Raw genomic sequence first — 113,200 nt, 5'->3', positions numbered from 1 at the left:
TGCCGACCGTCTGCCCGGTGGCCTGGCACACCACGAACAGCGTGGCACCCGGCTGGTAGGTACGGACGGCGGGGTAGGACGCCGCCGGGCCGCTGCGGACGTTCAGCGGCGTCGTGCTCGTCACGCGGTAGGTACGCGCGACCGTGGCGACGGGCGCCTTGACGTTGTCGGAGTCGATGGCCATCGTCACCCCGCCCCAGGTCTCGGTGTGGTCGCCCTGGTACTGCTTGGCGCGCTGGTAGTTCGACCAGTGCGCGTTCGGCGCCGTCGGCCAGCCGGTCAGCGAGGGGTCGCCGTCCCAGCGGGCCATCCAGACGGCGTCCGGGCGGGCGTACGTGGTCCAGTTGTAGGCGTCGGAGAGGTCGCGGATCCCCGAGTCCTGGTGCGCGTACACGCCCGCCAGGTACCCCGAGGCGTGCACCGTCTTGGTCCACGCCGACACGTACCGGTGCACCGCCGTCCGGCAGCTCGCGTCGGCCCGGTCGTAGTGCTCGACGTCCGCGTACAGGCCGCTGCCCGGCCGCACGCCCAGTGACGCGGCCTGAGTGACGGCGTCCGCGCCGTCCGAGTTCCCCCGGGCCGTGGCGTCGGTGGCGGTGTAGCGGTTCGGCTTGCTGCTGCCGAACTTACAGAACGGCTGGTAGCCGAAGTAGGTGGGGAGCAGCTTCCACCCGCCCACGACGGCGTCGCGCACCCACGTCCGGGTCAGATTCGGCTGGGCGCAGCCGCGGTTGTTGCCGCCGAAGTAGATGTTCACCACCTTGTACGGCGACGTGCCCTGCCACGCCGCGAGCTGCGCGAGCGACGGCGCGGTGCAGGTGTCGAAGCCGAGGCCGTCGGCCCGGGTCATGGTCGATCCGGACGTGAAGTACACCGGGGTCTCCGGCTCGGCGGCGGCAGGGAGGGCGAGTCCGCCGAGCAGCACGGCCAGGCTGCCGCCGAACGCCGCCAGGCTCCTGAGGATCGTGCGGGTGGCGGACATGGGGTACCTCCGTGGACGGGCCCCCTCACCTACCTCGGAGTGTGCGTCTTACGAGGTCGCGGCGGCAGGGTCTTTGGTCCCGACCCTGCGGGCCCGCGGGTAGGGTCCGGGCATGGCTGGTTCGAGCGAGTCGGGTCCGGGCGCCGTTGGTTCGGGGGACGCCGGTTCGGGCGCCGTCGGCCCCCGGCGCTACCGGGACGTGCGCGCCGCGACGGTCGGCGCCCCGCCCGAGGTGGTGTGGCGTGCCGTCCTGGACCAGGTCGAGGTGCTCGGGCGGCCCGCCTGGTACGTGCGCCTGATCGGCTGCCGCGACCGGCGGCCCGAGGGGCCGCGCCCGCTCACGGCGGGTTCCGTGGTGCCGGGCTTCCGGGTCCGGGCGGCGGACGCGCCGGGTCGGCTCGTGCTCGACGGCGTCCACCGGTTCTCGGTCTACACCCTCACCTTCCGGCTCGTGCCCGACGACGCCGGCACGCGGGTCGAAGCGCACACCGACGCGACCTTCCCGGGCGTGCTCGGCGCGGTCTACCGCCTGCTTGTCATCGACTCCGGCTTCCACAAGATCGCGACCCGGAGCATCGTGACGCGCGTCCGGCGCCGGGTGCTGGCGGCCTGACATGAACTCTCCTTCGCCCGTCAAGCCGCTGTGCCTGGTGATCAACGGTCCTTCCGCCGCAGGGAAGTCGACCCTGACGACCGCGATCCAGGAGCGAGCGGAGGCGGCACTGTTGAGGTTCGGTCTCGACGAGCTGTTCCGCATGGTGCCGGATCACTGGGGAGGCGGGCTGGCGGGTGCACGGCACTCGGACCTCGGTTTTCGTTACGAGGAGGTCGAGGCGGCCGAGGGCCACGAACGTGTCCGGCGGATCCGTACGGGCCCGGACGGAATGCTCATGCTGAAGGCGATGAACGCAGCCGTCGTCGCGATGTTGCGGGCCGGTCAGGGTGTGATCGTGGACGGGCAGGCGTTCGAGCCGGAGGCCAACCGAGACCTCGAGGTCCGGTTGGCGGCGCTCGGTGAGGAGGGCGCGGCGGCCGTGGCGATCGTCGAGCTCAGGACGGACGACAGCGACCTCGCGGACCGCCAGCGCCGGCACGAGCACCCGGCAGGGCTCTCGTTGTTCCACAACGGCCAACCGCCGCAGTCGCCTCAACCGGACCTGGTCATCGACACCACCGGACGGGACGCGGCGCAGGTGGCGGACCGGCTCTGGGACTGGCTGGTGGCCTTCTACCCGGCGGTCGCGACCGGGACACGCACGACGTTCGAGTAGGGAACTGACCGCCGCGTCGGTGGTCTGACGCCGGGCTCACCAACCCGGGTTCACCTCGTCGTGGGGCAGGGTTCACGAAAACGAATGTGTCGGCCCCTCGTCGTGCGCAAGGATGACGGGCGTGGACCCGCGAGCTGACGCTGCTGCCCTGGTGGCCGACCGTTACCCCGAGGCGCGCTGGGCGCTGCTCGCGGGCAGCGTGCTCGACCCCGGCTCCCGCACGGCGGGCTCCGACCTGGACATCGTGGTGTGCCTGCCGGACGACGCCGTCGGGCACCGCGACGCGCTGCGCTGGCGGGGCTGGCCGGTCGAGCTGTTCGTGAACACCGAGGCGGGGCACCGCTGGTTCATCGCCAAGGAGACGGCCCGGAGACGGCCCACGCTGGCGCGCATGATCGCCACGGGGGTGCTCGTGGCAGGTCCCGCCGGGGCGGTCGACGGTCTGCAGGCCGACTGTCGCGCCCTGCTGGACGCCGGCCCCGGTCCGGCGTCGGACACCGCGCTGGAGGACGCCCGGTACGGCGTCACGGACCTGCTGGACGACCTCGCGTACGCGCGGGACGGCGGCGAGGCGGACGTGGTGCGGTCCGTGCTGTGGGAGCGGGTCGGGCACCTCGCGCTGGCCGCGGCCGGGCGGTGGGACGGCGGCGGCAAGTGGCTGCTGCGCGAGCTGCGCACCTGGGACCTGGGCTATGCCGCCCGCTGGGTGGCCGCCCGGCACGACGACCAGGCCATGGTCGACGTCGCCCGCGCCACCCTGGACGCGGCCGGCGGACCGCTCTTCGAGGGGTACCTGCGCCAGGCGCCCGTCGTCGACGAGCCGCAGGCGGTCCGCACCGTCCCGCCGGTGGTGGTGCGCCGCTCGGCCCGCGCGATCCTGCTCGACGACGCCGGCCGCCTCGTGCTGATCAAGCGGACCGTGCGGGGCCGGTCGCCGTACTGGGTGACGCCCGGCGGCGGCGTCGAACCCGAGGACGCCTCCGTCGAGGACGCGCTGCGCCGCGAGCTGATGGAGGAGCTGGGCGCCACGGCGGACGTCGTCCGGCAGGTGTTCCTGACCTCCCGGCCCAAGGACGCGGGCGTCGCGGTGCACCACTACTTCCTCGCGCGCGTGACCTCCATGGACCTGGCGCTGCGGTCCGGCCCGGAGTTCCAGGAGCCGACGCGCGGCACCTACGACGTCGAGCACGTGGACCTGCGCGACGAGAAGGCGCTCGCGGACGTCGACCTGGTGCCCACCGCGCTCAAGGCGTTCATCCGGACCAACCGGCACGCGCTGCTCGCGGAGGCGCCGTGATCCTCGCGGAGACGCCGTGATCGAGGTCCCCGCGACCTTCCTCGCGATGCCGCGCTGGTGGACCGCGACGGCCGCCGAGGAACAGTGGCTGGCCGATCTGCCGCGCCTGGTGGACGCCCGGTGCCGGCGCTGGGACCTGACGGTCGACGGCCCGCCCCTGCACGGGTCGAACGCGCTGGTCGTCCCCGTGCGCCGGGCCGGGTCGCCCGCCGCGCTCCGCCTGACACCTCCGGACGACGACACCGCCGCGCTCTCGACGGCGCTGGAGTTCTGGCGCGGCCACGGCGTGGTGGGGGAGCTCGAGGCGGACCCCGCGGCCGGGGTGCTCCTGCTGGAACGGCTCGACCCGCACCGCTCGCTCGCGCGCCAGCCCCTGGACGTCGCGTTCGCCGAGATCGGCCGGATCGCTCGGCGCCTCGCGATCCCCGCCGGCGACGACGTCGCGGCCGGCGTCGGCCGCGTGGTGGACGACGTGGCCCGCCTGACCCCGCGCCTGCGCCCCGCCTGGGAGCACCTGGGCCGGCCGTTCGACCCGGGCGTGCTGGACCTCGCGGCCGACGCCGCGGCCGTGATCCTCGCCGGCGACCGGGATCCGGTGGCGGTGAACACCGACCTGCACTTCGACCAGGTGCTGCGGGACCGGGACGGCCGGTGGTGCGTGGTCGACCCCGTGCTGAGGCGGGGCGACGCGGAGCGGACGGCGGTGAACGTGCTCTGGCACCGGGTCGACGAGATGACCGACCGGGAGATCCCCGGCTGGTTCGACGTGCTGGTCGAGGCCGCGCGGCTCGACGTCGAGCTGGCCCGGGCGTGGGCGCTGTGGCGGGTCACCGACTACTGGGTCTGGGGTCTGGACAACGGCCTCACCGAGGACCCGCCCCGGTGCGCCCGGCTCGTCGCCGCCCTGGGCTGACCGCGCCGCGTGTCGCGCCGACGGCGTCCCGAACTGCGTTCGCGACCTGCTGACGCGTGGCCCAGGATGGTGGCGACAGGCACCGGCGACGAGAGCCGGCGCCGCGAGCACCGGAGGACGTCGTGGGCTCCACCAAGTCGGGCGGCAGCACCAAGCACCGCGGGGGCGGCCTGAAGCGGCTCGTCACGATCGTGACCATCGGCCTGGCGGTCGTGGCAGTGGTCAAGGAGCTGCGCCTTCCGGAGGAAGAACGCACGTGGAACGGCAAGGTCGCGGCCGTGGTGCCGTACGACTTCCGGTTCCCGACGCTGGAGCGCGCCAAGGAACGGCTGTGGGACCCGGACGCGGAGCACGTCATCGGGCCGCGCGTCTTCGGCGTCGGCTGGGCGGTCAACGTGGGCCGCGTCGTCGCGCTGGTCCGGGAGAAGCTCGGCGTCTGAGTGGCCCGGCGGCTGCCCGGCAGGCGGCGTTCCGACCGCCGGCTGCGGCGCTGACCTCCCCGTCCGGCGAGGGTTCCGGCACAGACCTCAGTGGTCGGCGTCCCACCGCGCGACCTCGGAACCCTTCGCCCCGCCGTACATGTCGACGACCTCGCCGTCGGGCCCGTAGGTGACCGAGGCGTCGTCGTACGTGCCGGAGCCCCGGACGACGATCTCGTAGGCCCGGCCGGTGTCGCCGAACGCCGGGTTCGGCACGTGGACCCGGACGGTGACCAGGTCCTCCGGCTCGAAGCCCGCCTGCTGCGGCAGCCGGTCGGCGAGCTCCTGGAGCGAGCCCCAGTCGACGTCGGCGGCGTCGAAGGTCCGCAGCGGCAGCTCGTCGTCGCTCGGCTGGATGGGCGACGGTTCGTGCCGCACCACGTCGCCGCGCGCCCAGACGAGGTCGTCGGTGTTGTCGGAGCCGGGGGTCGCGGGCACGGTCGCGGTCGCCGTCGTGCTGCCGAGGCCGACGTCAGTGAAGGAGCTGTCCCCGGCCTCGGCGACGAACGCGTCGACGACCTCCTGCGCGCGCACCGGGTCGAGGGTGCTGGCCTCCCGGTCGACGCGCCGCTCCTGGGCCGCGGAGACCTCCAGCAGCGGCGTGCCGGAGAGTACCGCGGCGACGTCCTCGCGCACGGGGTAGAGGCGGGCGGCGAACCCGACGAGGACCAGGAGCGCGAGCAGCACCGCCGGGATCTTCACCAACCCACGCGCGTCGCGGCCCGCGCTCACGGGCACCGCCGCCCACTCGTCGGGCTCGTCCATGCGGGCGACCGTGTCCGCCTGCGCGGCCTTCTCCCGCCACGACTGCGGCGGGGACTGGAGCAGGGTCACGCCGGGGGCGTCCGCCTTCTCCTGCAGCACCACGACCACGGCCCCCGGCTGGAACTGCGGCAGGCGGGTCCTGTCGATCAGCGCGCGGGTGGTCGTCGTGTACGCGGCGCGGGTCCGGGCGGCGACGGCGAGCCGCAGCTCGGCCACGGGATCGTCGTTGATCTCGGTCCCGGTCGAGGAGATGTCCAGCACCTTGGCCAGGTGCAGGCGGCCCTCGCGCTCGGCGGTGACCACGACGTCGACCGACGGCGTGGTGCGCAACGCGCTGGTCCCGCCGATGCCCACGAGGGTGGTCACCACTGCCGTGAGCGCGACCGCGAGGATGCTCACGACCAGGGCGACGGGCAGCCACCAGTCCGGGGCGCCGTGATCGAGCCGGAGACCGATCAGCAGGATGCAGGCGAGGGCGAAACCCACGGCGAGAGAGCGCACTATCCGGATCACGCGGCAAGTATTCCGGACACCTCTGACATTCCGGGGTGGCATCGTTCGCCGACGAGGTCACCGTTAGGTCAAGCCATGAGAACTTTGTGGCGTACATCACATGTTGGGCGGTAATGTCACGGTCTCGACCGGATCGACTGCCACGGATCAACCTCTGCCAGATCAACGATGATCGGAGACGGACATGACCCCCGCCGCACCCCGGAGACACCGGAAGGCCGCCGCGTACCTCGGTGCGCTCGCCGGTCTCAGCCTCGCCCTGGCCGCCTGCTCCTCGGGCGGCGGCTCCGACCCCGCCGCCTACCCCGAGGACGACATCGAGGTGATCGTGCCGTTCTCCGCCGGCGGCCCCACCGACACCGTGACCCGCATGGTCGCCGAGCCCATGGCCGAGGAGCTGGGCGTGCAGCTCGTGGTCCAGAACGTCGACGGCGCGGGCGGCACCGTCGGAGCCGGACAGGCCGCGACGGCCGAGCCGGACGGCTACACCGTGCTCATGCACCACATCGGCATGTCCACGGCGCCGGCGCTCTACGCCGACCTGGCCTACGACCCCGTGGCCGACTTCAAGCCGATCGGTCTCGTCACCGAGGTGCCCATGACGATCATCGCGCGCGCCGACTTCGAGCCCGACACCTTCGAGGAGTTCGTCACCTTCGTCCAGGAGAACGCCGACACGGTGACGATGGCGCACGCCGGCGAGGGCTCCGCCTCCAACCTGTGCGGCCTGCTCCTGACGGACGCCCTCGGCGTCGACCTGACGGCCGTGCCCTATGACGGCACCGGCCCCGCCATGGCCGAGATCGTGGGCGGACAGGTCGACTTCATGTGCGACCAGACCACGAACACGACCGGCCAGATCACCGCGGGCGAGGTCAAGGCCTACGCGGTGACGACCCCCGAGCGGATCGAGGCCCTGCCCGACCTGCCCACCACGACGGAGGGCGGCCAGCCGGACATCCAGGTCAGCGTGTGGCACGGCCTGTACGTCCCGGCCGAGACGCCCGACGAGATCGTCGCGAAGCTCACCGGCGCGCTCCAGGTGGCGCTGGCCGACCAGGGCGTCGTCGACCAGATGGCCGACCTCGGCACCGCGCCCGTGAGTGCCGACCAGGCCACCCCCGAGGCGCACGCGGCGCTGCTGGAGGAGCAGATCGCGACCTGGGGCGGGATCATCGCCGACGGTCAGGGAGGCTGAGATCGGCGCCCTCCGGCCCCGTTCGACGGGCGACCTCGTCGCGGGCCTGATCTTCCTCGGCCTCGGCGCGGCGTTCGCCGTCGGGGCGCTCGGGTACGAGCTCGGCGCCCTCCTCGAGATGGGCCCGGGGTACGTGCCGCTCGCCCTCGGCCTCGTGCTCGCCGCGCTCGGCCTCGCGACCGTCGTCAAGGCGTACGTCGCGCCCGACCCGGCGCCCGGCGAGGTGGCCGACGTCGTGCCGGGCGACGTCGTGCCAGCCGACGCCGTGCCCGACGACGCCGCGCCCCACGACGCCCGTCCCGACGACGCCGCGCCCGACCCCCGCCCGCTCGCCGGTCTCCGGTGGCGGCCGACGCTGGCCGTGTTCGCCGCCGTGGTGTTCTTCGCGCTCACGGTCGAGGGGCTCGGCCTGCTGCCCGCGACCTTCGGCACCGGCCTGCTCGCCGCGCTGGCCCGGCCCGGCACCAGGCCGTTGCAGGCCCTGGTGATCGCAGCCGGCCTGACGGCGGCGAGCTGGGTCATCTTCGTCGTCCTGCTGCAGCTGCGCCTGCCGCTGCTGGGCGACGGGCTCGGCGGCTAGGCCCCCGGCGGGAACGAGGAGAGACGACATGGACCTGCTCGACAACCTCGCCCTCGGGTTCTCCGAGGCGCTCCAATGGCACAACCTGCTGTTCTGCCTGCTCGGCGTCGCGCTCGGCACCGCCGTCGGCGTGCTGCCCGGCATCGGGCCCACGGCGACCATCGCCCTGCTGCTGCCGATCACGTTCGGGTTCGACGACCCGACGTCGGCCCTCATCATGCTCGCCGGCATCTACTACGGCGCCCAGTACGGCGGGTCGACGACGGCGATCCTGCTCAACCTGCCCGGCGAGTCGTCGGCGGCGGTCACGGCGATCGACGGGCACCAGATGGCGCGCTCCGGCCGGGCCGGGGTGGCGCTCGCGGTGGCGGCGCTCGGCTCGTTCGCGGCCGGGACGGTCGCGACCGTGGTGCTCGCCGTCGCCGCCCCGCCGCTGGCCCGCGCCGCGCTCGCGTTCGGGGCCGCCGAGTACTTCTCGCTCGTGGTGCTCGGCCTCGTGGCGTCGATCGCGCTGGCGAGCGGCTCCACGCTCAAGGCGCTCGCGATGATCGTGCTCGGCATCCTGCTGGGCACGGTGGGCCAGGACCTGTACACGGGCACGCCGCGGTTCACCTTCGGCGTGCGCGAGCTGTACCAGGGGCTGAGCTTCGTGGCGGTCGCCGTCGGCGTGTTCGGCATCGCGGAGATCCTGCGCAACCTGCACGACCCGCGCACCCGGACCCGCATGGTCAGCCGCGTGGCGAACCTGTGGCCCGGCCGGGCCGAGCTGCGGCGGATCGTCGCGCCGGTGCTCCGCGCCACCGGGCTCGGGTCGCTGCTGGGCGTGCTCCCGGGCGGCGGGCACGTGCTCGCCTCGTACGCGTCGTACGCGGTGGAGAAGCGGATCTCGCGGACGCCGGGGGAGTTCGGGCACGGGGCGATCGAGGGCGTGGCCGGCCCGGAGTCGGCGAACAACGCCGCTGCGCAGACGTCGTTCATCCCGCTGCTGACGCTCGGGCTGCCCGCCCACCCCGTGATGGCGCTGATGGTGGGCGCGTTCATCATCCAGGGCATCACGCCCGGCCCCGACGTGATGACCGAGCAGCCGGCTCTCGTCTGGGGCCTGATCGCGTCCATGTGGATCGGCAACGTGCTGCTGGTGCTGCTCAACCTGCCGCTCATCGGGCTGTGGGTGCGCATGCTGTCGGTGCCCTACTCGGTGCTGTTCCCCGTGATCGTGGTGTTCGCGTGCATCGGCACCTACTCGTTGAACCAGAACCCGTGGGACGTGCTCGCGATGGCGTTCTTCGGCGTGCTGGGCTTCGTGCTGGTGCGCTGCGGGTGCGAGCCCGCGCCGCTGCTCCTCGGGTTCGTGCTGGGGCCCATGCTGGAGGAGAACCTGCGGCGGGCCCTGCTCATCTCCCGCGGCGACCCCACGGTGTTCCTCACGCGCCCCATCTCGGCGGTGCTGCTCACCCTGGCGGTGCTGGCGCTGGTCATCGCGGTGCTCCCGGCGATCCGCCGCAAGCGCGACGTGGTCTTCGCGGAGGATGAATAGGGGTCGCGGGAGCCTTCAGATCGTGACGAGGCCCCGGGTCAGGGCCGTGACCGCGCCCGCCACCGCCACCGTGACCGCGATGCGGGAGGCGACCGGGGTCGGCAGCCGCCGGGCCAGGACGTTGCCGAACGCCACCCCGGCGAGCACGGCGGCGAGCAGCACCGGCCAGACCCACCACGCGGGGGCGGAGCCGGCCGGGATCGCGCCGAAGCCCAGCTTGGTGACCACCGACATGACGTTCATGACCACGAGCAGCGGCTGCATCGTCGCGGCGAACGACCGGTGCTCCCAGCGGGTGGCCAGCGCGTACGCGGTCCAGGCGGGCGCCGCCACGCCCGACGTCGTGTTCATGAAGCCCGCCGCCAGGCCGGTGACGACGGCGACGGAACGGCCCTGGATCCGCACCCGCCGCCGCAGCAGGGCCGAGGCGCCCAGCGCGAGCAGCACGGAGCCGCCCACGATCACGTCGAGCCACGCGGTGTCGGCCTCGCGGACCGTCAGCGCGCCGAGGACCGAGCCCACCAGCATGAGCGGCAGGATCGTCACCACCCGCCGCCAGTCCACGCCGTCCCGCAGCGCCCGCAGGATGAGCAGCGCCGTGACGATCGCGGCCACGTTGCTGACCAGCACGCCCACCGACGCGCCCAGGAACACCGTGAGCACCGGCGCGGCCACCATGCCGACGCCCATCCCGGCGACGCGCTGCAGCCCGGCCCCGAGGACGACGGCCAGGCACGCTGCGATCAGGGCCGTCGTCTCCACCCGGACACGCTAACCCCGATCCGTGGCCGCGCTGGTCCGCGAGATGCCTGTTCAGCGGGCCGCTCGGTGGTGCGTCTCACACCGTGACGGCCAGGTCGGTCAGCGGGCCCGCGGCCACACCACGGTGAACCGGGCGCCGCCGTCGGGCGACTCGCCGACGGCGGCCCGGCCGCCCCGGCGGCGGACGAGCTCGGCGACCAGCGCCAGGCCGAGCCCGGCGCCGCCGGAGGTGCGCGCGCGGTCGTCGGACACCCGGTAGAAGCGGTCGAAGACCTTGGCCCGGTGCTCGGGCCGCACCCCGGGGCCGTCGTCGTCGACGAGCACGCGCACGGTGGACCGGCCCGCGAGCACCGAGACCACGACCCGCGTGCCGGCGTACCGGCAGGCGTTGCGCAGCAGGTTGTCCAGGACGAGCCCGGTCTCCGTGCGCGCGGCGGCCGCCCAGACCTGGTCGGCCGCGACGTTGACCAGGATCGGCACCGGCTGCTCCCCGGCGCGCGCCACGGCCGCGTGCACCTCGCCCACCAGGTCCACGTCGTCCGACGGGGGCAGCTCGCCGGCGTCCGAGCGGGCCAGCGCCAGCAGCCCGTCGAGCAGGGCCGACAGCCGTTCGGCGTCCGCGAGCACGTCGGCGTGCACCTCCTGCGAGAGCGCCGGGTCGGGGTTGGTCACCGCGACCTCCGACTGGAGGCGGATCGACGCCACCGGCGACCGCAGCTCGTGCGCGGCGTCGCCCGTGAACCGCCGCAGCCGCTCCGTGGTGGCCTCCTGCCGGTCCAGCAGCTCGTTGAAGTCGCCGGCCAGGGCGCGCAGCTCGCCGGCCGCGGCGTCGGGCACCGCCAGCCGGGCGCCGGGCGCGAGCCGGCGCACGGACTGGCGCATCCGGGCGACCGGGGCCAGCGCGGACCCGACGGCGAACCAGATCGCGACGCCCGCCACCACGGTCCCGACGAGAGCCGTGACCAGCAGCCAGCGGCTGCCCGACGCCTCGGCGGCGCGTTGCCCCACGAGCCCGGTGCCGACGACCACGAGCCGCTGGCTCCCGTCGGGCGCGGTGACGACGGAGCCCTGCCAGCGCACCTGCCGCCGGTCGCCCGCGGTGACCGGGGTCCCGGCCTTCAGCGCCCGCACCTGGTCCCGCGTCAGGGCGGGCGGCGGGGCGTCGTCGACGGCGCCGCCCGCGGTGTCCAGCACGCGCACCTCCAGGCCGTCGGCCGAGGCGGGTTCCGTGCCGGCGACAACGTCGCGGGCGGCCCCGCTCAGCGCCGTCCGGAGCTCGTCGTCCACGGCGCCGGTCAGGAGCGGTGCGAGGCCCCGGCCCGCGACCATCGCCAGGCCCAGCAGGCAGGCCAGCGTGACCGCCGTGGCGAGGGCGGTGATCCGCAGGCGCAGCGAGACGCCCGCCCAGGGCGCTCCTGTCCGGTGCCCGCCGGGCGCCGCCGGCACTAGGGCACGCCCCCGAGCCGGTACCCCTGCCCCCGGACGGTCCGGACCAGGTCGCCGGCGCCGACGGCCGCGAGCTTGCGGCGCAGGTAGCCCACGTACACCTCGACGACGTTCCGGGTCGCGGCCTGCTCGTCGCCCCAGACCTCCGTCAGCAGCTCCTGCTTGGTCCACACCGTCCCGGCGCGCGAGGCCAGCGCCACGAGCAGCGCGTACTCGCGCGGGCTCAGGGGCACGTCGACGTCGGCGTAGCGGACGGCACGGGCCCCGCGGTCGACGGTCAGCGGCCCGAGCCGGATCGGCTCCCGCGTGGTGCCCGGGGCCGCGCGGCGCAGGAGGGCGCGGAGCTGGGCGAGCAGCACCACGAACGAGAACGGCTTGACCACGTAGCCGTCGGCGCCGAGGTCCAGCCCGTCGGCCTGGTCCACCTCGCCGTCCTTCGCGGAGACGAGCAGCACGGGCGTGGTGACGCCGGCGGACCGCAGCTCCTGGAGCACGCGGTACCCGGACAGGCCCGGGATCATGATGTCCAGCAGCACCGCGTCGAACGATCCGGTCCGCGCCAGCCGCAGCCCGGCCGGGCCGTCCGCCGCGACCGTGACGTCCATGCCCTCGGCGCGCAGGCCGCGGTCCAGCGCCTTGCGGACGCCCGGCTCGTCGTCGACCACGAGAATCTGCGGTCTCATGCCTGCCAGCATGCCGCACGCGGCGGCCGGTGCGTATGCCGGGCGGGTGCCGGCCGGCAGGTCGGGACGTTCTCAGCGAGGTCTCAGGCGCGACGGGGGATCGTGGAAGGAGCAGACTGGTTCCACACGCGAAGGAGCGGGACATGAGGCCGAGGACGAAGGCGCTGGTCGCCGCCGGGTCAGGGATCGCGGTCGGGCTGGGCGGGCTGGCGCTGACCGCGCTGCCCGCCGGAGCGGACGACGATCCGGTGCTCCCCGCGATCGACGCGGAGCAGCTCGTGACCTCCGCGCTGGAGGCCACGCCGCCCGCGTTCGACGGCGTGGCCGAGGTGAGCAACGAGCTCGGGCTGCCCGCCGTGCCCGGGGCGGACGCCCTGGACTTCGAGTCGGTGCGGGTGTTCCACGACGGCGCGGAGTCCGCCCGGGTCCAGGTCGAGCGGCCGACGTCGGAGCTGACGTTCGTCAAGAACACCGACGAGGCGTGGGCCTACGACTCGCAGGAGAACAGCGCGCGGCAGCTCACCTGGGACGACGCGGACCTCGCGGCGGCCAGGGAACGGGCCGGGCAGCACGCCGCGAAGCAGGGCCACGCCGAGGCGCGGATGGCGGACCCGGCGCAGGCGGCGACCGAGATCATCGAGCAGCTGCGCCCGACCAGCGACATCGTCGTGGACGGCACGGCTCGGGTCGCCGACCGCGCCGCGTACGAGCTCGTGCTGACGCCCAAGCCGACGGAGAAGACGCTGCTGCGCGAGATCACGGTGGCGATCGACGAGCAGACGCGCGTGCCGCTGCGGTTCGACGTGTATGCGAACGGCAGGTCCGAACCGGTCCTGTCGCTCGGCTTCGTCGAGTTCGAGGTCGGCGCGCAGGACGCCGGTCTGTTCGAGTTCACGCCGCCGGCCGGCGCCGACGTCGAGACCACCGACGCGGGTGACGTCGCGCAGGCCCGGGGCGAGCACGCGGGGGAGGCCGGCGAGCCGGGCGGCCCCGGGGAGAGCCTGACGACGGTCGGCGACGGCTGGGACGCGGTGCTGGTGGGCACGGTGCCCGCCGAGGCGCTGGGCCAGGACGTCGCCGGTGCGGGACCCGCCGGGAGCGAGGGGTTCCTCGGCGGCGCAGGATCGGCGGGAGGCGGGTCGGCGGGAGGCGAGCAGGACCTCGCCGGGCTCCTGGCCCAGATCGGGCAGCCGGTGTCCGGGGAGTTCGGCTCCGGCTCGTACGTCCGGATCGCCGTCGGCGGCGCGATCGTCACCGACGACGGCCGGGTCGCGGCCGGCGCGGTGCCCCAGCAGGTGCTCGTCGACGCCCTGGACCAGCAGTGACCGAACCAGCAGTGATCGCAGGCTCGGCGGGCGCCGTGGCGGCGCGGACGCGGGGCCTGCGCAAGGTCTACCGCGGCACGGTCGCCGTGGACGGCGTGGACCTGGAGGTGCCCGAGGGCGCCGTGGTCGGGATGCTGGGGCCCAACGGTTCCGGCAAGACGACGACCATCCGCATGCTGCTGGGCCTCGTCCAGCCGACCGAGGGGGAGATCGAGCTGCTGGGCGTCCCCGTCCCGGGGGCCGCGGACCGGGTGCTCCCGCACGTCGGGGCGCTCGTGGAGGGGCCGGGCTTCCACCCGTTCCTGTCCGGCCGGGAGAACCTGCTGCGGTTCGCCGCCGCCGAGCCGCTGCTGTCCGGACGGGAGCTGGACGGCGCCGTGTCCGCCGCGCTGGAGCGGGTGGGCCTGACGGGCGCCGCCCGCAAGAAGTACCGCGCGTACTCGCTGGGCATGAAGCAGCGGCTGGGGCTCGCCTCGGCGCTGCTGGCGCCGCGCAGGCTCGTCGTGCTGGACGAGCCCACGAACGGCCTCGACCCGGCCGGTACGCAGGAGGTGCGCCGGATCATCGCCGAGCTGCACGCCCAGGGGGTGACGGTGCTCGTCTCGTCGCACCTCCTGGCGGAGGTGGAGGCGACCTGCACCCACGTCGTCGTGCTGAACGCGGGCGTCGTGGTGGCGCAGGGCCCGCTGGACGACCTGCTGGAGTCCGGCAACCCCACGCTGCTCGTGGTCACCGCCGACGGCGCGGCGGCCGCGGCGGCCCTGCGCGACCACCGGGTCACCGCGTGGCTCGCCCCGGCCGGCGTGCGCGTGGATCTTACGGACACGACGCCGGCGACCGTGATCGAGACGCTGGTCCGGGCCGGGGTCCGGGTCGACGAGGCCCGGCGGGAGCGCACCGGGCTGGAGGACGTCTTCGCGCGGCTCACGCACGACCTCGGGGAGGCCTCGGGCGAGCGCACCGCCGCCGAGCCCGCCACCGACCAGCCCGCCGCCGAGCCCGCCACCGACCAGGCCGCCGGAGCCCGGCCCGCACCCGACCAGGAGCCGGTCCGATGACCGCCCAGGCCACGGTCGCGACCCAGGAACCGGCGCCGGACCGCCTGCGCGCCCCGGTCGGCCGCCTGCTGCGCGCCGAGCTGCGGTGGATCTTCCGGCGTCCGCGGACGCTGGTGGTGCTGGGCCTGCTCACCGTGCTCCCGGTGATCACCGGGGTGGCCGTCGACCTGACCGCGAACGGCGGGGCAGCCCCGGCCACGGGCGGACCCGGCCCGGACGGGCCCGGCGGGGAGCCGCCGATCTTCGTGACCATGGCCACCAGCGCGTTCGTGCTGCCGCTGGGCTCGCTGATGACGCTGCTGATGCTCCTGCTGCCGCTCACGGTGGCGATGGCGGCGGGCGACGCGCTGGCCGGCGAGCAGTCCCACGGCGCGCTGCGCGGCTGGCTGCTCGCACCCGTGGCCCGCGGCCGGCTGCTCGTGGTCAAGGCCGTGGGCGTGCTGGTGGTCGCCCTGGTCGCGGCCACGCTCGTCGTCGCGTCCGGCTTCGTCACCGGGCTGGTCCTGGCGGGGGCGGACAACCTGGCGTCGATGTCCGGGACGGAGCTGTCCCTCGGGGAGGTGCTGGGGCGGCTGGCCGTCGCGATCGCCTGGGCGACGCTCTACCTGATGGCGGTGGGCGCGGTGGCGCTGGCGATCTCGGCGTCCACCGAGCACCCCATGCTGGTGGTGGTGAGTGTGCTCGGCGGGCTGATCGTGTCCGGGGTGCTGCTGCAGATCTCGGCCCTGGACTGGCTGCACCCGTACCTGCTGCCGCAGTCGCTGGGCAGCCTGGTCGACCTGATCCGGGACCCCGTGGCGACGGGCGGCCTGGGTGAGGGCGCGTTCCGGGCGCTGTGCTACCTGGTGATCGGCATGTCGCTGGCGTACGCCCGCCTCACGACGCGCGACGGCTGAGCGCACGAACGCCGTCGCGCACCCCCGTGCGGAAGGTGCGCGACGGCGTCGGCGGGAGAGGCGCGCGGGGCGCGGCCGTCAGGCCCCGACGTTCTCCGCGTAGTCCACGTCGCGCGTCTCGTGCGTCAGGAGCAGCGCGACCAGCGTGATCACGGCCATCGCCGAGAGGTAGACGCCCACCAGCACGGGGGAGCCGCCGGCCTCGGCCCACAGCCACACGGCGATGAACGGGGCCACCGCCGCGCCCAGCACGGAGGACAGGTTGTACGCGATGCCGGAGCCCGTGTACCGCACGTTCGCCGGGAACAGCTCGGGCAGGACGGCGGCCATCGGGCCGAACGTGAGGCCCATGAGCGTGAAGCCGAGGATCAGCAGGGTCTGCACGCCCACGTGGCCCGCGGCGAACAGCGGCACGAACAGCCCGCCGAACACGATGATCGCGACGGTCACCCAGATGAGGTGCTTGCGGCGGCCGAACTTCTCCGCCATCGGCCCGGACGCCAGCGTGAAGATGCCGAAGAACACGACGCCCACGATCAGCATCCAGAGGAAGTCGATCTTCTCGTACCCGAGGCCGGCGGGGGAGCCGTCGGTCGGGTCGGTCGGCGCGACGCCGTAGTTCAGCGTGAACGTCGTCATCAGGTAGAACAGCGCGTAGGTGGCCAGCATGATGAACGTGCCCGAGATGATCTGCCTCCACGAGGTGCGGAAGACGCGGGCCACGGGCACCCGGCTGACGGCCTCGGCCTCGAGCACCTTGCGGAACGCGGGGGTCTCGAGCAGCGAGAGCCGCACCCACAGGCCCACGATTACCAGCACGGCCGACGCGAGGAACGGGATGCGCCAGCCCCAGGCGGCGAACTGCTCGGGCGTGAGCGACGTGGACAGGGCGATGAACACCGTGTTGGCGAGGATGAAGCCGATCGGCGCGCCGAGCTGCGGGAACGTGCCGTAGATGGCGCGCTTGCCCTCGGGCGCGTTCTCGGTGGCGAGCAGGGCGGCGCCGCTCCACTCGCCGCCCAGGCCGAGGCCCTGGCAGAACCGGCACAGCACCAGCACCGCCGGGGCGGCCACGGCCCAGCCCGGCGTCGACGCGGCCGGGATGAGGCCGATCAGCACCGTCGCGACACCCATCGTGAGCAGCGACGCGACCAGCGTCGCCTTGCGGCCGATGCGGTCACCGAAGTGCCCGAACAGGACCGAGCCGACCGGCCGCGCCACGAAGGCGACGCCGAACACGGCGAACGACGACAGGAGCTGTGTCGTGGGGTCCTCGGCGTTCGGGAAGAACAGCGTCGGGAAGACCAGCGAGGCGGCCGTCGCGTAGATGTAGAAGTCGTAGAACTCGATGGACGTACCGATGAGGGAGGCGAGGACGACGCGGCCGCGAGGATTGCCGGCCGGCACTGTGCTCTCCCCGCCGCCGGGGGTCCCGGCGGTCGGCGCTGCGGAGGTGCTCATCCCGCGAGATTAGGCGCGCCGTCCGCCATCCGGGAAGTGCGTCTCGCGATGCGGATGGGGTCTTGACGTAGGCTGCCGACGGCGGCATGCGCGGGCCCTGTGGACGCGCGGCGTGTCGAACTGCGACCTGGTGCGTCGCGAGTGAAGGTGTGGTGAACGGTGAATACTCCCACCGGTTGCCGTGTTGGCACGACCGGCGGTGAGGGGCAGGATCGACCGGGCTCCCGGAGGCTCCGCCATCGGACATCCATCATCGGAACGAACGAGACGACGACGAGGATATGAACGATCTGCTGTATGTGAACGGCGGCAACCCGTTGACCGGGACCATCACCGTTCGAGGCGCAAAGAACTTCGTGTCGAAGTCCATGGTGGCTTCTCTGCTGGGGGAGACCCCGAGCGTGCTGCGGAACGTTCCGCAGATCCGTGACGTCAAGGTCGTCTCGGGGCTCCTGGACCTGCACGGCGTGAACGTCAAGTACGACACCGACGCCGGCATCCTGGACCTTGACCCGTCCAACGTCGAGTCCGCCCACGTGGCCGACATCGACGCCCACGCCGGCTCCAGCCGCATCCCGATCCTGTTCTGCGGGCCGCTGCTGCACCGCCTCGGCGAGGCGTTCATCCCGGACCTGGGCGGCTGCCGCATCGGCGACCGCCCGATCAACTACCACCTCGACATCCTGCGCCAGTTCGGCGCCGTCGTGGACAAGCGGCCCAACGGCATCCACCTGCGGGCGCCGCGCCGCCTGCAGGGCACCAAGATCTCGCTGCCCTACCCGTCGGTGGGCGCCACGGAGCAGACGCTCCTGACGGCGGTCCGCGCCGACGGCATCACCGAGCTCTCGGGCGCGGCGATCGAGCCCGAGATCATGGACCTCATCGCGGTGCTGCAGAAGATGGGCGCCATCATCTCGGTCGACACCGACCGCGTGATCCGCATCGAGGGCGTCGACCGCCTCGAGGGTTACACCCACACCGCGCTGAACGACCGGATCGAGACCGCCTCCTGGGCCTCCGCGGCCCTGGCCACGGGCGGCGACATCACCGTCAAGGGTGCCACGCAGCCCGAGATGATGACGTTCCTCAACACCTTCCGGAAGGTCGGCGGCCGGTTCGAGGTGCAGGACGACGGCATCCGCTTCTGGCACGCCGGCGGTGACCTCAAGTCCATCGTGCTGGAGACCGACGTGCACCCGGGCTTCATGACCGACTGGCAGCAGCCGCTCGTCGTCGCGCTCACGCAGGCCACCGGCCTGTCGATCGTGCACGAGACCGTGTACGAGAACCGCTTCGGCTTCACGGACGCGCTGCGCAAGATGGGCGCCACCATCCAGGTCTACAAGGAGTGCCTGGGCGGTCGCGACTGCCGGTTCGGCCAGCGCAACTTCCACCACTCCGCCGTCGTCTCCGGCCCGACGCCGCTCTCCGCGGCGGACATCGAGGTCCCGGACCTGCGCGGCGGGTTCAGCCACCTCATCGCGGCGCTGGCCGCCAAGGGGCAGTCGACGGTGCGCGGCATCGGCCTGATCGACCGCGGCTACGAGAACTTCCAGGACAAGCTGGAGGCCCTGGGCGCCGAGGTCGTCCGCGGCTGACGCCCTCCCGACGACGCCCGCACGGGTCAGACGCTCGGGCCACCCCGGTGGCCCGAGCGTCTGGCACGTCAGGGCGGGGGCGGGGTTCGCGGTTCGGCCGAGTATTCTTTCGGCCGTGTCCATCCCACGCCCTGAGTCACGCATGTATCGCTTCGTCGCGTTCATCGTGCGGAACCTCATGTTCGCGCTGTGCAAGTACGAGTGGAAGGGCGGCGAGAACTTCCCGGCCAAGGGCGGGTTCATCGCCGCGGCCAACCACGTCACGGAGCTCGACGCGCTGACGCTGGCGCACTACCTCTTCGACATGGGCCGTGAGCCCCGCATCCTGGCCAAGCGCGGCCTGTTCGACTCGCCGCTGACGGGGTGGGCGCTGCGGGGCACCAATATGATCCCGGTGGACCGCGACTCCACGAAGTCCGCCGAGTCGCTGAAGGACGCCGCGAGCCAGCTCGGCGACGGCGCCTGCGTGGCGATCCTGCCCGAGGGAACGCTGACGCGGGACCCCGACTACTGGCCGATGGAGGGCAAGACGGGCGTGGCCCGCATCGCGCTGACGACGCGCCTGCCGGTGCTGCCGGTCGCGCAGTGGGGCGTCACGGAGATCCTCGGCCGGTACAGCCGCGTGCTCAAGCCGTTCCCGCGCAAGAAGGTGACCATCCAGACCGGCACGCCCGTGGACCTGAGCGACCTGTACGACCGGCCCCAGGACACCGCCACCCTGCGTGAGGCCACGAGCCGCATCATGGACGCCATCACCGCCGAGCTGGAGCAGATCCGCGGGGAGGTAGCGCCCAAGCCGCGCTTCGACCTGCGCAAGCACCCCGACTACGAGGCCAAGATGACGAACTACCCGCCGGTGGAGCGCCCGTGAGCGCCGCGACGCAGCCCAAGGTCGCCGTGCTCGGCGCGGGCTCGATGGGCACCACCTTCGCGCTGGTCCTGGCCGACGCCGGGTGCGACGTCACCCTGTGGGGTCGCGACGCCGCGGTGCTCCACGCCGTCGAGACGACGCACCGCAACGAGAAGTACCTGCCGGGCGTGCAGCTCCCGCCGATGCACGGCACGACCGACCCGGCGGTCGCCCTGGCGGGCGCCTCCATCGTGGTCGTGTCGGTTCCGTCCCAGGTCGCCCGCGCCACGCTGGAGTCGATGAAGGGCCTGGTGCACGACGTCGCCGCGCCGGGTGCCGTCGTCGTCTCGCTGATGAAGGGCGTCGAGCTCGGCACGGACAAGCGCATGAGCCAGGTCATGGCCGAGGTGCTGGACCTGCCGGACGAGCGCGTCGCCGTCGTCTCCGGACCCAACCTGGCGCCCGAGATCGCGGAGCGGCAGCCGACGGCGACCGTGGTCGCCTCGCGCAGCGAGGCCACGGCCCAGCTCGTGGCCGCGGCCTGCTCGACCGGGTACTTCCGCCCCTACACGAACACCGACGTGGTGGGCGTGGAGCTGTGCGGCGCGGTGAAGAACATCATCGCCCTGGCCGCGGGGATGGCCCAGGGCCAGGGCTTCGGCTGGAACACGCTGGCGACGCTCATCACGCGCGGCCTCGTGGAGATCACGCGCCTGGGCCTCGCGCTGGGGGCCGACGCCGCCACGTTCGCCGGCCTGGCCGGCATGGGCGACCTGACGGCGACGTGCGCGTCGCCGCTGTCGCGCAACCACCGGCTCGGCAAGCACGTGGGCGAGGGGCTCACGCTGGCCGAGGCGATCAAGGCCACCGGGGGCACGGCCGAGGGCGTGAAGTCGTCGCAGTCGGTGCTGGAGCTGGCCCGCGCGCACGACGTCGAGATGCCGATCACGGCCGGTGTCGTCGAGGTGCTGGCCGGCAACCTGCCGTTGTCCGACCTCGCGGCGACCCTGCTCGCCCGGCCGCAGAAGTCCGAGGTCGCGGGCTGAGGGGTCAGTGCCGCACGTCGACCACGACGCGCATCGGGTCCTCCAGCAGGAACACGCGGAACGGGCGCTCGGCGTCGTCCACGCCGATGAACGCCGTCGTGTACCCCTCGAACCAGTAGCGGTACACGATCTCGTCGATCGACTCCGTGTCGGCGGGCTCGATGCGGTCGCCGGAGAACTCCTCGACCCCGCTGTCCGTCGGGATGGCGGTGCCGGACAGCGACACCCGCAGGATCGCGTCGCCGTCCACACGCACGGCGTCGCCGGATCCGTCGTCGGTCGCCTGGTCCACGTACTCGACGCGCCAGCCGGGCTTGCCGCTGCCCGTGCCGTCGAGGTCGAACACGACGCGGTCGTAGCCGTCGTGCGCGGCGACGCGCACGTCGGTGACGCTCAGGAACGTCTCGCCCTCACCGGAGGGCTCCGCGGTGTCGGGCTTCGTGTCCGCCGGGAAGGCCGGACCGGGCTCGGTCTCGGTGGCGGACGCGCTCGGCTCGGGCGCGTCGTCCCCGGCCTCGTCGTCCCCGTCCTCGTCTGACTCGCCCGACGACGGCGACGACGTCGGGTCCGCCTCCGAGCCAGGGGACACCGGCACGGGGCTGGTGTTGGTGAGCTCCGGCCCGTTCGTGCCCTGCGCGCCCGTGCACCCGGCCAGCAGCAGCGCCGCGCAGGCGGCGACCATCAGGGCTGTGCGGTGTCCGGCTCGTCCCATGTGCCCAGCGTAGGGCCTGGAAGGCGCGCGGGCCGGTCACGATCGGCCAACGGGAGCAGTCTGCACTCTTGACTTGTGATACATGTGACGTACTACATTTATCCCGCGTCGTTCAACGGTGATGACAAAGAGGACGAAGGAGTCGCTCGATGAATCCGATCACGCGAAGAGACCTCTTGCGCACGACGGGCCTGACCGCGGGGGCGTTCGCGCTCGCCGGGCACGCCCCCACGAGCGCGGCGGCCGACCCCGGGGGCGCCGACGCCCCGGAGACCAACCCGATGCGGCTCTGGTACACCGCCCCGGCCCAGGAGTGGCTGCAGGCGCTCGCCATCGGCAACGGCCGGCTCGGCGCCATGGTGTTCGGCGGTGTCGCCGCCGAGAAGCTCATGCTCAACGAGGACACCGTCTGGGCCGGCGGCCCGCACGACTACGCCGACCCGCTGGGGCACGAGGCGCTGCCGGAGATCCGGCGGCTGATCGGCGAGGAGAAGTGGCTGGAGGCCCAGCAGCTCGCGGACGAGCGGTTCATGGGCCGGCCGACGGAGCAGATGCAGTACCAGCCCGTCGGGGACCTGCACCTGGCCTTTCCCGGGCTGACCGACGACGTCACGGGTTACGAGCGGTCGCTCGACCTGACCACGGCGATCACGACCACGACGTTCGTGGCCGACGGCGTGCGCCACACCCGGGAGGTGTTCGGCAGCCACGCGCACCAGGTGATCGTCGCCCGGTTCACCGCGAGCGAGCGCGGCGCGATCTCCTTCGACGCCGGGTACACGTCGCTCCAGGAGACGTCGACCTACGCCCACGACGCCCGCACGCTCGCCCTGGAGGGCCGCAGCGGCGAGGCCGAGGGGCTGGAGGGCAAGGTCCGCTTCGTCAGCCTGGTCCGGGCGGTGCCCGAGGGCGGAAGCGTGACCTGCGACGACACCGGGCTGCGGGTGCGTGGCGCGGACGCCGTCACGCTGGTCCTGTCGATCGGCACGAGCCACCGCAACTACCTCGACGTGGGCGGCGACCACCTCGCCGCGGCGGTGGCCCCGCTGGAGCGGGCCACACCGCAGGGCTACGGGATCCTGCGGCGGGCCCACGTGCGCGACCACCAGGAGATGTTCGGCCGGGTCGACATCGACCTGGGTACCTCGGCGTCCGTCGACCTGCCGACCGACCAGCGGGTCGCCGCGTTCCGCGACGGCCAGGACCCGCAGCTCGCGGCCCTGTACTACCAGTTCGGCCGGTACCTGCTGATCTCCAGCTCCCGCACGCCGGGCCAGCCGGCCAACCTGCAGGGCCTGTGGAACGACCAGATGCTGCCGCCGTGGCAGTCCAAGTACACCCTGAACATCAACTGCCAGATGAACTACTGGCCCGCCGGGCCGGCGAACCTCGCAGAGTGCTGGCAGCCGCTGTTCGCGATGATCGAGGAGCTGGCCGAGTCCGGCGCGCGGACGGCGCAGAAGATGTGGGGCGCCAAGGGCTGGGTGGCGCACCACAACACCGACCTGTGGCGCGGGTCGGCGCCCGTGGACTTCGCGTACTACGGCGTCTGGCCCACCGGCGGCGCGTGGCTCTCGCTGCTGTTCTGGGAGCACTACGAGTACACCGGCGACCTCGACGTGCTGCGGGAGTACTTCCCGGTGCTGCGCGGGTCCGTGGAGTTCTTTCTCGACACCCTCGTCGAGGACGCCGCCACCGGCTACCTCGTCACCAGCCCCTCGCACTCGCCCGAGCTCAAGCACCACGACATCGACAACGTGGGCGTGAGCATGTGCGCCGGCCCGACCATGGACATGCAGATCCTGCGGGATCTGTTCACGGCGTTCGACAAGGCGTCGGCGGTGCTCGGCCAGGACCGCGAGATGGCCGCCCAGGCGCTGGCCGCGCGCGAGCAGCTGCCGCCCAACCAGATCGGCTTCCTGGGGCAGATCCAGGAGTGGCTGATCGACTGGGAGGAGGCCGCGCAGGAGACGAGCCGGCACGTCTCGCACCTGTGGGGCGTGTTCCCCAGCGACCAGATCACGCCGCGGCGCACGCCGGAGCTCGCCGCGGCGGCCGACCGGTCGCTCGAGCTGCGCGGACCCGCGGTCACGGCGGGCTGGTCGCTCGCGTGGAAGATGAACATCCGTGCCCGGCTGCTCCAGCGGGACGGCGTGTACACCCACCTGAAGCAGCTCCTCTCGCCCGGCCGCACCGCGCCCAACCTGTTCGACCTGCACCCGCCGTTCCAGATCGACGGGAACTTCGGGGGCACCTCGGCGATCAACGAGACGATCGTGCAGAGCCACTCGGGCGAGGTGTGGCTGCTGCCGTGCCTCCCGGCGGCCTTCCCGACCGGGCGGGTCCGCGGCCTGCGTACCCGGGGCGCCTTCGAGCTGGCCGTCACCTGGCGCGACGGGCGGCTCCGCGGCGCCCGGGTCCAGTCGCTGGCCGGCAACACGATCCGGCTGCGCACCGAGGGCCGGGTCCGCGTCTCGGGCCCCGGCGGCCCGGTCGACGTCGAGCGGCCCGAGGAGGGCCTCGTCGTCTTCCGGACGCGCCGCGGGGCCACGTACGTCGTCGAACCGCAGGCCTGACCAGCCACTCCTACCGACCACCCGCAAGTAGCACACCGAGGAAGGGACATCGATGTCCAGGAACTGGATACAGACGAGCACCGTGGCGGTCGCCGCGGTGAGCCTGGTCGCCGCCATGGGCGGCGGCGGGATCGCGTTCGACCGCCTCGCCGGCGCGGCGGCCGACGCCGCTGCCGCGGTCTCGGGCGGCGGGTGCCCGCAGCTCTACGTCTCCCCGTCGGGCGACGACCGGGGCAAGGGCACGGCCAAGGACCCGTTCAGGACGGTCGAGGCGGCGCGCGACCACATCCGCGAGACGGGCCTGAACCGGGACGGCCGGCAGCGGTGCGACATCACCGTGAACCTCGCGGCGGGCGAGTACCCCGTCACGGAGACCATCGGCTTCACCGAGCAGGACTCGGGCGGCGGCGGCCATCAGGTCGTGTACCGCAGCAGCGACGGCCCGGGTGCGGCCAACCTCGTGGGCGCCGAGGAGGTCACCGGCTGGGAGCCGTACCAGGACGGCATCTACAGGACCCAGGTGGATCCCGACGAGCAGTTCTACACCCTCTTCGAGGACGGTGAACGCTCCGAGCTGGCCCGGTATCCCAACCGCGGCTCGGAGGACACCCAGGGCCCGTACCTGTTCTCGCGGCTCGGCGAGCCCGAGAAGGAGGCCGTGCACCAGTGGCTGTACTGGGAGGACGGCGACTGGGATCCGGCCTGGGACGACACGGCCGACAGCAACCCGCTCAAGGACGCCCAGGTCACGCTGTGGTCCGGCGGGTCGTGGAGCTGGTTCACCGACATCGTGCCGATCGGCGGCGCCGACTACCGCAAGGGGTTCGCGACGCTCGACAACTGGGCGCGCTACGCCCTGGTGAACAGCCGCAGCGGGTCGCGCTACTTCATCCAGAACGCGCTGCCGTTCCTGGACCAGGCGGGCGAGTACTACATCGACCGTGAGGCCGGGGAGCTGTACTACAAGCCGCGCGGCGACATCGACGACGTGACGATCATGAAGCCCACGGTCACCAAGGTCATCGACGTCAAGGGCGCCACGCCCGAGCAGAGGGCGCACGACATCACCTTCGACGGCCTCGGCATCCAGTACTCCGACTTCGTGAGCTGGTACCGCTCGGGCTGGATCAGCGCGGGCGACTCCGGCGAGGAGCACAAGTACCCCGAGTACGACCGGCAGATCGAGATGCCGCGCAACCGGTTCGGCGCCGTCACGCTGGAGAACACCACGGGCATCACGCTGACCGGCATGCACGTCCGCGACACCGGTTTCATGGGCGTCTACGCGCTGTTCGCCAACGACCACCTGACCGTCGAGGACAGCCTGTTCGAGAACCTGGGCGCCGACGGCATCAAGGTCGAGGGCGGCTGGCCGGGCGAGGGCGACATCTCGCACCACCACACCTTCCGCAACCTCTACATCCACCACGTCGGCGAGCTCGTGCCCGGCGATGCCGCGGGCATCGAGCTCATGGGGACCGGCGACAACCTCGTCGAGCACGTGAACGTGCGGCACTCCGCGCGGTACGGGATCAGCCTGGAGTCCCGGCCCGAGGTGGTCGACGGCGACCAGTACACCGACCACAACACGTTCCGGTACATCCGGATCGACGAGGCGGGGCTCGACTCCGGCGACATGGGCGCGTTCTACACCTACGGCGTGGACAACCAGGACCCGTACCCGGTGCAGAACACCGTGGACCAGATGGTCATCGGCGACGTGCTCCCCGACCCGGTGGGCGAGATGCCCGACAGCGGGACCCGGGGCATCCACATGGACGCCGGTGGCTGCGCCTTCTCGTTCAGCAACGTCGAGGTGGGCGCCACGACCGACCAGTCGTACCAGTCCTACCGGTGCAACGAGGTGAGCAACGGGAACTGGGAGGAGGACTTCGACGCCTCGCTGATGGAGTACGACAAGATCGGCGTCACCGACGCCTTCCCGTACCCGGTCCCGGAGTCCTGACCGTTCCGCCGGGCGGCCGCTGTCAGGCCGCCCGGCGGAACGTGCGCCGGTAGGCCGACGGCGTCACGCCGAGCGCCGCGTGCACGTGCGCGCGCAGCGACTGCGCGGTGCCGAAGCCGCAGCGCCGGGCGACCTGCTCGACCGGCAGCACCGTGCTCTCCAGCAGGGTGCGGGCGTGCTCGACACGTTGGCGCGTGAGCCACTGGGCGGGGCTCTCGCCGGTCTCGTCCCGGAACCTGCGCGTGAAGGTGCGCACCGACATCGCGGCGTGCCGGGCCATCGCGGCCAGCGTCAGCGGCTCGTCGAGCCGGTCCAGCGCCCAGGCCCGCGTGGCGGCCGTGCCCGCGCCGCGGGCCTGGGCGGCGTCCGCCCCCGGTCCGGCGACGCGCCCGGCGACCACCGGGCGCCTGATGTACTGCGCCTGACCGCCGTCCCGGTGGGGCGGCACCACGGTGCGGCGCGCGACGTCCTGCGCGACTGCCGTGCCGTGGTCCCGGCGCACGACGTGCAGGCACAGGTCGACGCCGGAGGCCACGCCGGCGGAGGTCAGCACGTCGCCGTCGTCGGTGTACAGGACGTCCGGGTCGAGCTCCACGCGCGGGTAGAGCCGCCGGAAGCGGTCGCTCTCCGACCAGTGGGTGGTGGCGGGGCGGCCGTCGAGCAGGCCCGCGGCGGCGAGCACGAACGCCCCCGTGCAGATCGACATGAGCCGGGCGCCCGGCCGGATCCGGGCGAGCGCCGCGGCGAGCTCGGGTTCGAGCCGCGGGTCACCGCCGGCCGGGTCCGTGCCGTCGGGCCCGGAGGTGTGCGACGCCGGCACCACCACCGTGTCCGCCGTCTCCAGGACCTCGGGCCCGTGCTCCACCTGGACCAGCACGTCGGAGTCCGACCGCACCAGGCCCGGGCCACCGGGTGTGCAGGTCACCACCTCGTACAGGGGCCGGAGCTCGGCGTCGCGCGCGATGCCGAAGATGCGGTGCGGGATGCCGAGCTCGAACGGGATGAAGCCGGGCCGGATCAGGACGGCGACGCGGTGCCTGCGCGGCATGTGCTGGGCCATACTCCGATCATATGGCCCGAACCTAGCGTTGTGTGTCCTGCGGGCCACTGGCCCGCGCCCGCGCGCCCCAGCATGCTGATGCCGTGACCCAGACAGACGTCCCCGTGCCGGCGGGCCAGAACGCACCGCAGAGCCCCGGCCAGGCTGCGCCGCGTCGGACGCCACGCATCCACCCCGCCTGGTGGGTGGCCCTGGTCAGCTTCGTCACCGTGATGTGCGCCGCGGCGTTCACCGCCGCACCCGGCCTGTTCGTGGACCCGCTCAACGCCGAGCTCGGCTGGTCGCGCGCCACCATCGGCTTCGCCGTCGGCCTGCAGTCCGTGCTGTACGGGCTCACGGCGCCGTTCGCCGCCTCCCTGATGGACCGGTTCGGCATGCGCCCGGTCGTCAGCATCGCCCTCGTGGTGATCACGGGCGGCGCCCTGTCGACGGTGTGGATGTCGGAGCCCTGGCAGTTCGTGCTCGGCTGGGGGCTCCTGGTCGGAGTGGGCAGCGGCAGCATGGCGCTCGCGTTCACCGCCACCGTGACGGGACGCTGGTTCGTGGCGCGGCGCGGACTGGTCAGCGGTGTGCTGACGGCGGCCACGGCGTCGGGCCAGCTCGTCTTCCTGCCCCTGCTCGCGTGGATCGTGGAGAACCAGGGCTGGCGCCCGGCGTCGGTCACGGTGGCCATCGCGTCGCTCGTGGCCATCCCGCTCGTCCTGTTCCTGCTGCGCGACCACCCCGCCGACATGGGCCTGGCGCCCTACGGCGGCACGTACGCGCCCAAGCCCGCGCCGACGCGCGGCGCGGCCCGGCGCGCCGTCACCGCCCTGTTCGACGCCGCCCGCACCGGCCCGTTCTGGCTGCTCGCCGGGGCGTTCGCGATCTGCGGCGCCACGACGAACGGGCTGGTCCGCACCCACTTCGTGCCCGGCGCGCACGACCACGGCATGCCGATCACCGTCGCCGCGAGCCTGCTCGCCGTGATCGGGGTGGTCGACGTGATCGGCACCATCGGGTCCGGCTGGCTCACCGACCGGTTCTCGCCGCGCGTGCTGCTCGGCGTCTACTACACGCTGCGCGGTGTCTCCCTGCTGTTCCTGCCGTCCCTCATGGGCCCGGAGGTGGAGATGCCGATGCTGTTCTTCATCGTGTTCTACGGGCTGGACTGGGTGGCGACCGTGCCGCCGACCCTCGCGCTGTGCCGCGAGTTCTACGGCGAGGACGCGCCGATCGTGTTCGGCTGGGTGCTCGCGTCGCACCAGGTCGGCGCCGGCGTGGTGGCCTTCGCGGGCGGCCTGGTCCGGGACATGACGGGCTCGTACGACGCCGTCTGGTACGGCGCGGGAGCGCTGTGCGCGGGGGCCGCGCTCATGTCGCTGGTGATCCGCCGCGTCCGCCAGGCATCCCCGGAGGTGTCAGCCGCGTGAGTGACCCGTGCGCGTGACTCGTCGGTGGTCCGGCCGTCCTGCGGACGGCCGGGGCGCGCGTCGCGGGGCGGTCGTATTCTCCGGACCATGAGCACTGCCCCGCACACGCCCGCCGCCGGCCTCTCGCCCGCCACCGTCGTCGTCTCCGCCGGGCGCCCGGCCCGTGAGCAGGGCGGGCACATCAACCCGTCCGTGCCGCTGAACTCGACGTACGTCTCCCGCGGCGTCGTCACCCAGGACGAGCTGTCGTACGCGCGCGGGGACAACGACGCCTGGCACCCGTTCGAGGAGGCGCTCGGCGCGCTGGAGGGCGGCGGCGAGGCGGGCGGCGGCGAGGCGGGCGGCGGCGCGGCCGCTCCCGCGACGGCGATACTGTTCTCGTCCGGGATGGCGGCGATCGCCGCCGCGTTCTCGCTGGTGCCGGACGGCGGCACGCTCGTGCTGCCGCGGCACGCCTACCAGGCGGGCATGGTGCTTGCGCGCCAGATCTCCGAGCGGCACGGCGTGACCCTGCGGTACGTCGACATCGCGGACACGGACGCCGTGGTCGGGGCCCTGGACGGCGCCGACCTGCTGCTCGTCGAGTCGCCCACCAACCCGATGCTGGAGGTCGCGGACCTGCCCGCCGTGCTGGGTGCCGCCCGAGCCGCCGGCGTGCGCTCGGTGGTCGACAACACGTTCGCGACGCCGCTGGGCCAGCGCCCGCTGGAGCACGGCGCCGACGTGGTGCTGCACTCGGTCACCAAGTACCTGGCCGGCCACTCCGACGTCGTCCTGGGTGCGCTCGTGACGCGTGACGCCGCCCTGGCCGCCACCCTGCGCGAGCACCGCACGCTGCACGGCGCGATCGCCGGGCCGTTCGAGACCTGGCTCGCCCTGCGCGGGCTGCGCACGCTGGCGCTCCGGTTCGAGCGGGCTCAGGCGAGCGCGGCCGAGCTGGCCCGGCGCCTCGCGGAGCACCCAGAGGTGGCCGAGGTGCGGCACCCCTCGCTGCCCGGCGACCCGGGGCACGAGCGCGCGAAGGCGCAGATGAACGGGTTCGGCGCGATCATCGGCATCCGGCCCCGGCTCCGGCCCGGTGCGGGGGGTGCCGAGGCCGCCGGGACGGGACCGGCCGCCGTCGAGCGGGCCGACGCCGTCGTCGACGCCGTCCGCCTGTGGCTGCCCGCCACCTCGCTGGGCGGCGTGGAGTCGATGCTGGAGCGCCGCCGCCGCTGGGGCACCGAGGCGCACACCGTCCCGGAGGACCTGCTGCGCCTGTCGGTCGGCATCGAGGACGTGGAAGACCTCTGGGCGGACCTGGACGCGGCGCTCCGCGCCTGACCCGCCGTCGTCGGCGTGTCGAGTCAGGCGGATGGTCGGACCACCCCGCTGACTCGGCGATGTCGGTTTGTCGAGTCAGCCGGCTGGTCGGACCAACCCGCTGACTCGGCACGCCGACCTCGGTGAGTCAGCGGGTTGGGTCACTCCAGGGGGCCCAGGAGGGACTGGGCCACCGTGGCGTGGGCGGCGTCGTCGCTGGACGGGTGGAAGATGCCCGCCAGCACGTCCCGGTACAGGCGGCCGAGCTCGGACCCGTTGAAGTACGTGGAGCCGCCGGACACCCGCACCGCCTGGTCGACGATCTCGCGGGCCGCCTCGGTGACGCGCACCTTGAGCCCGGCGGTGGCCCGGAACCAGCCCGCGCCGCGGTCGAGCGTGGGGTCCGCCGCCGACGCGTCGAGGTCGCGGGTGATCCCGTCGATCTGGAGCCAGACGCTGTCCTGGGCGAGGGCCATGTCGGCGATGCGGCGGCGGACGTCGGGGTCCTGCGCGTAGGCCTTGCCGGTCTTCATCGACGTGCGCTTGTTCACGGCCTCGACCGCGAGCTCCAGCGCCCGGTCGGCGATCCCCGCGTACACCGACGCCAGCAGCACCTCGAACGACGTGAAGATGCCCAGCACGTACGGGTCCAGCGAGGGGCCCGGCGGCAGCAGGCGCAGCACGCGGTCGGCGGGCGCGTGGGCGCCGTCGAGCAGCGTGGAGCGCGACTGGGAGGCGCGCATGCCGAGGGTGTCCCAGTCGTCGAGGATCTCGAACCCGCCGCCGTCGCGCGTGATGAAGGCGTGCACCAGTCGTGGTGCGCCGTTCCTGCCGTGGCGCAGCACGCCGGACTTCTCGAGGCCGAGCACGCCCAGCCGCGTCCAGGCGGGGGAGTTGGACGTGAAGATCTTCCGGCCGTGGAACGTGTACCCGCCCGAGCCGTCGGGCCGGGCCTCCGTGCGCGAGCCGAGCAGCACCAGGTCGTTGCCGGGCTCGGAGTAGCCGAACCCGAACACCTCGCCCGACGCCGCCTCCCGCAGCAGCCAGTCCAGCGACGAGTCGCCGCGCTCGTGCAGATAGCGGCCCACGCCGACCCAGACGTGGTGCATGTTCACGGCCAGCGCCGTCGCCGGCGCGTGCGCGGCCAGGCGCGCCTGCTCGTGGGCGGTCTCACGCAGCGTGAGCCCGCCCCCGCCGAAGGCCGTGGGGACCATCGCGCCGAGGTAGCCGGACGCCTGGAGGTCGGCCAGGTCCTCGGCGAAGAAGGCGTTGTCCCGGTCGTAGTCGGCGGCACGTTCGCGAATGTCGGCAAGCAGCTCGCCGGACAGGAGATCGGTCACGTCACGAGGCTAACCCTGGGAGGGGCCGGGGTGGTGCTGGTTTTCGGCTGGTTGTCCGGTGAGTATTGCCGCAGGGTGAATTGTACCGAGAACGGTGGGTTGCAGCCGGCGGGCGCGCACGGCCGCGTAGAGCTCGGCGGCGGCCCGCGGGTCGTTGACGTCGCGGCCGGTCAGGTCCGCGACGCGCGCCAGCCGGTTCAGCACCGTGTTGCGGTGGCAGTGCAGCGCCGCGGCGGCCCGGGTGCCCGACCCGCCGTGCTCGAACCACGCCTCGACGGTGGCCAGGAGCAGCTCCTCGTCCCGGGGGTCGCGCTCGCGGAGCCCGCCGAGGACGGCGAGGGCGAGCTCGCCGGCGCGTCCGTCGTCGGCGGCCAGCAGCGCGTCCAGCGGGCGGTCGCCGAAGCACGAGAGCCCGGCCTGCCCGGGGGACAGCGACCGCACCGCGGTGCGGGCCTGGGCGAGGGCGGCGGGCGCATCGGCGAGGTGGGTGAACGGGCGGCTCGCGCCGGTCCGGGTGCCCGCGGCGAGACCGGTCAGCGCCTCCTGGGCGTCCGGGGAGGTGGGGGCGGCCACGAGCGTGAGCCGGTCGCCCTCGTGGATCAGCCAGCGCGTGGTCACCCGGGCGGCGTCGGACGCCGGGAGGTCCGGCCGGGCCGCCGCGCCGGACCTCGAACCCGGCACCCCGCCCGACGCCGGTCCCTGCGCCGTGACCGCGACCACCAGCATCACGTCCGCGGGCAGCCCGAGGGCGCGCCGCGCGGTCTCCAGGTCCTGGACGGCCCCGGTCAGGATGCCGCGCAGGAGCTCGGTGCGGGCCATGCTCTCGCCGAAGCCCGCCGCGGCCTCCAGGTGGCTCCGCACCGCGACGTTCGACGAGCGGTCGATCGCGGACCAGACCCGCGAGGACGCGCGCAGCAGGGCGCCGGTGTCGGACTGGTGCCGCAGCCGCCGCGCGAGCTCCTCCCAGATGCGCAGCCCGGCGAGCCGGTAGGCGTCCTGGAGCAGGTCGAGCTGGATACCCTCGGCGGCCGTGACCCGGCCGGTCTCCCGGGCGGGCGCGAGCGACGAGGTCTCACCGGCGAGGGCGGTGAGGATCTCCGCGACGTTCGCCCGGACCAGCGGCTGGACGACGGCGGCGGGGAGCCGGGTCTCGCTGTACACGGGCTCGGCGTGCAGGATGCCGTCGGCCACCTGCTCGCTCAGCAGATCCAGCGCATCGCGGAGGTCATGACGCCCAGTCGCGGCGATGTCCGACATGCCTGGCAGCCTAGTCGCGGCGTCCCGGTTGTGCATCGAAGGTCGAAATGTAAAGACGCGACGGGGTCTCGCCCTGGACCGGCTCCGACCCCTAGGCTATTGGAGCGCCGGTCAGCGAGGCCCGGCCCGGCGGTCGAGCTGGACAGAGTGCGGTCGAAGGAGACAGCGGATGAGCGTGACGGACGCGCAGGCCACCACCGAGCGCGAGCTCGACCAGGCGGTCGACGAGCTCAAGGTCGGCGCGGAGCGGTGGGCGCAGCTGCCCGTCGCCGACCGGGCGGCGCTGTTCCGGCGGGTCCATGCCGCGGTCGTCGAGGTCGCGCACGAGTGGGCGACCACGGCGGCCAGGGCGAAGAACATCGACCCCTCCGCGCCGTACGCGGGCGAGGAGTGGATGACCGGACCGTACGGGGCGCTGGAGAGCGCGGCCGCGTACGCGCGGTCCTACGAGGCGCTCGCCGCGGGCCGGTCGCCGGCCGAGGGCCTCCGGGTCGGCACGGCCCCGGGCGGCCGCGTGGCGGTCAAGGTGCTCCCGCGCAGCGCCCAGGAGTGGGTGCTGTTCAACGGCTTCCGGGCCGAGGTGTGGATGCCGCCGGGTGTGGGCGAGCACCAGGTGCGTACCGAGGCGGGCCTGGGCGCCGGGAAGGTCGGCGAGTACGGCGGGGTCGGGCTCGTGCTGGGTGCCGGCAACATCTCGTCGATCGCCCCGCTGGACGCGTTCTACGAGCTCGTGGCGCACAACCGCGCCTCCATCGTGAAGCTCAACCCCACCTTCGGCGCGCTGCTCGACGTGTACCGCCGGGCGCTCGCCCCCCTGATCGAGGTCGGCGCGGTCCGGGTCGTCACGGGTGACGGCGCCGTCGGGGCCTACCTGACGCGGCACCCCGGCATCGACAAGGTGCACATCACCGGCTCCGCCGCGACGCACGACGCGATCGTGTGGGGCACGGGCGAGGAGGCCGAGCTGCGCCGGGCGGCCGACGACCCCCGGCTCACGGTGCCGATCACGAGCGAGCTGGGCGGCGTCGCGCCGATGATCGTGGTGCCCGGGCGGTGGAGCGCCGCCGACCTGCGGTTCCAGGCCGAGCACCTGGTCTCGATGCGGCTGCACAACGCGGGCCACAACTGCATCGCGGGCCAGCTCGTGGTGCTGTCGGCGGACTGGCCGCAGAAGGACGACTTCCTCGCCGAGCTGCGCGCCGCGCTCGCGCGGATGCCCGCCCGCGACCCCTGGTACCCCGGCACGGCGGCCAAGGTCGCCCGGGCCGACGACACGCACCCGGACGCCGAGCACCTGGCCGGCCGGATCCTCATGGAGGTGACCGCGGGCGACCCGGCGTGCTCCGACGAGTACTTCGCGCCCGTGCTGGCCTGGACGCAGCTCCCGGGCACCGGCGCCGAGTTCCTGCGTGCCGCCGTCGGCTTCGCCAACGACTCCCTGTACGGCACCCTGGGCGCGAACGTGGTGGTGCGGCCGCAGGACCGCCGGGCGATGGGGGCCGCGTTCGACGACGCGATCGCCGACCTGCGCTACGGCACCGTCGCGATCAACGCGTGGACCGGCGTCGGCTTCCTGCTGCCCGGCGCGACGTGGGGTGCGTTCCCGGGGCACACGGTGGCCGACATCGGTTCGGGGATCGACGTGGTGCACAACGGGAACCTGCTGTCCGGACCCGAGCGGACCGTGGTGACCGGGCCGTTCCGCCCGTTCCCGCGCAGCGTGCTGCACGGTGAGTTCTCGCTCTTTCCGAAGCCGCCGTGGTTCAGTGGTTCCCGGAGCGTGACGGACACGGGCCGGCAGCTGACCCGCTACGCGGCGGCGCCGTCGTGGGGGCGGCTGGTGCCGGTCCTGCTCGCGGCGTTCCGTGCCTGACGGCGCCGGCTGACATCACGTCCTGACGCCGCACCGGCCGGACCAACGGGGGTCCGGCCACCGAACCGAGGGAGACCGACCATGGTGATCCGCAGCCCGCTGCCCGACGTGGAGATCCCGTCCGTCAGCGTGTACGAGTACCTGTTCGGCACGATCACGGACGCGGAGCTGGAGCGCGTGGCGGTGGTCGACGGCGTCAGCGGGGCGGCCACGACGTTCCGCGCGCTGCGGGACCAGATCGACGCGGTGGCGGGAGCCGTGGCAGCGCGGGGGTTCGGGGTGGGCGACGTCGTCGCCCTGCACGCGCCGAACGTCCCCGCCTACGTGACGGTGTTCCACGGCCTGCTGCGCGCCGGGGTCACCGTGACCACCGTGAACGCGCTGTCCAGCGCGTCGGAGATCACCAAGCAGCTCGCCGACTCCGGTGCTCGGCTCATGATCACCGTCTCGGCGCTGCTCGCCGCGGGGGAGGCCGGGGCCAGGGACGCCGGCCTCGAGGACGACCAGATCGTGGTGCTCGACGGGGCCGAGGGCCGCACGTCCCTCGCCGACCTCCTGGCCGACCCGCGCCCGGCCCCCGACGTGACGTTCGACCCGGCGACCCACCTCGCGGTGCTGCCGTACTCGTCGGGCACGACGGGCCGCCCCAAGGGTGTGATGCTCACGCACACCAACCTCGTGGCGAACGTGGCGCAGTCCATGGCGATCGGCGTGGGGTCCGACGACGTGGTGCCGTGCGTCCTGCCGTTCTTCCACATCTACGGCATGACGGTGCTGCTCAACCTGGCCCTGCGCACCCGCGCCCGGCTCGTGACGCTGCCCCGGTTCGACCTGGCCCAGTACCTGGGCGTGATCCAGGAGCACCGGGCGACCTTCCTGTTCGTGGCGCCGCCCATCGCGCTCGCGCTGGCGAAGCACCCGCTGGTGGACTCCTACGACGTGACCAGCGTCCGGGCCGTGCTCTCGGGGGCGGCGCCGTTCGGCGAGAGCCTCGCGGGCGCCGTGCGCGACCGGCTCGGCGAGCACGTGCGCGTGCTGCAGGGCTACGGCATGACCGAGATGTCGCCGGTCTCGCACTGCATCCCGTTCGACCGCGCGGACATCCCGTCCGGCTCGGTGGGGCTGCTGGTGGCGGGCATGGAGGCCAGGATCGTCGACCCGGCGACGGGCGCGGAGATCGAGCAGCCCGCCGAGGGCGTCTCCGGTCCCGGCGAGCTGCTGTGCCGCGGGCCGAACGTGATGGTCGGCTACCTGGGCAACCCCGAGGCGACGGCGGCCACGCTGGAGCCCGACGGGTTCATGCACACGGGCGACATCGTCACGGTCGACGCCGGCGGCGTGTTCCAGGTCGTGGACCGCCTCAAGGAGCTCATCAAGTACAAGGGCTACCAGGTGCCGCCCGCGGAGCTGGAGGCGCTGCTGCTCTCCCACCCGCAGATCGCGGACGCCGCCGTGATCGGGCTGCCCGACGAGGAGGCCGGCGAGATCCCCAAGGCGTTCGTCGTGCCGGTGGCCGGGGCGTCGCTGACCGAGGCCGAGGTCATCGCCTTCGTCGCCGGGCACGTGGCCCCGTACAAGAAGGTGCGCTCGGTCGAGTTCATCGAGGCGGTGCCGAAGTCGGCGTCCGGCAAGATCCTGCGCAAGGACCTGCGGGCGACGGCGGGGTAGCGGCGATGACGAACTCCCCGCGCCGGGGCAGGATGCTCGGCGCGCTCGTCCCCGGGAGCCAGCGGCGAGCCCTGCCCGAGGTGGCCGACCGGCTCGACCTCGACAGCGGCGAGACCCGCGCCAAGCGGTCCGCCTTCTGGGCGATGCTGGTGCTGTCGGGGGTGATCGCGGTGTCCGGCGTCGCGACGGACTCGACGGCCACCGTCATCGGCGCCATGATCATCGCGCCCCTGTCGACACCGATCCTCGGGATCGGGCTCGGCATCGTCACCGGGGAGCGTCGCCGGATCGCGCGGTCCGTCGCCTACGTGCTCGGGGGCATGGTCGTCGTCGTCGCGCTCGGCCTGCTCGCGGCCCTCGCCCTGCCCGCCACGTCGGACGTCGTGTCCAACTCACAGGTCACGGGGCGCACGTCGCCGGGGCTGGGGGACCTCGTCGCGGCCTTCGCCACGGGGTTCGCGGGGGCGATCGCGCTCGCACGCCGGGACCTCGCCGACGTCCTGCCGGGCATCGCCATCGCCATCTCGCTCGTCCCGCCGCTGGGCGTGGTGGGCGTGTGCCTCGGCCAGGGTCAGCCGTCGCTCGCGCTGGGTGCGCTGCTGCTGTTCGTCTCGAACGCCGTGGCCCTCGTCATCGCGGCGACCGTGGTCTTCTCGGGTGTCGGGTACCTCCAGGACGCGCGCGCCGCGCGGCAGGGCGCGCCCGTTCCGCGGCGGCGCAGGGCGGTGCTCGTCGCGCTCGTCGCGGTGCTGGTCGTGGCCGTCCCGATGGTGGCGAACTCGCTGCAGGCCGCGCTCGCGGAGCTCTGGCTGAGCCAGGCCCGCTCGGCCGCGCAGGAGTGGGTGGGCACCGGGAACGACGCCACCGTGGAGGACGTCACCTGGCAGGGCCAGGACCTTGTCGTCGAGGTGCGCAGCCCGGATGCCGTGCCCGACGTCGCTCCGCTGCAGGACCAGGTGGACGCGATCGTCCCCTGGCAGCCGGAGGTGGTCGTGCTGCACACGGTGGGCGAGCGGGTCGAGAGCACGGGCTGAGACCGAGCCGGCCGGGTACGGGGCGTCCGGTGGCGGCGGCGTTCGGGTAGGGTCGGGCGCGATGTCGCACCACACTCCTGAACCAGCCTCCGCCGGGGATTCGACGAACCTCGTGCCGACGCCGGGCGCTGCCCGCAAGACCCGCGTCGTGATCCTGTTCGGCGGCCGCTCCGGCGAGCACGGGATCTCCGTCGCCACGGCCGGTGGCGTCATGGGCGCGATCGACCGCTCGAAGTACGAGGTGGTGCCCGTCGGCATCACCCCGAACGGGCAGTGGGTCATCGCGGCGGACGAGCCCGAGCGCTGGGCGATCACCGACGGCCAGGCGGCCGAGGTGCCGGCGTCCGACGCCGAGGTGGTGCTCCCGCTGACCGTGGGCGACTCGTCGCTCCGCGTGCTGGAGCCGGGCCAGGTCCCGTCCGCCCTGGCGGACGTCGACGTGGTGTTCCCGCTGCTGCACGGGCCGTACGGCGAGGACGGGACCGTCCAGGGCCTCCTGGAGCTCGCCGACGCGCGGTACGTCGGGTCCGGGGTGCTGGCGTCCGCCGTCGGCATGGACAAGCACTTCATGAAGATGGTGCTCGCCGGCCACGGCCTGCCGATCGGCAGGTACGCCGTGATCAAGCCGGGGGACTGGGACTACCGCCGGGACGTCGTGCTGCGGACGATCGAGCCCCTGGGTCTGCCCCTGTTCGTCAAGCCTGCCCGCGCGGGCTCGTCGCTCGGCGTCTCCCGCGTGGACTCGCTGGACGAGCTGGACGCCGCCGTCGCCGAGGCGCGCCGCCACGACCCCAAGGTGATCGTCGAGGCCGGCATCGTCGGCCGGGAGATCGAGTGCGCGGTGCTCGGCGGCCGCGGCGGGGAGCGCCCGCGGGCGTCCCTGCCGGGCGAGATCGTGGTCACGGACGAGACCAAGAACGGCTTCTACGACTACGAGGCCAAGTACTTCGACGAGTCCGCGGTGCAGCTGACCTGCCCGGCCGACCTGCCGGACCACGTCATCAAGGAGGTCCAGGAGATCGCCGTGCGGACCTTCGAGGCCGTGGGCGCCGAGGGTCTCTCCCGCGTGGACGTGTTCGTCACGCCCGACGACGAGGTGGTCGTCAACGAGATCAACACCATGCCGGGCTTCACGCCGTTCTCGATGTACCCGCGCATGTGGGACGCGTCCGGGGTGCCCTATCCGGAGCTGATCGACGAGCTGATCCAGCTCGCCCTCGAACGGCCCACCGGCCTCCGCTGATCGCCTGTACTCTGCCTCTGACCAGGGCCGGGACCGTCCGGCTGGTGGTGCATGAGGAGGCAGGATGCTGGGCGAACCCCGCTACAGCTACGCGGTGCGCGACGTGCGGGTGGCGAACGGGGTGCTCAGCATCGGGCTGACCTCCTTCGCCCTCGGCAACGTGATGCGGGTCGAGGTGATCGGCGTGGCCAAGCCGCAGCCCATCGGGGCCTGGGCCAACCAGGTGGCCTACCCGTTCTGCATCGCCGCGGTGGTCCTGCTGCTGCTCCGCATGGCCGGGGCCGACGACGTCCCGTGGGAGGCCGCCTTCGCCACGGCCTGCGCGGGACTCGCGTGGCCCGCGACCCGCGCGTGGCAGCGCACCGGGCTCTGGAAGCCGATCTGGAAGTACCCGGTGTTCGCCCTGCAGATGGTCACGGCCTCCCAGCACGTGCACCGGATCTGCGCGCACGACGCCCGGCACCTCGCCGCGCTGGCCGAGCTGGTGGGCGCGGCCATGAAGGACCCGTCGATCTCCTACCACGGGAGCATCCAGCTCATCTCGAACGCAGACTCGCTGCACACGCTGGAGGCGGGGCGGGACTCGATGGTGCGCTGAGCCGGTCCGGGTCTCAGCGGGCGGTGTTCAGCGCACGGTGGGGTGCGGGTCCAGGCCGAACCGCACCAGCAGGGAGGACACCAGGTCCTCGTGCAGCGCCACGTGGTCGCCGAACGCGAACTCCTGGTGCCCGTACACGGCCATGCACTGCAGGCCGTAGACCTGCCGCCAGCTCGTCACCATGAGGTGGGCGATGCCGAGCGGCAGGTCCTGGCCGCCCACGGCGTCGCGGTACCGGCGCACCTGCTCGGCCAGCTCGGGGTCGAGCTCGTCGTCGGCCGGGCGGGGGATGCCGGAGGCGGCCAGCTCGCGGAACAGCGGCACGTAGTGGCCGCCGATCATCTCCGCCATGCGGCGCTGGAGGTCGTGGCTCTCGGGCAGCTCCGAGCTGATGCCCGAGCCGATGACCAGGTCGAACTCCGCCGGGTTCCGGACCGCCCAGTCCAGGGAGGCGCGGGTCGAGGCGACCAGCGCCGCGGCGACGTCGCCGGGCTCCTGCCGGGCGACGGCGGCGCCGAGCGTGGCCAGCACCTCCTCGACGATCAGCTCGCAGAGCTGAGCGATGACGTCCTGCCGGTTCTCGAAGTGCCGGTACAGCGCGGGCGGCGTGACGCCGACCTCCTTGGCGATCGCGGCCATCGTGAGCTTGCTCAGGCCGTGCTGCCCGGCGATCTGGTGGCGGGCCGCGTCGAGCACCTCGCGGTGCAGCTCGTCACGCAGGCGCTCCCGCCGGGACTGGACGGGCGGGTCCGCATCGACGGTCGCCGGCTGCCCCGTGGCGGGTCGTTCTGTCACGGCAGGGCTCACTGACACTCCTTCGTGGCAGGTACCTGGGTCACGGCATCGGCGAGGTCGGCGATGAACGACGTCGAGTGGTCGTCCGTGACCGCGGGCGGGACGATCACCTCGACCGCGGGGTCGCGGCCGTAGGTGACGAACGACCAGGTGCCCTGGTCGTCGGTCGTGACGATCCAGTCGACGGTGGTCCCGTCGCCCGAGTCCACGTGCTGGCAGTCCCCGGACGGGCCGAGCTGCTCCACGCCGCAGCGCATCGTGACGGCGCCGCCCGGCTCGCCCCAGGCCGCCGTGGCCTGGGCGTCGGTCGGCACCTTGGGCAGGTCCTCGCCGAGCTCGTCGGGCACGGCGAGCAGCACCTCCGCGCACAGCGGGTCGGCGGCGTCGGGCGCGACCTCCACCCCGATCGTCCGCGCGCAGCCGCCCAGAGCCACGGCGGTGAGGGCCGCGGCGGCCAGCACGGCGACGGTCCGGGGGGTGACGATTCGGGCGGGAAGCACGGAGATACGTTACCCGTCCGGGGAGCGTGCCCGCCCCGGCGCCCGCCCGGGGCTCGTGACCGTACGGCCCGCGCGCAGGGTCCGGCACCGCTGCGGCCCGCGCGCGCCGGGCCGGATGCCGCGCCGGAGCGGGGCGGCACCTTAAGGTCTTCCAGTGACCCGCGTCCGTGACCTCTCCGAGGAGCAGATCCTCGAACGCATCGTCCCCCTGCTGCCCCGGGGGAGCGCAACGCTGCTCGGCCCGGGCGACGACGCCGCCGTGCTCGCCGCCCCCGACGGGCGGTTCGTGGTCTCGACCGACGTGCTCGTCGAGGACCGCCACTTCCGCGCGCGCTGGTCCACCGGGTACGACGTCGGACGGCGCGCCGCGGCGCAGAACCTCGCCGACATCGCGGCGATGGGGGCCCGGCCGACGGCGCTGGTCACGTCCCTCGTGGTGCCCGGCGACACCGACGTGGAGTGGGTCACGGGGCTGGCCCGGGGACTGGCCGACGGCTGCGCGCCGGCCGGTGCGGGCGCCGTGGGCGGCGACCTGTCCGGCGGCCCCTGCCTGGTCGTGAGCGTCACCGTGCACGGTGACCTGGAAGGACGTGCCCCGGTGCTCCGGTCGGGCGCGCGGTCGGGCGACGTCGTCGCGCACGCGGGGGTGCGCGGGTGGTCGGCCGCCGGACTGGCGCTGCTGGAGGCGGGCCTGGTGCGGGCGCCGCTGTCCCCGGTGCCGCTGGAGGTCAGCGAGGGCGTGGTGCTCGAGGACGCCTGGGAGCGGCTGGTGTCCGCGCACCTGCGGCCCGAGCCGCCGCTCGCCGCGGGTGTCGCGGCCGCCGAGGCGGGGGCGACGGCGATGCTCGACCTGTCCGACGGGCTGCTCCGCGACGCGGGGCGGCTCGCCGTCGCGAGCGGTGTGCGGATCGACTTCGATGCCGGGGCGTTCGCCGCCGACCGCGAGGAGCTGCGCTCGGCCGCGCGGGCGGTCGCCGCGGCGTCGGGCCTGGGCGACCCCGGGTGGGGCCCCGGCCGGTCCGACGTCGACGGTGTGCTCGACGGCTGGATCTGGGGCGGGGGAGAGGACCACGGGCTGCTCGCCACGTTCCCCGCGGACGTGCCGCTGCCGGCGGGCTGGACCGCCGTCGGGCTGGTGCGGGAGCCGGGCGAGGGGCCGGCCGTCACCATCGGCGGCGCGGAGCCCGACGTCGGGCCGGGCTGGGACCACTTCCGGGCATGAGGCTGCCGCGGTCGTGAGGTCGGCACATCCCCCGCGGGTTCGGCAGCTGGCACCGAGATCGGCACAGCCCTGGACCGATCTCGGTGCGAACTGCCGAATCTGCGGTGCGAACTGCCGAATCTGCGGTGCGAACTGCCGAACCTGCCCGTGGGTCAGCGCCTGCGGAACCGGAGCTGCGTGAGCGGCTGGCCGCCGATCTCGTCGATGCGCTCGGTGCCGTCGTGCTGGAACCCGTGCCGCCGGTAGAAGTGCTGGGCGCGCTCGTTGCCCTCCAGGATCCAGAGCGTCACGGAGCCCGAGTCCAGCCCGTCGAGCACGGTGCGCATGAGGTCGCGCGCGACGCCGCTGCCCCAGGCACGGGGATGCAGGTAGATGGCGTAGATCTCCAGGTCGCCGGGTTCGGCGTCCTCGTCGCGGCACGGACCCACGCTGGTGAACCCGATGGTTCCGCTCTCGTCCTCGGCGACGAGCACCGTCGTATCTCGCGCGGTCACGGCCGCCGTCCACTGCCCGGCACGGTCGGTGATGTCGAGCGAGGCCAGGTACGAGTCGGGCAGGATCTCAGAGTAAGCACCACGCCAAGAGGCGATGTCGACACGAGCGATTGCTTGAGCGTCGGTCGTCGTTGCTGGGCGGATGGTCACGTCTTCCGGTGCCATCATGACCTTACCTTTTCACCGTGCGGTGTTGGGCGCAACCACTTCTTTGGCCCCAGATGAAGGTTCTGGAACGCCGAAAACGCCCGCCGGGCGAACCGGCGAGCGTCTTCGTCAAGCTTGTGCGGGTCGCGTCAGCGACCCGGCTGCGGCAGCGTCAGGCCGAGACCTTGCGCGTGACCTTGCCGGCCTTGAGGCAGGAGGTGCACACGTTGACGCGCTTGGGAGTGCCGCCCACGATCGCGCGGACGCGCTGGATGTTCGGGTTCCAGCGGCGCTTGGTGCGGATGTGGGAGTGCGAAACGCTGTGCCCGAAGCCCGGGCCCTTGCCGCAGACGTCGCAGTTGGCAGCCACGGTGTCTCCTGAATGTCGTGCACGCCTGTGCATAACGACAGCACGACGTGATGGTGGTCTAAAGGGAACGCCTGGAGACTTCGGAGCAATCAACGCTTCTTGGCGTTCCAGGCAACTTCGACAGAGTACCTGATGGCAGGCCGCGCCCTCAAACCGTAGCCGCGGGGTGCTGCGTCACACCGCCGGGACCGGGCGGGCTGCCCACAGGCCTGTGAACGGCCGGACGCAATCGTCCCACGCGCTGGGTACGGTGGGATCCGTCCGAGCGGGTGCCCGGGCAGGCCGGTCGTTCGCGACACCAGGTGCAGGAGGGCAGAGCGTGACCGACGTCGACAGCGGCAGCCGGACGGCTGAGCCGGGTCCCCGGGCGGACCCGCCCGGTGCCGGGCTCGACGACCCGGGCGTGGTGCGCGCCTGGGCGCACGGGGCCACGGCGGCGCTGCGGCGCGAGCGCGAGGCGATCGACCGGGTCAACGTCTTCCCGGTGGCGGACGCCGACACCGGCACCAACCTCTACCTGACCCTCCGCGAGGGCGACCGGGCGGTCGCCGCGGCACCCGCGGACGCCACGGGACCGCGGCTCCTGGCGACGCTCGCCCGGGCGGCGCTGCTGGGCGCGCGCGGCAACTCCGGCGTGATCCTCAGCGAGTGGCTCCGCGGGCTGGCCGTCGCCGCGCGGCGCGGTGGCACCACGGCGGACCTGCTCACGCGGGCGGCGGCGTCCGCCCGGTCCGCGGTGGCGGTGCCCGCCGAGGGCACCATCCTCTCGGCGGCCGACGCCGCGGGGGCGGCCGCGCGCGCCGCCGGACCCGACGCCGGGCCGCTGCCCGTGGTGACAGCCGCGGCGGCCGCGGCCCGGGCGTCCGCGCGGGCCAGCCGGGACGAGCTCGACGTGCTGCGCACCGCGGGCGTGCTCGACGCCGGCGCGCTCGGCCTGGTCCTCGTGCTCGACGCGCTCGTCGTCGCGGCCGCCGGTGCGGCCGGAGCCGGCGGACCGGCCGTCGGCGACCCGGACGCAGGCGGAGTGTCAGTGGTGCGCGGCAGCATGGACGCCGTGACCCTGGACCAGCTTCTCGACGCCGGTGCGCTGCCGCGCGTGCCGGGCGCGGGCGACGCCCTGTCGTCGGCGCCCGGCGGCGAGGCCGAGCCGCACGGTGCCGGCTCGGGCGCCCTCGAGCTCATGTTCGTCCTCACCGGCCCCGCCGGTGAGCAGGCCGACACGGTCGCCGCCGGGCTGCGCGGCGCCCTCGCCGAGGTGGGCGACTCGGTGGTCGTCGTCGGCGGGGACGCGGGTACCGGCACGGCGGTCTGGCAGGCCCACGTGCACACCGACCACCTGGACCGGGCGCTCGCGATCGCGGCCGACGCCGCGCGGACGGGCACGCTCGCGCAGGTGCACGTGCGGCACCTCGCGGCGGCCGGCCAGCACGAGTGGGGCGTGGTGGCCGCCACGTCGGCGCCCGGGCTGGCCGGAGAGCTCGCGCGCGCGGGCGCCGTCGTCCTCCTCACGGGCGGGGTCGGCGCCACCGTGGAGGACCTGGTGGCCGACGACGTCGAGCGGGCCGCCGCCTCGACCGGTGCCCGGCGGGTGCTGCTCCTGGGGGCACCCGGGGTGACCGCGGGGACCGACGCGCTCGACGTCGACGAGCTGATCACCGTGCCGTCGGCCACCGACGTGCACGCCGTCGTGGCGCTCGCGGCGCTCGGCACGCTGCTGCCGGTCGGGCTGCCGGACCAGGCCGGCGACCCCGTCGACGCGCACGCCGTCGTGGGCGAGGCCCTCGCCGGGCTGACCGTCCACGACACATCCGCCGCGGCCGCCGTCGACGTGCTGGAGCAGGCTGCCGGACCGGGCACCATCGTGGTGACGGCGCTGCTCGACGCCGGAGTGCCCGGCCACCTGGCCGACGGGCTCGCCGCCGCTCTCGGCGGGTGCGCGCCGGACGCCGAGCTCGTGGTCCTGTCGACCGGCCGCCCGGGCGACGGGGTGCATCTCGGCGCGGAGACCGTCGCGCCGGAGCCGGAGGTGGACGCATGAGCGAACGGGTGGACGAGCGACTGGAGCGCGCGTTCGACAAACGGACCGCGACCGCCCTGGGCAAGCTGGGGCTGACGACCGTGGGCGACCTGCTGGGCCACTACCCGCGCCGGTACGCCGACCCGGGCGCGCTCACGGACATCGCGGCCCTCGAGGTGGGCGAGCACGTGACGATCCTCGCGCGGGTCGAGCAGGCGACCGTGCGCCCCATGCGCAACCGCAACGGGGCGCTGATGGAGGTGGTGGTGACGGACGGCACCAGCCGCCTGTCGCTCACCTTCTTCGGCAAGCACCGCGGCTCGCTCTACAACCACGAGAAGCGCCTGGTCCCGGGCGCGAAGGGCCTGTTCACGGGTACCGTCGGCCTGTACCGGGGTACCCGCCAGCTCACGCACCCGGACTTCACGCTGATGGGCGAGGAGTCCGACCTCGACAGCGACGAGGCGCTGCTGGAGCACGCCACCAAGCCCATCCCGATCTACCCGGCGGCCGCAGGCATCCCGAGCTGGAAGGTCCAGGGCGCGCTGCGCGTCGTGCTGGACACGCTGACCGACGCCGACGTGCCGGACCCGGTGCCCGACGAGGTGCGGCAGCGCCAGGGCCTGCCGGGACGGGCCGCCGCCCTGCGCAGCCTCCACCGGCCCGCCACGCTGGAGGAGGCGTACCAGGCCCGGCACCGCATGCGGTTCGAGGAGGCGTTCGTGCTGCAGGCCGCGCTCGCGCAGCGCCGGGCCCGCACCGCCGCCGAGGACGCGACCGCCCGGCCGCCGCTGCCGGCGGGGCAGCCGGGCATCCTCGCGGACTTCGACGCGTCCCTCCCGTTCGCGCTCACCGACGGCCAGCGCCAGGTCGGCGACGAGATCGCGGCCGAGCTCGCCCGGCCCCGCCCGATGCACCGGCTGCTGCAGGGCGAGGTGGGCAGCGGCAAGACGGTGGTCGCGCTGCGGGCCATGCTCCAGGTGGTCGACGTCGGCGGCCAGGCGGCCCTGCTCGCCCCCACCGAGGTGCTCGCCGCGCAGCACGCCCGCACCCTGCGCGCCCTGCTGGGCCCGCTGGCCGACGGCGGCACCCTGTTCGGCGCCGAGCGCGCGGGCGCCAGCACCCGGGTGGCGCTCCTGACCGGCTCGCTCGGCGCGAAGGCCCGCAAGGAGGCGCTGCTGCAGGCCGCCAGCGGGGAGGCCGGCATCGTGGTCGGCACGCATGCGCTGCTGTCGGAGCAGGTGCAGTTCGCCGACCTGGGCCTCGTCGTGGTGGACGAGCAGCACCGGTTCGGTGTCGAGCAGCGGGACGCGCTGCGCGCCAAGGGGCGCGTGTCGCCCCACCTCCTGGTCATGACCGCCACCCCCATCCCGCGCACCGTCGCGATGACGGTGTTCGGCGACCTGGAGACGTCGTCCCTCACGGAGGTGCCGGCCGGGCGCGCGGGCATCACGACCGTCGCGGTCCCCGCGGGGAACGTCCGCTGGACCGACCGCACCTGGGCCCGCGTGCGCGAGGAGGTCGACGCCGGCCGCCGCGCCTACGTCGTGTGCGCGCGGATCCACCCGGACGAGGAGAACGACGAGAAGAACGGCCAGAAGCCGAAGGTCCCGGCCAAGGACTTCGACGACGTGCCGGAGTTCCTGGACCCTGCAGACCCTGGCGCCGCGGGCGCCGCGGACCGGCCGCCGCTGCGGGCCGTGCTCGAGGTGGTCGAGGAGCTGCGCTCGCGGCCGGAGCTCGCCGGGATCGAGATCGGTGTGCTGCACGGGCAGATGCCGCCGGACCAGAAGGACGCCGCCATGGCCGCCTTCGCCTCCGGGGCGGCACCCGCGCTGGTCTCCACCACGGTGGTCGAGGTGGGCGTGGACGTCCCCGAGGCCACGGCCATGGTGATCTTCGACGCCGACCGGTTCGGCATCTCCCAGCTCCACCAGCTCCGCGGCCGGGTCGGGCGTGGCAGCGACCCCGGCCTGTGCCTCCTGGTCTCCGACGCCGAACCCGGCACACCCGCCTTCGCCCGGCTGGAGGCCATGACGCAGACCACCGACGGTTTCAAGCTCGCCAACCTCGACCTGGAGCTCCGCAGCGAGGGTGACGTGCTCGGCGCCGCGCAGTCCGGCCGGGCCAGCTCGCTCCGCCTGCTCCGCGTGGTCAAGGACGCCGGGCTCATCGAGGAGGCCCGCACCGCGGCCGCCGACGTCGTGGCGGCGTCCCCCGATCTCACCGAGTTCCCGGAGCTGGCGCGCGCCATCCGCGCGCAGCTCGACGAGGACCAGGAGGAGTTCATGGAGCGCACCTGACGGTGCCTGACCGGTCTGACCTGGTCGGACGGCGGTGCCGGGTCGAGGCCTACCACGAACGGGATGACTCACTCCTTACGCCCGAAACATACAACCGATAGAGTCCCCGCCCGTGACGGTCGATGCGAGGCACGCGATCCACACGGGCAGGCCCGCGAAGACCGCGTGGCAGCGCGGGAGGCTGCTCGCGCTCGGATCCGTCCTCGCCGCCCTGCTCCTCGTGGCCCACGAGTACGTGCCCAACCGCTGGGGAGGCCTCGGCAGCCTCGTCCAGTCCTTCCTGCCCTGGCTCGGTCTCGCGGTGCCGCTCGGCATCCTCGCGGCGCTGCTGCGGCGGTCGGCGCTCGCGGTCCTCGCCGTCCTGCTGCCGCTGGCGGCCTGGATCTGGGTCTTCCTGCCGCAGATCCGTGCCGAGGCCGCCCCGCCGGGCGACCTGACGGTGGTGCAGCACAATGTGAGCGACACCAACACCGACGTCGAGGGCACCGCCGAGGTGCTGCTCGCGGCCGAGCCGGACGTCGTGACGCTCACCGAGGTGTCCGACACGACGGCGGACCAGTTCACCCAGGCGTTCGCGGAGACGCTGCCGCACCACGAGACCCAGGGCACCGTCGGGATCTGGTCCCGGTACCCGCTCAAGGGGGCCCAGGCCGTCGACATCCGGCCCGAGGGCGTCGACGCGTCCTGGGACCGCTGCCTGCGCGTGGTGATCCAGCGCGAGGGCGCGGGCGTCGCGCTGTTCGTCGCGCACCTCCCGTCCGTCCGGTTCGGCACGGGCGGCTTCGAGACGGGCCTGCGCAACGCGAGCGGCCAGCGGCTCGCGGATGCGATCGACGCCGAGCAGACCGAGACGGTCGTCGTGGCGGGGGACCTGAACGCGGTGCTGGCCGACGACGCGATCGCGCCGCTGACCAACCTCGTCACCGCGCCGACCACCGGGTTCGAGTTCACCTATCCCGCGGTGTTCCCGTTGGCGCAGATCGACCACGTCCTGGCCCGCGGCGCCACGGTGACGGAGGTCCGCGCCCTGCCCCGCACGGCCAGCGACCACCTCCCGGTCGTCGCCTACGTCGACACCCCCTGGTCCTGACCCCCAGCCCCGCCCGACCCGCTGAGTGCTGGATATTCGCCCTTTTTCGTGTGCCAGAAGGGCAAATATCCAGCACTCAACGGTTCGGCGGGCGGGTTAGGGTCGTGGGCGTGACCAGGATCGTTGCGGGATCGGTGGGCGGGCGGTCCATCGCGGTGCCCGCGAAGGGCACCCGCCCCACCAGCGACCGAGTCCGCGAGGCGATCTTCTCCCGGCTGGAGCACCTCGACGTGCTCGACGGCGCCCGCGTGCTCGACCTCTACGCCGGCTCCGGCGCGCTCGGGCTGGAGGCCGCCAGCCGCGGAGCGGTCGCGGTGACCCTCGTGGACAGCGCGCGCGCCGCGGCCGACGTCGCGCGCAAGAACGTCGCCGCCCTCGGCCTGACCGGGGTGCGCGTCACCACGGAGAGCGCCGAGCGGTTCGCGGCCGCGCTGGCGGGCCGGGTCGCCGGTGCGACGGGCGTGGCGTCCGCGGCGGGCGGTGCTGCGGGCACGGCGGGCGCGGGCGGTGCGGGCGCGGGCGGTGCGGCGGGCGGTGCGGGCGCGGGCGTCCCGGGCGGCGGCGTCGGCGGGCTCGACCTCGTCTTCCTCGACCCGCCCTACGACCTCGCGGAGGACGACCTCGCCGTCGTCCTGACGCACCTCGCGACGCCGGGAGTGCTTGCCGACGGCGCCGTCGTGGTCGTCGAGCGCTCGACCCGCACCCCGGAGCCGGCCTGGCCGGACGGCCTGGCCCCGTTCGCGCGCAAGGACTACGGCGAGACGGCCGTCTACTACGCGGAGCCGACGGACACCACGCCCGAGGACGCCGCGCCCGGGGACGAGGGCCCGGCGCCGTCGGATAGCGTGGGCGCGTGACCACCGTCGTCTGCCCCGGCTCGTTCGACCCCATCACCCTCGGCCACCTCGACGTGGTCCGCCGCGCCACCACGATGTTCGACGACGTGGTGGTTGGCGTCGCGAAGAACCCCGGCAAGTCCGGCCTGCTGGACCTCGAGACGCGCGCGGGGCTCGTGCGCGCGGCCCTGGCGTCCGCGGCCGAGGCCGAGCCGGAGCTGGCCCGGGTGCAGGTCGCCGTGGTGCCCGGGCTGCTGGTGGACTTCTGCCGGGAGATCGGCGCGGTCGCCGTCGTCAAGGGCCTGCGCGGCGGCGGGGACTTCGACGCCGAGCAGCCGATGGCGCTCATGAACCGGCACCTCTCGGGCGTCGAGACGATCTTCCTGCCGGGTGACCAGCGGTACGCGCACGTCGCGTCGTCGCTGGTCAAGGACATCGTGCGGCACGGCGGGCCGGTCGACGACCTGGTCCCGGCGGGAGTCACGGAGGCCCTGCGAGCCGCGCTGGGACGGCCTGCCGCGGGCTCGTGAGCCCTGTCACCCCGCACGGGCGCGCGTGACGCCCGTTCCATGTCGTAGGATTGCTTTTTGGTCCCTGGCTTGGGTCACCTTCGTGGCTGAGCGCCGGTCCACCCCCCTCATCGTCCATCCGGACGCTGTCCTCGTTCTGCCCTCATCGGAGCCTGTTATCTCCCGCGAACCGAACTCGCCGCTCGTGCTCGACACGCACGAGCTCTCTCGGCGTGCCGGAACGATGCGTACGCACAGCCTGACCGTGCAGGCGCCGTCGGACCTCGGCACCGCCGTGATCGGTATCCCGGAAGGCTCTGACCTGGAGCTGGACCTGAGGCTCGAGTCCGTGATGGAGGGCGTGCTGGTCTCCGGCACCGTCCGCGGCACGGTCAAGGGCGAGTGCAGCCGCTGCCTCGACGACATCTCCCGTGAGCTCACGGTCGACGTCACCGAGCTGTTCGCCTATCCCGAGAAGGCCGCCGCGTCGGCCGAGGCGGGGGACGACGACGTCCAGGACGAGGAGTCCGTGCTGGAGGACGACATGGCCGACCTGGAGCCCTCGCTTCGGGATTCGGTCGTGACTGCACTACCATTTCAACCGTTGTGCCGGGAGGACTGCCCGGGCCTGTGCTCCGAGTGCGGAGCCCGCCTGGCGGATGACCCCGGTCATCACCATGACGTGGTCGACCCTCGTTGGTCGGCGCTACAGAGCATGCTCGAACCTACGAGCGTGTCGGACGAGACGAAAGAGAGCTAGCCGTGGCTGTTCCGAAGCGCAAGATGTCGCGCAGCAACACCCGTGCGCGTCGCTCGCAGTGGAAGACCACCGCAGCGACCCTCACGACCTGCCCGCAGTGCCAGGGCAACAAGCTGCCCCACACGGCGTGCCCGACGTGCGGTACCTACAAGGGTCGCACCTACCGCGACGCCCTGAAGACCGTTCACGCGGGCTGACGTGGCCAAGGGCGGGACGGCCCCGGCGAGGCCGGAACCTACCGCGCTGCTCGAGAAGCTCGGGGTCCATCTGGACCCCGAGCTTCTTGTGCTGGCACTGACCCACCGGTCGTTCGCGCACGAGGCCGGGGGCATCCCCACCAACGAGCGTCTGGAGTTCCTGGGCGACACGGTGCTGGGGCTGGTGGTCACCGAGGCGCTGTACCGGCGCCACCCGGACCAGTCGGAGGGCGACCTGGCGCGCATGCGCGCGGCCACGGTGTCGCAGCGCGCGCTCGCCGCGATCGCACGCACTCTCGGCCTGGGCAAGTACGTGCTGCTCGGCAAGGGTGAGATCCGCACGCGCGGCTTCGAGAAGGACTCGATCCTGTCCGACACGGTCGAGGCGCTGATCGGCGCCACGTACCTGTCGCACGGCCTGGAGACCTCGCGCGCGCTGGTGCACCGGCTGGTGGACCCGACGCTCGACGTCGCCGCCGGGCTGGGCGCGGGCCTCGACTGGAAGACCTCGCTGCAGGAGGCGTCCGCCGAGCGCGGTCTCGGTTCGCCGGACTACATCGCCACGTTCGAAGGGCCGGAGCACGCACGGGTCTTCCACTCGACCGTCGTGATCGACGGCGTCACCTACGGGTCGGGTTCCGGCACCGCGAAGAAGCACGCCGAGCAGGGGGCCGCGGAGGAGACCTACCGGGCCCTGCTGGAGAAGTTCCCGCTGCCCGACAAGGCCGACGGCGCCGACGCGTCGGCTGCGCACAAGGCTCCCGCGGGCAAGCCGGACGCGGGCAAGCCGGACGCGAGCAAGTCTGACGCGAGCAAGGCGCCGGCCGCCGGTGCCTGAGCTCCCCGAGGTCGAGACCGTCCGTGACGGTCTCGACCGGCTCGTCGTGGGCGCCGTGGTGCGCGAGGTCGAGGTCTTCCGCGAGTACAGCGTCCGCAGGCACGACGGCGGCCCGGACTCCTTCCGCGACCAGCTCACCGGACAGCGTCTGGCGGCCGCGGTGCGCCGCGGCAAGTTCCTCTGGCTGCCGCTGACGGAGCCCGAGGCCGCGGCTTCGGCTTCGGCCCCGGCGCCGGCGCCCGATGCGGCCCCGTCGGCGAACCCCGCCCCGGCGGCCGAGCCCGCCGAGCCCGCGACCCCCGCCGAACCCCGCCCCGCCGCGGCCCTGCTGGCGCACCTCGGGATGTCGGGCCAGCTCCTCGTGCGCGGTGCCGTGCCGACCGCGGCCCCGGGCGAGGAGCCCGCCCGGATCCCGACCGGTGCCGCCGACGCGGCGGACGACTGGCAGCACCCCCACCTCCGGGTCCGCCTGCACCTGGAGGGCGCCCCCTCCGGCGCGCGGTACCTCGACTTCGTGGACCAGCGGACCTTCGGGCACCTGAGCGTCCAGGACCTCGTGCCCGACGGCAGCGCGCCCCGGGCGAGTGCTGCCGCGACGTCGGGCGCTCGGCGGCCGATCACTGCGCCGTCGCGCACGGCGTCTCCGCAGGCCGCATCAGCTCCGTCGGCTCCGAGCGTTCCCGCCGGCCACGGCTCCGACCTGCCCGTGCTGCCCGAGCCGGTGGCACACATCGCGCGCGACCTGCTCGACCCGAACCTGGACCTGGACGCCCTGGTGGGCCGGTTCCGCCGCCGTCGGACACAGGTCAAGCGCGCGCTGCTGGACCAGACGGTCGTGTCCGGCGTGGGCAACATCTACGCCGACGAGGCGCTGTGGCGAGCGCAGGTGCACTGGGCCCGGGCGACCGACAAGCTCCGGGTGGCGGACGTGCGCCGCGTGCTGGACTCGGCGGCCGAGGTGATGCGCGAGGCGCTCGCCCAGGGCGGCACGAGCTTCGACGAGCTGTACGTCAACGTCAACGGCCAGTCGGGGTACTTCGACCGGTCGCTCGCCGTGTACGGCCGGGAGAACGAGGAGTGCCGCCGCTGCGGTGCGCTGGTGCGCCGCGACGCGTTCATGAATCGGTCGTCGTTCAGCTGCCCGGTCTGCCAGCCGCGCCCGCGCGGTCTCTGACCGTCCGCCCCGCACCGTTGAGTGCTGGGTATGTGTTGGTTCCAAGCGCTCGGAGCAACACATACCCAGCACTCGACGAGGCGTCAGGAGCGGGTCGCGACGTTGCGGAGGTCGCTGCCCGTGCGCCAGGCCGTGAGCTGCTCGGCCAGGAAGCGGGCCGCGCCGCGGGGCCGTCCGCCCGCGACGTGCGGCGTGAGGATCAGGTTCGGCACGTCCCACAGCGGCGAGTCGGCGGGCAGCGGCTCGGTCTCCATGACGTCGAGCGCCGCGCCGGCCAGCCGCCCGGAGCGCAGGGCGTCCTCCAGCGCGGCCTCGTCCACGGTCGCGCCGCGGCCGACGTTCACGAACCGCGCGGACGGCGGCAGCAGGCCGAGCAGCCGGGCGTCGAGGATGTGCCGCGTCGCAGGCACGGCGGGCAGGAGCGAGACGAGCAGATCGGTCTCGGCCAGCAGCGCGTCGAGGCCGCCGGCGTCGACCACCCGGTAGCCGGAGCGCTCGCCCGCCCGCGAGGCGACGCCCGTGACCTGCGCGCCGAGCGCGGTCAGCAGGGGTGCCAGGCGTAGCGCGATGGACCCGAAGCCCCAGATCGTCACGCGCGCGCCGTCGAGCGAGTACTCGCGGCCGGTGACGCCGTCGGCCTGGGCGAACGCGATCTCCTTGGCCCAGCGGTGCTCCCGCTGCGCGGCCAGTGACACGTCGATCCGGCGGACCGACGCGAGGATCAGGGCCAGCGCGTGCTCGGTGACGGTGTCGTCGTGCAGGGACTGCCCGGAGGAGATGACCACGTCGGGTGCGAACCCGGAGCGCAGCGCGACGTCCGGTCCCGCGGAGAGGGTCTGCACCCAGCGCAGGCCGGTCAGCCGCTCGGCGGCGTCGGCCACGATCTTGGGCGGGCTGGACCAGGTGACGAGCAGCTCGGCGTCGGTGTGCTCGGCGGGGATCGGCTCGTTCATCGCGTAGGTGGCGACGGTGTCGGTGCCGCCGGGCGCGAAGGAGGCGCCGCCGTCGGGCAGCAGGGACGGGAAGTCGAGGTCGAAGGGCACGTCCGGTACGAGGATCTTCACGCCGGGGACGTTACCCGACCGGGACACGAAGCAGAGCGCCCGTCCGGCCTGCCGAGGATCCTCCTCGGACGGCCGGGACGGGCGCCCCGAAGTGCGACGCGGGAGGCGTCAGCCCGTCACCCGGATGAAGACCGGGTTGGTCTGCCACATCTCCGTGTAGTGCACGGGGACGCCCTCCTGCTGGGCCTCGACGACCATGCCGTCGCCCGCGTAGAGCGAGACGTGGCCGGACGTCCAGACGATGTCGCCCGGCTGGGCCTCCGCGGCGGAGACCTGGTAGCCGACGGTCGACATCGAGGCCGAGCTGTGCGGGAGGCTGACCCCGAGCTGGGCGTAGACGTACTGGATGAGCCCGGAGCAGTCGAAGCCGCTGGGGGAGGCTCCGCCCCACACGTAGGGCACGCCCACGTACTCGAGGGCGAGGTTGACGGCCTGCTGCCCCAGGTCCGCGGAGGACTCGGCGGCTGCCGCCACGGCGGCCTCGGCCTCGGCGGCCGCTGCCGCGGCAGCCTCGGCGGCGGCCTTCGCCTCCGCCTCGGCCTTCGCCTTGGCTTCCGCCTCTGCCTTGGCGCGAGCCTCGGCCTCGGCCTTCGCCTTGGCCTCGGCGATGCCGGCCTCGGTCTCGGCGTACGGGGTCACGGTGACGTGGCCCTGCTCGGCCTGGAAGTCGGCGTCGTGGGCGACCTGGACCTTGGTCACGAGGTTCTCGGCGAGACCCGCACGGGTCTTGGTGTCGAACGTCTTGTTGGCGAGCGTGGTCTGGGTGTGGGACTCGGCAGGCGCGGTGTGGGCGGTCTGGGTGAAGACCGACGCGAGCATGCCGGACGTGACGACCGCGATGGCGCCGGTACGGGCGGCATTCTCGGCTGCTGTCTGGGTCAGGGCGGTGAAGGGGGTGAGAGCGGGGCCCTCGGCGCGGTGCCGCCCCCGGTTGCTGGGTCGGTTTGCCTGGTCGTCCGCCCAGTCGTGGGTGCGGTCGGTGAGTACGGTCACCAGTGATCTCCTCGGACGCCTACGAGGTGAGCTGTCGGGTTCGGATGGGGAGAGCGATCACCCGGCCTCACAAGGAGGCTTCACCCCGAGGACACTCGCGTGCCCGGCTTACCTGGTTCCCCCGCCCCTGTCACGTTCTGGCTGCTCAGGACCGGTGACAGGATTCGGCGTCCGGGCCTGGACCTCCCCGTTTCTGGAGCGGCGAGATCGACCGTACTCGTCCGTTGCGGAAATGTCACGATTAGGTCACATACCGTCTCGTGATGGAACGTTCCTGGCAATGAGTGCCGCGTGTCACCATGGCGTGCATGCCCGATTCCCTGCTCGACCCCCTGCGCGCCCGGTATGACGTCGTCGTCGTGGGTGGCGGTCACAACGGCCTCACCGCGGCGGCCTACGCGGCCCGCGGCGGACGCTCGGTCCTCGTCCTGGAGCGTGCCGACCACGTGGGCGGCGCCGCCGTCTCGGCCCGGCCGTTCGCGGGCGTCGACGCCCGTCTGTCGCGCTACTCCTACCTCGTCTCGCTCCTGCCGCACCGGATCGTCGACGAGCTCGGCCTGCCGGTCCGCCTCGTGCGGCGCCGCTGGTCGTCGTACACGCCCGTGGCCGACGGCGGCCTGCTGGTCGACACGCAGGACGACGCCGCCACGCGCGCCTCGTTCCGGCGCCTCACCGGATCCGACGCCGACTTCGAGGCCTGGGGCCGGTTCTACCGGATGACCGCCGAGGTGGCCCGCCGCCTCGCGCCGACGCTCACCGAACCCCTGCTCCCGCGATCCGCGGTGCGGCACCTCGTGGCCGACGGCGTGGGCGACGATGCCTGGCGCGCGCTCTTCGAGGAGCCGCTCGGTGAGGTGCTGCGCCGTACCTTCGCCGACGACGTCGTGCGGGGCGTCGCCGCGACCGACGGCCTGATCGGCACGTTCGCCGACGTCGACGAGCCGTCCCTGCGGCAGAACCGCTGCTTCCTCTACCACGTGATCGGCAACGGGACCGGCGACTGGGACGTGCCGGTGGGCGGCATGGGCGCCGTCTCCGGCGCCCTGCGCGACGCCGCGGTCGCGGCCGGCGCCACGATCGTCACCTCGGCGACCGTCACCGCCGTCGACCCCGGGGCCGTGGGCGCCGAGGTGGCCTGGACCGACGCCGACGGGCGCACCCGGGGCGTGACCGCCGGGCACGTGCTCGCGGGGTGCGCGCCGGCGGAGCTGGAGCGGCTGCTCGCCGTGGCCGGGCGGGGTGCGGCCTCCGGTTCGGCCACCGCGGAACCGGCCGGGGCTGCCGGGCCGGGGCCCGAGGGTGCCCAGCTCAAGGTGAACATGTTGCTGAGCCGGCTGCCCCGGCTCCGCGACGACGTGGACCCCGTGGCAGCGTTCAGCGGCACGCTGCACGTCAACGAGTCGCTGACCCAGCTCCAGGACGCGTACGCGCAGGCCGCCGCCGGGCGCATCCCCGACCTGCCGCCCAGCGAGATCTACTGCCACACGCTGTCCGACCGGACGATCCTCGGCCCGGAGCTCGCCGCGACCGAGGCGCAGACCATCACGCTGTTCGGCCTGCACATGCCGGCCCGGCTCTTCCGCGCCGACCCGGACGGCGCCCGCGAGCGGGCCCTGAGGGCCACCCTCGCGTCCCTGAACACCGTGCTGGCCGAGCCCATCGAGGACGTGCTCGCGCTCGACGCCGACGGCGCGCCCTGCCTGGAGGTGCGCACCCCCGTGGACCTGGAGGGCGACGTGGGGCTGCCGGGCGGGCACATCTTCCACCGCGACCTGAGCTGGCCGTTCGCAGAGCACGGGTCCGACGCGCCGGGTGCGGCGGGTGGGACCGGGGCTCGGCACGGGGCTGACGGTGGAGCCGGGAGCGGGGCCGCGACCTGGGTCGACCCCGGGTCCGCGCCCAGTGCCGCCGAGCGCTGGGGCGTGGCGACGGCGCACCCGCGGGTGCTGCTCGCGGGCGCCGGCGCCCGCCGCGGCGGTGGCGTGAGCGGCATCCCGGGCCGTGCCGCCGCCATGGCAGTCCTGGAGACCCGAGCCGGCTGACCTCCCGGGGCTGACCTCCCGGCTGACCCACCGGTGTTGACCACAGCAGCTGCTGCCACCTGGGCCCTCCGCCTGGCAGCAACCGCTGTGGTCAACACCGGGGGTGGTGCGGCCCGGCGGCGTCAGTCGAGGGTCAGGGCCGCCGTCGGCGTGACGGCGGCCGCCCGGCGGGCCGGGAGGACGGCGGCCGCGAGCCCCGCCAGGGCTCCCACGGGGAGGACGGCGGCGAGCTGGACCCACGGGACGCGCCAGGTCGCGGCGTCGAGCGCCGCCTGGACGAACGTCTCGTAGCCGACCCAGGCGAACCCCACGCCGAGCACGGTGCCGAGCAGGGTCGCGGTCACCGACAGCAGCACGGCCTCGGCCGCCAGCATCCGCCGCAGCTGCCGCCGGGTGAGCCCGAGCGCGCGCAGCATCGCGTGCTCGCGGACCCGTTCCAGCACGGACAGGCCCAGCGTGTTCGCGATCCCGATCAGCGCGATCACCACGGAGATGCCCAGCAGCCCGAGCGTCGCGGCGGTGATGGTCCCCAGCATCTGGTGGTCGGCGACCTCGGCCCGCAGCCCGTTGTCGACGTCGGCGCCGATGTCGTCCGCCAGCGTGTCCATGTCCGCGAGGAGCGCGACCGGGTCGGCGTCGGCCGAGGCGCGGACCCACACCGCGTACGTCCGCGGCGTGCCCAGGTCCGTCAGCGTCTCCGGGGCGACGATGCCCGCCCCGCCCCAGCCCGTGCCCGTGGTGACTCGCAGTTGAACGGGCGAGGCGGCGACGTCGTGCTCGCCGTCCCCGCCGGCGCTCGCCGTCACCGTGCCGGCGGTCCCGTCGCCCAGCCGCTCCGCCGGGTCCTCGCCGTACACGTCCGCGTCCAGCGCGACCGTGCCCGGCTCGACCCGCGCGAACGCCCCGCCGTCGCGGGCGACCTGATCCGCGTCGGGCGCGCCGAGCAGCAGGAGCGGCCGGCCGGCCCCGCCCGATCCGGCGCCCTCGGCCCCTGCCAGGTCCACCAGCACGCCGTCGACGGCGATCGCCTCGCCCACGCCGGGCGTGGCCCGCACCCGGTCCAGCGCGGCGGCGTCCAGAGGCCCGGTCCACGAGGTGAGCGCGACGTCGAGCGGGTGCGCGGTGCCGTGGTTCGCGTCCACCGAGGCGCGCGTGGTGGCCAGCCCGGTGAGCACCGCCGTCGTCAGGGTGACGCCGACCAGCAGGGACGCCGTGGTGGTCGCGGTCCGGCGGGGGTTGCGCACGGCGTTCTCCGTGGCGAGCCGCCCGCCGGGGCCGAGCAGCGCCCCGACGACCCGCACCACCCGCGGGACCACCAGGGGACCGAGGAGGAGCACGCCCGCGAACAGCGTGCCGCCGCCGGCCACCATGCTGACGGTGCTGTCCCGCACGGCCGCCACCGCCAGCAGCACGACGCCGCCGGCCAGGAACAGCGCCCCGAGCGCCACCCGGTTCCGGCCCGCGCCCGACCGCACGTCCACGGCGCCGTCGGGCCGCAGCGCCGCCAGCGGGCTGATCCGGACGACGCGCCGGGTCGGCAGCCAGGACGCGACCGCCGTCACCACCAGCCCTACCGCGAACCCGCCCAGCAGCCACCAGCCCGGGAGCCGCGCGGGAGCGGACAGCGGGCTCTGCCGCGTGAGCGCGTCGACCAGGGCGACCAGGCCGTAGCCGGCGCCGGTGCCGACCGCGACCCCGACCAGCGAGGCGAGCACCCCGACGACGGCGGCCTCCCGCCGCACCGACCCCATGACCTGCCGGCGCGTGGCGCCGACGCAGCGCAGCAGCGCGAGGTCGCGCACCCGCTGGGCGAAGAGGATCGAGAACGTGTTCGCGATGACCAGCACCGAGACGAGGAGCGCGATGCCGGCGAAGACCAGCAGCAGCAGCGACAGGACGTTCACGTTGTTGGTGTGCTGGGCCATGCTCTCGGCCGCGTGCTCCTCGGGCGTGACCGCCGTCGCGCCGTCGGGCAGCGGGCCGGTGTCCCCGACGACCACCGCCCGGTCCAGCAGGAGGGTCTCGTCGTCGCGCCAGTTCAGCAGCTGCTCGAAGGTGACGTAGACCGCGGCCTGGCCCAGGTTCGCGGACGCCGCCACGATGCCCACCACCCGCAGGTCGGCGGCGGTCGACCCGGCCCCGAGCGTGATCTCGTCGCCCACGGAGATCTCCATGTCCTGGGCGGTCCACACGTCGACGACGGCCTCGCCGGTGCGCTCCGGGAAGCGGCCGGAGTCGAGCGTCTGCCAGCGCAGCCGCGGCGCGGCGGCGATGTTCCCGACGAACTTGCCGGGGGCCTGCTCGGCGCCGGCCCGTAGCGGCAGGGTGGCCGAGCCGAGGACGGCGACGTCGTCGCCGTGCTGCGCGGCGTAGGTGATCGCGTTCTGGGTGCCGAGGTCCCGGACCACGTGGTCGGCGCCCGCGAACTGCGACCCGGCGCCGGCGGTGATCCCGGTCCGCACGCCGGTCGTGAGCACGCCGACCGCCACGACGAAGGCGACGGCGACCACCACGGCGATCGCGGCCGCGACGTACCGGCGCAGGTGGCGGCGCAGCGACTGCAGCAGGACGGTGCGCATCAGGCGATCAGCCCGTCCTGCACGGTGACCACGTCGTCGGCGTACGCCGCGGCGTCCGGCTCGTGGGTGACCATCACGACGGTCTGCCCGAGCTCGCGCGCCGACCGCCGCAGGTGGTCCAGCACCTCCGCCGACGTGGTGCTGTCCAGGTTGCCGGTGGGCTCGTCGGCGAACAGGAGGCTCGGCCGGGTGATCAGGGCCCGGGCGATCGCGACCCGCTGCTGCTGGCCGCCCGACAGCTCCGCGGGCCGGTGGTCGAGCCGGTCCGCCACGCCGAGGCTGTCGGCGAGCTCGTGCGCGCGCTCGCGGGCGGCGTCGTCGGTCCGCGGGTGGGCGAGCTCCAGGGGGAGCAGGATGTTCTGGCGTGCCGTGAGCATCGGCAACAGGTTGAACGACTGGAACACGAAGCCGATGTGCTCGCGGCGGAAGACCGTCAGGGCGTCGTCGCCGAGCGACCCGAGGTCGGTGCCGCCCACGGCGACGGTGCCGCCGCTCGGGCGGTCCAGCCCGGCCAGGCAGTGCATCAGCGTGGACTTGCCCGATCCGCTCGGGCCCATGATCGCGGTGAACCGCCCGCGCGGGACGTCGAGGTCGACGCCGCGCAGGGCGTGCACCTGGGCCTCGCCCCGGCCGTAGGTCTTGGTCAGGCCGCGCGCGCTGGCGGCCAGGGGCTGGTCGGTCGCGCCGTGCGTCGTGGGTTCCGCGGTGCGTGCGGTGGAGGGCCCGGTGGTGGGCTGCGTGGCGGCCGGCCGGTCGGCCGCCGTCGCCGGTGCTCGTCTGCTGGAGGACATGGCGCCAGCCAAGGCGGCACGCCGTTGCGGGCGTGTATGCGAATTTTGATACGCCCGCGATATACCGCCGGTCCGTAGCATCGAGGGCATGCGTGTGCTGATCGTCGAGGACGAACCCGAGATGGCGGAGGGCATCCGCGCGGGCCTGCGCCTGGAGGCGATCGCCGCCGACGTCGCGGGTGACGGCGACACGGCGCTGGAGCTGCTGAGCGTCAACGCCTACGACATCGCGGTGCTCGACCGCGACATCCCCGGACCCTCGGGGGACGAGATCGCCCGGACCGTGGTCGCGTCCGGCAGCGGCATGCCGATCCTGATGCTCACGGCCGCCGACCGGCTCGACGACAAGGCGTCCGGGTTCGAGCTGGGTGCTGACGACTACCTCACCAAGCCGTTCGAGCTGCGCGAGCTCGTGCTGCGGCTGCGGGCGCTCGACCGGCGTCGGGCCCACCACCGCCCGCCCGTGCGGGAGATCGCGGACCTGCGGCTCGACCCGTTCCGCCGCGAGGTCTACCGCGACGGCCGGTACGTGCCGCTCACGCGCAAGCAGTTCGCCGTGCTGGAGGTGCTCATGGCCGCCGACGGCGGCATCGTCAGCGCCGAGGACCTGCTGGAGCGGGCGTGGGACGAGAACGCCGACCCCTTCACCAACGCCGTGCGCATCACGGTCTCGGCGCTGCGCAAACGGCTCGGCGAGCCCTGGGTCATCGCCACCGTGCCGGGCGTGGGCTACCGGATCGACCTGCCGGCGCCCGCGGAAGCCGGCCGTGGATAGGGCGCCCGGCCTGAGCGTCCGCCTCAAGCTCACGCTGAGCTACACGGGGTTCCTCATGCTGGCCGGCACCCTCGTGCTGGGCGTCGTGTGGGCGTTCCTGCTGCGGTTCCCGCCCTCGGCCGGCATCGACACGCTGCGCGAGCTCCTCAACCCCCGGGTGTTCATCGGCGGTTGGGGGCCGCGGGTGTTCGTCCCGGCCGCCCTCGTGGTGATGACGTTCCTGCTGGTGTTCGGCCTGGTGGGCGGGTGGTTCCTCGCGGGCCGCATGCTCGCCCCGCTGGCGCAGGTCACCGACGCCACGCGGCGGGCCGCGGGCGGTTCGCTCGCGCACCGGATCCATCTGCCCGGCCGCCGGGACGAGTTCCGCGAGCTCGCCGACGCCTTCGACGCCATGCTCGCCCGGCTGGAGTCGCACGTCGCGGAGCAGCGCCGGTTCGCCGCCAACGCCTCCCACGAGCTGCGCACCCCGCTGGCCATCACCCAGACCTTCCTCGACGTGGCCCGCAGGGACCCGGACGGCGCCCCGGGCGACCTCGTCGAGCGGCTGCACGCCGTCAACTCCCGGGCGATCGACCTCACCGAGGCCCTGCTCGTGCTCAGCCGCGCCGACCAGCGGTCCTTCACGCCGGAACGCATCGACCTGTCCCTGCTGGCCGAAGAGGCCACCGAGACGCTCTTGCCCCTCGCCGGCCGGCGCGGCGTCACGATCGAGACCACGGGCGACGTCGCCCCCACGACCGGGTCACCGACACTCCTGCTGCAGCTCACCACGAACCTGGTGCACAACGCGATCGTCCACAACCTGCCGGACGGCGCCGCCGGAACGGTGCTGGTCCGCACCGGGGCGGCACCCGAGGGGGTGACGCTCACGGTCGAGAACACGGGGGAGCGGCTCACCGCGGGGCTGGTGACCACGCTCGCCGAGCCGTTCCAGCGCGGCACCGAGCGGGCACGCGCCAGGCGAGCCGACGGTGACCACGTCGGCGTCGGCCTGGGCCTCGCCATCGTCCGGAGCATCACCGAGGCGCACGACGGGACCCTCGCCCTCGAACCCCGGGCCGGCGGCGGCCTCTGCGTCACGGTCCGGCTCCCGGCGGCGCGCGGCTGACGGCGGGTCGGCAGGTCGGTGGTGCGAGCCTGCCGCGAACGACCATGCAGTTACTGCCAGGCCGCGGTTCCGTCTGGCAGCAGGTGCATGGTCGACCGGCGTCGTGGCGGTCAGGCCTCCTGCGCGGCCGCCCAGGCGTAGGCCGGATCCGTGGCGAGCAGGTCCTCGTGCCGGCCCCGGGCCACGACGGTTGCCGGTGCCCCGGCCGAGTCCGGTGCGCCCGCTGTACCGTCCGCCAGGAGCAGCACCTCGTCCGCGACGGCGAGCGGCGTCAGCCGGTGCGTGGCCAGCAGCACCGCGCGGCCCGTCGCGCGGGCGTGCGCGGCGACGGCGTCCACCAGCGCGTCGGCGGTCCGCCCGTCGAGATGCTCGGCCGGTTCGTCCACGAGCAGCACCCGGGCAGGCGCCAGCAGGGCCCGCGCCACCAGCAGCCGACGGCGCTCGCCGCCCGAGACCGCCGCCGCGTCCGTGCCGACCACGGTGTCCAGGCCGGTCGGCAGCGCGGCGAGCCAGTCGCCCAGCCCGACGGCGTCGAGCGCCCCGCGGGCCTCGTCCGCGGTGACGTCCCCGCGCGCGACCCGGAGATTCTCCAGCACGGTGGTGTCGAACACGTGCCCGTCCTCGGCGACGAACAGCGCGTCCGGGACCCGCTCGGTCGGTGGACCGTCAGGTGATCGGTAGTCCGGGCCGCCGATCACCTGACGATCTACCGACCTTTCGACGATGCCGGCCACGGGAGCGATCAGCCCGGCCGTCGTCATCAGCAGGGTCGTCTTGCCGACGCCGGACGCGCCCGCCAGCGCGACGACCGACCCCGGCCGCAGTGTGAGGGACACCCCCTCGACGGCCACGACCGGCCCGCCGTCCGCACCGGGCCAGCCCGCGGCGACGTCACTGAGGGTGAGCAGCGCCGCGTCGGCACCACCCCCCGACGTGTCAGACGCACAGATCCCCCGAGTGACCTGTGTGTCTGACACGTCAGCTTGGTCGGCGGGCAGCAGTGCCAGCAGCCGCCGCGCCGCCTCGCGCGACCGGTGCAGCTGGACCGCAGCGGCGGGCAGCCCCGCGGTCGCCTCGAACACGGCGAGCGGCGTCAGCACGATCACCGTCAGCGCCTCGGGCGACAGCGTCCCGGCCAGCGCCGCCGGGATCCCGAACGCCAGCGACGCCAGCACCGCGAGGCCCTGGGCCAGCGCCCCCAGAGCGGCGGCGCGGCCGGAGGTGCGGGCGCCGTCGTCGGCGACGGCGGACAGGCGCGCGTCGGCGGCGTCCAGGTCGGCCAGCCGCGCGTCGAACCGACCCGCGACGCGCAGCGGCGCCGACTCCTCCAGGAGCTCCAGCGACAGCGCCGTGACCTCGCCGCGGGCCGCCGCGCCCCGCGCCTCGGTCCGGGCCGCGGCCCGCGCGGCGAGCCAGGGCGTCACGACGCCCGCCAGCACCAGGCAGAACGCCAGCGCCACGCCCGCGGCGGGCAGCAGCACACCCAGCAGGATCACGGAGCCGAGCGACGTCACCACCGCGACGCCGGCGGGCACCATCGCGCGCACCACGACGTCACCGACGTCGTCGACGTCCTGCCCGATCCGCGCCAGGAGCTCGCCGCGCCGGACGGTGACCGGCCGGTCGTCCGCGGCCAGCCGCTCGTACAGGTTGGCGCGCAGGGCGGCCATGCCCCGCAGGGCGACGTCGTGCGAGGCGAGGCGCTCGCAGTAGCGCAGCACGCCGCGCCCGATGCCGAAGGCCCGCACCGACACGACCGCCACCGAGAGGGTGAGCACCGGCGGCATCTGCGACGCGCGGGCGACCAGCCAGGCGGCGACGGCGGCGAGCCCGATCGCGCAGGCCAGGGCCAGCACGCCCAGCGCGATCGCCGCGGCGACCTTGCCGGGCCGGACCTCCAGCAGCGGCAGGATGCGCCGCAGCGGATCGCGGCCCGGTCCGGGCGTGGGGGAGGTCGGACGGGCCGGCTCCCGGGTCAGCTGGTCGGTCATCGTGTCCCCCGGTCGATCGCGAGGTCGGACGCCGGCCCGTCCGCGGAGCCGGGCGCACCGCCCGCGGGCGTGGCCGGCTCTGTCGGGTCCGCGGCGTCCGACGAGCCCGGCGAGTCCGCCCGGTCCGTCGGGTCCGTCGCGTCCGTCGGGTCCGCCGCCGAGCGGACGTCGATCACCTGGTCCGCGAGGGCGAGCAGCGATGCCCGGTGCGCGACGACGAGCACGGTCCGCCCGGCGTCGCGCCAGGCCCGGACCGTGTCGAGCACGGCCTGCTCGCCACGCGCGTCGAGGTGCGCGGTCGGCTCGTCGAGGATCACCAGCGGCCGGGCGGTCGCGTCGTCGAGCAGGGCGGACGTGAGCGCGACCCGCTGGCGCTGCCCCACGGACAGCCCCACCCCGCCGAGCCCGACGCGGGTGTCCCACCCGTCGGGCAGCGAGCCGACGACGGCGTCCAGCCCGGTCAACCGCGCCGCCCCGGCGAGGGCCAGGTCGCCGTCCGCGTCCGAGACACCGGTCCGGGCCCCCTCCAGCACGACGTCCCGGAGCCGCCCCGGCGGGAGCGCGGGCCGCTGCGGCACCCAGGTGAGCCCGGCCCACCAGCCCGAGAGGTCGTCGGCGGACGCGTCGGCCAGGTCGCGGAACGTGCCGTCGCCCAGGAGCAGACCCACCCGCCCGGCATCCGGTGCCAGCAGCCCGAGAATCGTGAGCACGGCGGTCGACTTCCCCGCACCGCTGGGCCCCCGCAGCGCGACGACCAACCCACCCGTACCGCCGCGGCCCCCGCCCGCGCCCCCGGCTCCGAGCGGAATCCGAGCCGACAACCCGGCAGGAGCGACCACCCCCCGCCCCCCGGCCCGCACGGAAACCCCCTCCAACACCACGGCCTCCGCACGAAGAGCGTCACCCTCGCGCCGTGCACCCACCGCAGCGCCGCCCCCACCCGCCGGCCCCAGACCCCTGCCACCCACCCCACCATCGGCGTCGCTGTCGCCACCCACCCCAGGAGGCGAGTCACCAGCCGAGGTCGGAGGGCGAGGACGTCCCTGCGCCGCCGTCAAGCCGTAGCGGAGGGAGCGAGGAACGAGCGAGCGTGAGCGAGGCGGCGCAGGGACGTCCTCGCCCTCCGACCGGACCGGACCGGAGGAACCAGAACCAAGCAGAGCAAAAGCCCGATCCACAGCCGCCACCCCGTCCACCGACGCATGAAACTCGGCCCCCACGCGCCGCAGCGGCAGATAGATCTCCGGCGCCAGCACCAGCACCGCCAACGCCGGCTCCAGCAGCATGGCGCCCTCCACGAGCCGCAGTCCGACGCCCACGGCGATGATCGCCACCGACAGCGTGGTGAGCAGCTCCAGCACCATCGAGGACAGGAACGCGATCCGCAGCGTGCCCATCGTGGCCCTGCGCGAGGCGTCGCCCAGCGCGCGCACCCGTTCGCCCGGCCCGAACGACCGGCCGAAGGCGCGCAGGGTCGGGAGCCCGGCGACCAGGTCGAGCACCTGGGCGCCGAGCCGCTCCACGGTGGCGAGGCGGCGCTCCGAGGTTCCCGCCGTCAGCCGCCCCACGAGCACCATGAACACGGGCACGAGCGGCAGCGTCACGATCGCGATGACGGCCGAGACCCAGTCCAGGCCGAACACCACGCACACGAGGGCGGGGGTGAGCAGCGCCGTCAGCACGAGCTGCGGCACGTACCGCACGAGATACGGCTCCAGCGCGTCCAGGCCGCGCGTCGCGAGGGTCGCGACCTCGGCCTCGGGGCTCGCCCCGCTCCCGTTGCCCGACGCCGCGGCGGGGATGTTCGCCGCCGCGCCGCCGTCCGCCGTACTGATGCCGGGCGCCGCGCCGTCTGTCGCCGCCGGACCGCCTGCGACACCACCGCCGTCCGCCGTCGGCCAGCTCGCCCGCGGGCCGCGCAGCGCCCACGCCTCCACCACGGCGCGCCGCAGCTCGGCGATGGTGCGGGCGGCCGCGCGCAGCGCGTACCGCTCCTGGGCCCAGGCGACGGCGGCGCGCCCCGCGACGACGAACGCGAGCCACGCGACGGAGCGCACCAGCTCCGGCCCGGCAACGCCGTCCCCGCGCACCACCGGCGTCAGGATCGCGGCGATGAGGAGCGCCTGCGCCACGATCAGCCCGGCGGCGGCCACGCCGAGCCCGACCGTGAGCGCCACGTACCAGCGGGCCGCGTGCACCTGCCGCAGCAGGCGGGGGTCGAGGGGCTTCATGACGTGATGTTCCCGTACCTGTCCGGGGTCCGGCTCAGAACGCCGACTCCTTGATCTTCTTCCAGGTCAGGCCGGCCGGCGCGGGGATGTGGTCCACCGTGAGCCGGCGCCGGAAGACCCAGTAGGTCCACCCCTGGTAGAGGATCACCAGGGGAGTGAGGAACGCGGCCACCCAGGTCATGATGGTCAGGGTGTACGGGGTCGACGACGCCTCGGCGATGGTCAGGGAGTTCCCGCCGTCCAGGCCGGGCATGACGTCAGGGAACATGGAGCCGAAGATCAGCACCACGGCCGCGACGATCGCCACGGCCGACAGCCCGAAGGCCCAGCCCTCGCGCCCGACCCGGTTCGTCAGCGCGACGCCGACCAGGCCCAGCGCGGCGACCGCCACGGCCGCCCAGGTCCAGGTCACGGAGAACGCGAGCTGTGCCCAGAGAGCCCACCCGCCGGCCACCAGCAGGGCCACCAGCGACAGCACGCCGGCGAACCGCCGCGCCCGGGCCCGGATCTCACCGTCGGTCTTCAGCGCCACAAACACGGACCCGTGCAGCAGGAACAGCACGAGTGTCGTGGCGCCGCCGAGCAGCGAGAACGGGTTGATCAGGGCCCAGAACCCGCCCACGTACTGGTGCGCCTCGTCGAGCTGGACACCGCGGACCAGGTTGGCGAACGCCACGCCCCAGAGCAGGGCGGGCACCCAGGAACCCACCTGGATCGCGACGTCGCAGCGCCGTGCCCAGAGGGCGTCGGAGATCTTGCCGCGGTACTCGATGGCGACACCGCGCACGATCAGTGCCACCAGGATGACGAGCAGCGGCAGGTAGAACCCGGAGAACAGGGTGGCGTACCACTCGGGGAACGCCGCGAAGGTGGCGCCGCCCGCGGTGATCAGCCACACCTCGTTGCCGTCCCAGACGGGTCCGATGGTGTTCAGGAGGACCCGACGTTCCTTCTCCCGGTGCTCCGCCCTGCCACGGGGGAGCAGGGACATGAGCATCCCGACGCCGAAGTCGAACCCCTCGAGCACGAGGTACCCGGTCCACAGGATCGCGATGATGAAGAACCACAGGAGTGCGAGGTCCACGGTCACTTCCTTGTCTGAAGGGTCTGAAGGGTCTGAAGGGTCTGAAGGGTCTGGAGGTCGGGGGTCTTGCGGGGCGGGAGCATCCTCAGTACGCGAACGAGAGGGGCCGGTCGGAGTCGTCCGGGGCGGCCTCGGGCGACTCGTCGCGGACGGTCGTGGGCACGCCCTCGATCGCGTACCGGTGGATGAGGCGGTACCAGACCACGGCCAGCACGCCGTAGAGCAGCGTGAAGACGATCATCGAGGTGAGCACCATGCCCGGGCTCACCACCTCCGATACGCCGCGCATGGTGAGCAGGCGGATCTGGTCGATGCCGGTGGGGTTGGGCGCCACCACCCAGGGCTGGCGGCCCATCTCGGTGAAGATCCAGCCGAACGACGAGGCGAGGAACGGTGTGGGGATCGCGATGAGGCCGATGCGGGCGAGCCACTTGTTGTCGCTGACGCGGCCGCCGCGGGTGAACCAGAGGGCGGCCAGGGCGAGCAGCGCGGACCCGGCGGCGAACCCGATCATGAGCCGGAAGCTCCAGTAGGTGACGGCGAGGTTCGGCGTGTACGAGATGGCGTTGCCGTCGTCGTCGGTCTCGCCGTACCGCTCGGAGTACTCCTGCTGCACGTCGTTCACGCCGGGCAGGAAGCTCTCCGGTCCGGAGAAGTGCCCCGTGCCGAGGTAGCTGGCCAGGCCGGGCACCTCCAGGATGTGCCGCACGCCCTCGCACGAGTTGGACAGGTCGCCGATCGTGAGGATCGAGAAGTTCGCCGCTTCCTCGCCCTCGCACAGCGCCTCGGCCGACGCCATCTTCCCGGGCTGCTGCTCGAACATCAGCTTGCCCTGGGCGTCGCCCGTCAGCGCCACGCCGACGCCGGCCACCAGCATGACCACTGTGCCGAGGATCACGGCGGGGCGGTACACGTTCCGGGCGAGCTCGACGGACTCGGGCTTCTTGGTCCGGGCCAGCCGCACCATCCACCACGTGGCGATGCCCGCCACGAACGTCCCGGCCGTCAGGAACGCGGCCGCGACCGCGTGCGGGAAGGCCGCCCACAGCGTGTTGTTGGCGAGGATCGCCCAGATGGACTCCATCTCGGCGCGGCCGGTCTCGGGGTTGTACCGGGCGCCCACGGGGTGCTGCATCCACGAGTTGGCGGCCAGGATGAAGAAGGCCGACAGGTTCACCGCGATCGCCACGGCCCAGATGCAGGCCAGGTGCACCTTCTTGTTCAGGCGGTCCCAGCCGAAGATCCACAGGCCGAGGAACGTCGACTCCACGAAGAACGCGGCGAGGGCCTCCATGGCCAGCGGGGCGCCGAACACGTCGCCGACGAACCGGGAGTACTCGCTCCAGTTCATGCCGAACTGGAACTCCTGGACGATGCCCGTCACGACGCCGAGCGCGAAGTTGATCAGGAAGAGCTTGCCGAAGAACTTGGTCAGCCTCAGCCACCGCTCGTTCCCCGTCCGGACCCAGGCGGTCTGCATGATCGCGACGAGCGGGGCCAGCCCGATCGTGAGCGGGACGAAGATGAAGTGATAGACGGTGGTGATGCCGAACTGCCAGCGTGCCAGGTCGAGAGCTTCCACTCCGGGCTCCTGAGGTGTGTCTCCGAAACGGCTTCTTCCCTTGGGACGCTAGGCCTGATCTGCCAGGTCCGCGCGTTGCCACGGGGTGAAGGCGTCGCTTGTGAATGTCTTCACAAGGCACTGTACACGGACTTGGAGCGCGGTTTGGCTCTTTGTTGCCCAAGGCTCAGATGCGGGCGGTGCAGGCATGGTCTCCTGTGCGATACTGGTCGAACCCGCGCAGGCCACATCCCTGCGTGGACTGCAGAGTCCAACACTGCCCGCGATCCGCACGCGGTGCCGCAGTCACGACAGAACGTGGCCGCAGGCGTCCGCGAAGACCGCAGGAACAGGGCCGCAGCCGAGACTTCCGTCCAGATGTGTCGCTTCGCCGCGGCGCATCCACCGGACGACCGACCGCCTGGCGGTCCGCATGGTGTGGAGCGGACGCCGGCTACAGGAGCACCTCACGTGACGCCTTCCAGCACCACCGGTTCGACCATCGGGTCACAGGATGATCACGACGCACCTGAGGCGAACGCCCAGGTCACCACTGGTGGGGAGGCTCCGGCGGACGCGACGCCGGCCAAGCGCCCGCGTCGTCGGGCCACACGGTCCGTCGTCTCGACGGCGACGAACGTCGAGCCCATCGTCGTCGGCCCGTCCGACGCCCCCGCGGCACCGGCGGAGAGCCAGCCCGTGACCACGGGCGGCACCGCGGCGGTCGCGACCTCCGCGGCCCCCGCGGCCGGTGAACCCACCACCAAGCGCCCGCGCCGTCGCGCCACGCGCGGCGTCTCCTCGCCCACCGCGGCCGAGGCGCCCGCCGCTGCGGCTCCCGCCGAGGAGCCGACGGCGGCCCGGCCGGTCGCCGCGGAGCCCGTCGTGGCCGAGGAGATCGCGCCCGCTGAGACGGAGATCACCGCGGACGCGGCTCCCGCCGTCGAGCCCGCGGTCGAGCCCGAGGCCGTCGTGGCGGCCGAGCCCGAGGTTGCCGCGGAGCCCGAGGCTTCCGTCGAGCCCGAGGCGCCCGCCGAGCAGGCCGCCCCGCTCGACCTCGACCTGCCGGAGCCCGTCGCTGCCGAGGCTGCCGCCGAGGAGCCGGCCCGCGGTGTCGCGAGCCTCGACGACATCGTGCTGCCCGGCGGCCCGTCCGCCGAGCCCGCCGAAGCGACGGAGAAGGCCGCGCCGAAGCGCCGGACCCGCCGGAAGGCCGAGCCGACGGCGGAGGCCGCCTCGGCAGAGCCGTCGGCCGAGGCCACGGCGGAGCCCGAGCCCGCGCCCAAGCGCAGCCGGTCACGCCGCAAGCCCGTCGCGGAGCAGGCCGTCGAGCCCGCGCCGGCCGAGGATGCCCCGGTCGAGCCGGCTGCCGCCGAGACGCCCGCTGCGGAAGCGCCCGCCGCCGAGGCCCCGGCCGAGCCCGACGCGCGGGCCCGCACGCGTCGTGGCGGCCGCCGCCCGGCGTTCGAGCAGCCCGAGGCGCCCGCGCAGCCCGCGACGTCGCCCGCCGCGACCACGGCCGGCACGCGCGTGCCGCGTCTGGCCACCACGGCGCTGCTGTTCCAGGCGCCGGACGACTCGTCGGCGCGCCGTTCGCGCCGCGCGCAGGCCCCCGCCGGACCGCCGCGCCCGCAGGACCTGACGCCGACGTTCGCGCGTCCGGTCGCCCGCCCCGTCGAGCCGGCCGCCGAGCAGCCTGCCCCTCGGGCCGAGACCCCCGCGCCGCAGGCCGAGGCGCCCGTCGCCGACGCGCCCGCCGCGGAGGCACCCGCCGTCGCGCCCACGGAGGCGCGGTCGGAGACCGTCGCGGAGCCCCGCACCCGCCGGTCGGGTTCCCGCCGGGCCGTGCGCCGCACGGGTCCGAGCACCGAGCCGGCCGTTGCCGAGCCCGCCGCGCAGGAGAGCGCGCCCGCCCACGCCGAGCCCACGGGCGACGCGCCGGCCGAGACGCCTGCTCCCGAGGCCACCGTCCCGGCCGCCCCGCAGTTCATCGCCGCGGAGCTGAGCGAGGACGACGCGGCAGCGGTCGACGAGGTCGGCGCCATCGAGGAGGAGCTGGTCGCCGAGGGCGTCGAGCTCGAGGAGCTCGCCCCGGAGGACTTCGAGGAGTACGACGACGAGGAGGTGCGCCCGTCGCGCCGTCGTCGTCGCCGGGGTGGCCGGGGCCGCCGCGGCGGCCGCACGAACCGCGCGGACGACATGGACGACTCGGCGGACGAGGACCAGGACGACGAGTCCGAGGAGGACGCGGACGCACAGTCGTCCGCGGACGAGGAAGGCGACGCCGAGGACGCCGGCCAGGATGCCGCGGAGGGTGACGAGGGCGAGGGCGAGGGCGGCAGCCGTCGTCGGCGCCGGCGTCGCCGGGGCACCCGTGGCGAGCGGGCCGAGGCCGCGGCCGCCCGCACGAGCCGCAGCGACGAGGTCACCGCGCTGAAGGGCTCGACCCGTCTCGAGGCGAAGCGTCAGCGTCGCCGCGAGGGTCGCGACCACGGCCGGCGCCGCCAGATCATCACCGAGGCCGAGTTCCTGGCCCGCCGCGAGTCGGTGCAGCGGTCGATGATCGTGCGCGAGAAGGACGGCCGCACGCAGATCGCGGTGCTGGAGGACGGCGTGCTCGTGGAGCACTACGTCTCGCAGCAGTCGCAGGCGTCGATGGCCGGCAACGTGTACCTGGGCCGCGTCCAGAACGTGCTGCCGTCCATGGAGGCCGCGTTCGTCGACGTCGGCAAGGGCCGCAACGCCGTGCTGTACGCCGGCGAGGTCAACTGGGACGCGGCGGGCCTGGAGGGCCAGCCGCGCCGGATCGAGCAGGCGCTCAAGTCGGGCGACTCCGTCCTGGTGCAGGTCACCAAGGACCCGATCGGCCACAAGGGTGCCCGGCTCACGAGCCAGGTCACGCTGGCCGGCCGGTACCTCGTGTTCGTGCCCGGCGGCGGCATGACCGGCATCAGCCGCAAGCTGCCCGACACCGAGCGGTCGCGCCTCAAGAAGATCCTCCGCGAGGTGGTCCCGGACGGCGCGGGCGTCATCGTGCGCACCGCCGCCGAGGGGGCGAGCGAGGACGAGCTGCGTGCCGACGTCGAGCGTCTGCAGGGCCAGTGGGACGCCATCCAGGCCAAGTCCAAGAAGGCGAACGCCCCGGCCCTGCTGCAGGGTGAGCCGGACATGGCGATCCGCGTGGTCCGCGACATCTTCAACGACGACTTCTCGTCGTTGGTGGTGCAGGGCGAGGGTGCGTGGGACGAGATCGCGCACTACGTCGAGGAGCTGGCCCCGGACCTGCGCGAGCGCGTGTCCAAGTGGGTCGAGAACACCGACGTGTTCACGGTGCACCGGGTGGACGAGCAGCTCGCCAAGGGTATGGACCGCAAGGTCTGGCTCCCGTCGGGCGGCTCGCTGGTCATCGACCGCACCGAGGCCATGACCGTCGTGGACGTCAACACCGGCAAGTTCACCGGTGCGGGCGGCACGCTCGAGGAGACCGTCACGCGGAACAACCTCGAGGCGGCCGAGGAGATCGTGCGGCAGCTCCGCCTGCGCGACATCGGCGGCATCATCGTCATCGACTTCATCGACATGGTGCTGGAGTCCAACCGTGACCTCGTGCTGCGGCGCCTCGTCGAGTGCCTCGGCCGGGACCGCACCAAGCACCAGGTGGCGGAGGTGACCTCGCTGGGCCTGGTCCAGATGACGCGCAAGCGCGTGGGCCAGGGTCTGGTCGAGGCGTTCTCCGAGACCTGCGAGCACTGCAAGGGCCGCGGCTTCATCGTGCACGAGGAGCCGATCGAGAAGCCGGGCTCCGGCGTCGCCTCCGCTTCCGCCGCGGTCGACGAGAGCCCGCGCGCCGCGCGGTCGCGCCGCAAGCGCGGCAAGGAGGTCAAGGAGAAGGCGGCCCCCGCGCCCGAGCAGACGGCGCCGGTCGCCAGCCTGCCCGAGGAGCGGTCCGAGGCGCGCGAGGCGGTCAAGGCCACGCTCGCCACGATCGCCGCCGCGGCGCAGCACGCGCACGAGACGAAGGACGTGGCGGAGGACGGGCCCTCCACGCTGGACCAGATCCAGCTGCCCGCCGCCGGGTCCGGTGCGTCGGACTCCGCGTCGTCCGCCTCCGCCGCTTCGCCGGCTCCCGCAGACACCTCCGCCTCCGCGGACTCGCCGGCGGAAGCCGCGACGTCGGTGAGCGACGCGCCGGAGGGGGGCTCCGGCACTGGGCAGCCGGAACCGCCCAAAGGAGCTGGCGACGAGGTCGCCTGAGCCGAAGAAGGGTTTCTGGGCGCGGCTGATGGGCCGCTGACCTGATCCGGACGAGGGTCGCCACCGCGAGGTGGCGGCCCTCGTTTTTTCGTGCCCACACGTGGCTCGGGAACCGCCTTCGACGGCTGCCCGGGAACTTGCTCCGCAGAGTGGTTGCGGCCCTCATGCGTTCTGTGGTTCATTAGTCGAGTAATGAACCAACGAGGCGCGACCGAGACGATGGAGACCGAGATGACAACGATCGCCGCGAGGCCGACCACCCGGCTGGGGTACGTCGACAACCTGCGGATCCTGCTGACCGTGCTGGTCCTGGCCCACCATTGCGCCCTGACCTACGGCGCTCTCCCGATGTGGTACTGGACCGAGCCCAGCGAGAGCCTGTCCGGGCTCGCGCTCCTGGCGTTCGTCGTCGCGAACCAGTTCTGGTTCATGGGCTTCTTCTTCCTGCTCTCCGGTCTGTTCGTGCCCGGTTCGGTGGACCGCAAGGGGCCGGGTGCGTTCGCCCGCGACCGGCTCGTCCGCCTGGGCGTCCCGCTGGTCGCCTTCTGGCTGGTCGCGCGGCCGGTGCTGTCCCTGCCGGGCTGGCCCGAGCGCCGCGCACAGGGGGAGTCGTTCCTCCACTTCTGGTTCAGCGCGGGCGACCCCGGCCCCATGTGGTTCGTCGAGGTGCTCCTGGTGATGTCGCTCGCCTATGCGGCGTTCCGCGCCCTGCGGGCACGGTCCGCGGCCCGGCCCGGCGCCCTGGCGGCTCCGGCCGACGGCGCCGCGGACGGCGTTCCGGCCCTGGCCGCGCAGCCCCTGAGCTTCCGGATGATCGCCGGGTTCGTCGCGGTACTGACCGTCGTGACCGCCCTCTGGCGGCTCGCCGTCCCCCTCGGTACGTACTGGGTGGGTGTCGGCCTCCCGACGCCGGCCTACCTGCCGCAGTACGTGCTGCTCTTCGTCGCGGGGCTCCTCGCCGCGCGCCGTGGCTGGCTGACCGCGCTCACGGTGCGGCAGGGACGGGTCGCGCTGATCGTGGCGCTCGTCGGGGTGGGGCCGGCGCTCGGCGTGTCGGCCCTCGCGAGCGCGCCGGACGCCGGGATCCTCGCGCTGCTCGGCCAGAGCCTCACCGAGAACGTCGTCGCCATCGGCGCGGTCGTGGGCCTGCTGGTGCTGTTCCGGGAGCGGTTCTCGGGGCAGCCCGCCTGGGCCCGGTTCGCCGCGCGGCACTCGTTCGCGGTGTACGTCATCCACCCGCTGGTGCTGGTGGGCGTCGCGGTGCTGCTGTCGCCGCTCGTGGCCCCCGCGGGCGTGAAGTTCCTGGTGCTGCTCGCCCTGTCGGTACCGCTGTGCTGGGGCGTCGCCTACCTGCTGCGGCGCATCCCGGGCGTGGCGCGCGTGCTGTAGGTGTCGTCGGCCGCGGGAGGTGGGTACGCCTGGGGAGGGGTAACGGAGAGCGAGCACTGCTACGTCTCCGCTACCTCTCCCCAGGCGTTGCGCTCATCTCCCGGTCGGGCGGGCGCCAGGATGCTTGACTGGCACCCATGGAAGACGGTCTGGGCGCGGGACGCCTCGAGGTCATCGCCGGCCCGATGTTCGCGGGCAAGTCCGAGGAGCTGCTGCGCCGGGTGCGTCGCGCCCGGATCGCGCGGCGCGGCGTGGTCGTGGTGAGCCACGCCCTGGACGACCGGCGCGGCGTCGGCCGGGTGACGTCGCACTCCGGCCAGGGCGTGCCGTCGCACACGGTGTCGGATGCCGGCGAGATCCCCGGCCTGCTCGGTCCGGGGACCGAGCTCGTCGCCGTCGACGAGGCCCAGTTCTTCGGCGCGGGCCTGGTGCCCGTCGTCTCCGACCTGGCGGACCGCGGGCTCGTGGTGGTCGTCGCCGGGCTGTCCGTCACCTTCGACGGGCAGCCCTTCGCACCCCTGCCCGAGCTCATGGCGCTGGCCGAGTCCGTGGAGAAGCTCACGGCGGTCTGCTCCGTCTGCGGGGCGGACGCCGCCTTCCACGTGCGGCTGCCCGGCGCGCCGCCCGTGCCCGACGCCGGCTCCGCCCAGCCGGACGACGCGCTCGTGCCGGTCGCGGCGCACGTGGGCGGGTCGGAGTCGTACGAGGCCCGCTGCCGGAGGCACGCCGCCGTCGCGGGATGACCGGGGTCGTCAGACCTTGCGCATCAGCGTGTACTGCGGGCAGTCGAACGGGTCGCGTGCGGCGAGCCCCACCTTGTTGAGGTAGTTGACGACGATCATGTACGACCGCGCCAGGCTGGTCTCCGTGTAGGGGATCCCGAGCGTCGCGCAGTGCTCCCGGACGATCTCCGCGGTCCTGATGAGGTGCGGGCGCGGCATGCTCGGGAAGAGGTGGTGCTCGATCTGGAAGTTGAGGCCGCCCATCAGGATGTTCATGAACCGGCCGCCGCGGATGTTCCGCGAGGTGAGGACCTGCTTGGACAGGAAGTCGATGCGGCTGTCGGCGGGGATGATCGCCATGCCCTTGTGGTTCGGGGCGAACGACGCGCCCATGTAGACACCGAACACGGCCAGCTGCACGCCGAGGAACGCGAAGGCCATGCCGGGCGGCAGTGCCCAGAACAGGATCGCGACGTAGACGCCGAGACGGATCGTGATGGTGACGAGCTCGCGGACGCGGGAGCGCAGGGTCTCGGGGCTGCCCTTGAGCAGCGAGCGGACCGAGATGAGGTGCAGGTTCAGGCCCTCGAGCGTGAGCAGCGGGAAGAACAGCCAGCCCTGGTACCGGTTGATCAGACGGACCAGCCCGCGGTTCTGTCGCACGCCCTCCTCCGTGAACGCGATGGTGTCGTTCTCGATGTCCGGGTCCTTGCCCATCTTGTTCGGGTTGGCATGGTGCCTGGTGTGCTTGGTCATCCACCACGAGTAGCTGATGCCGACGACGACGTTGGCCAGCAGCCGCCCCACGCGGTCGTTGCGGGGGCCGGACTCGAAGACCTGCCGGTGCGAGGCCTCGTGGGCCACGAAGGCGAACTGGGTCAGGACGAGGCCGAGCGCGCCGGCCATCAGGAGCTGGAGCCACGAGTCGCCCAGGAGCACGAAGCCGGTGACGATCCCACCGAGCGCGACCGTGAGCGCGGCGAGGACCCAGGCGTAGTAGCGGTGAGCCCGGCCCAGCAGGCCGGCGTCGCGCACCGTGCGGGCCAGCGACGAGTACGTGCTGGTCACGGGCTCGGCGCCGGGATCACGGGGTGCGGTCGGTCGAAAGCCGTCGCGGACGGCGGGGGCAGCTTGGGCCATGTGGTCCTCACATGCTTGGGTTCGACTTCCCAGCCGTGGAGTTGGACGGTGCCGCCCGCGTGCAGATGCTCTCGAGCCTACGGGACCGTAGGTTGGCGTCCCAGGGGGCAGTTGTGGATGGCTCGCGAAGGATTGAAGACGGTATGTTTACCTTCGCCAGACATTTCGGACGTGCGCTGCACTCCGGCTCAGTCCTCGATCCCCTCGGTCGGACTGTGCCTGCACTCCGCTTCGGGCGCGTGCCTCGTTCCTCGGCCCGCACCCTGCGCTGCACTCCGGCTCAGTCCTCGATCAGCGGGACGAAGCGGTATCCGCCGTGGTCGGTCGCGCGGGTGCGTCCGTCGGGCAGGCGCTCGATGAGCAGCAGCGTCGTCCGGACGGGGATGACCATCCGGCCGCCGATCCCCACCTGCTCCACCAGGGTGCGCGGCAGCGCGGCCGCGGACGCCGAGACGAGGACGCGGTCCCAGCCGCCCTCCTGGGGATGGCCCAGCACGCCGGGTGCCGAGTGCTCGATCGTCGCCCAGCCCATCCCGGTGCGGCCGACGTTGGCGGCGCCCCAGTCGGCGAGCCGGCTGTCGCGCTCGACGCCCAGCACCAAGCCCTGCGGCCCCGTCAGGTAGGCCAGCAGAGCCGTGGTCCAGCCGGAGCCCGCGCCGACGTCGAGCACTCGCGCGCCGAGCGGAATCCGCAGCAGGCGGAGCATGGCGGCCACCGTCGTGGGCTGCGAGGAGGTCTGGCCGCGACCGATCGGCAGCGGCTGGTCCTGACCGGCGAACGGGCGCTGGGACCGGGGCAGGAAGTCGCGGCGAGGTATGGCGCGCATCGCTCGCGCGATGTCGTCGTGCTCGGCAGCCGGCTCGGAAACCATGTGGTATCACCTGAGCCCAGGGTAGGCACACGCGGATCAAGGTCGCCAGGTGCTCTATTCCGGACCGGCCTCGTCGTGGACCGCCGGCCCTCTCGACGGGGCGTGGCCCCCCGGGGTGGGCAAGGCCACGTCGCCGCCGGTTTGAACCCGCTGAGGCCATCGCGTAACCTTGTGCTTCGGTGTGCTGTCTGCGCACCCGTCCTGCGTGCCCATGGCGCATCGCACTCGACCGCCGCGGCGGAGCGAGTCACAGCAAAGCCGATGATCTCCGTCGTGCGCGCACGCCAAGACTAGAGAGATGAGTTGAACGTGGTTTACGCGATCGTCAAGGCCGGTGGCCGCCAGGAGAAGGTGTCCGTCGGGACCATCGTCGTCATGGACCGTGTCCAGGCGACCGCCGGTGAGACCGTCGAGCTCCCGGCCCTCCTGCTCGTGGACGGGGAGAAGGTGACCACCGACGCGAAGAAGCTGGCGAAGGTCAAGGTCACCGCTGAGGTCGTGCGGGACGAGAAGGGTCCCAAGATCACGATCCTCAAGTACAAGAACAAGACCGGTTACCGGAAGCGTCAGGGCCACCGCCAGTCGCTGACCCGCCTCAAGGTCACCGGCATCAAGTGACTTCCGCTGCGGGCCTCCTCTGACGAGTGAGCCCGCGCGAGCCAGATACTTCTTCTTCTCCTTCGTCCCGAAAGACAGGTCAGCCAGATGGCACACAAGAAGGGCGCGAGCTCCTCGCGCAACGGTCGTGACTCCAACGCCCAGCGCCTCGGCGTGAAGCGCTTCGGTGGCCAGGTCGTGAAGGCCGGCGAGATCATCGTCCGCCAGCGCGGCACCCACTTCCACCCCGGCGTGAACGTCGGCCGCGGCAAGGACGACACCCTGTTCGCCCTCGACGCCGGCGCCGTGCAGTTCGGCACCCGTCGTGGCCGCAAGGTCATCGACATCGTCGCCGCCGAGGTCTGAGCCTCGGCTTCCGCGTGAGGGGGCGCACCGGTGACGGTGCGCCCCCTCACGTCTTTTCATGAGCGGCCCTGGGCCGCTCCACCTGAGCAGTACCTGAGAGGATCGAGACATGGCCAGCTTCGTGGACCGGGTGGTTCTGCATGCCGCCGGCGGTAACGGCGGGAACGGCTGCGCCTCGATCCGCCGCGAGAAGTTCAAGCCCCTCGCGGGGCCCGACGGCGGCAACGGCGGTGACGGCGGGACGGTGAGGCTCGTCGTCGACGCCAACACCACCACCCTCCTGGAGTACCACCACTCGCCGCACCGGCGGGCGACGTCGGGCACCCAGGGGATGGGCGACGACCGGGACGGCGCCAACGGCGGCGACCTCGTCCTGAGTGTGCCGGACGGCACCGTCGTGAAGGACCTGGACGGCAACGTCCTGGCCGACCTCGTGGGCGAGGGCGCGGAGTACGTGGTCGCCGCGGGCGGCAAGGGCGGGCTCGGCAACCGCGCGCTGTCGTCGCCGAGGCGCAAGGCCCCGGGCTTCGCGCTGCTCGGCGAGGAGGGCGAGACCGCGGAGGTCGAGCTCGAGGTCAAGACCATCGCCGACGTCGCGCTGGTGGGTTTCCCGAGCGCGGGCAAGTCGTCGCTGATCGCCGCGATCTCCGCCGCGCGTCCCAAGATCGCCGACTACCCGTTCACCACGCTGGTGCCGAACCTCGGCGTGGTGCAGGCGGACCAGTCGCGGTTCACCGTCGCGGACGTGCCGGGCCTGATCCCGGGCGCGAGCGAGGGCAAGGGCCTGGGCCTGGAGTTCCTGCGGCACATCGAGCGCACGGCGATGATCGTGCACGTGCTGGACTGCGCCACGCTGGAGCCGGGCCGCGACCCGATCAGCGACCTCGACGTGATCGAGGCCGAGCTTGCCGCGTACTCGGGCGACATCGGCATCGCGGGCGGCCGCGTGCCGCTCGCCGAGCGTCCCCGCCTCGTCGTGCTCAACAAGATCGACGTGCCCGAGGCGCGCGAGCTCGCGGACTTCGTCAAGGCAGACCTGGAGGCGCGCGGGCTGCGCGTCTTCGAGATCTCCACCGCGTCCCACGAGGGCCTGCGCGAGCTCAAGTTCGCCCTGGCCGAGGTCGTGGAGAAGGCGCGTGCGGACGCCCCCGCGCCGGAGCCCGCGCCGATCGTGCTGCGGCCGCGCGCCGTGAACGAGTCGAAGTTCACCGTGCGCCGGCTGGGTGGCGAGACCGCCTACTGGTTCGAGGTGCGCGGTACCAAGCCGGAGCGCTGGGTGCGGCAGACCGACTTCAACAACGACGAGGCCGTCGGCTTCCTCGCGGACCGGCTCGCCAAGCTCGGCGTCGAGGACGGCCTGTTCAAGGCGGGCGCCGTCGCGGGTGACGAGGTGCGGATCGGTGACCCGAACAACGCCGTCGTCTTCGACTGGGAGCCCACGCTGCAGACCGGCGCGGAGCTACTGGGCGGCCGTGGGACCGACCTGCGGCTCGACCAGAACGAGCGGCCCACGCGTGGCGACAAGCGCCGCGAGTTCACCGAGCGCATGGACGCCAAGGCCGAGGCCCGGCGCGAGCTGTGGACGGAGCGCGAGGCGGGCCACTGGACCGACCCCGACGCCGACTGAGCCGGAGCCGCAGGTTCGGCCGGCAGCCCAGCAGAGCCTGAGCAGTGTCAGACGTACAGGTCACCCGAGTGATCTGTACGTCTGACACGTCCGGTGGGGTGCCCGGCCCGTGGAATGAGCGAGCGTTCCGGGCGGGCCTCCGGAGAGGATGAGGGTGTGAACTCCCTCGACCCCTCGGTGAACGCCCACGACGCCTCGGAACCCCAGGACAGCCCGGCCGTCTCCGGCCCGCGGTCCGTGATCGCCACCGCCCGGCGCGTGGTGGTCAAGATCGGCTCGTCGTCGCTCACCGGCCCGGACGGGCACCTCGACGTCGGCGCGCTGCGCGGGGTGGTCCAGGTGCTCGCCGCCCGGCAGGCCGCGGGGGCCCAGGTCGTGCTGGTCACGTCGGGTGCGGTGTCGGCGGGCATCGGGCCGCTGGGGCTGGGGAGCCGCCCGCGCGATCTCGCCACCATGCAGGCCGCGGCCTCCGTGGGCCAGGGCCAGCTCGCCGGCCGGTACCAGGAGGAGTTCGCGGCGTTCGGCATCCAGATCGGGCAGATCCTGCTCACGGCCGAGGACACCGTCCGCCGCGCCCGCTACCGCAACGCGCAGCGCGCGCTGGACCGCCTGCTGGCGCTCGGGGTCGTGCCGGTCATCAACGAGAACGACGCCGTGACCACCGACGAGCTGAAGTTCGGCGACAACGACCGCCTCGCCGCGCTCGTGTCGCACCTCGTGCGCGCGGACGCCCTGCTGCTCCTGACCGACGTCGACGGCCTGCACGACGCCCCGCCGTCGCGCCCCGGCGCCCGCCGCATCCCGCTGGTCGACGACCTCGCGGAGATCGCGGGCGTCGAGGTGACCGCGCGCGGCAGCTCCGTCGGCACCGGCGGCATGGTCACCAAGCTGGAGTCGGTGCGGATCGCGACCGGCGCGGGCGTCCCCGCCGTCCTCACGCTCACCGCCAACGCGGCCGCCGCGCTCGCCGGGGACGACGTCGGCACCTTCTTCGCCGCCACGGGCCGCCGCACCTCGGCGCGCCGGCTCTGGATCGCGCACGCCGCCCGCACGCAGGGCCGCCTCCACCTGGACGACGGCGCCGCCCGTGCCGTGCTCGGCGGCCGAGCGTCGTTGCTGCCGGCCGGGATCACCCGGGCCGAGGGCCAGTTCGACGCGGGCGACCCGGTCGAGCTCGTCGCGCCCGACGGCGCCGTCGTCGCCCGAGGGCTGGTCGCCTTCGACGCGAGCGACCTGCCCGCGCTGTTGGGCCGCTCCACCTACGCGCTGCGGAAGGAGCTGGGGCAGGGGTACGACCGCGTGGTGGTGCACCGGGACGACCTGGTCCTGGAGACCGGCCGATGAGTTCTCCGGGGGAGTCCCGTCAACCGGTCAGGCGGCTGCGCACGGACGCGCGCCGCACGACCCGAGGAGCCCCCGGATGCGACGCAACCGACCTGCCGCGACGGCGCTGGCGGCGCTGACCGCCCTGCTCGTCCCCCTGCTGGCCGGGCCGCCGGCCGCCCAGGCGGCCACGGCCCCGCCGGCCCAGGCCTCAGCAGAACACGCCCCGCCCACCGAGTACGCCGGCGAGATCGAGGGCGCCGACTACCGCGTGCTGGTCCCCGAGGACTGGAACGGGACGCTGCTGCTCTTCAGCCACGGCAACTACCCGTCCGAGTACTTCGGCCAGGGCAACCCGGTGCCGCACCTGCTGGCCAACCAGCCCGCCTCGGAGGAGGCGCTCACCGACCGCGGGTACGCGCTGGCCGCCTCGCTCTTCCAGGGCGGCGGCCTCGACTTCACCGTCCCCACCGCCGTCCAGGACCAGTCGCGGCTGCTCGACTGGTTCGAGCAGCACGTGGGCGAGCCGGAGCGCACCTTCACCACCGGGGCCTCGATGGGCGCGGTCACGGCGATCAAGCACGCCGAGGCCGAGCCCGAGCGGATCGACGGCGTGCTCACGATCGGCGGCGCCATCGACGTGGTGGGCATGCTCGACGCGATCCTCGACGTGAACCTGGCCACGAGGACCCTGCTCACCGACGGCACCGACGGCGACGGCGACCCGATCGAGCTGGTGCACCCCACCAAGCCGGTGGCGAGCCGCGCCGCCCTGGCCGACGCGCTGACGGCCGCCCTGGAGACGCCGGAGGGACGCGCCCGGATCTCGCTCATCGCCTCCCTCAACACGATCACCGGCTGGTACGACGTGTCGCGCCCGGAGCCGGAGGACCTCCAGGAGTGGATCGACGGCCAGGCGCAGTGGCTCATCTGGGCCTACACGACCGGCCTGGGCCCCACGGCGCGCGTGGACTGGGAGAAGAAGCTGGGCGGCAACGCGTCGGCCTCCTTCGACGGCGACTGGGCGCACCGGCTGCGGCACTCCGGCGCGCTGCGCGAGGTGCGCCAGGCCTACGCCGAGGCCCCGGGCGCCGACCTGTCCGACGACCTCGCGGCACTCGCCGCGGAGCCGGTGATCGAGGCGGAGCCGGACGCCCGGGCGAACCTGGTGCGGCACCGCCCGGAGGGCACGACGCCGCAGCCGGTGCTCACCCTGCACACGACCGGTGACGGCGGGGCGCCGCCGTCGTACGAGCGGTCCTTCGGCGACCGGATCGCCGACGTCGGCCACCCGGGCCGGTACCGCAGCGTCTACGTGGAGCGCGGCGCCCACCTGACGGTCAGCGTCGCCGAGGAGCTCGTCGCACTACGGGCGCTCGAGCGCCGGGTCGAGACCGGGCGCTGGCCGTCGCTGAGCCCGAGGGCGCTGAACCGGGCCGCGTGGCGGCTCGGACCCGACTACTTCGGGATCTTCGACCCGGTGACCGGGGTGTCCCGGCACGAGCCCGCGTTCGCGCACTTCGTCCCGCCGCGCGCCGCCCGCCCGTCCTGGTGACCGGCCAGGTCCGCACCACGGAATCGTCCTCGGCATCGCCCGCACCCGACGTACTCTCGACGCATGACGATCGTGAGCCAGTACGAGGCGACACCTGCCGGGGGCGATTCCGCGGGAGCCGGCACCCCGCCGCCGTCGGGCACCGACGTCACCGCCGCCGTGCACGACGTCGCCCGGCGCGCCAAGGTCGCCTCGCGCACCCTGGCCACGGCCAACCGCATGACCAAGGACGCCGCGCTCGGCGCCGTCGCGGACGCTCTGGTGGCGGCCGCCGACGAGATCGTGGCCGCCAACGCCGAGGACCTGGAGCGCGGCCGCGCGAACGGGATGTCGGACGGCCTGCTGGACCGGCTCGCGCTGACCCCCGAGCGGATCGGGCAGATCGCGGCCGCGCTGCGCGACGTCGCCGGCCTGCCCGACCCGGTCGGCGAGGTCGTGCGCGGGCAGACCCTGCCGAACGGCCTGCGCCTGCGCCAGGTCCGTGTCCCGATGGGCGTGGTCGGCATGATCTACGAGGCCCGACCCAACGTGACCGTGGACGCCGCGGGCCTGGCCCTCAAGTCCGGCAACGCGGTGATCCTGCGCGGGGGCAGCGCGGCGGCGGCGTCCAACGCGGTGATCGTCGCGGTGATGCAGGGCGCCCTGGCGGCGCGCGGCCTGCCCGCCGACCTGGTCCAGTCGATCGACCCGTACGGCCGCGCGGGCGGCGTGGCGCTCATGCGGGCCCGCGGCCTGGTGGACGTGCTGATTCCGCGCGGCGGCGCCGACCTCATCCAGACCGTCGTGCGCGAGTCCCTCGTGCCGGTCATCGAGACGGGCGTGGGCAACGTGCACGTCTACGTGGACGCCACGGCCGACGTCGACATGGCCGTCGCGATCGTGATGAACGCCAAGACCCAGCGCGTCGGCGTGTGCAACGCGGCCGAGACGCTGCTCGTGCACGAGGACGCCGCCCCGGCCTTCCTCCCGGCGGCGCTCGCCGCGCTGGCCGACGCCGGCGTGGTGCTGCACGGCGACCCGGCAGCCCTGTCCTTTGCCCCGGAGGGAGCCACCGTGCTTCCCGCCACGGACGAGGACTGGGCAACGGAGTACCTCGCGCTGGAGCTCGGCGTGCGGGTGGTCCCGTCGCTGGACGAGGCGATCGAGCACATCCGCACCTGGTCCTCCGGGCACACCGAGGCCATCGTGACGCGGGACATCGCGGCGGCGGACCGGTTCGTCGCGGAGGTGGACTCCGCGGCGGTGATGGTGAACGCGTCGACCCGGTTCACCGACGGCGGCGAGCTCGGCCTGGGTGCCGAGATCGGCATCTCCACGCAAAAGCTGCATGCGCGCGGCCCCATGGGGCTGACCGAGCTGACCACCACGAAGTGGGTGGTCACGGGCGACGGCCACGTCAAGCCGTGAGAGCTCGTTGGCGTCCTGGAGACCTCCGCAGGATCTCCTTGCGACCCAGTGCCGCGGTGTGCCCGCCGCAATTCGTCCGTGAGAGACTAAAGCCCACCTGAGCTTGTTCGACTAGGAGGAACACCCGTGCTGCACACCGCCGTCCTGGCTGCCGAGGCCGCCTCGGAGCACGCCAACGAGCCGATCGCCCCGATCGCGCTCGGCCTGATCGCCTTCGGCGCACTCGTGGCCGCGCTGGTCGTCACGTACGCGTTCCGCAACGTCGGCAACCGGCACTGATCCATCTAGACGGGAGCCTGACGACCAGATGAGCGCACGCACCGCATGAGTGCCCCCACTGGGACCAGGCCGCGCATCGGGGTGATGGGCGGCACGTTCGATCCCATCCACCACGGTCACCTCGTCGCCGCGAGCGAGGCGGTCGCGCAGCTGGAGCTGGACGAGGTCGTCTTCGTTCCCACCGGCCGTCCGGGCTTCAAGCAGAAGCAGCGGGTCACCCCGGCGGAGCACCGCTATCTCATGACGGTGATCGCCACGGCGTCGAACCCGCGCTTCACGGTCAGCCGTGTGGACATCGACCGGGCGGGCCTCACCTACACGGTGGACACGCTCCGCGACCTGCGCACGCAGCGCCCGGACGCGGACCTGTACTTCATCTCGGGAGCGGACGCCATCCAGCAGATTCTCTCGTGGAAGGATGCCGAGAAGCTCTGGGACATGGCACACTTCGTCGCTGTCACACGGCCAGGGCACATGCTCACCGTGGACGGGCTTCCTCGGGACGGCGTGACGACACTCGAGGTTCCTGCACTAGCTATCTCCTCGACCGACTGTCGTCGTCGGGCCGAGGAGGGTTTGCCGGTCTGGTATCTGGTGCCTGACGGCGTGGTCCAGTACATCGCCAAGCACGGACTGTATCGAGGTCTTCACGATGAGTGACAACAAGGGTCGTCCCATGACGCGCCGCGAGATCCGCGAGCGTGAGGCTGCCGCCGCGGCTGCCGCCGCCGGTGGTGGTGCCGGCGGTGGTGCCTACCCGCCGCAGGGCGGTCAGCAGCCTCCGCACCGTGGCGCGCCCGCACCCGCCCCTGCTCCCGAGGGCGGCTGGTCGCCGAACCCGTCCAACCCGCCGGTCGCCCGGCCCCCGCAGGCGACGGGTGGCTCGCGCGGCGTGGACGCGACGGGCCGGCTCACGCCGGTGCAGCAGCCCGGTGGCAACCCGTCGCCCTTCGGCCCCGGTGGGGGCCAGGGCCGTCCGGGCGCTCCGTCCGGACCCGGTGGCCAGGGTGCCCCCGGCGGCCACGGTGCGCCCGGCGGGCCCGGCCAGCAGAGCGCCCCGCCGAGCCCCTTCGGCTCGCGCCCGGCGAGCGCACCCGTGCCGCCCGCGCCCCAGCAGGGCCGCGCGGCGCGGTTCGCGCCGCCCCAGGCGCCCGGCGCGCCCGCCGGCCCGGCCGACGTCGGCCAGACGACGCAGTGGGGACCGCCCGCGCCCGCCCCGGCCCCGCAGCAGCCGCCGTCGCCGTTCGGCGCCCGTCCTGGTGCGCCGACCGCGCCCGGGGCGCCCGGCGGCCTCGGTCAGCAGCGCCCGGGTGCGCCGGGCCGTCCGGCCGGTGCCCCGCCCAGCGGCGCCGTCTCGGGCGCCGCGCCCGCGCTTCCGTGGGAGGCCGGTGGCCCGGCAGCCCCGCCGTCGGTGCCCTCGGGCGGTGCGCCCGCGGCCCCCGGCTCGCCGTTCCCCGGACGTCGTGGCGCCCCGGGCGGTCAGCCCGTCCCCGGTGCCCCGGGTGGTCCCGGCTCCGGTCAGATCGGCGGCCCGGGGCAGATGGGTGGCCCCGGTCAGCAGCACCCCGGTGCGCCCGGCCAGTTCGGTGCCGGCCCCATCGCCCCGTCCCGTACCTCCCGCCGTGAGGCGGAGGAGGAGTGGGAGGAAGAGGACGAGGGACCGCAGTACACCTGGCTGCACTACATCATCCTGGTGGTCGTGGCGTTCGTGCTCGGCCTCCTGATCTGGAAGCTCGTGCTCGAGGGGGACAGCCCCGGGTACCCGACGGACCAGGCGGCGGCCCTGCTGGGCACCCTGCCGGGCGGGCTGCCCGGCTTCATGGGAGGTAATGCGGCATGACGGCGACCGAGCGGGCCACGGAGCTCGCGATCATCGCGGCGCGGGCGGCGAGCGACATCAAGGCGCAGGAGATCATCGCGCTCGACGTCAGCGAGCAGCTCGTGCTGACCGACGTCTTCCTCATCGCGTCGGGCGCCAGCGAGCGTCAGGTCTCCGCGATCGTCGACGCCGTCGAGGAGGCGCTCTTCAAGGAGGGTGTCAAGCCGATCCGGCGCGAGGGCAAGTCCGAGGCGCGGTGGGTGCTCATCGACTTCGGCGACGTGGTGGTGCACGTGCAGCACGCCGAGGACCGGACCTACTACGCGCTCGAGCGCCTGTGGAAGGACTGCCCGGCCATCCCGCTGCCCGAGGACGCCCAGGGCGGCGGCGACGCGGCGGAGTACCGCGACCCCGACGACGGCGCGATCCACCTGGCCGGGGACTCCCGCCTGTGACCGCAGGAACGATCGTGCTGCTGCGCCACGCGCGCACGGCATACAACGCCGGCCTGCGCCTGCAGGGCCAGATCGACATCCCGCTCGACGAGGTCGGCCGCTGGCAGGCGGAGCAGGGCGCCACGGCGCTGGCCGCGTCGCACAAGGCGTCCCTCGTGGTCTCCAGCGACCTGCAGCGGGCCCGGGACACGGCCGTCGCGTACGCACGGCACCTCGACCTGGAGGTCGTGACCGACGCCGGGCTGCGCGAGCGGTCGTTCGGCGAGTGGGAGGGGATGACCGACGCCGAGATCGCCGGGCGCTGGCCCGAGGAGCACGCCGTCTGGCGCAGCGGCGGCGAGCCCGAGGCGAACGGTGTGGAGTCCAAGGCGGTCACCGCCCGGCGCATGGAGGAGGCGGTGCTGCGGCATGCCGAGGCCCTGGGCTCGGGGGAGACGCTCGTGGTGGTCTCGCACGGATCGGCGATCACGCAGGCGATCACCCGCCTGCTGGGTCTCGAACCGGCGACGTGGCGCGGGCTGCACGGCCTGCACAACGTGCACTGGTCGCACCTGCGCGCCTCCGGGCCGGGGGCGGCCCCGGCGTGGCGCCTCGTCGCGCACAACGTGGGGGCCGGGTACCCGCTCGACACGTGGCAGTCCGGGCCAGAGGCGCGGCAGTGACCGAGCGCACTCCGGTTTGAATTTGGTCCCTGGCGTCGGTCTGCATAGACTAACGACGCTCGCCCGGCCGAACAGCTGGGAGAGACCAATCTGGGGCTGTGGCGCAGCTGGTAGCGCACCTGCATGGCATGCAGGGGGTCGGGGGTTCGAGTCCCCCCAGCTCCACCGATCGGAAGAGCCGGGACATCATGGATGTCCCGGCTCTTCTGTTTCCGCCCGTGCCGCGATGCCGGCGCCGCGGTCACGCCGGCGTGAGGAGACCCCCGGTCGTCGCCCGCGTCCGGTCGAGCCGCGCGCCGACGTCGGCCCAGTTCGCGAGGTTCCAGAACGCCTTCACGTACTCCGCCTTGACGTTGAGGTAGTCCAGGTAGAACGCGTGCTCCCACATGTCGAGCATGAGCAGCGGGGTAATCCCCAGCGGCACGTTCGCCTGCTGGTCGAAGAGCTGGAACACCAGCAGCCGCCCGCCGATGCTGTCCCAGCCGAGCACCGCCCAGCCCGAGCCCTGGATGCCGGTGGCCGTGGCGGCGAAGTGCGCCTGGAACGCCGCGAAGCTGCCGAACTGGTCGGCGATCGCCGCCGCGAGCTCGCCCGTGGGCTCCCCGCCGCCGTCGGGCGAGAGGTTGTTCCAGAACACGGTGTGGTTGGTGTGGCCGCCCAGGTTGAACGCGAGATTCTTCTCGTGCAGGTTCACCGCGGCCAGGTCGCCGCTCTCCCGGGCCCCGGCCAGCGCGTCGAGCGCGGCGTTGGCGCCGGCCACGTACGCGGCGTGGTGCTTGTCGTGGTGCAGCTCCATGATCCGCCCGCTGATGTGCGGTTCGAGCGCGGCGTAGTCATAGGGCAGGTCAGGCAGGGTGTAGACGGGCATTTCCGCGTCCTCTCGTCGAGTGCTTCCGACGCTAGAACCTCAACCGCGGTTCAGGTCAACGGACCTGGACGGGACGCGGTGGTGATCGTCGACACACCGGGTCGCACCCACGTGCGGGCTCGAGCCGGGGAACGAGAAAGGCCGCCGATCCGCACCCTCGTGCGAATCAGCGGCCTTCAGCGGGTGGAGCTGGGGGGACTCGAACCCCCGACCCCCTGCATGCCATGCAGGTGCGCTACCAGCTGCGCCACAGCCCCGAACAGCGTTCGCCCAGGTGGGCGAGCGCCGTCAGTCTAGACCGATCCCGGCCCGGAGACCAAAGCGGGGGTGCCGACCACCGTGAACGGCGCCCGCAGCAGGTCCGCGTCGCGCGACGACGAGCCGACGAGCAGCTCGAAACCGCCCGGCTCGACCACCCGGTCGCCGGCGCTGTTCACGATCGTGCAGTCCGCCACCGGCAGGTCGAGCTCGACCTCGACGCTCCGTCCGGCGGCGACGTCGACCTGGCGGTAGGCCTTGAGCTCCTTGTCGGTCCAGCTCACGGACGTCACGGTGTCGCTGACGTAGACCTGTACCGTCTCGCGCGCCGGGCGGGTCCCGGTGTTGGTCAGGGTCACCCGGGCGCGGACGGTGTCGTCCGGGCCCAGCTCGGCGTCCCGCACCGTGAGGTCGGAGTACTCCACCGTGCTGTAGGACAGGCCCTGGCCGAACACGAAGGCGGGCTCCTGCGTCAGGTCGGCGTACCGGGAGCCGTGCTGGCCGCGGATCTGGTTGTAGTACACCGGCTGCTGGCCCACGTGGCGGGTGAACGAGATCGGCAGCCGGCCCGACGGCTCGACCAGCCCGAGCAGCAGCTCGGCGACCGCCCGGCCACCCTCCATGCCCGGGTTCGCCGTCCAGATCACCGCTGCGGCGTTCAGCACGGACTCCGGCAGCACGAGTGGCTTGGACGCCATGACCACCACGACCATCGGCGTCCCGGTCGCGGCCAGCGCGTCCAGGAGGGCGACCTGCCCGCCCACGAGCTCCAGCGTCGCGGTGGACTTGTACTCGCCGACCAGCTCGACCTGGTCGCCGACCACGGCCACGACGTGGTCGGCGGCCTGCGCCTGGGCCACGGCCTCGGCGATCAGCTCGGGGTCGGGGTCGCGGGGGACGGCGATCTTGGGGCGGGGCTGGCCGTCGGGCAAGGTGTCGCCCTCGGGCGGCGAGACCAGCGTGACGATCTCGGCGCCGAGCGCACTGGTGACCGTCCAGTCCTGCGGCGTCAGGGTGCGCAGCCCGTCGAGCACGGTGGTGATCATGTCCCGCGGGTGCCCGTCGGGCAGCCAGTCGGCCTGGCCCGAGCTGCCGGCCCAGTCGCCGAGCTGGGCCTGGGCGGCATCGGCCAGCGGCCCGACGACGGCGATGCGCCGGGGCCGGTCGTCCGCGGGACCGGCCGCGCGGCCGCCGTCGTCGACGCCGGTGAAGCCGCCGGCGAACGGGAGCGCGGCGTCGGTGTTGCGCAGCAGGACCAGCGACCGCCGCGCGACGTCGAGGTTCACGGCGGCGTGCGCGGCGGAGCCGATGAGCGCCCCGTCGCGGTCGAGGGTGGGCCGGCGCGGGTTCTCGAACAGGCCGAGCTCGAACTTCAGCGTCAGGATCCGGGCCACGGCGCGGTCGAGGTCGGACTCGGCGAGCAGGCCCTGGTCGATGGCCTCCTGGGCGCCCTCGAAGAACTGCGGGGTGGTCATCACCATGTCGTTGCCGGCCCGGACGGCAGCCGCCGCGGCGTGGGCGTGGTCGGGCTGGACCTTCTGCTCCCAGACCATGCGGCCCACGTTGTCCCAGTCGGTGATCAGCGTGCCGGTGTAGCCCCACTCACCGCGCAGCACGTCGTTGAGCAGCCAGTCGTTGATCGTGATCGGCACGCCGTCCATCGACTGGTAGCCCAGCATGAGGGTCGCGCAGCCCTCCTTGGCGACCCGTTCGAACGGGGGCAGGAACCAGGACCGCAGCTTGCGCCGGGAGATGTCCGCCTCGGACGCGTCGCGCCCGCCCTGCGTCTCGGAGTACCCCGCGAAGTGCTTGGCGGTGGCCAGGATCGCCGTCGGGTCGGACAGGCCGGAGCCCTGGTAGCCGCGCACCATCGCCGAGGCGAGCTCGCCGATCAGGTACGGGTCCTCGCCGAACGTCTCGTCCACCCGCCCCCAGCGCAGGTCGCGGGCGATGCACAGCACCGGGCTGAAGGTCCAGTGCACACCGGTCGCGGACGCCTCGACGGCGGTGATCCGCGCGGCCTGCTCCACCAGCGCGGGGTCCCAGGTCGCGGCCATCCCGAGCTGCGTCGGGAAGATGGTCGCGCCCTCGAAGAACGAGTGCCCGTGGATGCAGTCCTCGCCCACCAGCAGCGGGATGCGAAGCCGGGTCTGCTCCACCAGGTCGTGCGCGAGGCCCACCCGGTGCGGCGAGGTGTGCAGGATCGATCCCACGTGCTTGCGCAGGATGTCGCCCTCGTAGTCACCGCGGGCGTCGAGCTGGAGCATCTGCCCCACCTTCTCCGCCACGGACATCCGGGCCAGCAGGTCGGCCACCCGCTCCGCGACGGGGAGGCCGGGGTCGAGGTAGGCCTGTGCCGGGGCGGACGTGTCGTGGACGCTGGTCATCGGGCGCTCCTGTCGGTCTGTGTTCGCACGCCGGAAACCTACCAGTCGCTAGGTAAGGGCCGCTGGGTCGTTCACATGCTGTGGTCCGGCCCGCCGGCCGGCCGCTACTGTCCCTGGTACGGAACCTTCCGATCCGGGGCCCTCGGTACGGGGCCGACGCCGGATCCCCGACCCGCGAGGTGCCCATGGCCGACAAGACCGACCTCAAGAAGACCCTCGACGCCTACCAGGCCAAGCGGGACCAGTTCCGGGTCGTCGACGTGCCCGACCTGCGCTATCTGATGATCGACGGGCACGGCGACCCGAACACCTCGCCGGCCTTCACCGAGGCGGTCGAGGCGCTGTACCCCGTGGCCTACACCCTCAAGTTCGCCAGCAAGCGCGAGCTCGGGCGCGACTACGTCGTCATGCCGCTGGAGGGCCAGTGGTGGGCCGAGGACATGGACGCCTTCACGACGGCGCGCGACAAGTCCCGCTGGGACTGGACGCTGCTGATCCTGGTCCCGGACTGGACGGACCAGGAGGCCTTCGCCGCCGCGGTGGAGCAGGTCCGGGCCAAGGGCGGCCCGGCCCGGCTCGACGACGTCCGCCTGGAGACCCTGTCCGAGGGGCGCTGCGTGCAGACGCTGCACGTCGGTTCCTTCGACGCCGAGGCGGCCACGCTCGCGCGGATGCACGACGAGTTCATCCCGGCCCACGGCCTGCGCAGGACGGGCAGGCACCACGAGATCTACCTCAGCGACTTCCGCAGGGTCGCGCCGGAGAAGCAGCGCACGATCCTCCGGCAGCCGGTCGAGCCGGTCGAGGCCTCCGCTGGGTAGCGCGGTTCGGTCCTCGGTCCCTCAGCGACCGGCTTCCACGGTGTCGGCTCCGACGGCGTCGGCCAGTGCGCGGACCACCGCGCGTGGCGCCGCGTGGGTGCGCACCTCGACCCGGTGCACCAGCCGCGGGGCGCCGATCGGCACGACGGCAAGTCCGGCGGTCGGCACGCCCGCCGGTGCGGCGTGCAGCCCGTGGCCGGCGCGGACGAGCGCCGCGACGGTGTGCGCCGAGGCGCCGGAGTAGGCGGCGCCCCGGCGCAGCGGGAGCCGGGCCGCGGACGCCAGCTCCGCCGTCGAGCAGGTGGTGCCGACCGTGTCGAGCCAGCGGGCGTCGACGAGTGCGGCCAGGTCGAGGCGCTCGCGTGCCGCCAACGGGTGGTCGGCCGGGAGGAGCACGGCGATCGGCGCCTCCGCCATGACCCGGACCTCCAGCTCCGGGCTGGATCCGGGCAGCGGGTCGCCCGGTGCGGCGATCCCGTCGACGACGGCGACGTCGGCCCGGCCCGCGGTGAGCGCGGCGCTCGCGCCTGCGGCGTCGTCCACCGTGACGGCGGCGAGCCGGCCGCCCATCGGTGCGAGGTGCTCCGTGGCCGGGGTGAGTGCCACCGAGACGGGCGCGTCCTGGTCGCGTCCGAGCACGCGTCCGACGGCGGCGCGTGCGGCCTGCTCGTGCGCCAGGATCTGCCGGGCGTGCCGCAGGAACTCCAGGCCGGCGGGGGTTGGGGTGACGGTGGGGCGCCGGGTCAGCAGCGGCGTGCCCGCCGCCCGCTCGAGCCCGGCGACGTGCTGCGAGACGGCGGACTGGGTGAATCCCAGCCGGGTCGCGGCGCTGGAGAAGGAGCCGGTCTCGGCGACGGTGGCCAGGCTGAGCAGGGCACGGGTGTCCACGAGGCCCAGTATCCCGCGTGCATCAGCAATCCTGATCCCGGCATCGCCGATCATCGTTGGACGTGATGCTCGGACGGGCTCCAGCATGAGTGCATGAGTCCAGCACGCATCGCTCTCGTCGGCGACCGCTCCACGGCGGTCCGGGCCCACGAGCGGATCCCGCAGATCGCCGCCCGGTACGACGACGTCGACCTGCACTGGCTGGCGACCACCGACCTGGTGCCCCACGAGGCCGCGGCGTTCGACGGCGTCTGGGTAGTCCCGGGGTCGCCGTACGCCGACGAGGACCGCGTGATCGATGCGATCCGGGCCGCCCGGATCGGCGGCGTGCCGCTGCTCGGCACGTGCGGCGGTTACCAGCACATGGTGCTGGAGCTCGCGCGCAACGTGGCGGGGCTCGCGGCGCGGCACGCGGAGAGCGCGGGCGGTGGTGGGGGCGGTCGGGCGGCCGGCGGTCCGGCGTCGTCCGCGCTGATCACCGAGCTGGCCTGCTCGCTGAAAGGGCGCAGCGGCCAGGTCGACACCCAGCCCGGCACGCGGGCGTCGGCGGCCCTCGGCGAACGGAGCTTCGAGCGCTTCCACTGCTCCTTCGGGTTGACGGTCGCCGACGCCGCGCCGCTGGTCGAGGCCGGGCTGGTGCTGTCCGGGACGAGCCCCGAGGGCGAACCGCGCGTGGTCGAGCTGCCGGGGGAGGCGTTCTGGCTGGGCACCGCGTTCCAGCCCGAGCTCGCGGACGCACAGCCTCACCCCGTGGTCGACGCGTTCGTGACGGCGGCCCGCGAGCGGGCAGAGGCGGGCCGATGAGGTACGTGACCGTGCCGGGGTACGGCGGCTCCGGCGTCGAGCACTGGCAGACGCACTGGGAGCGCGATCTGCCCGCGACCAGGTTCCGGCCGGCGTCGTGGGACACCCCCGACGCCCGCGACTGGGCCGACGCACTGGACCGCGTGGTGGCGGACGGCGAGGGGCCGGTGGTCCTCCTGGCGCACAGCCTGGGCTGCCTCGCGGTCGCCTCGTGGCTGGCGGAGGTCCCGCGACGGGACGGCCGCGGGTCGGGCGGGCGCCGGCCGGACGGGCGCGAGCCGGGCGAGGTGGCCGGCGCGCTGCTCGTGGCCGTCCCCGACCCGGCCGGGCCGGCGTTCCCGGCCGGTGCCACGGCGGGTGGGTTCCGGGCGGTCCGACGCCGGCTGCCGGTGCCGGTCACCGTCGTCGTCTCGGACGACGACCCCTACGCGTCCCCCACCTGGGTGCGGGGCCTGGCGGCGGTCTGGGGAGCCGAGGCGGTCGGGATCGGCCCGGCCGGGCACGTGAACGGCGCGAGCGGGCTCGGTGTCTGGCCCGCGGGGCGGGAGATCTTGCGTCACCTTGTCCGTCCACGGCCTCCGGCCAGCGCGACGAGCGCCGCCGCCACGAGCGCGACGGCTGATACGGCGAACGCCGTCGTGTAGCCGGCCGCGGTGGGCAGCCCGGTGCCCGCGAGCGTCGTCGCGCCGACGACGGCGGTCGCGACCTGCGCCCCGAGGGAGCCGCCGATGGTCCGCACGATGGTGTTCACGCCCGTGGCCTCCCCGGTCTCGTGCAGTTCGACGGCGCCGACCACCACGTTGGCGAGCGACGAGAAGGCGAAGCCGATGCCGACGCCCAGCACGCCGGCTCCCGTGGCGACGGCCCAGGGGTGCTGGTGCCCCACGGCGAAGGCCGCGAAGCCGACCGCGCCGATGGCGCAGGCCGCGACCAGCGTCGCGGTGAACCCGATGCGCGGGCCCAGGCGCCCGGCGAGCGGTCCGGCGAAGAGCATGGTCACGGCCATGGGCAGGAGGTAGAGCCCCGACTCGGTCACGGTGGCGCCGAACCCGTACCCCGCCTCCGCGGGGGTCTGGACGAGCTGCGGCACCAGGGTGAACGCGCCGTACATGCCGAAGCCGATGATCAGGGCGGTGAGGTTCGCGGTGACGAGCGTCCGGCGGCGCAGCACGCGCAGGTCGACCAGCGGCGCGCTCAGGCGCGACTCCAGCACCACGAAGCCGGCGAACGCGGCGACCGCCACGGCGGCCAGGGCGACGACGACGCCGGGTGCCCACAGGCGGGACTGGCTGATCGCCAGCAGCAGGGCCGTGAGCGTGACGGTCAGCACGCCGCCGCCGGCCCAGTCGACCCGGCCGCCGAGCCCCGGGAGGTCGCGGGCGACGAACACCGCGACCGCGACCAGGGCGAGGACGACCACGACGAGCGCGGCCCAGAACAGCCACGGCCAGCCGAGCGCGTCGATGATCGGGCCGGGCACCACCAGGCCCACCCCGAAGCCGATGCCGAAGATCGCGCTGACGGTGCCGATCGCCACGGGCACGCGGTCCCGCGGGAACGTCTCGCGCACGATCCCGAACGCCAGCGGGAACGTCCCGGCGCCCAGCCCCTGCACCGCTCGGGCGGCGACGAGCACGCCGATCGACCCGGGCAGCGCACCGGCGAGGGCGGCCAGCAGCGTCCCGGCCGCGAGGATCGCCAGGCTCACGAGCAGCAGGCGGCGCTTGCCGAACATGTCGCCCAGGCGGCCGATGAGCACCGTGCCCACCGACGACGTGAGCAGGAACGAGCTGATCAGCCACGCCGTCGTCGTCGGCGAGACGTCGAGCTCTCGCTGCAGGTCGGGCAGCGCCGGCACGACCATGGTCTGCAGCAGGGAGAACGAGAGCACCGCCAGCAGCAGCGCGACGAACGGTCCGGCGGTGCCCTGGCGGGCCGCCTCACGAATTGATGTCATAGCGACATCATTACATCATGTAACGACTGGCTGATAGTGTCGCCCCGTGGAACAACCCGCGGGCCGACCCCCGACGCTGCTGGGCCTGCCCTCCTATCTCGCCGGGCATGTCTCGCGCATCGGCCACCGCGCGCTCGTCGCGGACCTCGCGCGGCACGGGCTCCGGCTGCCGCACTTCGCGGTGCTCACGGGGCTGCACGACCTCGGCCCGCTCAGCCAGCACGAGCTCGCCGACCGGCTCGGCCTCAACCGCAGTCACCTGGTCGGTTACCTCGACCGGCTCGAGGCGGCGGGCCTGGTCAGCCGGGTCCGCGACCCGGGGGACCGCCGCCGTCAGCAGGTACGGCTCGAACCCCCGGGCGAGCGCCTCGCGGCCGAGCTGATCGAGGGCGCCCGCGTCGGCGAGGCGGCCGACCTGGCCGTGCTCAGCACGGAGGAGCTGGCGACGCTGACGGACCTCCTGCGCCGGGTCCTGCTCGCCGACGACGCCGCGGCCGACTCAGCGAGCGTGCCGCCCGCCGGCGACTGACGGCGACCGGCGGCGAGCGGCGGTGCCAGCCGGGACGCTCAGCCCCGCAGCTCCTCCACGGAGGCACCCGGCTGCTCGGTGAGCTCGGCGGCGTCCTGCGTCGCGGCCCAGGAGGCCAGCAGGGCCAGGCCGTCCGCCGCCGGCGAGCCGGCCGGCGCGGTGTAGACGTTCAGCACCAGCCCCGGCTCCGACGGGAGCTCCATCGACTCGAAGGTCAGGTCGAGCTGCCCCACCACGGGATGCCGCAGCCGCTTGAACCCGCTGCGGTGCAGGCGCACGTCGTGCGAGGCCCAGCGCCGGCGGAACAGCTCGCTCCGCGTGGAGAGCTCGCCGACGAGCTCGATCAGCGCCGGGTCGTGCGGGTTGCGCCCCGCCTCCAGGCGAAGGTACGAGGCGGAGTCCTTGGCGATCCGCTCCCAGTCGACGAAGAAGTCCCGGGCGGCGGGGTCCAGGTAGACGAACCGCGCGGTGTTCGCCGGACGGCGCGGGTCGGCGAGGACCGGCGCGTACAGGGCGCGAGCCAGGCGGTTCATCGCGACGATGTCGTGGCGCCCGTTGCGCACCCACGCGGGCGCGTCGCTGATCGCGTCGAGCACCTGCTGGACGGCGGGGCGCACCGTCGTCGGCGCCCGGCCCCGCCGGGCCTTGCCCGAGCCCGCCGAGCGGGCCAGCGTGAACAGGTGCTCGCGCTCCGCCTCGTCGAGCTGCAGCGCCCCGACCAGGGCGTCCAGCACGCCGTCCGAGGCGCCGGACAGGTTCCCGCGCTCCATCCGCACGTAGTAGTCGACCGAGACGCCGGCCAGCATCGCGACCTCCTCGCGGCGCAGGCCCTTGACCCGCCGGTTGCCGCCGTAGGCGGGCAGCCCGGCCTGCTCGGGCGTGAGGCGGGCCCGCCGCGAGCTGAGGAACTCGCGGACCTCGGCGCGGTGGTCGATCTGTCCCATGCCCCCACGGTAAGCCGACCCCTGCCGCCGTGGGAGGCACTGGCGTTACCCGGAACGACCGGGACTCCCCGGGGCGCGCGCCACGCGGTGTGCTGGGTGCGACGCACCAGGAGAGGCAGCATGCACACCACGGCAGCACCCCGCGTGGGCACCCCCACGACGACCGGCACCACGGCGATCCTCGCCGTCATCCTCATCAGCTACTTCATGATCCTGCTCGACAACTCCGTGATCTTCACGGGCCTGCCGAGCATCCGCGCCGACCTCGGCCTCGACCCCGCCACGCTCTCCTGGGTGCAGGACGCCTACACCCTCGTGTTCGGCGGCCTCCTCCTGCTCGGCGCCCGCGCCGGCGACCTCCTGGGCCGACGGCGCCTCCTCGTCGCGGGGCTGGCGGTCTTCGGCACCGCCTCGCTGCTCATCGGGCTCGCCCCCACCGGCTGGTGGATGATCGCCGCGCGCGCCCTGCAGGGGGTCGGCGCCGCCGTCGTCGCCCCCACCTCCCTCGCTCTGATCACCGCGCACTTCGAGGGCCCCGCCCGGGCCCGCGCGGTCGCCTGGTACAGCGCGACCGCCGGGATCGGCGCCAGCCTCGGGCTGGTGGTCGGCGGGGCGCTCGCGGACTGGGTCTCGTGGCGCGCGGCGTTCCTCGTCAACGTGCCGATCGCGGTGGTCATGATCGTCGTGGCCCGGCGGGTCCTGGCCGAGACCGAGCGGCGCCCCGGCCGCTTCGACGCCGGCGGCGCGGCCGCCGCGACCCTCGGCACGGGCGCGCTCGTGCTCGGGATCATCGAGTCGGGCGAGCGCGGCTGGGCCTCGCCCGTGACCCTGGGCGCGCTCGCGGCGGGCCTGGTGCTGCTGACCGTCCTGGTGCTGCACGAGGCACGGACGGCCCACCCGATCATGCCCCTGCGGCTCTTCCGCAGCCGGGAGCGCAGCGGTGCCTACGCCGCCCGGCTGCTCTTCCTGGGCGCCATGATCGGGTTCTTCTACTTCACCACCCAGTACCTCCAGGACGTGCTCGGCCTCAGCCCGCTGCAGGCCGGCCTCGGGTTCTTCCCGATGACGCTGGTCAACTTCGTCGTGGCGCTGGCCGTCCCGCGGCTGCTGCGTAGGATCCCCGGCGCCGTGCTGCTGGCCGGTGGCCTGGCGCTCGCGCTCGCCGGCCTGGCCTGGCTGAGCCGCGTCGGCCCGGACGACGCCTACCTCACCGCCGTCGCCCTCCCGATGCTCCTCGTCGGGGCCGGTCAGGGCTTCGCCTTCGCGCCGCTGACGAGCTCCGGCATCGCCGGGGTCGCGCCCGAGGACGCCGGGGCGGCGTCCGGCCTCGTCAACACCGCCCACCAGCTCGGCATGGCGCTCGGCCTGGGCGTCCTCGTCGCGGTCGCGGCGCACGCCGGCGGCGGGTCGGACGCCGCGGGGTCCGGTGCCGGTCCGGATGCGGCCGCGCAGGTCGCCGTGCAGGTCAGCGCGGCTCTGACCGGTGCCACGGTGCTGGTCGCGCTGGCGCTGGTCGTGGTGCTGGTGGTGCTCCTGCCGGCGCGGCGACCGCGCGCCTGACCGGCTGGCCGACCGGCCACACGGCCGCCGTCGTCCGCCCTGGCATCCACCCTGGGGACGACGACGGCGTCCACCCTGGGCCCGATGCCGGCGGCGGCTCTGCTCGCTAGCGTCGTGGCCATGACCTCGACCGCCCGGAGCGCAGCCGACCGGACCACGACCACCCCGACCCGCTCCGCCCGCGCGGGCCTGTCCCACCCGGTGGCGCGCGCCGGGGTCGTCGTGGTCCTGAGCTTCGTGCTGGGCGGGCTGACGTCGTACGCCCAGGGGTTCCTGCCGGACGCGTTCGCGTCGTTCGCCAACTCGGCCAGCGGCTGGACGGTGCTCACGGCCCTGCTCGTCTTCTGGTCCCGGCTGCGCACCGCGCCCGCCGCGGTGCTCGGCGCGGTGAGCTTCGTGCTGCTCGTGCTCGGGTACACGGTGGCGTCCCAGGTGCGGGGCTACATGTACGACCCGCTCCTGTTCTCGGCGGTGGGCGTGGTGGCCGGCCCGTTCGTGGGCGTCGCCGCGTCCTGGCTGCGTGCCACCGGCGTCCGGGCGGCGCTCGGCACCGCCCTGCTCGCGGGCATCGGGGTGGGGGAGTCGGTGTACGGGCTGACGGTGGTCCGGGAGACGACCAGCCCCGTCTACTGGACGGTGATCGGCGTCGCCGGGCTCGCGCTCCTGGTGGGGCTGCTCGTGCGCCGGGTCCGCGGCACGCTGCCGGTGGGCCTGGCCGCGGGAGGCACGGTGCTGGTCGCGGCGGCCTTCTACCTCGCCTACTCGAGCCTGTAGGAGTCTCCGGCTTGTCGGCGTCGCCTCGGAGCGGCGGTCTGCCCGGCTGGTCGCGGCCTAGGCCGCGACCGCCGAGTGCGTGGGGCCCGGTTCCTGTGTTCCGGGCAGGGTCGTCGCTGGTCCGAGCACGGAATGCTGTTTGAGAATCGTTCTCACTTCTGGTTGACTCCTCCTCGGTAACGAGAATGATTGTCATTCTAGATGGAAGGAGCGGGCGGCCCAGGCCGCCCGACCGATGATGAGAAATCACCCCACCCGCGCGGCCGCAGGCCTTGGCGCGGCACTGTCCCTCGTCCTGCTCAGCGCCTGCGCCGCGGAGGGCGCGGCGTCGGGCTCGGCCTCGGAGCCGGCCGGCGCCGGCGAGCACGAGGAGCACGAGTCGCCCGACGCCACCGAGGCCCAGGCGCGCACGCCCCGCGTCGCGGTCACGTACGACGGCGGCGTCCTGGTGCTGGACGCGATGAGCCTCGAACCCGTGGGCGAGATCGAGCTGGAGGGCTTCACCCGCCTCAACGCGGCGGGCGACGAACGGCACCTGATGGTCTCCACGACCGGCGGCTTCCAGGCCCTCGACCTGGGCTCCTGGGCCGAGGCCCACGGCGACCACTCGCACTTCTGGACGGCCGAGCCGAGGCTCACCGACGTCGCCTACGAGGCATCCGAGCCCGGCCACGTCGTGGTCCACGAGGGCCGCACCGCCCTGTTCGACGACGGCACCGGCCTGGTGCGCGTGCTGGACTCGGCGCACGTGGCCGACGCCGACGCGGCGGCTCGCGAGTACACGACGCCGTCCGCCCACCACGGCGTGGCCGTCGAGCTGACCGACGACACCCTGGTGGTCTCCGAGGGCACCGAGGAGGCACGCACCGGCATCCGGGTGCTCGACGGCGACGACAAGGAGATCGCGGCGTCCGACGAGTGCCCCGGGGTGCACGGGGAGGCCGTGGCCGCCGACGAGGCCGTCGTCATCGGCTGCGAGGACGGCGCTGTGGTCTACGCGGACGGCGAGATCACCAAGGTCGAGTCCCCGGACGCGTACGGCCGCATCGGCAACCAGGCCGGGACCGAGGAGTCGCCGGTCGTGCTGGGCGACTACAAGACCGACAAGGACGCCGAGCTGGAGCGGCCCACACAGGTCTCGCTGATCGACACGCGGACCGGCGACCTCCAGCTGGTCGACCTGCCGTCGTCGTACACCTTCCGGTCGCTCGCGCGGGGCGACGAGGGCGAGGCCCTCGTGCTCGGCACGGACGGCCAGGTGCACGTGATCGACCCGGAGTCGGGCGAGCTGACGACGTCGATCCCGGTGATCGACGAGTGGGAGGAGCCGGCCGAGTGGCAGGAGCCGCGGCCCGCGATCCTCGCGCTGGACGGCTCTGTGTACGTGACCGACCCGGCCACGAACTCGATCCACGCGGTCGACGTCGAGACGGGCGAGGTCTGGAGGTCCGCCGACCTCGGCGTCACCCCGAACGAGCTGAACGGCGTCACGGGCGGGGAGGCCCACGCCCGCTGACAACGCGCTGAGTGCTGGATTTTCGCCCTTCCCGAGCCTCGGGAAGGGCGAAAATCCAGCACTCAACGAGGTGGTCGGGGTCAGGGCTGGGCGAAGAAGGTGCGGATGTCCGCGACGACCTGGTCCGGGACCTCCATCGCCGCGTAGTGGCCGCCCGTCGGGTACTCGGCCCAGTGCTCGATGCGGGCGTTGTCGCGCTCGGCGAAGGCCCGGATGGTCTTGAAGTCGTCGGCGAAGACGGCCACGCCGATCCGGCCCTGGCTCACCACCGGCTCCGCGCCGGACCGCGCCTCCGTGTAGTGGTAGCGCGTCGAGGTGGCCGACGTGTTGGTGAGCCAGTACAGGCTGACCTGCGCCAGGACCTGCTCGCGGGAGACCAGGCTGGTGCCGTTGCCGAAGCTCTCGAACAGCTCGTTGTAGGCGAGCTGCCCGACCGGCGAGTCGCTGAGCGCCGCGGAGACGGTCTGCGGGCGGGAGCCGTTCATCGTGTTGTACGCGCCCACGCTCTGGAACCACTGCAGGTGCTCCAGGGCCGCGAACTCCTTGGGGCCGAACCCGTCCATCTCGCCGTCGGCGCCCGACGGGAACGAGAAGAGCTGGAGCAGGTGCGCGCCCTGGAAGCCCTCGGGGTCGAGCACCGCCAGCTCGCGGCCGATCATGGCGCCGGCGTCGCTGCCGTGGGTGCCGTAGGACTCGTAGCCGAGCCGGCGCATCAGGGTGTCCCAGGTGCGGGCGACGCGGGCCATGGTCCAGGTCCCGCCGTCGGCCGGCTCGCTCAGCGGGGTGCTGAAGCCGAAGCCGGGGATCGACGGGACGACGACGTCGAAGGCGTCCTCGGCGCGGCCGCCGTGCGCGACGGGGTCGGTGAGCGGGCCGATCATGTCGAGGAAGTCGAGCACCGAGCCCGGGTAGGTGTGGGTCAGGAGCAGCGCCCGCGCACCCGGCTCGGCCGAGCGGACGTGCAGGAAGTGGACGGTCTGGCCGTCGATCTCGGTCAGGAACTGCGGGAACGCGTTGACGCGCTCCTCGACCGCGCGCCAGTCGAAGGAGGTGCGCCACTGCTCGACCGACTCGCGCAGGTAGGACTCCGGCGTGCCGTAGTCCCAGGAGTCGCCCGGCGCGGCCGGGGCGAAGCGGGTGCGGGCGAGGCGGTCGTTCAGGTCGTCGAGGTCGGCCTGGGGGATGTCGATGCGGAAGGGGCGGATGCTGGTGTCGTTGGTGTTCATGTCTCCGACACTACGAGGGGTTCAGGAACAGTTCTTTCCTCTATTCTGAACGGGTCCCGATCTTTTTTCTGATGCCGGTGAGGAGCCACGATGACGACGACGGCGGGGCGGCTGCTCGCCCTCCTGGGCCTGCTCCAGTCGCGTGCCGAGTGGACGGGGCCCGAGCTCGCGGCGCGGCTCGACGTCACCGACCGCACGGTGCGCAACGACGTCGCGCGCCTGCGCGACCTGGGCTACCCGGTGGACTCGGTGCGCGGCCCCGGCGGCCGCTACCGGCTGGGGGTGGGCGGCAAGCTGCCCCCGCTCGTGCTCGACGACGAGGAGGCGGTCGCCATCGCGGTCGGGCTGCGGGCCGCCAACACCGTGGCGGGCATCGAGGAGTCCAGCGCCCGCGCGCTGGGCAAGCTGGAGCAGGTGCTGCCGGACCGGCTGCGGAGTCAGGTCGCCGCGCTGCGCGACGCGACGGACGCCGGGCCGGTGAACACCGACAGCAACGTCGAGGACCCCGTCGTCGACCCGGCGCTGCTCACCGAGCTGGCCGCGGCGATCCGCGACCACCAGGGGCTGCGGTTCTGGTTCCGCGAGGAGCCGCGGGAGGTGGAGCCGGTCCGGCTCGTGGCGTGGCAGCGCCGCTGGTACCTCGTGGGGCGGGATGTCGGCTCGGGGCGCTGGGAGCCCTTCCGGGTGGACTGGCTGGAGCTGCGCAGGCCCGGCGGACGCCGCTTCACGCCCGTGGAGCCGCCGTTCGACCTGACCGAGTTCGTGGTGCGCGAGGTGGCCCGGACGGGCTGGGCGGTGCACACCCGGATCGTCGTGCACGCCCCGGCGCACGAGGTGCTCGACCGCATCAACCCGGCCGTCGGCACCGTGGAGCCGCGGGACGACACGTCCTGCCTGCTGGTCACCGGCGGGGACAGCATCGAGACGGTGGCCGTGTGGATCGGCATGCTCGGCCTCGACTTCACGGTGACCGGACCGCAGGGCCTCGTGGACCACCTGGAGGTGCTGTCCCGGCGGTACGACCGGGCGGTGCGGGGCTGACCCGCCCCTGGCCCTACCGCCCGGCCTGCCCGAGCATCCCCCGCAGCATCGCCCCGAGGATCCGGGCCAGGCGCGGCTCGACCTCCACCAGGGCGTGCGAGAGCCGCGGGTCGGAGCGGTAGAGCGCGGCGACCTCCGGGCCCGGCGTGGCGATCTGGTGGAAGGTGCCCGCCATCGAGGTGGCCGCCGCGACCAGGTCGACGCCGTCCTGCTCGGTGAGGACCGGCAGCGCGGCGCGGACCGCCGGGACGATCTGGCCCAGGCCGTCGCGCGTGGTCAGCTTGAACTCCCGCACCTTCTCGACCGACACGTTCCGTTCGAGGTTCAGCGGCGTCTGCGCGAGCAGGTCGCAGAACGTCCCGCGCTCCGCCAGGGTCGAGGCGAACGCGTCGGCGACGGCGTGGGCGATGTCGACGGCATCGGCGTCGGCGTCGGCGTCGGGCCGCGCGACGGCGCGCACCCGGGCGGCGAGGGCCGGCGCCCAGTCCTGCCAGCCCTCGGCGGTGAGCCGCAGGAAGATCTCCTCGCGCGTCTCGAAGTACCGCAGCATCGCGGACTTGTGCATGTCCACGGCGGAGGCGATGTCGGTGAGCGTCACCTCCCGGATGCCGCGCTCGGAGCCCAGCCGGCGGGCGGCGTCCAGGATGGCGGCCTCGCGCAGCAGCTTGGCCTCGGGGGAGCGGGCGCGCTGGAAGTCGGGAGTCGTCATGGTCACATCTTAGCGCAACGGGGTTGCGTAAGTTAGAGCAACGGTGTTTTATTAACGACATGCAGAAGACATGGTTCATCACCGGTTCGTCCCGCGGCTTCGGCCGTTCCCTCGTCCTCGCCGCGCTCGCCGCCGGCGACCAGGTCGCCGCCACCGCGCGCCGCCCCGAACAGCTCGACGACCTCGTCGCGGAGTACGGCGAGCGGATCCTCCCGCTCCGCCTCGACGTGACCGACCAGGACGGCGCCCGCACCGCGCTGGCCGAGGCCGCCGCACGGTTCGGGCGCGTCGACGTCATCGTCAACAACGCGGGCTACGCCAACGTGGCCCCGATCGAGACGGCGGACGACGCCGACGTCCGCACCCAGTTCGAGACCAACTTCTGGGGCGTCTACAACGTGTCCAAGGCGGCGATCCCCCTGCTGCGGCAGCAGGGCGGTGGCCTCGTGATCCAGTTCTCGTCGGTGGGCGGCCGGGTCGGCGGCTCGCCGGGCATCGCGTCCTACCAGGCGGCGAAGTTCGCCATCGACGGCTTCAGCCGGGTGCTCCGCGCCGAGACGGCGCCGTTCGGCGTCAAGGTGCTCGTCGTCGAGCCGAGCGGGTTCCGCACCGACTGGGCCGGTGCGTCCATGACCGTGCACGACGCCCCCGCCGGGTACGAGTCCACCGTGGGCGCCATGAACGCCCGCATGCGCCAGGCCGGCGCGGGTGCGGCGGGCGACCCGGCCCGGGCCGCCCAGATCCTCGTCGCGCTGGCCTCGCGCGACGACCTGCCCGACAACCTGCCGCTCGGTGTGAACGCCACCGAGATGTCCGTGGCGCAGGACCGCCGGCTCCTGGAGTCGGACCAGCGGTGGAGCGCGGTGAGCCGGTCCGCCGACTTCGCGGAGCCGTTCCCGGTCGCCCTTCCCTGACCCTGCACGCTCATCTGTGATTGTCATCGTGCTCATCTGTTAGCCTGGCGGCTGTTCAACGGAGTCGAAGGGCGGCGGAGGAGCACGATGACGGCACTCGACGAGGAGACCGTGGGCAGCCTGGTGGTGTCCGCGCCGCAGGGCGCGGAGCTGACGGTGCCCACCTATGACCGGTCCCGACTCACCACCAGGATCGTCCATCTCGGGGTGGGCGGCTTCCATCGCGCGCACCAGGCGATGTACCTCGACCGGCTGATGGCCGAGGGCAAGGCGCTGGACTGGGCGGTCTGCGGCGTCGGAGTGCTGCCGGGCGATGCCCGGATGCGCGACGCGCTGGCCGCGCAGGACGGCCTCTACACGCTGGTGCTCAAGCACCCGGACGGGCGCCTGGAGGCGCGCGTGATCGGGTCGATCAAGGAGTACCTGCTGGCCCCCGACGACCCGGAGGCGGTGCTGGAGAAGATGGCCTCGCCCGAGGTCCGCATCGTCTCGCTCACCGTCACCGAGGGCGGGTACAACATCCACCACGTGACCGGCGAGTTCGACCTGGCCGACCCGGCGGTCGCCGCCGACCTGGCCGACGGCGCCGTCCCGGCGACGACGTTCGGCCTGGTCACCGAGGCCCTGCGCCGCCGCCGCGACCGGGGCGTGCCACCGTTCACCGTGATGAGCTGCGACAACATCCAGGGCAACGGCGAGGTGGCGCGCCGCGCGTTCACCACGTTCGCCCGCGCGAAGGACGCCGACCTGGCGGCCTGGATCGAGGCGGAGGTCGCCTTCCCGAGCTCCATGGTCGACCGCATCACCCCGGTGACCACGGACACCGACCGCGCCATGGTGGCCGAGCGGTTCGGCGTCGACGACGCCTGGCCCGTGGTGGCCGAGCCGTTCGAGCAGTGGGTGCTGGAGGACGCCTTCCCGACCGGCCGGCCGCCGTTCGAGGACGCCGGCGTGCAGGTGGTGGCCGACGTCGAACCGTACGAGCTGATGAAGCTGCGCCTGCTCAACGCCGGCCACCAGGCCCTCTGCTACGTCGGCTACCTCGCCGGGCACCGGTACGCGCACGAGGTGGCCGGCCAGGACGTGTTCGCCCGGTTCCTGCTCGGCTACATGGACCGCGAGGGCACGCCCACGCTGGCGCTGGTGCCGGGCATCGACCTGGACGCCTACAAGCAGACGCTGATCGAGCGGTTCGCGAACCCGCACGTGGCCGACACCCTCGCGCGGCTGTGCGCCGAGTCGTCGGACCGCATCCCCAAGTGGCTGCTGCCCGTGGTCCGGTACCACCTGGAGCACGGCGGGCCGATCGAGCACGCGGCGCTGGTCGTGGCCTCCTGGGCCAGGTACGACGAGGGGGTGGACGAGGCGGGCGAGCCCATCGAGATCGTCGACCGCCTCGCCGACCGGCTGCACCGGGCCGCCCTGGCGCAGGCGGAGGACCCGCTCGCGTTCCTGCGCGACCGCGAGGTGTTCGGCGACCTCGTCGACGACGAGCGGTTCACCGCCGCGTACCTCGCGGCGCTGGGCTCCCTGCACCAGAAGGGCGCCCGCGCCACGGTCGAGGAACTCGTCGCCCGCTCCTGACCGACGTGTCAGACGCACAGGTCACCCGAGGGATCTGTACGTCTGACACGTCAGGGGAGGAGGGTCTCCAGCGCGGTCGCGGCGGCGTCGTCCACCACCAGGGTGTCGGCGACGCCGCCGTTCACCGCGGCCAGCAGGCCGGGCGCGACGGCGGACCCGTAGCCGATGGCGATGACCCGGGGCGTGGCGGCGAGCTGTTCGAGGGTCACGCCCACCACGCGCTCGTCGAGGCTGGTCCGCACGGGCCGGCCCGCGGCGTCGAACAGGCGGCCCGAGCACTCGGCGATCGCGCCGGCCGCCGTGGCGGCCTGCTGCTCCTCGGTGCTGATCTGCGGGAACACGGTGGAGCTGCGCTCCGACCAGTGGCCGATCGCGACGACGGCGACGTCCAGGTGGTCGGCTCGCGCCAGCGCGTCGGCGATCTCGGGCTGCCGGCGCAGGCCCGCGGCCGTCGCGGCGTCGGCCACGAGCAGCGGCGACCAGACGGGCCAGGTGCGCACGCCCGGCATCTGCGCGAACGTGCTGATGAGGCCCAGCGAGTTGCCGCTGCCCTCGACGGGCAGGGCCCCGACGAGCTGGACGACGTCGCAGTGGGGGAGCTGCCCGATGTGCCGCACCGCGGCCTCGACCGTGCGCGACCACGACACGCCCACGGTCATGCCCTCGGCGATGTGCTCCCGGACGGCGCGGGCGAGCTCGACCGCGACGTTCTCCCGGGTGGCGACGGGGTCCGGACCGCTGGGCGCGACGAGGATCTCGCGCGCGCCGAGCCGGGCGGCGAGACGCGCCCCGCGCTCGCCGTCGGCCCGGGGCGCGGTGATCTCGATGCGCACCACGCCCTGTTCCCGGGCCTGCGCGAGCAGGCGCGCCACCTGGAAGCGGGAGATGCCGCGGTCGCGCGCGATGTCGACCTTGGACTTGCCGTCGAGGTAGTAGTCCGTACTCACCTCGACCATGAGGTTCGTGTCGTTCTGGGGCACCTGCGTCCTCACTCCCGCAGGCGGCAGCGGGAACCATTCGAGAGCGACTTCTGAGCGGGGGGCCTTGCTCACCTGAGCATACCCAACTACTCTGCGGATGCAGATGAGCGGTTTCATATTCTCAGATGAGCGCGGCGGAGAGGCCGCGCCGAGGAGAGGACGAGGATGTTCCGACCTCCAAGGAGTGTTTCGGCGCGGGGCAGGTCAGCACGGCGTAGCTCGGCACGGCGTTCTTCGGTGAGGGCGCCGGCGACGGCCGCGACGGCCGCCGCCGCGCTGGCCCTGTCCGGCTGCGCCGGGGCCGGCGCCGTGGGCGGCGACGACGGCGAGCAGATCGTGGTCGCGATCGTCTCCAACCCGCAGATGCAGGACGCGATCTCGCTGCAGGACGAGTTCCGCGCCGCCCACCCGGGCGTGGACGTGCGGTTCGTGTCGCTGCCGGAGAACGAGGCCCGGGCCAAGATCACGGCGTCCGTGGCGACCGGCGGCGGCGAGTTCGACGTCGTCATGATCTCCAACTACGAGACGCCCATGTGGGCCGAGAACGGCTGGATCGAGAACCTCCAGCCGTACATCGACGCCACCGAGGGGTACGACGCCGAGGACTTCGTCCCCAGCGTCCGCGAGGCGCTCTCGCGCGACGGCGACATGTACTCGGTGCCGTTCTACGGCGAGTCGTCGTTCCTGGCCTACCGCGCCGACCTGTTCGAGGAGGCGGGGCTGGAGATGCCCGCGCACCCGACGTGGGACGAGGTGCGCGACCTCGCTGCCGAGCTGAACGACCCGGCCGAGGACTTCTCGGGCATCTGCCTGCGCGGCCTGGCCGGCTGGGGCGAGGTCATGGCGCCGATGAGCACCGCGATCAACACGTTCGGCGGCGGCTGGTTCGACGAGGACTGGAACGCGACCCTCGACTCGCCCGAGAGCCGCGAGGCCATCGAGACCTACGTCGACACCGTGCAGACATCCGGTCAGCCTGGCGCGGCGACCTCCGGCTTCGGCGACTGCCTCACCCGGTTCGCCCAGGGCCAGTCGGCCATGTGGTACGACGCCACGTCGATGGTCTCGTCCGTCGAGGACCCGTCGTCCTCCACGGTGGCGGGCAAGGTCGGCTACGCGCCCGCGCCGGTCGCGGACACCGAGTCGGCCGGCTGGCTCTACAGCTGGTCGCTCGCCATCCCGTCGACCAGCGAGCACAAGGACGCCGCCTGGGACTTCGTGTCCTGGATGACGAACAAGGAGTACATCCGGCTGGTCGGCGACACGATCGGCTGGGAGCGGGTGCCCCCGGGCAGCCGCCTGTCCACCTACGAGATCCCCGAGTACGCCGAGGTCTCCGAGGCCTACGCCGACGCCACCCTGGAGTCGATGGGCGGGGCCACCCAGGAGGCCGCGATGACCCACCCGGTGCCCTACCCGGGCATCCAGTTCGTCGGCATCCCCGAGTTCCAGGACCTCGGCACCCGCGTGGGCCAGCAGATGTCCGCGGCGATCGCCGGCCAGGTGACCGTGGACGAGGCCATCGCACAGTCGCAGCGCTACGCCGAGACCGTGGCGGAGACCTACCGGGCCCAGGAGGGGAAATGAGCACCTCGACCATCGACCGGCTGGAGAGCTCGCGCCGGGCAGCCCGGGCGTCGGCGTCCGAGCGTTCGATCAGCAAGGCCGAGGGGTGGCGCCGCCGCGGCCCGCTCCTGCCCGCGCTGATCTTCACCGTCATCGTCACGCAGCTCCCGTTCCTGGTGACGATCTGGTACTCCCTGCGCTCGCAGAACCTGCTGCGGCCGGGCGAGGACCTCTTCGTGGGTCTGTCGAACTACGTGGACATCGCGCAGGACTCGACGTTCCGCCAGACGGCGCTGAACTCGGTGGTCATCACGCTGGGCTGCGTGCTCGTGGCGATGGTGCTCGGGATCGTGCTGGCGCTGCTGCTGGACCGGCCCTTCCTCGGCCGGGGCGTGGCGCGCACCATGCTCATCACCCCGTTCCTGGTGATGCCGGTGGCGACGTCGGTGCTGTGGTCCGTCGCGCTGCTCAACCCCACGTACGGCCTGCTGAACTGGACGCTCGGGCTGTTCGGCATCGAGGCCGTCGACTGGACCTCGACCTACCCGATCATCGCGATCCTCATGGCGCTGGTCTGGCAGTGGACGCCGTTCATGATGCTGCTCGTGCTCGCCGGGCTCCAGGCCCAGGCGAAGGACGTGCTGGAGGCGGCGTCCGTGGACGGCGCCGGCCCGTGGCGCACCTTCCGCTCGATCACGCTGCCGCACCTGCGGCGGTACATCGAGCTGGGCGTGCTGCTCGGCGTCATCTACGTGGTCAACACGTTCGACCAGATCTACCTCATGACGGCGGGCGGCCCCGGTACCGCCAGCGCCAACCTGCCGTTCTACATCTACCAGCGCGCGTTCCTCGGGTTCGACATCGGGCAGGCCGCCGCCATGGGCGTCGTCGTCGTGATCGCCACGATCATCGTGGCCTCCGCCGCGCTGCGCCTCATCTTCCGCAGCTTCGAGGTCAAGGAGTGAGCATGTCCGACGTGACGCGCGCGTACCGCCGTCGAACCACCGGTGGCGTGCTGACCACGCTGACCTGGTTGCTGGCGCTCGCCTTCTTCTTCCCGGTCGCCTGGATGGCGGCCACGGCGTTCAAGCAGGAGAACCAGGCGGCGTCCGACCCGCCCACCTGGTTCTTCACGCCCACGCTCGACCAGTTCCGGGCCGTGATCGAGGGCGGGTCCGGGGTCTACGTGGCCAACTCGGCCATCGCGACCGGCGTCTCGACGGTGCTGGTGCTGCTGCTCGGCATCCCGGCGGCGTACGCGCTGTCGATCCGGCCGGTGGAGAAGGTCAGCGACGTGCTGTTCTTCTTCATCTCCACCAAGATGCTGCCGGTCGTGGCCGTGATCGTGCCGATCTACGTGGTGGCCGGGCAGCTCAAGGTGCTCGACAACATCTGGACCCTGGTGGTCCTGTACACGGCGATGAACCTGCCGATCGCGGTGTGGATGATGCGGTCGTTCTTCCTGGAGGTGCCGGGGGAGGTGCTGGAGGCGGCGTCAGTCGACGGCGCCGGGCTGATGCGGACCCTGCGGTCCGTGCTCATCCCGATGGTGGCGCCCGGCATCGCGGCGACCGCGCTGATCTGCGTGATCTTCTCCTGGAACGAGTTCTTCTTCGCGCTCAACCTCACCGCCTCGCGGGCGGCGACGGTGCCGGTGCTCATCGTGTCGACCATGACGAGCGAGGGCCTGTTCCTGGCCCGGCTGTGCGCGGCGGCGCTGCTGGCGTCGCTGCCCGTGATCATCGCGGGCTGGGTGGCGCAGAAGCAGCTCGTGCGCGGGCTGTCGATGGGTGCGATCAAGTAGTGGTCGCCTTGCGCAGGTAGTCGATCAGCAGGTCCAGCACCGCCTCGAGCTGGTCCGTGCTGCCCGTCGCGCGCAGCACCTGGACGCCGCCCTGGATGCCGGCCACGAAGGCCGAGGCCACCTGGGCGGCGTCCAGGTCGGCGGTGATCCGGCCGGCGTCCTGCATGGCGACCACGCCGGCCTCGATCCGCGTACGCCACTGCCGGAGCAGCTCCGAGACCACCTCGGCCGCGCCCGGTGTGCTGGACACCTGGTCCATGAGCGCGGCGAGCGGGCAGCTGCGGCCCTGCGCGCGGTACCGTGCGACGACGGAGTCCCGCCACGCCGTCCACGACTCCCAGGTGTCGAGGCTGCTCAGGTGCGGCTCCTGGTCGATCAGCACCCGGTCGGCCTCCTCGCGGGCCACGGCGAGCAGCAGCTCCTCCTTGCCGCCGGGGAAGTAGTGGAACATCTGCCCCTTGCTGGTCCGCGTGATCGCCAGCACGTCGTCCAGCGTGACGGCGCCCGGCTCGGTGCCGCGCAGGTACTCCGCGGCTCCGTCGAGGATGCGCTGCCGGGTCGCCTGGCCCTTCGGGGTGAGCTTCACGGCCCCGACGGTACGGCCGATCTTCTGGACTTGCCAGTCCAAAAATGGGTTCCTAGCGTCGAGGGCATGACACAGCGACTGCAGGGCCGGACCGCCCTCGTGACCGGGTCCACCAGCAACATCGGACGGGCGATCGCCGAGGCGCTCGCCGCGCAGGGCGCGCACGTCGTCGTCTCCGGGCGCAGCGTGGAGCGGGGTGAGGAGGTCGTGGCCGGGATCCGTGAGCGGGGCGGCACGGCCGACTTCGTCGCGGCCGACCTCGACGGCAGCCCGGAGGCGAGCCACGGCCTGGCCGGCGCGGCCACCGAGGTGCTCGGCGGGCGGCTCGACATCCTGGTGAACAACGCGGGCATCTACGCGCCCACCGTGCACCTGGCCGGCACCGACTCCGCGACCTTCGACCGCTACTACGCCGTGAACGTCAAGGCGCCCTACTTCCTCACCCAGGTGGTGGCGCCGCGCATGGTCGCCGACGGCGGCGGCGTGATCATCAACCTCGGCTCCTGGGTGGCCCGGCTCGCCACGCCGCTCGGCGGCCTGTACGCCTCGACCAAGAGCGCGCTGGAGTCGCTGACCCGCTCGTGGGCCGCCGAGTTCGGCCCGCAGGGCGTGCGCGTCAACGCCGTCTCGCCGGGCGTCATCCGGCCGCCGGAGCTCGACCCCGCCGCCGACTTCGCGGGCGCGATGACCTCCGGCACGCCCGCGGGCGGCCCGGGCCACCCGGACGCGATCGGCGCGGCGGTGGTCTACCTCGCCTCGGACGACGCGGCCTTCGTCCACGGCGCGACACTCGACGTCGACGGCGGCCGCGCCAACGTGGCGGTCGTCGCCGGCTGACCGGACCCGACGACCGTGCGCGACGACCATGCACCTGCTGCCAGGATCCGACGGGTTCTGGCAGCAAGTGCCTGGTCCGCGATCGGATGAAAGGGTGGCTTGTCGGTAGATTTCACCCAAAGTTTACTGATGTCACCTCAGGTCAGGGTCGTGCCGTGTCAGGGTGAGCGAGGCACCGTGGCCCGCAGGGGGTCGCGGGCCGTCGCACACGGAGGTCGACGATGCGCACACGTCTCGTACGGGCACGGGGTCTGGGCCGGGTCTGGGGGAGCGGGCTGTCGGCGCTCGCCGTCGCGGCCGGGGTGCTGGTGGCGCCGGGCGCGGTCGCGACGGCCGGTACGACGACGGCGGACGCCGCGACGTCGGACGCCGGGGCGCAGGCCGTCGCCGACGTCCCCGCCGGCTACTACGACAGCGCCGAGGGCCTGACGGGCGAGGCGCTCAAGGCCGAGCTGAACGACATCATCAGCGACGCCGACGCCGTGTCGTACAGCCAGGTGTGGGACGGCCTGATGGCCACCGACGAGGACCCGGCCAACCCGAACAACGTGATCCTCCTGTACACCGGTGAGTCGCGGGCCAAGAGCCTCAACGGCGGCGACGTCGGGGACTGGAACCGGGAGCACGTCTGGGCCAAGTCGCACGGCGACTTCGGCACGTCCACCGGCCCGGGTACCGACCTGCACCACCTGCGCCCGGCGGACGTCCAGGTCAACGGCATCCGCGGCAACAAGGACTTCGACGAGGGCGGCAGCGCGGTGAGCGGCGCGCCCGGCAACTACACCGACTCGGACTCGTTCGAGCCCCGCGACGACGTCAAGGGCGACGTCGCGCGCATGATCCTCTACATGGCCGTGCGCTGGGAGGGCGAGGACAGCTTCGCCGACCTGGAGCCCAACGACACCGTGAACAACGGCTCGGCCCCGTACCACGGCAAGCTCTCCACCCTGCTGGAGTGGAACGACGCCGACCCGGTGTCCTCGTTCGAGGCCAACCGGAACGACGTGATCTACGAGCAGTTCCAGCACAACCGCAACCCGTTCGTGGACCACCCGGAGTGGGCGGACGCCATCTGGGGCTGAGGCCGGCCGCGTTGTCAGGCCCTGGTGCCGCGACGGCGTCACCCGGGCCTGACGCGGCCTTCGCCCGGTCTCAGACGGTTGCGACGTCGACGAGCTTCTCGAGCCCGATGAAGTCGTCCGGGTTGCGCGTGATCACCGGAAGGCCCTCGGTGAGCGCGACAGAGGCGATGAGCAGGTCGGCGAGGCGGCGGCGGGGCTTGCGCCCCTGAGCGACGACTGCTGCGTAGACCCTGGCGTAGCTGCGGGCGGCTTCGATGTCGAACGGGATGGGGTCGAACGCGGCTTCGGTTCTCTGGAGCCGATCCTGGCGGCGAGCCCGCTCGGTCGCGTCGGTCGTGGCCGCGGGCGCCGCGGCGAGCTCCGCCAGCGTGATGGCGCAGATTGCTATCTCGACGGGTAGATCGGCGGCCGGGATGTTCTCCAGGTCGATCACCACCGAGGTGTCGAGGAGTCCCTGAGGCAGGCGCTCAGCCACGAGGCTCGATGTCCTGGTCCACGTACTCGTCGATGTCGTCCCGGATGGAGCTCCAGTCGAGCTTTGGTGCGTGACGGAACATCTCCACCGCAGCCTGGGCGGTGACAAAACGCTGGCGCCGCAGCGGGCGCAGCTCACCGACGGGGTGCCCGTTGCGGCTCACGATGAAGGTGTGGCCCTCATCCAAGGCGCGCATGATGCGCCCGCTGTCGTTGCGCAGCTCTCGCTGGCTGATCTGCTCTGTCACACCCACGACTGTAGCATGGCGTGCTACAGTCGGTTCCGGGCCAAGGCGCCGCCTCAGCGGGGGGCTGGGCGTCAGAGCGTGGCCGACGCCAGCGCCTCCTCGTGCCCGTCCAGCGTGATCTCGATGCGGTCCATGTCGGTGAGCGACACCGCCGTCGACGCGTCGAGGCCCGTCGTCTGGCCGCCCGACCACGACCACGTCGCCG

Annotated in this window: 101 protein-coding genes, 2 tRNA genes and 1 riboswitch (2 of these 104 cut by a window edge); of the genes, 66 read left to right on the top strand and 37 right to left on the bottom strand. The window is 73.5% G+C overall.

From position 1 onward, the window contains the following. Window positions 1–982 carry the 5' portion of a glycoside hydrolase domain-containing protein gene (locus tag AB0I29_RS14745; RefSeq protein WP_357482501.1) on the bottom strand. 347 nt of this gene lie to the left of the window's left edge, so 982 of the gene's 1,329 nt are visible here — the first part of the coding sequence; the start codon lies at window positions 980–982; its stop codon lies beyond the left edge, outside the window. A gap of 112 nt (window positions 983–1,094) precedes the next feature. Here AB0I29_RS14745 and AB0I29_RS14740 point away from each other — a divergent pair, with 112 nt between their 5' ends. From AB0I29_RS14740 to AB0I29_RS14720, 5 genes are all read left to right on the top strand, one after another. Further along, window positions 1,095–1,595 carry an SRPBCC family protein gene (locus AB0I29_RS14740; RefSeq protein ID WP_357482499.1) on the top strand — a complete coding sequence of 167 codons (501 nt, stop codon included), beginning with the start codon at window positions 1,095–1,097 and terminating at the stop codon, window positions 1,593–1,595. Between the two features lies 1 nt (window position 1,596). Beyond that, on the top strand, window positions 1,597–2,253 hold the full coding sequence (locus AB0I29_RS14735; RefSeq protein WP_357482497.1) for a chloramphenicol phosphotransferase: 657 nt from the start codon (window positions 1,597–1,599) through the stop codon (window positions 2,251–2,253). A gap of 121 nt (window positions 2,254–2,374) precedes the next feature. After that, window positions 2,375–3,550, top strand: coding sequence for an NUDIX hydrolase (locus AB0I29_RS14730; RefSeq protein WP_357482495.1), 1,176 nt, complete (start codon window positions 2,375–2,377; stop codon window positions 3,548–3,550). Window positions 3,551–3,566: 16 nt separating this feature from the next. Further along, window positions 3,567–4,463, top strand: a complete 897-nt coding sequence (locus tag AB0I29_RS14725) for an aminoglycoside phosphotransferase family protein (protein ID WP_357482493.1) — start codon at window positions 3,567–3,569, stop codon at window positions 4,461–4,463. 122 nt (window positions 4,464–4,585) lie between these two features. Next, entirely contained in the window at window positions 4,586–4,903 is a 318-nt protein-coding gene (locus tag AB0I29_RS14720; RefSeq protein ID WP_357482491.1) for a DUF5808 domain-containing protein, read from the top strand. A gap of 87 nt (window positions 4,904–4,990) precedes the next feature. Here AB0I29_RS14720 and AB0I29_RS14715 read toward each other — a convergent pair whose 3' ends face one another. Beyond that, window positions 4,991–6,220 (bottom strand): hypothetical protein, encoded by a 1,230-nt coding sequence (locus AB0I29_RS14715; RefSeq protein ID WP_357482489.1) that lies wholly within the window; start codon window positions 6,218–6,220, stop codon window positions 4,991–4,993. Window positions 6,221–6,404: 184 nt separating this feature from the next. Here AB0I29_RS14715 and AB0I29_RS14710 point away from each other — a divergent pair, with 184 nt between their 5' ends. The 3 genes from AB0I29_RS14710 to AB0I29_RS14700 are packed head-to-tail and all read left to right on the top strand — an operon-like array spanning window position 6,405 to window position 9,535. Next, window positions 6,405–7,418 carry a tripartite tricarboxylate transporter substrate-binding protein gene (locus AB0I29_RS14710; protein WP_357482487.1) on the top strand — a complete coding sequence of 338 codons (1,014 nt, stop codon included), beginning with the start codon at window positions 6,405–6,407 and terminating at the stop codon, window positions 7,416–7,418. Next, entirely contained in the window at window positions 7,324–7,998 is a 675-nt protein-coding gene (locus tag AB0I29_RS14705; RefSeq protein WP_357482485.1) for a tripartite tricarboxylate transporter TctB family protein, read from the top strand. The genes AB0I29_RS14710 and AB0I29_RS14705 overlap by 95 nt, the downstream gene beginning before the upstream one ends. 28 nt (window positions 7,999–8,026) lie before the next feature. After that, entirely contained in the window at window positions 8,027–9,535 is a 1,509-nt protein-coding gene (locus tag AB0I29_RS14700) for a tripartite tricarboxylate transporter permease (protein ID WP_357482483.1), read from the top strand. Window positions 9,536–9,550: 15 nt separating this feature from the next. On the opposite strand, the gene AB0I29_RS14695 is transcribed toward AB0I29_RS14700, so the two are convergent. The 3 genes from AB0I29_RS14695 to AB0I29_RS14685 all read right to left on the bottom strand — a co-directional run bounded on the left by AB0I29_RS14695 (window position 9,551) and on the right by AB0I29_RS14685 (window position 12,426). Beyond that, window positions 9,551–10,297 carry a sulfite exporter TauE/SafE family protein gene (locus AB0I29_RS14695; RefSeq protein WP_357482481.1) on the bottom strand — a complete coding sequence of 249 codons (747 nt, stop codon included), beginning with the start codon at window positions 10,295–10,297 and terminating at the stop codon, window positions 9,551–9,553. 99 nt (window positions 10,298–10,396) lie between these two features. Continuing rightward, entirely contained in the window at window positions 10,397–11,743 is a 1,347-nt protein-coding gene (locus tag AB0I29_RS14690) for a HAMP domain-containing sensor histidine kinase (protein WP_357482479.1), read from the bottom strand. Then, entirely contained in the window at window positions 11,743–12,426 is a 684-nt protein-coding gene (locus AB0I29_RS14685; protein WP_285107265.1) for a response regulator transcription factor, read from the bottom strand. The genes AB0I29_RS14690 and AB0I29_RS14685 overlap by 1 nt, the downstream gene beginning before the upstream one ends. A gap of 143 nt (window positions 12,427–12,569) precedes the next feature. Between AB0I29_RS14685 and AB0I29_RS14680 the strand changes: the two genes are divergently transcribed. Genes AB0I29_RS14680 through AB0I29_RS14670 form a run of 3 tightly spaced genes read left to right on the top strand, consistent with a single transcriptional unit; the run spans window position 12,570 to window position 15,705 of the window. After that, complete coding sequence (locus AB0I29_RS14680) at window positions 12,570–13,751, top strand: outer membrane lipoprotein carrier protein LolA (RefSeq protein WP_357482476.1); 1,182 nt, start codon at window positions 12,570–12,572, stop codon at window positions 13,749–13,751. Beyond that, window positions 13,748–14,809 (top strand): ABC transporter ATP-binding protein, encoded by a 1,062-nt coding sequence (locus AB0I29_RS14675; RefSeq protein ID WP_357482474.1) that lies wholly within the window; start codon window positions 13,748–13,750, stop codon window positions 14,807–14,809. Before AB0I29_RS14680 ends, AB0I29_RS14675 begins: the two co-directional genes overlap by 4 nt. After that, entirely contained in the window at window positions 14,806–15,705 is a 900-nt protein-coding gene (locus tag AB0I29_RS14670; RefSeq protein ID WP_357482472.1) for a hypothetical protein, read from the top strand. Before AB0I29_RS14675 ends, AB0I29_RS14670 begins: the two co-directional genes overlap by 4 nt. Before the next feature lie 78 nt (window positions 15,706–15,783). On the opposite strand, the gene AB0I29_RS14665 is transcribed toward AB0I29_RS14670, so the two are convergent. Continuing rightward, window positions 15,784–17,166, bottom strand: a complete 1,383-nt coding sequence (locus tag AB0I29_RS14665; RefSeq protein ID WP_357482470.1) for an MFS transporter — start codon at window positions 17,164–17,166, stop codon at window positions 15,784–15,786. Window positions 17,167–17,447: 281 nt separating this feature from the next. Here AB0I29_RS14665 and murA point away from each other — a divergent pair, with 281 nt between their 5' ends. From murA to AB0I29_RS14650, 3 genes are all read left to right on the top strand, one after another. Then, the gene (gene murA / locus AB0I29_RS14660; RefSeq protein ID WP_285107274.1) at window positions 17,448–18,764 is read left to right on the top strand and encodes a UDP-N-acetylglucosamine 1-carboxyvinyltransferase; all 1,317 of its coding nucleotides are present in this window, start codon (window positions 17,448–17,450) and stop codon (window positions 18,762–18,764) included. Window positions 18,765–18,906: 142 nt separating this feature from the next. Continuing rightward, on the top strand, window positions 18,907–19,635 hold the full coding sequence (locus tag AB0I29_RS14655) for a lysophospholipid acyltransferase family protein (RefSeq protein WP_357482467.1): 729 nt from the start codon (window positions 18,907–18,909) through the stop codon (window positions 19,633–19,635). After that, the gene (locus AB0I29_RS14650; RefSeq protein ID WP_357482465.1) at window positions 19,632–20,660 is read left to right on the top strand and encodes an NAD(P)H-dependent glycerol-3-phosphate dehydrogenase; all 1,029 of its coding nucleotides are present in this window, start codon (window positions 19,632–19,634) and stop codon (window positions 20,658–20,660) included. Before AB0I29_RS14655 ends, AB0I29_RS14650 begins: the two co-directional genes overlap by 4 nt. Window positions 20,661–20,664: 4 nt before the next feature. On the opposite strand, the gene AB0I29_RS14645 is transcribed toward AB0I29_RS14650, so the two are convergent. Further along, window positions 20,665–21,372: a hypothetical protein gene (locus tag AB0I29_RS14645; RefSeq protein ID WP_357482463.1), complete on the bottom strand. Its 708-nt coding sequence runs from the start codon at window positions 21,370–21,372 to the stop codon at window positions 20,665–20,667. Window positions 21,373–21,521: 149 nt separating this feature from the next. On the opposite strand from AB0I29_RS14645, the gene AB0I29_RS14640 reads away from it, so the two are divergent. Together AB0I29_RS14640 and AB0I29_RS14635 are read left to right on the top strand one after the other, a co-directional pair. After that, window positions 21,522–23,948, top strand: coding sequence for a glycoside hydrolase family 95 protein (locus AB0I29_RS14640; RefSeq protein ID WP_357482461.1), 2,427 nt, complete (start codon window positions 21,522–21,524; stop codon window positions 23,946–23,948). A gap of 52 nt (window positions 23,949–24,000) precedes the next feature. Then, window positions 24,001–25,914: a right-handed parallel beta-helix repeat-containing protein gene (locus AB0I29_RS14635; protein ID WP_357482459.1), complete on the top strand. Its 1,914-nt coding sequence runs from the start codon at window positions 24,001–24,003 to the stop codon at window positions 25,912–25,914. A 22-nt stretch (window positions 25,915–25,936) separates the two neighbouring features. Here AB0I29_RS14635 and AB0I29_RS14630 read toward each other — a convergent pair whose 3' ends face one another. Beyond that, window positions 25,937–26,974, bottom strand: a complete 1,038-nt coding sequence (locus tag AB0I29_RS14630; RefSeq protein ID WP_357482457.1) for a helix-turn-helix domain-containing protein — start codon at window positions 26,972–26,974, stop codon at window positions 25,937–25,939. Window positions 26,975–27,057: 83 nt separating this feature from the next. Between AB0I29_RS14630 and AB0I29_RS14625 the strand changes: the two genes are divergently transcribed. Both AB0I29_RS14625 and AB0I29_RS14620 read left to right on the top strand, forming a co-directional pair. Next, complete coding sequence (locus AB0I29_RS14625) at window positions 27,058–28,386, top strand: MFS transporter (protein ID WP_357482455.1); 1,329 nt, start codon at window positions 27,058–27,060, stop codon at window positions 28,384–28,386. A gap of 87 nt (window positions 28,387–28,473) precedes the next feature. After that, a complete protein-coding gene (locus AB0I29_RS14620; protein ID WP_357482453.1) occupies window positions 28,474–29,709 on the top strand; it encodes a PLP-dependent transferase in 1,236 nt (411 codons plus the stop codon). 140 nt (window positions 29,710–29,849) lie between these two features. Here the strand turns inward: AB0I29_RS14620 and AB0I29_RS14615 are convergent, their stop codons facing one another. After that, on the bottom strand, window positions 29,850–31,028 hold the full coding sequence (locus AB0I29_RS14615; protein WP_357482451.1) for an acyl-CoA dehydrogenase family protein: 1,179 nt from the start codon (window positions 31,026–31,028) through the stop codon (window positions 29,850–29,852). A 9-nt stretch (window positions 31,029–31,037) separates the two neighbouring features. Next, on the bottom strand, window positions 31,038–32,285 hold the full coding sequence (locus tag AB0I29_RS14610) for a helix-turn-helix domain-containing protein (RefSeq protein WP_285107289.1): 1,248 nt from the start codon (window positions 32,283–32,285) through the stop codon (window positions 31,038–31,040). Window positions 32,286–32,454: 169 nt separating this feature from the next. Here AB0I29_RS14610 and AB0I29_RS14605 point away from each other — a divergent pair, with 169 nt between their 5' ends. The 5 genes from AB0I29_RS14605 (at window position 32,455) to AB0I29_RS14585 (ending at window position 38,701) form a co-directional block, all read left to right on the top strand. After that, window positions 32,455–34,158, top strand: coding sequence for an aldehyde dehydrogenase family protein (locus tag AB0I29_RS14605; RefSeq protein WP_357482448.1), 1,704 nt, complete (start codon window positions 32,455–32,457; stop codon window positions 34,156–34,158). A gap of 81 nt (window positions 34,159–34,239) precedes the next feature. Next, entirely contained in the window at window positions 34,240–35,826 is a 1,587-nt protein-coding gene (locus AB0I29_RS14600; RefSeq protein ID WP_357482446.1) for an AMP-binding protein, read from the top strand. A 5-nt stretch (window positions 35,827–35,831) separates the two neighbouring features. Continuing rightward, window positions 35,832–36,860 (top strand): DUF389 domain-containing protein, encoded by a 1,029-nt coding sequence (locus AB0I29_RS14595; RefSeq protein WP_285107294.1) that lies wholly within the window; start codon window positions 35,832–35,834, stop codon window positions 36,858–36,860. 61 nt (window positions 36,861–36,921) lie between these two features. After that, the gene (locus AB0I29_RS14590) at window positions 36,922–38,103 is read left to right on the top strand and encodes a D-alanine--D-alanine ligase family protein (RefSeq protein ID WP_357482443.1); all 1,182 of its coding nucleotides are present in this window, start codon (window positions 36,922–36,924) and stop codon (window positions 38,101–38,103) included. A gap of 64 nt (window positions 38,104–38,167) precedes the next feature. Continuing rightward, window positions 38,168–38,701, top strand: coding sequence for a hypothetical protein (locus AB0I29_RS14585; protein WP_357482441.1), 534 nt, complete (start codon window positions 38,168–38,170; stop codon window positions 38,699–38,701). A 27-nt stretch (window positions 38,702–38,728) separates the two neighbouring features. Here the strand turns inward: AB0I29_RS14585 and AB0I29_RS14580 are convergent, their stop codons facing one another. Together AB0I29_RS14580 and AB0I29_RS14575 are read right to left on the bottom strand one after the other, a co-directional pair. Continuing rightward, the gene (locus tag AB0I29_RS14580) at window positions 38,729–39,508 is read right to left on the bottom strand and encodes a TetR/AcrR family transcriptional regulator (RefSeq protein ID WP_285107298.1); all 780 of its coding nucleotides are present in this window, start codon (window positions 39,506–39,508) and stop codon (window positions 38,729–38,731) included. Continuing rightward, complete coding sequence (locus AB0I29_RS14575; protein ID WP_285107299.1) at window positions 39,505–39,996, bottom strand: DUF3515 domain-containing protein; 492 nt, start codon at window positions 39,994–39,996, stop codon at window positions 39,505–39,507. Before AB0I29_RS14575 ends, AB0I29_RS14580 begins: the two co-directional genes overlap by 4 nt. Window positions 39,997–40,150: 154 nt before the next feature. Between AB0I29_RS14575 and AB0I29_RS14570 the strand changes: the two genes are divergently transcribed. Next, window positions 40,151–41,218, top strand: a complete 1,068-nt coding sequence (locus AB0I29_RS14570) for a thiamine-phosphate kinase (protein WP_357482438.1) — start codon at window positions 40,151–40,153, stop codon at window positions 41,216–41,218. 152 nt (window positions 41,219–41,370) lie between these two features. Here AB0I29_RS14570 and AB0I29_RS14565 read toward each other — a convergent pair whose 3' ends face one another. Both AB0I29_RS14565 and rpmB read right to left on the bottom strand, forming a co-directional pair. After that, on the bottom strand, window positions 41,371–41,880 hold the full coding sequence (locus tag AB0I29_RS14565; protein WP_350224601.1) for an N-acetyltransferase: 510 nt from the start codon (window positions 41,878–41,880) through the stop codon (window positions 41,371–41,373). Between the two features lie 151 nt (window positions 41,881–42,031). After that, window positions 42,032–42,229, bottom strand: coding sequence for a 50S ribosomal protein L28 (gene rpmB / locus AB0I29_RS14560; RefSeq protein ID WP_119143026.1), 198 nt, complete (start codon window positions 42,227–42,229; stop codon window positions 42,032–42,034). A gap of 319 nt (window positions 42,230–42,548) precedes the next feature. Here rpmB and AB0I29_RS14555 point away from each other — a divergent pair, with 319 nt between their 5' ends. From AB0I29_RS14555 to AB0I29_RS14515, 9 genes are all read left to right on the top strand, one after another. Next, window positions 42,549–44,267 (top strand): DAK2 domain-containing protein, encoded by a 1,719-nt coding sequence (locus AB0I29_RS14555; RefSeq protein WP_357482435.1) that lies wholly within the window; start codon window positions 42,549–42,551, stop codon window positions 44,265–44,267. Next, window positions 44,264–46,549: an ATP-dependent DNA helicase RecG gene (locus AB0I29_RS14550; protein WP_357482432.1), complete on the top strand. Its 2,286-nt coding sequence runs from the start codon at window positions 44,264–44,266 to the stop codon at window positions 46,547–46,549. Before AB0I29_RS14555 ends, AB0I29_RS14550 begins: the two co-directional genes overlap by 4 nt. Window positions 46,550–46,661: 112 nt before the next feature. Further along, entirely contained in the window at window positions 46,662–47,639 is a 978-nt protein-coding gene (locus AB0I29_RS14545; RefSeq protein WP_357482429.1) for an endonuclease/exonuclease/phosphatase family protein, read from the top strand. A 110-nt stretch (window positions 47,640–47,749) separates the two neighbouring features. Further along, the gene (locus tag AB0I29_RS14540) at window positions 47,750–48,496 is read left to right on the top strand and encodes an RsmD family RNA methyltransferase (RefSeq protein WP_357482427.1); all 747 of its coding nucleotides are present in this window, start codon (window positions 47,750–47,752) and stop codon (window positions 48,494–48,496) included. Beyond that, complete coding sequence (coaD, locus tag AB0I29_RS14535; RefSeq protein ID WP_357482425.1) at window positions 48,493–49,005, top strand: pantetheine-phosphate adenylyltransferase; 513 nt, start codon at window positions 48,493–48,495, stop codon at window positions 49,003–49,005. Before AB0I29_RS14540 ends, coaD begins: the two co-directional genes overlap by 4 nt. 184 nt (window positions 49,006–49,189) lie before the next feature. Next, window positions 49,190–49,744 (top strand): YceD family protein, encoded by a 555-nt coding sequence (locus AB0I29_RS14530; protein WP_285108654.1) that lies wholly within the window; start codon window positions 49,190–49,192, stop codon window positions 49,742–49,744. Between the two features lie 2 nt (window positions 49,745–49,746). Beyond that, window positions 49,747–49,941: a 50S ribosomal protein L32 gene (gene rpmF / locus AB0I29_RS14525; RefSeq protein WP_108495103.1), complete on the top strand. Its 195-nt coding sequence runs from the start codon at window positions 49,747–49,749 to the stop codon at window positions 49,939–49,941. A gap of 1 nt (window position 49,942) precedes the next feature. Then, complete coding sequence (rnc, locus tag AB0I29_RS14520) at window positions 49,943–50,779, top strand: ribonuclease III (protein WP_357482423.1); 837 nt, start codon at window positions 49,943–49,945, stop codon at window positions 50,777–50,779. Then, on the top strand, window positions 50,772–51,953 hold the full coding sequence (locus AB0I29_RS14515) for a DNA-formamidopyrimidine glycosylase family protein (protein WP_357482420.1): 1,182 nt from the start codon (window positions 50,772–50,774) through the stop codon (window positions 51,951–51,953). Before rnc ends, AB0I29_RS14515 begins: the two co-directional genes overlap by 8 nt. Window positions 51,954–52,036: 83 nt before the next feature. Here the strand turns inward: AB0I29_RS14515 and AB0I29_RS14510 are convergent, their stop codons facing one another. Next, window positions 52,037–53,017 (bottom strand): NAD(P)-dependent oxidoreductase, encoded by a 981-nt coding sequence (locus AB0I29_RS14510; RefSeq protein WP_357482418.1) that lies wholly within the window; start codon window positions 53,015–53,017, stop codon window positions 52,037–52,039. A 108-nt stretch (window positions 53,018–53,125) separates the two neighbouring features. Beyond that, a complete protein-coding gene (locus AB0I29_RS14505) occupies window positions 53,126–54,010 on the bottom strand; it encodes a C40 family peptidase (RefSeq protein ID WP_285108636.1) in 885 nt (294 codons plus the stop codon). Then, window positions 54,011–54,190: riboswitch (cyclic di-AMP (ydaO/yuaA leader) on the bottom strand. Window positions 54,191–54,318: 128 nt separating this feature from the next. On the opposite strand from AB0I29_RS14505, the gene AB0I29_RS14500 reads away from it, so the two are divergent. Beyond that, window positions 54,319–56,052 carry an FAD-dependent oxidoreductase gene (locus tag AB0I29_RS14500; RefSeq protein WP_357482415.1) on the top strand — a complete coding sequence of 578 codons (1,734 nt, stop codon included), beginning with the start codon at window positions 54,319–54,321 and terminating at the stop codon, window positions 56,050–56,052. A gap of 122 nt (window positions 56,053–56,174) precedes the next feature. Here the strand turns inward: AB0I29_RS14500 and AB0I29_RS14495 are convergent, their stop codons facing one another. Continuing rightward, on the bottom strand, window positions 56,175–58,631 hold the full coding sequence (locus AB0I29_RS14495; protein WP_357482413.1) for an ABC transporter permease: 2,457 nt from the start codon (window positions 58,629–58,631) through the stop codon (window positions 56,175–56,177). Beyond that, a complete protein-coding gene (locus tag AB0I29_RS14490; protein ID WP_285108630.1) occupies window positions 58,631–59,422 on the bottom strand; it encodes an ABC transporter ATP-binding protein in 792 nt (263 codons plus the stop codon). The genes AB0I29_RS14495 and AB0I29_RS14490 overlap by 1 nt, the downstream gene beginning before the upstream one ends. A gap of 88 nt (window positions 59,423–59,510) precedes the next feature. Between AB0I29_RS14490 and AB0I29_RS14485 the strand changes: the two genes are divergently transcribed. Both AB0I29_RS14485 and AB0I29_RS14480 read left to right on the top strand, forming a co-directional pair. Next, the gene (locus tag AB0I29_RS14485; protein WP_357482411.1) at window positions 59,511–60,197 is read left to right on the top strand and encodes a response regulator transcription factor; all 687 of its coding nucleotides are present in this window, start codon (window positions 59,511–59,513) and stop codon (window positions 60,195–60,197) included. Then, window positions 60,190–61,305: a HAMP domain-containing sensor histidine kinase gene (locus AB0I29_RS14480; RefSeq protein WP_357482409.1), complete on the top strand. Its 1,116-nt coding sequence runs from the start codon at window positions 60,190–60,192 to the stop codon at window positions 61,303–61,305. Before AB0I29_RS14485 ends, AB0I29_RS14480 begins: the two co-directional genes overlap by 8 nt. A gap of 110 nt (window positions 61,306–61,415) precedes the next feature. Here AB0I29_RS14480 and cydC read toward each other — a convergent pair whose 3' ends face one another. The 4 genes from cydC to AB0I29_RS14460 form a co-directional block, all read right to left on the bottom strand. Then, window positions 61,416–63,296, bottom strand: coding sequence for a thiol reductant ABC exporter subunit CydC (gene cydC, locus AB0I29_RS14475; RefSeq protein ID WP_357482407.1), 1,881 nt, complete (start codon window positions 63,294–63,296; stop codon window positions 61,416–61,418). Next, entirely contained in the window at window positions 63,293–65,527 is a 2,235-nt protein-coding gene (locus AB0I29_RS14470; RefSeq protein WP_357482405.1) for an ABC transporter transmembrane domain-containing protein, read from the bottom strand. Before AB0I29_RS14470 ends, cydC begins: the two co-directional genes overlap by 4 nt. A 34-nt stretch (window positions 65,528–65,561) precedes the next feature. After that, on the bottom strand, window positions 65,562–66,611 hold the full coding sequence (gene cydB, locus AB0I29_RS14465; RefSeq protein WP_357482403.1) for a cytochrome d ubiquinol oxidase subunit II: 1,050 nt from the start codon (window positions 66,609–66,611) through the stop codon (window positions 65,562–65,564). Window positions 66,612–66,696: 85 nt separating this feature from the next. Next, complete coding sequence (locus tag AB0I29_RS14460; protein ID WP_285108622.1) at window positions 66,697–68,193, bottom strand: cytochrome ubiquinol oxidase subunit I; 1,497 nt, start codon at window positions 68,191–68,193, stop codon at window positions 66,697–66,699. A gap of 450 nt (window positions 68,194–68,643) precedes the next feature. Here AB0I29_RS14460 and AB0I29_RS14455 point away from each other — a divergent pair, with 450 nt between their 5' ends. From AB0I29_RS14455 to AB0I29_RS14445, 3 genes are all read left to right on the top strand, one after another. Further along, window positions 68,644–72,426 (top strand): Rne/Rng family ribonuclease, encoded by a 3,783-nt coding sequence (locus AB0I29_RS14455; RefSeq protein ID WP_357482401.1) that lies wholly within the window; start codon window positions 68,644–68,646, stop codon window positions 72,424–72,426. Between the two features lie 231 nt (window positions 72,427–72,657). After that, complete coding sequence (locus tag AB0I29_RS14450; RefSeq protein ID WP_357482399.1) at window positions 72,658–73,815, top strand: acyltransferase family protein; 1,158 nt, start codon at window positions 72,658–72,660, stop codon at window positions 73,813–73,815. 137 nt (window positions 73,816–73,952) lie between these two features. Further along, complete coding sequence (locus AB0I29_RS14445) at window positions 73,953–74,558, top strand: thymidine kinase (protein ID WP_357482397.1); 606 nt, start codon at window positions 73,953–73,955, stop codon at window positions 74,556–74,558. Window positions 74,559–74,567: 9 nt separating this feature from the next. On the opposite strand, the gene AB0I29_RS14440 is transcribed toward AB0I29_RS14445, so the two are convergent. Together AB0I29_RS14440 and AB0I29_RS14435 are read right to left on the bottom strand one after the other, a co-directional pair. After that, the gene (locus AB0I29_RS14440; RefSeq protein ID WP_285108651.1) at window positions 74,568–75,605 is read right to left on the bottom strand and encodes an acyl-CoA desaturase; all 1,038 of its coding nucleotides are present in this window, start codon (window positions 75,603–75,605) and stop codon (window positions 74,568–74,570) included. Window positions 75,606–75,957: 352 nt separating this feature from the next. After that, entirely contained in the window at window positions 75,958–76,548 is a 591-nt protein-coding gene (locus AB0I29_RS14435; protein WP_285108618.1) for a protein-L-isoaspartate O-methyltransferase, read from the bottom strand. Between the two features lie 309 nt (window positions 76,549–76,857). Here AB0I29_RS14435 and rplU point away from each other — a divergent pair, with 309 nt between their 5' ends. The 12 genes from rplU (at window position 76,858) to AB0I29_RS14375 (ending at window position 86,803) form a co-directional block, all read left to right on the top strand. Next, entirely contained in the window at window positions 76,858–77,166 is a 309-nt protein-coding gene (gene rplU / locus AB0I29_RS14430) for a 50S ribosomal protein L21 (protein ID WP_108495114.1), read from the top strand. A gap of 87 nt (window positions 77,167–77,253) precedes the next feature. Then, on the top strand, window positions 77,254–77,511 hold the full coding sequence (gene rpmA / locus AB0I29_RS14425; RefSeq protein ID WP_036961235.1) for a 50S ribosomal protein L27: 258 nt from the start codon (window positions 77,254–77,256) through the stop codon (window positions 77,509–77,511). A gap of 109 nt (window positions 77,512–77,620) precedes the next feature. Beyond that, window positions 77,621–79,138: a GTPase ObgE gene (obgE, locus tag AB0I29_RS14420; protein ID WP_285108616.1), complete on the top strand. Its 1,518-nt coding sequence runs from the start codon at window positions 77,621–77,623 to the stop codon at window positions 79,136–79,138. A gap of 156 nt (window positions 79,139–79,294) precedes the next feature. After that, complete coding sequence (proB, locus tag AB0I29_RS14415; RefSeq protein ID WP_357482393.1) at window positions 79,295–80,482, top strand: glutamate 5-kinase; 1,188 nt, start codon at window positions 79,295–79,297, stop codon at window positions 80,480–80,482. 76 nt (window positions 80,483–80,558) lie between these two features. Beyond that, window positions 80,559–82,016 carry a hypothetical protein gene (locus tag AB0I29_RS14410; RefSeq protein WP_357482391.1) on the top strand — a complete coding sequence of 486 codons (1,458 nt, stop codon included), beginning with the start codon at window positions 80,559–80,561 and terminating at the stop codon, window positions 82,014–82,016. Window positions 82,017–82,079: 63 nt separating this feature from the next. Continuing rightward, window positions 82,080–83,423 (top strand): glutamate-5-semialdehyde dehydrogenase, encoded by a 1,344-nt coding sequence (locus AB0I29_RS14405; protein WP_285108611.1) that lies wholly within the window; start codon window positions 82,080–82,082, stop codon window positions 83,421–83,423. Window positions 83,424–83,549: 126 nt separating this feature from the next. Then, window positions 83,550–83,702 (top strand): hypothetical protein, encoded by a 153-nt coding sequence (locus tag AB0I29_RS14400; protein WP_285108609.1) that lies wholly within the window; start codon window positions 83,550–83,552, stop codon window positions 83,700–83,702. 45 nt (window positions 83,703–83,747) lie between these two features. After that, window positions 83,748–84,362, top strand: a complete 615-nt coding sequence (gene nadD, locus AB0I29_RS14395; protein WP_285108607.1) for a nicotinate-nucleotide adenylyltransferase — start codon at window positions 83,748–83,750, stop codon at window positions 84,360–84,362. Continuing rightward, window positions 84,355–85,542 (top strand): hypothetical protein, encoded by a 1,188-nt coding sequence (locus AB0I29_RS14390; protein ID WP_357482388.1) that lies wholly within the window; start codon window positions 84,355–84,357, stop codon window positions 85,540–85,542. The genes nadD and AB0I29_RS14390 overlap by 8 nt, the downstream gene beginning before the upstream one ends. Beyond that, window positions 85,539–85,976, top strand: coding sequence for a ribosome silencing factor (gene rsfS, locus AB0I29_RS14385; protein ID WP_285107939.1), 438 nt, complete (start codon window positions 85,539–85,541; stop codon window positions 85,974–85,976). The genes AB0I29_RS14390 and rsfS overlap by 4 nt, the downstream gene beginning before the upstream one ends. Then, a complete protein-coding gene (locus tag AB0I29_RS14380; protein ID WP_357482385.1) occupies window positions 85,973–86,638 on the top strand; it encodes a histidine phosphatase family protein in 666 nt (221 codons plus the stop codon). Before rsfS ends, AB0I29_RS14380 begins: the two co-directional genes overlap by 4 nt. A 92-nt stretch (window positions 86,639–86,730) precedes the next feature. After that, window positions 86,731–86,803, top strand: a tRNA-Ala gene (locus tag AB0I29_RS14375). 76 nt (window positions 86,804–86,879) lie between these two features. Here the strand turns inward: AB0I29_RS14375 and AB0I29_RS14370 are convergent. From AB0I29_RS14370 to AB0I29_RS14360, 3 genes are all read right to left on the bottom strand, one after another. Next, window positions 86,880–87,506 (bottom strand): superoxide dismutase, encoded by a 627-nt coding sequence (locus AB0I29_RS14370; protein WP_357482383.1) that lies wholly within the window; start codon window positions 87,504–87,506, stop codon window positions 86,880–86,882. A gap of 184 nt (window positions 87,507–87,690) precedes the next feature. Further along, a tRNA-Ala gene (locus tag AB0I29_RS14365) sits at window positions 87,691–87,763 on the bottom strand. A 36-nt stretch (window positions 87,764–87,799) separates the two neighbouring features. Further along, window positions 87,800–90,151, bottom strand: a complete 2,352-nt coding sequence (locus AB0I29_RS14360) for a glycoside hydrolase family 3 N-terminal domain-containing protein (protein ID WP_357482381.1) — start codon at window positions 90,149–90,151, stop codon at window positions 87,800–87,802. A gap of 185 nt (window positions 90,152–90,336) precedes the next feature. Between AB0I29_RS14360 and AB0I29_RS14355 the strand changes: the two genes are divergently transcribed. Continuing rightward, on the top strand, window positions 90,337–90,972 hold the full coding sequence (locus tag AB0I29_RS14355) for a GyrI-like domain-containing protein (RefSeq protein ID WP_285107945.1): 636 nt from the start codon (window positions 90,337–90,339) through the stop codon (window positions 90,970–90,972). Window positions 90,973–90,993: 21 nt separating this feature from the next. Here AB0I29_RS14355 and AB0I29_RS14350 read toward each other — a convergent pair whose 3' ends face one another. Next, window positions 90,994–91,860: a LysR family transcriptional regulator gene (locus AB0I29_RS14350; protein ID WP_357482379.1), complete on the bottom strand. Its 867-nt coding sequence runs from the start codon at window positions 91,858–91,860 to the stop codon at window positions 90,994–90,996. Between the two features lie 93 nt (window positions 91,861–91,953). Between AB0I29_RS14350 and AB0I29_RS14345 the strand changes: the two genes are divergently transcribed. Together AB0I29_RS14345 and AB0I29_RS14340 are read left to right on the top strand one after the other, a co-directional pair. Continuing rightward, the gene (locus AB0I29_RS14345) at window positions 91,954–92,664 is read left to right on the top strand and encodes a hypothetical protein (protein WP_357482377.1); all 711 of its coding nucleotides are present in this window, start codon (window positions 91,954–91,956) and stop codon (window positions 92,662–92,664) included. Further along, on the top strand, window positions 92,661–93,308 hold the full coding sequence (locus AB0I29_RS14340) for an alpha/beta hydrolase (protein WP_357482375.1): 648 nt from the start codon (window positions 92,661–92,663) through the stop codon (window positions 93,306–93,308). Before AB0I29_RS14345 ends, AB0I29_RS14340 begins: the two co-directional genes overlap by 4 nt. Here AB0I29_RS14340 and AB0I29_RS14335 read toward each other — a convergent pair. Further along, window positions 93,221–94,621 (bottom strand): MFS transporter, encoded by a 1,401-nt coding sequence (locus AB0I29_RS14335; RefSeq protein ID WP_357482373.1) that lies wholly within the window; start codon window positions 94,619–94,621, stop codon window positions 93,221–93,223. The genes AB0I29_RS14340 and AB0I29_RS14335 overlap by 88 nt on opposite strands. A 46-nt stretch (window positions 94,622–94,667) precedes the next feature. Between AB0I29_RS14335 and AB0I29_RS14330 the strand changes: the two genes are divergently transcribed. Then, a complete protein-coding gene (locus AB0I29_RS14330) occupies window positions 94,668–95,150 on the top strand; it encodes a MarR family transcriptional regulator (protein WP_357482371.1) in 483 nt (160 codons plus the stop codon). A 38-nt stretch (window positions 95,151–95,188) separates the two neighbouring features. Here AB0I29_RS14330 and AB0I29_RS14325 read toward each other — a convergent pair whose 3' ends face one another. After that, window positions 95,189–96,094: a helix-turn-helix transcriptional regulator gene (locus AB0I29_RS14325; protein ID WP_285107957.1), complete on the bottom strand. Its 906-nt coding sequence runs from the start codon at window positions 96,092–96,094 to the stop codon at window positions 95,189–95,191. A gap of 120 nt (window positions 96,095–96,214) precedes the next feature. Here AB0I29_RS14325 and AB0I29_RS14320 point away from each other — a divergent pair, with 120 nt between their 5' ends. From AB0I29_RS14320 to aztD, 3 genes are all read left to right on the top strand, one after another. After that, window positions 96,215–97,654 (top strand): MFS transporter, encoded by a 1,440-nt coding sequence (locus AB0I29_RS14320; protein ID WP_357482369.1) that lies wholly within the window; start codon window positions 96,215–96,217, stop codon window positions 97,652–97,654. A 120-nt stretch (window positions 97,655–97,774) separates the two neighbouring features. Next, window positions 97,775–98,428: a DUF6518 family protein gene (locus tag AB0I29_RS14315; RefSeq protein WP_357482367.1), complete on the top strand. Its 654-nt coding sequence runs from the start codon at window positions 97,775–97,777 to the stop codon at window positions 98,426–98,428. A gap of 238 nt (window positions 98,429–98,666) precedes the next feature. Next, window positions 98,667–99,944, top strand: a complete 1,278-nt coding sequence (gene aztD / locus AB0I29_RS14310) for a zinc metallochaperone AztD (protein WP_357482365.1) — start codon at window positions 98,667–98,669, stop codon at window positions 99,942–99,944. Window positions 99,945–100,024: 80 nt separating this feature from the next. Here aztD and AB0I29_RS14305 read toward each other — a convergent pair whose 3' ends face one another. Continuing rightward, a complete protein-coding gene (locus AB0I29_RS14305; protein ID WP_285107964.1) occupies window positions 100,025–101,170 on the bottom strand; it encodes an epoxide hydrolase in 1,146 nt (381 codons plus the stop codon). A gap of 90 nt (window positions 101,171–101,260) precedes the next feature. Here AB0I29_RS14305 and AB0I29_RS14300 point away from each other — a divergent pair, with 90 nt between their 5' ends. Continuing rightward, window positions 101,261–102,211: a WYL domain-containing protein gene (locus AB0I29_RS14300; RefSeq protein WP_285107965.1), complete on the top strand. Its 951-nt coding sequence runs from the start codon at window positions 101,261–101,263 to the stop codon at window positions 102,209–102,211. Between the two features lie 13 nt (window positions 102,212–102,224). Here the strand turns inward: AB0I29_RS14300 and AB0I29_RS14295 are convergent, their stop codons facing one another. Further along, window positions 102,225–102,920, bottom strand: a complete 696-nt coding sequence (locus AB0I29_RS14295; protein WP_357482361.1) for a TetR family transcriptional regulator — start codon at window positions 102,918–102,920, stop codon at window positions 102,225–102,227. A 59-nt stretch (window positions 102,921–102,979) separates the two neighbouring features. Here AB0I29_RS14295 and AB0I29_RS14290 point away from each other — a divergent pair, with 59 nt between their 5' ends. Together AB0I29_RS14290 and AB0I29_RS14285 are read left to right on the top strand one after the other, a co-directional pair. After that, entirely contained in the window at window positions 102,980–103,834 is an 855-nt protein-coding gene (locus tag AB0I29_RS14290) for an SDR family NAD(P)-dependent oxidoreductase (RefSeq protein ID WP_357482359.1), read from the top strand. Between the two features lie 87 nt (window positions 103,835–103,921). Beyond that, the gene (locus AB0I29_RS14285; protein WP_357482357.1) at window positions 103,922–105,418 is read left to right on the top strand and encodes a mannitol dehydrogenase family protein; all 1,497 of its coding nucleotides are present in this window, start codon (window positions 103,922–103,924) and stop codon (window positions 105,416–105,418) included. A 50-nt stretch (window positions 105,419–105,468) separates the two neighbouring features. On the opposite strand, the gene AB0I29_RS14280 is transcribed toward AB0I29_RS14285, so the two are convergent. After that, window positions 105,469–106,398 carry a sugar-binding domain-containing protein gene (locus AB0I29_RS14280; protein ID WP_357482355.1) on the bottom strand — a complete coding sequence of 310 codons (930 nt, stop codon included), beginning with the start codon at window positions 106,396–106,398 and terminating at the stop codon, window positions 105,469–105,471. A 237-nt stretch (window positions 106,399–106,635) separates the two neighbouring features. Between AB0I29_RS14280 and AB0I29_RS14275 the strand changes: the two genes are divergently transcribed. From AB0I29_RS14275 to AB0I29_RS14265, 3 genes are read left to right on the top strand one after another with little or no spacing between them, the layout of a single operon-like run. Next, window positions 106,636–107,985: a sugar ABC transporter substrate-binding protein gene (locus AB0I29_RS14275; RefSeq protein WP_357482353.1), complete on the top strand. Its 1,350-nt coding sequence runs from the start codon at window positions 106,636–106,638 to the stop codon at window positions 107,983–107,985. Then, entirely contained in the window at window positions 107,982–108,929 is a 948-nt protein-coding gene (locus AB0I29_RS14270; protein ID WP_357482351.1) for a sugar ABC transporter permease, read from the top strand. The genes AB0I29_RS14275 and AB0I29_RS14270 overlap by 4 nt, the downstream gene beginning before the upstream one ends. Window positions 108,930–108,931: 2 nt before the next feature. After that, complete coding sequence (locus AB0I29_RS14265; RefSeq protein WP_285107976.1) at window positions 108,932–109,768, top strand: carbohydrate ABC transporter permease; 837 nt, start codon at window positions 108,932–108,934, stop codon at window positions 109,766–109,768. Here AB0I29_RS14265 and AB0I29_RS14260 read toward each other — a convergent pair. Further along, window positions 109,761–110,354 (bottom strand): TetR/AcrR family transcriptional regulator, encoded by a 594-nt coding sequence (locus AB0I29_RS14260; RefSeq protein WP_285107978.1) that lies wholly within the window; start codon window positions 110,352–110,354, stop codon window positions 109,761–109,763. The genes AB0I29_RS14265 and AB0I29_RS14260 overlap by 8 nt on opposite strands. 66 nt (window positions 110,355–110,420) lie before the next feature. Here AB0I29_RS14260 and AB0I29_RS14255 point away from each other — a divergent pair, with 66 nt between their 5' ends. Continuing rightward, entirely contained in the window at window positions 110,421–111,191 is a 771-nt protein-coding gene (locus AB0I29_RS14255; RefSeq protein ID WP_357482348.1) for an SDR family oxidoreductase, read from the top strand. Window positions 111,192–111,412: 221 nt separating this feature from the next. Beyond that, window positions 111,413–112,273 (top strand): endonuclease, encoded by an 861-nt coding sequence (locus AB0I29_RS14250; protein ID WP_357482346.1) that lies wholly within the window; start codon window positions 111,413–111,415, stop codon window positions 112,271–112,273. A gap of 70 nt (window positions 112,274–112,343) precedes the next feature. Here the strand turns inward: AB0I29_RS14250 and AB0I29_RS14245 are convergent, their stop codons facing one another. From AB0I29_RS14245 to AB0I29_RS14235, 3 genes are all read right to left on the bottom strand, one after another. Next, window positions 112,344–112,748, bottom strand: a complete 405-nt coding sequence (locus AB0I29_RS14245) for a type II toxin-antitoxin system VapC family toxin (RefSeq protein ID WP_285107983.1) — start codon at window positions 112,746–112,748, stop codon at window positions 112,344–112,346. Continuing rightward, window positions 112,741–112,995 (bottom strand): prevent-host-death protein, encoded by a 255-nt coding sequence (locus AB0I29_RS14240; protein ID WP_285107985.1) that lies wholly within the window; start codon window positions 112,993–112,995, stop codon window positions 112,741–112,743. The genes AB0I29_RS14245 and AB0I29_RS14240 overlap by 8 nt, the downstream gene beginning before the upstream one ends. Before the next feature lie 71 nt (window positions 112,996–113,066). After that, window positions 113,067–113,200: the end of a zf-HC2 domain-containing protein gene (locus AB0I29_RS14235; protein WP_357482343.1), read on the bottom strand. Its footprint extends 700 nt past the window's final position; only the last 134 of its 834 coding nucleotides appear in the window; the start codon falls outside the window, past its right edge; it ends in the stop codon at window positions 113,067–113,069.

This window comes from Promicromonospora sp. NPDC050262, from assembly GCF_040655935.1.
GTDB lineage: Bacteria > Actinomycetota > Actinomycetes > Actinomycetales > Cellulomonadaceae > Promicromonospora.
The sequence above is the reverse complement of the archived record's forward strand: the minus strand, read 5'-3'. Positions and strand labels throughout refer to the sequence as shown.

What these genes read in the sequence shown, in the direction of transcription:
- AB0I29_RS14740 (WP_357482499.1), top strand. Translation starts at nt 1,095, where the DNA reads ATGGCTGGTTCGAGCGAGTCGGGTCCGGGCGCCGTTGGTTCGGGGGAC.
- AB0I29_RS14735 (WP_357482497.1), top strand. Translation starts at nt 1,597, where the DNA reads ATGAACTCTCCTTCGCCCGTCAAGCCGCTGTGCCTGGTGATCAACGGT.
- AB0I29_RS14710 (WP_357482487.1), top strand. Translation starts at nt 6,405, where the DNA reads ATGACCCCCGCCGCACCCCGGAGACACCGGAAGGCCGCCGCGTACCTC.
- AB0I29_RS14700 (WP_357482483.1), top strand. Translation starts at nt 8,027, where the DNA reads ATGGACCTGCTCGACAACCTCGCCCTCGGGTTCTCCGAGGCGCTCCAA.
- AB0I29_RS14685 (WP_285107265.1), bottom strand. Translation starts at nt 12,426, where the DNA reads ATGAGACCGCAGATTCTCGTGGTCGACGACGAGCCGGGCGTCCGCAAG.
- AB0I29_RS14680 (WP_357482476.1), top strand. Translation starts at nt 12,570, where the DNA reads ATGAGGCCGAGGACGAAGGCGCTGGTCGCCGCCGGGTCAGGGATCGCG.
- AB0I29_RS14670 (WP_357482472.1), top strand. Translation starts at nt 14,806, where the DNA reads ATGACCGCCCAGGCCACGGTCGCGACCCAGGAACCGGCGCCGGACCGC.
- AB0I29_RS14665 (WP_357482470.1), bottom strand. Translation starts at nt 17,166, where the DNA reads ATGAGCACCTCCGCAGCGCCGACCGCCGGGACCCCCGGCGGCGGGGAG.
- murA (WP_285107274.1), top strand. Translation starts at nt 17,448, where the DNA reads ATGAACGATCTGCTGTATGTGAACGGCGGCAACCCGTTGACCGGGACC.
- AB0I29_RS14655 (WP_357482467.1), top strand. Translation starts at nt 18,907, where the DNA reads ATGTATCGCTTCGTCGCGTTCATCGTGCGGAACCTCATGTTCGCGCTG.
- AB0I29_RS14645 (WP_357482463.1), bottom strand. Translation starts at nt 21,372, where the DNA reads ATGGGACGAGCCGGACACCGCACAGCCCTGATGGTCGCCGCCTGCGCG.
- AB0I29_RS14640 (WP_357482461.1), top strand. Translation starts at nt 21,522, where the DNA reads ATGAATCCGATCACGCGAAGAGACCTCTTGCGCACGACGGGCCTGACC.
- AB0I29_RS14635 (WP_357482459.1), top strand. Translation starts at nt 24,001, where the DNA reads ATGTCCAGGAACTGGATACAGACGAGCACCGTGGCGGTCGCCGCGGTG.
- AB0I29_RS14630 (WP_357482457.1), bottom strand. Translation starts at nt 26,974, where the DNA reads ATGGCCCAGCACATGCCGCGCAGGCACCGCGTCGCCGTCCTGATCCGG.
- AB0I29_RS14620 (WP_357482453.1), top strand. Translation starts at nt 28,474, where the DNA reads ATGAGCACTGCCCCGCACACGCCCGCCGCCGGCCTCTCGCCCGCCACC.
- AB0I29_RS14610 (WP_285107289.1), bottom strand. Translation starts at nt 32,285, where the DNA reads ATGTCGGACATCGCCGCGACTGGGCGTCATGACCTCCGCGATGCGCTG.
- AB0I29_RS14605 (WP_357482448.1), top strand. Translation starts at nt 32,455, where the DNA reads ATGAGCGTGACGGACGCGCAGGCCACCACCGAGCGCGAGCTCGACCAG.
- AB0I29_RS14600 (WP_357482446.1), top strand. Translation starts at nt 34,240, where the DNA reads ATGGTGATCCGCAGCCCGCTGCCCGACGTGGAGATCCCGTCCGTCAGC.
- AB0I29_RS14595 (WP_285107294.1), top strand. Translation starts at nt 35,832, where the DNA reads ATGACGAACTCCCCGCGCCGGGGCAGGATGCTCGGCGCGCTCGTCCCC.
- AB0I29_RS14590 (WP_357482443.1), top strand. Translation starts at nt 36,922, where the DNA reads ATGTCGCACCACACTCCTGAACCAGCCTCCGCCGGGGATTCGACGAAC.
- AB0I29_RS14585 (WP_357482441.1), top strand. Translation starts at nt 38,168, where the DNA reads ATGCTGGGCGAACCCCGCTACAGCTACGCGGTGCGCGACGTGCGGGTG.
- AB0I29_RS14565 (WP_350224601.1), bottom strand. Translation starts at nt 41,880, where the DNA reads ATGATGGCACCGGAAGACGTGACCATCCGCCCAGCAACGACGACCGAC.
- AB0I29_RS14550 (WP_357482432.1), top strand. Translation starts at nt 44,264, where the DNA reads ATGAGCGAACGGGTGGACGAGCGACTGGAGCGCGCGTTCGACAAACGG.
- AB0I29_RS14500 (WP_357482415.1), top strand. Translation starts at nt 54,319, where the DNA reads ATGCCCGATTCCCTGCTCGACCCCCTGCGCGCCCGGTATGACGTCGTC.
- AB0I29_RS14495 (WP_357482413.1), bottom strand. Translation starts at nt 58,631, where the DNA reads ATGCGCACCGTCCTGCTGCAGTCGCTGCGCCGCCACCTGCGCCGGTAC.
- AB0I29_RS14490 (WP_285108630.1), bottom strand. Translation starts at nt 59,422, where the DNA reads ATGTCCTCCAGCAGACGAGCACCGGCGACGGCGGCCGACCGGCCGGCC.
- AB0I29_RS14485 (WP_357482411.1), top strand. Translation starts at nt 59,511, where the DNA reads ATGCGTGTGCTGATCGTCGAGGACGAACCCGAGATGGCGGAGGGCATC.
- cydC (WP_357482407.1), bottom strand. Translation starts at nt 63,296, where the DNA reads ATGACCGACCAGCTGACCCGGGAGCCGGCCCGTCCGACCTCCCCCACG.
- AB0I29_RS14470 (WP_357482405.1), bottom strand. Translation starts at nt 65,527, where the DNA reads ATGAAGCCCCTCGACCCCCGCCTGCTGCGGCAGGTGCACGCGGCCCGC.
- AB0I29_RS14450 (WP_357482399.1), top strand. Translation starts at nt 72,658, where the DNA reads ATGACAACGATCGCCGCGAGGCCGACCACCCGGCTGGGGTACGTCGAC.
- AB0I29_RS14445 (WP_357482397.1), top strand. Translation starts at nt 73,953, where the DNA reads ATGGAAGACGGTCTGGGCGCGGGACGCCTCGAGGTCATCGCCGGCCCG.
- AB0I29_RS14435 (WP_285108618.1), bottom strand. Translation starts at nt 76,548, where the DNA reads ATGGTTTCCGAGCCGGCTGCCGAGCACGACGACATCGCGCGAGCGATG.
- rpmA (WP_036961235.1), top strand. Translation starts at nt 77,254, where the DNA reads ATGGCACACAAGAAGGGCGCGAGCTCCTCGCGCAACGGTCGTGACTCC.
- obgE (WP_285108616.1), top strand. Translation starts at nt 77,621, where the DNA reads ATGGCCAGCTTCGTGGACCGGGTGGTTCTGCATGCCGCCGGCGGTAAC.
- AB0I29_RS14410 (WP_357482391.1), top strand. Translation starts at nt 80,559, where the DNA reads ATGCGACGCAACCGACCTGCCGCGACGGCGCTGGCGGCGCTGACCGCC.
- AB0I29_RS14405 (WP_285108611.1), top strand. Translation starts at nt 82,080, where the DNA reads ATGACGATCGTGAGCCAGTACGAGGCGACACCTGCCGGGGGCGATTCC.
- nadD (WP_285108607.1), top strand. Translation starts at nt 83,748, where the DNA reads ATGAGTGCCCCCACTGGGACCAGGCCGCGCATCGGGGTGATGGGCGGC.
- AB0I29_RS14390 (WP_357482388.1), top strand. Translation starts at nt 84,355, where the DNA reads ATGAGTGACAACAAGGGTCGTCCCATGACGCGCCGCGAGATCCGCGAG.
- rsfS (WP_285107939.1), top strand. Translation starts at nt 85,539, where the DNA reads ATGACGGCGACCGAGCGGGCCACGGAGCTCGCGATCATCGCGGCGCGG.
- AB0I29_RS14370 (WP_357482383.1), bottom strand. Translation starts at nt 87,506, where the DNA reads ATGCCCGTCTACACCCTGCCTGACCTGCCCTATGACTACGCCGCGCTC.
- AB0I29_RS14360 (WP_357482381.1), bottom strand. Translation starts at nt 90,151, where the DNA reads ATGACCAGCGTCCACGACACGTCCGCCCCGGCACAGGCCTACCTCGAC.
- AB0I29_RS14355 (WP_285107945.1), top strand. Translation starts at nt 90,337, where the DNA reads ATGGCCGACAAGACCGACCTCAAGAAGACCCTCGACGCCTACCAGGCC.
- AB0I29_RS14345 (WP_357482377.1), top strand. Translation starts at nt 91,954, where the DNA reads ATGAGTCCAGCACGCATCGCTCTCGTCGGCGACCGCTCCACGGCGGTC.
- AB0I29_RS14340 (WP_357482375.1), top strand. Translation starts at nt 92,661, where the DNA reads ATGAGGTACGTGACCGTGCCGGGGTACGGCGGCTCCGGCGTCGAGCAC.
- AB0I29_RS14335 (WP_357482373.1), bottom strand. Translation starts at nt 94,621, where the DNA reads ATGACATCAATTCGTGAGGCGGCCCGCCAGGGCACCGCCGGACCGTTC.
- AB0I29_RS14325 (WP_285107957.1), bottom strand. Translation starts at nt 96,094, where the DNA reads ATGGGACAGATCGACCACCGCGCCGAGGTCCGCGAGTTCCTCAGCTCG.
- AB0I29_RS14320 (WP_357482369.1), top strand. Translation starts at nt 96,215, where the DNA reads ATGCACACCACGGCAGCACCCCGCGTGGGCACCCCCACGACGACCGGC.
- AB0I29_RS14315 (WP_357482367.1), top strand. Translation starts at nt 97,775, where the DNA reads ATGACCTCGACCGCCCGGAGCGCAGCCGACCGGACCACGACCACCCCG.
- aztD (WP_357482365.1), top strand. Translation starts at nt 98,667, where the DNA reads ATGAGAAATCACCCCACCCGCGCGGCCGCAGGCCTTGGCGCGGCACTG.
- AB0I29_RS14305 (WP_285107964.1), bottom strand. Translation starts at nt 101,170, where the DNA reads ATGAACACCAACGACACCAGCATCCGCCCCTTCCGCATCGACATCCCC.
- AB0I29_RS14300 (WP_285107965.1), top strand. Translation starts at nt 101,261, where the DNA reads ATGACGACGACGGCGGGGCGGCTGCTCGCCCTCCTGGGCCTGCTCCAG.
- AB0I29_RS14295 (WP_357482361.1), bottom strand. Translation starts at nt 102,920, where the DNA reads ATGACGACTCCCGACTTCCAGCGCGCCCGCTCCCCCGAGGCCAAGCTG.
- AB0I29_RS14290 (WP_357482359.1), top strand. Translation starts at nt 102,980, where the DNA reads ATGCAGAAGACATGGTTCATCACCGGTTCGTCCCGCGGCTTCGGCCGT.
- AB0I29_RS14285 (WP_357482357.1), top strand. Translation starts at nt 103,922, where the DNA reads ATGACGGCACTCGACGAGGAGACCGTGGGCAGCCTGGTGGTGTCCGCG.
- AB0I29_RS14270 (WP_357482351.1), top strand. Translation starts at nt 107,982, where the DNA reads ATGAGCACCTCGACCATCGACCGGCTGGAGAGCTCGCGCCGGGCAGCC.
- AB0I29_RS14265 (WP_285107976.1), top strand. Translation starts at nt 108,932, where the DNA reads ATGTCCGACGTGACGCGCGCGTACCGCCGTCGAACCACCGGTGGCGTG.
- AB0I29_RS14255 (WP_357482348.1), top strand. Translation starts at nt 110,421, where the DNA reads ATGACACAGCGACTGCAGGGCCGGACCGCCCTCGTGACCGGGTCCACC.
- AB0I29_RS14250 (WP_357482346.1), top strand. Translation starts at nt 111,413, where the DNA reads ATGCGCACACGTCTCGTACGGGCACGGGGTCTGGGCCGGGTCTGGGGG.